The organism is Glutamicibacter sp. MOO4, from assembly GCF_056934395.1.
Map to the genome: position 1 here is coordinate 1,724,253 of NZ_CM167800.1, position 112,310 is coordinate 1,836,562.

Annotated in this window: 119 protein-coding genes and 1 riboswitch (2 of these 120 cut by a window edge); of the genes, 46 read left to right on the forward strand and 73 right to left on the reverse strand. The window is 55.0% G+C overall.

Going from position 1 to position 112,310, the window contains the following annotated elements:
* From hemQ to hemE, 3 genes are all read right to left on the reverse strand, one after another.
* Positions 1–218 carry the 5' end (the start) of a hydrogen peroxide-dependent heme synthase gene (hemQ, locus tag AC1Z3F_RS07955; protein ID WP_131089795.1) on the reverse strand. The gene continues 469 nt to the left of window position 1, outside the view, so only the first 218 of its 687 coding nucleotides appear in the window; its start codon is at positions 216–218; the stop codon falls past the left edge of the window.
* Between the two features lie 97 nt (positions 219–315).
* Positions 316–1,872: a protoporphyrinogen oxidase gene (gene hemG / locus AC1Z3F_RS07960; protein WP_165477280.1), complete on the reverse strand. Its 1,557-nt coding sequence runs from the start codon at positions 1,870–1,872 to the stop codon at positions 316–318.
* Between the two features lie 97 nt (positions 1,873–1,969).
* On the reverse strand, positions 1,970–3,025 hold the full coding sequence (hemE, locus tag AC1Z3F_RS07965; RefSeq protein ID WP_131088626.1) for a uroporphyrinogen decarboxylase: 1,056 nt from the start codon (positions 3,023–3,025) through the stop codon (positions 1,970–1,972).
* A gap of 146 nt (positions 3,026–3,171) precedes the next feature.
* On the opposite strand from hemE, the gene AC1Z3F_RS07970 reads away from it, so the two are divergent.
* From AC1Z3F_RS07970 to AC1Z3F_RS07995, 6 genes are all read left to right on the forward strand, one after another.
* Positions 3,172–4,512 (forward strand): glutamyl-tRNA reductase, encoded by a 1,341-nt coding sequence (locus AC1Z3F_RS07970; RefSeq protein ID WP_131088627.1) that lies wholly within the window; start codon positions 3,172–3,174, stop codon positions 4,510–4,512.
* A gap of 137 nt (positions 4,513–4,649) precedes the next feature.
* Positions 4,650–5,273, forward strand: coding sequence for a TetR/AcrR family transcriptional regulator (locus tag AC1Z3F_RS07975; RefSeq protein ID WP_131088628.1), 624 nt, complete (start codon positions 4,650–4,652; stop codon positions 5,271–5,273).
* 64 nt (positions 5,274–5,337) lie between these two features.
* Positions 5,338–5,559 carry a DUF3107 domain-containing protein gene (locus AC1Z3F_RS07980; protein WP_131088629.1) on the forward strand — a complete coding sequence of 74 codons (222 nt, stop codon included), beginning with the start codon at positions 5,338–5,340 and terminating at the stop codon, positions 5,557–5,559.
* Positions 5,560–5,680: 121 nt separating this feature from the next.
* On the forward strand, positions 5,681–7,132 hold the full coding sequence (locus AC1Z3F_RS07985; RefSeq protein ID WP_131088630.1) for an RNB domain-containing ribonuclease: 1,452 nt from the start codon (positions 5,681–5,683) through the stop codon (positions 7,130–7,132).
* A 252-nt stretch (positions 7,133–7,384) separates the two neighbouring features.
* The gene (locus tag AC1Z3F_RS07990; protein WP_262197355.1) at positions 7,385–9,010 is read left to right on the forward strand and encodes a DEAD/DEAH box helicase; all 1,626 of its coding nucleotides are present in this window, start codon (positions 7,385–7,387) and stop codon (positions 9,008–9,010) included.
* A 78-nt stretch (positions 9,011–9,088) separates the two neighbouring features.
* Positions 9,089–9,973 carry a DNA-methyltransferase gene (locus AC1Z3F_RS07995; protein ID WP_396268643.1) on the forward strand — a complete coding sequence of 295 codons (885 nt, stop codon included), beginning with the start codon at positions 9,089–9,091 and terminating at the stop codon, positions 9,971–9,973.
* On the opposite strand, the gene AC1Z3F_RS08000 is transcribed toward AC1Z3F_RS07995, so the two are convergent.
* On the reverse strand, positions 9,958–10,803 hold the full coding sequence (locus AC1Z3F_RS08000) for a PHP domain-containing protein (protein WP_131088633.1): 846 nt from the start codon (positions 10,801–10,803) through the stop codon (positions 9,958–9,960). The genes AC1Z3F_RS07995 and AC1Z3F_RS08000 overlap by 16 nt on opposite strands.
* A gap of 65 nt (positions 10,804–10,868) precedes the next feature.
* On the opposite strand from AC1Z3F_RS08000, the gene AC1Z3F_RS08005 reads away from it, so the two are divergent.
* On the forward strand, positions 10,869–12,416 hold the full coding sequence (locus AC1Z3F_RS08005) for an aminopeptidase P family protein (protein ID WP_131088634.1): 1,548 nt from the start codon (positions 10,869–10,871) through the stop codon (positions 12,414–12,416).
* Positions 12,417–12,505: 89 nt separating this feature from the next.
* On the opposite strand, the gene AC1Z3F_RS08010 is transcribed toward AC1Z3F_RS08005, so the two are convergent.
* Positions 12,506–13,390, reverse strand: a complete 885-nt coding sequence (locus AC1Z3F_RS08010; RefSeq protein ID WP_262197351.1) for a YflT domain-containing protein — start codon at positions 13,388–13,390, stop codon at positions 12,506–12,508.
* Positions 13,391–13,522: 132 nt separating this feature from the next.
* Here AC1Z3F_RS08010 and AC1Z3F_RS08015 point away from each other — a divergent pair, with 132 nt between their 5' ends.
* The 3 genes from AC1Z3F_RS08015 to AC1Z3F_RS08025 are packed head-to-tail and all read left to right on the forward strand — an operon-like array spanning position 13,523 to position 16,530.
* Positions 13,523–14,773 (forward strand): magnesium transporter MgtE N-terminal domain-containing protein, encoded by a 1,251-nt coding sequence (locus AC1Z3F_RS08015; RefSeq protein ID WP_131088635.1) that lies wholly within the window; start codon positions 13,523–13,525, stop codon positions 14,771–14,773.
* Between the two features lie 42 nt (positions 14,774–14,815).
* The gene (locus AC1Z3F_RS08020; protein ID WP_131088636.1) at positions 14,816–15,430 is read left to right on the forward strand and encodes a DUF1003 domain-containing protein; all 615 of its coding nucleotides are present in this window, start codon (positions 14,816–14,818) and stop codon (positions 15,428–15,430) included.
* A complete protein-coding gene (locus AC1Z3F_RS08025) occupies positions 15,427–16,530 on the forward strand; it encodes an Mrp/NBP35 family ATP-binding protein (protein WP_444613802.1) in 1,104 nt (367 codons plus the stop codon). The genes AC1Z3F_RS08020 and AC1Z3F_RS08025 overlap by 4 nt, the downstream gene beginning before the upstream one ends.
* Positions 16,531–16,539: 9 nt before the next feature.
* On the opposite strand, the gene AC1Z3F_RS08030 is transcribed toward AC1Z3F_RS08025, so the two are convergent.
* Together AC1Z3F_RS08030 and sigE are read right to left on the reverse strand one after the other, a co-directional pair.
* A complete protein-coding gene (locus tag AC1Z3F_RS08030; RefSeq protein ID WP_131088638.1) occupies positions 16,540–16,944 on the reverse strand; it encodes a sec-independent translocase in 405 nt (134 codons plus the stop codon).
* Between the two features lie 78 nt (positions 16,945–17,022).
* A complete protein-coding gene (sigE, locus tag AC1Z3F_RS08035; protein ID WP_262197348.1) occupies positions 17,023–17,640 on the reverse strand; it encodes an RNA polymerase sigma factor SigE in 618 nt (205 codons plus the stop codon).
* 140 nt (positions 17,641–17,780) lie between these two features.
* Here sigE and AC1Z3F_RS08040 point away from each other — a divergent pair, with 140 nt between their 5' ends.
* Positions 17,781–18,446, forward strand: coding sequence for an O-methyltransferase (locus AC1Z3F_RS08040; RefSeq protein WP_131088639.1), 666 nt, complete (start codon positions 17,781–17,783; stop codon positions 18,444–18,446).
* 67 nt (positions 18,447–18,513) lie between these two features.
* Here AC1Z3F_RS08040 and AC1Z3F_RS08045 read toward each other — a convergent pair whose 3' ends face one another.
* The 3 genes from AC1Z3F_RS08045 to AC1Z3F_RS08055 all read right to left on the reverse strand — a co-directional run bounded on the left by AC1Z3F_RS08045 (position 18,514) and on the right by AC1Z3F_RS08055 (position 19,934).
* On the reverse strand, positions 18,514–18,681 hold the full coding sequence (locus AC1Z3F_RS08045; protein ID WP_131088640.1) for a DUF3117 domain-containing protein: 168 nt from the start codon (positions 18,679–18,681) through the stop codon (positions 18,514–18,516).
* A gap of 123 nt (positions 18,682–18,804) precedes the next feature.
* On the reverse strand, positions 18,805–19,149 hold the full coding sequence (locus AC1Z3F_RS08050; RefSeq protein ID WP_131088641.1) for a DivIVA domain-containing protein: 345 nt from the start codon (positions 19,147–19,149) through the stop codon (positions 18,805–18,807).
* An 8-nt stretch (positions 19,150–19,157) separates the two neighbouring features.
* The gene (locus tag AC1Z3F_RS08055; protein ID WP_131088642.1) at positions 19,158–19,934 is read right to left on the reverse strand and encodes an LOG family protein; all 777 of its coding nucleotides are present in this window, start codon (positions 19,932–19,934) and stop codon (positions 19,158–19,160) included.
* A 177-nt stretch (positions 19,935–20,111) separates the two neighbouring features.
* Here AC1Z3F_RS08055 and AC1Z3F_RS08060 point away from each other — a divergent pair, with 177 nt between their 5' ends.
* The 4 genes from AC1Z3F_RS08060 to AC1Z3F_RS08075 all read left to right on the forward strand — a co-directional run bounded on the left by AC1Z3F_RS08060 (position 20,112) and on the right by AC1Z3F_RS08075 (position 23,429).
* The gene (locus tag AC1Z3F_RS08060) at positions 20,112–20,843 is read left to right on the forward strand and encodes an amino acid ABC transporter ATP-binding protein (RefSeq protein WP_207306504.1); all 732 of its coding nucleotides are present in this window, start codon (positions 20,112–20,114) and stop codon (positions 20,841–20,843) included.
* A 31-nt stretch (positions 20,844–20,874) separates the two neighbouring features.
* Positions 20,875–21,702 carry a glutamate ABC transporter substrate-binding protein gene (locus tag AC1Z3F_RS08065; protein ID WP_131088644.1) on the forward strand — a complete coding sequence of 276 codons (828 nt, stop codon included), beginning with the start codon at positions 20,875–20,877 and terminating at the stop codon, positions 21,700–21,702.
* 138 nt (positions 21,703–21,840) lie between these two features.
* The gene (locus AC1Z3F_RS08070; RefSeq protein WP_131088645.1) at positions 21,841–22,518 is read left to right on the forward strand and encodes an amino acid ABC transporter permease; all 678 of its coding nucleotides are present in this window, start codon (positions 21,841–21,843) and stop codon (positions 22,516–22,518) included.
* Positions 22,515–23,429: an amino acid ABC transporter permease gene (locus AC1Z3F_RS08075; protein WP_131088646.1), complete on the forward strand. Its 915-nt coding sequence runs from the start codon at positions 22,515–22,517 to the stop codon at positions 23,427–23,429. Before AC1Z3F_RS08070 ends, AC1Z3F_RS08075 begins: the two co-directional genes overlap by 4 nt.
* 80 nt (positions 23,430–23,509) lie before the next feature.
* On the opposite strand, the gene dapE is transcribed toward AC1Z3F_RS08075, so the two are convergent.
* The gene (gene dapE / locus AC1Z3F_RS08080) at positions 23,510–24,586 is read right to left on the reverse strand and encodes a succinyl-diaminopimelate desuccinylase (protein WP_483566944.1); all 1,077 of its coding nucleotides are present in this window, start codon (positions 24,584–24,586) and stop codon (positions 23,510–23,512) included.
* A gap of 82 nt (positions 24,587–24,668) precedes the next feature.
* Here dapE and dapD point away from each other — a divergent pair, with 82 nt between their 5' ends.
* Positions 24,669–25,625 (forward strand): 2,3,4,5-tetrahydropyridine-2,6-dicarboxylate N-succinyltransferase, encoded by a 957-nt coding sequence (dapD, locus tag AC1Z3F_RS08085; protein ID WP_483566922.1) that lies wholly within the window; start codon positions 24,669–24,671, stop codon positions 25,623–25,625.
* Between the two features lie 89 nt (positions 25,626–25,714).
* Here dapD and AC1Z3F_RS08090 read toward each other — a convergent pair whose 3' ends face one another.
* The 4 genes from AC1Z3F_RS08090 to fdxA all read right to left on the reverse strand — a co-directional run bounded on the left by AC1Z3F_RS08090 (position 25,715) and on the right by fdxA (position 29,299).
* Positions 25,715–26,323: a hypothetical protein gene (locus tag AC1Z3F_RS08090; RefSeq protein WP_444613805.1), complete on the reverse strand. Its 609-nt coding sequence runs from the start codon at positions 26,321–26,323 to the stop codon at positions 25,715–25,717.
* Positions 26,324–26,460: 137 nt separating this feature from the next.
* Positions 26,461–27,750 carry a citrate synthase gene (locus AC1Z3F_RS08095; RefSeq protein WP_131088650.1) on the reverse strand — a complete coding sequence of 430 codons (1,290 nt, stop codon included), beginning with the start codon at positions 27,748–27,750 and terminating at the stop codon, positions 26,461–26,463.
* 98 nt (positions 27,751–27,848) lie between these two features.
* Positions 27,849–28,964: a succinyldiaminopimelate transaminase gene (gene dapC / locus AC1Z3F_RS08100; protein ID WP_483566923.1), complete on the reverse strand. Its 1,116-nt coding sequence runs from the start codon at positions 28,962–28,964 to the stop codon at positions 27,849–27,851.
* Positions 28,965–28,975: 11 nt separating this feature from the next.
* The gene (gene fdxA, locus AC1Z3F_RS08105; protein ID WP_131088652.1) at positions 28,976–29,299 is read right to left on the reverse strand and encodes a ferredoxin; all 324 of its coding nucleotides are present in this window, start codon (positions 29,297–29,299) and stop codon (positions 28,976–28,978) included.
* A gap of 214 nt (positions 29,300–29,513) precedes the next feature.
* Here fdxA and AC1Z3F_RS08110 point away from each other — a divergent pair, with 214 nt between their 5' ends.
* Both AC1Z3F_RS08110 and AC1Z3F_RS08115 read left to right on the forward strand, forming a co-directional pair.
* Positions 29,514–29,744 carry a putative acetyltransferase gene (locus AC1Z3F_RS08110; protein ID WP_444613808.1) on the forward strand — a complete coding sequence of 77 codons (231 nt, stop codon included), beginning with the start codon at positions 29,514–29,516 and terminating at the stop codon, positions 29,742–29,744.
* A 104-nt stretch (positions 29,745–29,848) separates the two neighbouring features.
* On the forward strand, positions 29,849–30,358 hold the full coding sequence (locus tag AC1Z3F_RS08115) for a helix-turn-helix domain-containing protein (protein ID WP_131088654.1): 510 nt from the start codon (positions 29,849–29,851) through the stop codon (positions 30,356–30,358).
* 71 nt (positions 30,359–30,429) lie between these two features.
* Here AC1Z3F_RS08115 and AC1Z3F_RS08120 read toward each other — a convergent pair whose 3' ends face one another.
* From AC1Z3F_RS08120 to thiO, 7 genes are all read right to left on the reverse strand, one after another.
* The gene (locus tag AC1Z3F_RS08120) at positions 30,430–30,870 is read right to left on the reverse strand and encodes a hypothetical protein (RefSeq protein ID WP_262197339.1); all 441 of its coding nucleotides are present in this window, start codon (positions 30,868–30,870) and stop codon (positions 30,430–30,432) included.
* The gene (gene typA, locus AC1Z3F_RS08125; RefSeq protein ID WP_131088656.1) at positions 30,851–32,758 is read right to left on the reverse strand and encodes a translational GTPase TypA; all 1,908 of its coding nucleotides are present in this window, start codon (positions 32,756–32,758) and stop codon (positions 30,851–30,853) included. The genes AC1Z3F_RS08120 and typA overlap by 20 nt, the downstream gene beginning before the upstream one ends.
* A gap of 147 nt (positions 32,759–32,905) precedes the next feature.
* Positions 32,906–33,451 carry a GNAT family N-acetyltransferase gene (locus AC1Z3F_RS08130; RefSeq protein WP_131088657.1) on the reverse strand — a complete coding sequence of 182 codons (546 nt, stop codon included), beginning with the start codon at positions 33,449–33,451 and terminating at the stop codon, positions 32,906–32,908.
* Between the two features lie 44 nt (positions 33,452–33,495).
* Positions 33,496–34,653: a ThiF family adenylyltransferase gene (locus AC1Z3F_RS08135; protein WP_131088658.1), complete on the reverse strand. Its 1,158-nt coding sequence runs from the start codon at positions 34,651–34,653 to the stop codon at positions 33,496–33,498.
* Positions 34,653–35,471 carry a thiazole synthase gene (locus tag AC1Z3F_RS08140; protein ID WP_131088659.1) on the reverse strand — a complete coding sequence of 273 codons (819 nt, stop codon included), beginning with the start codon at positions 35,469–35,471 and terminating at the stop codon, positions 34,653–34,655. The genes AC1Z3F_RS08135 and AC1Z3F_RS08140 overlap by 1 nt, the downstream gene beginning before the upstream one ends.
* 2 nt (positions 35,472–35,473) lie before the next feature.
* Complete coding sequence (gene thiS / locus AC1Z3F_RS08145; RefSeq protein ID WP_131088660.1) at positions 35,474–35,719, reverse strand: sulfur carrier protein ThiS; 246 nt, start codon at positions 35,717–35,719, stop codon at positions 35,474–35,476.
* Complete coding sequence (gene thiO, locus AC1Z3F_RS08150; protein ID WP_131088661.1) at positions 35,716–36,843, reverse strand: glycine oxidase ThiO; 1,128 nt, start codon at positions 36,841–36,843, stop codon at positions 35,716–35,718. The genes thiS and thiO overlap by 4 nt, the downstream gene beginning before the upstream one ends.
* A riboswitch (TPP riboswitch) is annotated at positions 36,841–36,945 on the reverse strand. (Overlaps the previous gene by 3 nt.)
* Before the next feature lie 80 nt (positions 36,946–37,025).
* Between thiO and AC1Z3F_RS08155 the strand changes: the two genes are divergently transcribed.
* Complete coding sequence (locus AC1Z3F_RS08155; RefSeq protein ID WP_165477281.1) at positions 37,026–37,991, forward strand: GNAT family N-acetyltransferase; 966 nt, start codon at positions 37,026–37,028, stop codon at positions 37,989–37,991.
* A gap of 83 nt (positions 37,992–38,074) precedes the next feature.
* On the opposite strand, the gene AC1Z3F_RS08160 is transcribed toward AC1Z3F_RS08155, so the two are convergent.
* The 7 genes from AC1Z3F_RS08160 to AC1Z3F_RS08190 form a co-directional block, all read right to left on the reverse strand.
* Positions 38,075–39,334 carry a mechanosensitive ion channel gene (locus tag AC1Z3F_RS08160; RefSeq protein ID WP_131088663.1) on the reverse strand — a complete coding sequence of 420 codons (1,260 nt, stop codon included), beginning with the start codon at positions 39,332–39,334 and terminating at the stop codon, positions 38,075–38,077.
* Positions 39,335–39,628: 294 nt separating this feature from the next.
* Positions 39,629–40,060, reverse strand: a complete 432-nt coding sequence (locus AC1Z3F_RS08165; RefSeq protein ID WP_131088664.1) for an OsmC family protein — start codon at positions 40,058–40,060, stop codon at positions 39,629–39,631.
* 4 nt (positions 40,061–40,064) lie between these two features.
* Entirely contained in the window at positions 40,065–40,526 is a 462-nt protein-coding gene (locus AC1Z3F_RS08170; RefSeq protein WP_131088665.1) for a GNAT family N-acetyltransferase, read from the reverse strand.
* A gap of 126 nt (positions 40,527–40,652) precedes the next feature.
* Positions 40,653–41,447, reverse strand: a complete 795-nt coding sequence (locus AC1Z3F_RS08175) for an alpha/beta fold hydrolase (protein WP_483565504.1) — start codon at positions 41,445–41,447, stop codon at positions 40,653–40,655.
* Between the two features lie 93 nt (positions 41,448–41,540).
* Entirely contained in the window at positions 41,541–42,221 is a 681-nt protein-coding gene (locus AC1Z3F_RS08180; RefSeq protein WP_131088667.1) for a VOC family protein, read from the reverse strand.
* 54 nt (positions 42,222–42,275) lie between these two features.
* Positions 42,276–43,043 carry an isocitrate lyase/PEP mutase family protein gene (locus tag AC1Z3F_RS08185; protein WP_131088668.1) on the reverse strand — a complete coding sequence of 256 codons (768 nt, stop codon included), beginning with the start codon at positions 43,041–43,043 and terminating at the stop codon, positions 42,276–42,278.
* 88 nt (positions 43,044–43,131) lie between these two features.
* A complete protein-coding gene (locus AC1Z3F_RS08190; protein ID WP_444613823.1) occupies positions 43,132–43,722 on the reverse strand; it encodes a GNAT family N-acetyltransferase in 591 nt (196 codons plus the stop codon).
* Positions 43,723–43,911: 189 nt separating this feature from the next.
* On the opposite strand from AC1Z3F_RS08190, the gene AC1Z3F_RS08195 reads away from it, so the two are divergent.
* Both AC1Z3F_RS08195 and AC1Z3F_RS08200 read left to right on the forward strand, forming a co-directional pair.
* Complete coding sequence (locus tag AC1Z3F_RS08195) at positions 43,912–44,208, forward strand: Fe-S cluster assembly protein HesB (protein ID WP_131088670.1); 297 nt, start codon at positions 43,912–43,914, stop codon at positions 44,206–44,208.
* Between the two features lie 134 nt (positions 44,209–44,342).
* Complete coding sequence (locus tag AC1Z3F_RS08200; RefSeq protein ID WP_483565505.1) at positions 44,343–45,464, forward strand: DNA alkylation repair protein; 1,122 nt, start codon at positions 44,343–44,345, stop codon at positions 45,462–45,464.
* Between the two features lie 37 nt (positions 45,465–45,501).
* On the opposite strand, the gene AC1Z3F_RS08205 is transcribed toward AC1Z3F_RS08200, so the two are convergent.
* A complete protein-coding gene (locus AC1Z3F_RS08205) occupies positions 45,502–46,008 on the reverse strand; it encodes a 2'-5' RNA ligase (protein WP_131088672.1) in 507 nt (168 codons plus the stop codon).
* A 187-nt stretch (positions 46,009–46,195) separates the two neighbouring features.
* Between AC1Z3F_RS08205 and AC1Z3F_RS08210 the strand changes: the two genes are divergently transcribed.
* The 5 genes from AC1Z3F_RS08210 (at position 46,196) to AC1Z3F_RS08230 (ending at position 51,620) form a co-directional block, all read left to right on the forward strand.
* On the forward strand, positions 46,196–47,044 hold the full coding sequence (locus AC1Z3F_RS08210; RefSeq protein WP_131088673.1) for an alpha/beta fold hydrolase: 849 nt from the start codon (positions 46,196–46,198) through the stop codon (positions 47,042–47,044).
* Between the two features lie 83 nt (positions 47,045–47,127).
* A complete protein-coding gene (locus AC1Z3F_RS08215) occupies positions 47,128–48,276 on the forward strand; it encodes an acetyl-CoA C-acetyltransferase (protein ID WP_131088674.1) in 1,149 nt (382 codons plus the stop codon).
* 27 nt (positions 48,277–48,303) lie between these two features.
* A complete protein-coding gene (locus tag AC1Z3F_RS08220) occupies positions 48,304–49,902 on the forward strand; it encodes a fatty acyl-CoA synthetase (protein ID WP_262199675.1) in 1,599 nt (532 codons plus the stop codon).
* The gene (locus AC1Z3F_RS08225; RefSeq protein WP_444613830.1) at positions 49,892–51,091 is read left to right on the forward strand and encodes an acyl-CoA dehydrogenase family protein; all 1,200 of its coding nucleotides are present in this window, start codon (positions 49,892–49,894) and stop codon (positions 51,089–51,091) included. The genes AC1Z3F_RS08220 and AC1Z3F_RS08225 overlap by 11 nt, the downstream gene beginning before the upstream one ends.
* A 64-nt stretch (positions 51,092–51,155) precedes the next feature.
* Positions 51,156–51,620 (forward strand): phage tail protein, encoded by a 465-nt coding sequence (locus tag AC1Z3F_RS08230; protein WP_483565506.1) that lies wholly within the window; start codon positions 51,156–51,158, stop codon positions 51,618–51,620.
* Here AC1Z3F_RS08230 and AC1Z3F_RS08235 read toward each other — a convergent pair.
* On the reverse strand, positions 51,617–52,450 hold the full coding sequence (locus AC1Z3F_RS08235) for an MBL fold metallo-hydrolase (RefSeq protein WP_483565507.1): 834 nt from the start codon (positions 52,448–52,450) through the stop codon (positions 51,617–51,619). The two genes, AC1Z3F_RS08230 and AC1Z3F_RS08235, sit on opposite strands and share 4 nt — an antisense overlap.
* A gap of 143 nt (positions 52,451–52,593) precedes the next feature.
* Here AC1Z3F_RS08235 and AC1Z3F_RS08240 point away from each other — a divergent pair, with 143 nt between their 5' ends.
* The 3 genes from AC1Z3F_RS08240 to AC1Z3F_RS08250 are packed head-to-tail and all read left to right on the forward strand — an operon-like array spanning position 52,594 to position 54,579.
* Positions 52,594–53,277: an MSMEG_4193 family putative phosphomutase gene (locus AC1Z3F_RS08240; protein WP_131088679.1), complete on the forward strand. Its 684-nt coding sequence runs from the start codon at positions 52,594–52,596 to the stop codon at positions 53,275–53,277.
* A 10-nt stretch (positions 53,278–53,287) separates the two neighbouring features.
* Positions 53,288–53,815 carry a DUF3090 domain-containing protein gene (locus AC1Z3F_RS08245; protein ID WP_131088680.1) on the forward strand — a complete coding sequence of 176 codons (528 nt, stop codon included), beginning with the start codon at positions 53,288–53,290 and terminating at the stop codon, positions 53,813–53,815.
* On the forward strand, positions 53,812–54,579 hold the full coding sequence (locus AC1Z3F_RS08250; RefSeq protein ID WP_483565508.1) for an SCO1664 family protein: 768 nt from the start codon (positions 53,812–53,814) through the stop codon (positions 54,577–54,579). The genes AC1Z3F_RS08245 and AC1Z3F_RS08250 overlap by 4 nt, the downstream gene beginning before the upstream one ends.
* Before the next feature lie 85 nt (positions 54,580–54,664).
* Here the strand turns inward: AC1Z3F_RS08250 and AC1Z3F_RS08255 are convergent, their stop codons facing one another.
* On the reverse strand, positions 54,665–55,498 hold the full coding sequence (locus AC1Z3F_RS08255; protein WP_483565509.1) for a hypothetical protein: 834 nt from the start codon (positions 55,496–55,498) through the stop codon (positions 54,665–54,667).
* 137 nt (positions 55,499–55,635) lie between these two features.
* Here AC1Z3F_RS08255 and AC1Z3F_RS08260 point away from each other — a divergent pair, with 137 nt between their 5' ends.
* Positions 55,636–56,139, forward strand: a complete 504-nt coding sequence (locus tag AC1Z3F_RS08260) for a mycothiol transferase (RefSeq protein WP_483565510.1) — start codon at positions 55,636–55,638, stop codon at positions 56,137–56,139.
* A gap of 37 nt (positions 56,140–56,176) precedes the next feature.
* On the opposite strand, the gene AC1Z3F_RS08265 is transcribed toward AC1Z3F_RS08260, so the two are convergent.
* Entirely contained in the window at positions 56,177–57,220 is a 1,044-nt protein-coding gene (locus tag AC1Z3F_RS08265) for a GNAT family N-acetyltransferase (RefSeq protein ID WP_483565511.1), read from the reverse strand.
* A gap of 160 nt (positions 57,221–57,380) precedes the next feature.
* Between AC1Z3F_RS08265 and AC1Z3F_RS08270 the strand changes: the two genes are divergently transcribed.
* From AC1Z3F_RS08270 to AC1Z3F_RS08280, 3 genes are all read left to right on the forward strand, one after another.
* Positions 57,381–57,677 (forward strand): DUF4287 domain-containing protein, encoded by a 297-nt coding sequence (locus tag AC1Z3F_RS08270; RefSeq protein ID WP_444613836.1) that lies wholly within the window; start codon positions 57,381–57,383, stop codon positions 57,675–57,677.
* 88 nt (positions 57,678–57,765) lie between these two features.
* Entirely contained in the window at positions 57,766–58,071 is a 306-nt protein-coding gene (locus AC1Z3F_RS08275) for a hypothetical protein (protein ID WP_444613837.1), read from the forward strand.
* A 30-nt stretch (positions 58,072–58,101) separates the two neighbouring features.
* Positions 58,102–58,734 (forward strand): alpha/beta hydrolase fold domain-containing protein, encoded by a 633-nt coding sequence (locus AC1Z3F_RS08280; protein WP_483566945.1) that lies wholly within the window; start codon positions 58,102–58,104, stop codon positions 58,732–58,734.
* A gap of 119 nt (positions 58,735–58,853) precedes the next feature.
* Here the strand turns inward: AC1Z3F_RS08280 and AC1Z3F_RS08285 are convergent, their stop codons facing one another.
* Entirely contained in the window at positions 58,854–59,123 is a 270-nt protein-coding gene (locus AC1Z3F_RS08285; protein ID WP_483565512.1) for a hypothetical protein, read from the reverse strand.
* A 60-nt stretch (positions 59,124–59,183) separates the two neighbouring features.
* Positions 59,184–59,648, reverse strand: coding sequence for an SRPBCC domain-containing protein (locus AC1Z3F_RS08290; protein WP_483565513.1), 465 nt, complete (start codon positions 59,646–59,648; stop codon positions 59,184–59,186).
* 202 nt (positions 59,649–59,850) lie between these two features.
* On the opposite strand from AC1Z3F_RS08290, the gene AC1Z3F_RS08295 reads away from it, so the two are divergent.
* Complete coding sequence (locus AC1Z3F_RS08295; protein WP_483565514.1) at positions 59,851–60,420, forward strand: CDP-alcohol phosphatidyltransferase family protein; 570 nt, start codon at positions 59,851–59,853, stop codon at positions 60,418–60,420.
* A gap of 154 nt (positions 60,421–60,574) precedes the next feature.
* Here AC1Z3F_RS08295 and AC1Z3F_RS08300 read toward each other — a convergent pair whose 3' ends face one another.
* Positions 60,575–61,519 (reverse strand): SDR family oxidoreductase, encoded by a 945-nt coding sequence (locus tag AC1Z3F_RS08300; RefSeq protein ID WP_483565515.1) that lies wholly within the window; start codon positions 61,517–61,519, stop codon positions 60,575–60,577.
* A 189-nt stretch (positions 61,520–61,708) separates the two neighbouring features.
* Here AC1Z3F_RS08300 and AC1Z3F_RS08305 point away from each other — a divergent pair, with 189 nt between their 5' ends.
* The gene (locus AC1Z3F_RS08305; protein ID WP_483565516.1) at positions 61,709–62,551 is read left to right on the forward strand and encodes a helix-turn-helix transcriptional regulator; all 843 of its coding nucleotides are present in this window, start codon (positions 61,709–61,711) and stop codon (positions 62,549–62,551) included.
* 385 nt (positions 62,552–62,936) lie between these two features.
* On the opposite strand, the gene AC1Z3F_RS08310 is transcribed toward AC1Z3F_RS08305, so the two are convergent.
* The 3 genes from AC1Z3F_RS08310 to AC1Z3F_RS08320 all read right to left on the reverse strand — a co-directional run bounded on the left by AC1Z3F_RS08310 (position 62,937) and on the right by AC1Z3F_RS08320 (position 64,492).
* Positions 62,937–63,245 (reverse strand): PIN domain-containing protein, encoded by a 309-nt coding sequence (locus AC1Z3F_RS08310; protein ID WP_444613842.1) that lies wholly within the window; start codon positions 63,243–63,245, stop codon positions 62,937–62,939.
* Positions 63,242–63,475, reverse strand: a complete 234-nt coding sequence (locus AC1Z3F_RS08315; protein ID WP_444613843.1) for a FitA-like ribbon-helix-helix domain-containing protein — start codon at positions 63,473–63,475, stop codon at positions 63,242–63,244. Before AC1Z3F_RS08315 ends, AC1Z3F_RS08310 begins: the two co-directional genes overlap by 4 nt.
* 291 nt (positions 63,476–63,766) lie before the next feature.
* Positions 63,767–64,492 (reverse strand): class I SAM-dependent methyltransferase, encoded by a 726-nt coding sequence (locus tag AC1Z3F_RS08320; protein WP_483565517.1) that lies wholly within the window; start codon positions 64,490–64,492, stop codon positions 63,767–63,769.
* A 70-nt stretch (positions 64,493–64,562) separates the two neighbouring features.
* On the opposite strand from AC1Z3F_RS08320, the gene AC1Z3F_RS08325 reads away from it, so the two are divergent.
* Positions 64,563–65,384 carry a hypothetical protein gene (locus AC1Z3F_RS08325; RefSeq protein ID WP_483565518.1) on the forward strand — a complete coding sequence of 274 codons (822 nt, stop codon included), beginning with the start codon at positions 64,563–64,565 and terminating at the stop codon, positions 65,382–65,384.
* A gap of 131 nt (positions 65,385–65,515) precedes the next feature.
* On the opposite strand, the gene AC1Z3F_RS08330 is transcribed toward AC1Z3F_RS08325, so the two are convergent.
* The 10 genes from AC1Z3F_RS08330 to AC1Z3F_RS08375 all read right to left on the reverse strand — a co-directional run bounded on the left by AC1Z3F_RS08330 (position 65,516) and on the right by AC1Z3F_RS08375 (position 73,743).
* On the reverse strand, positions 65,516–65,773 hold the full coding sequence (locus tag AC1Z3F_RS08330) for a prevent-host-death family protein (protein WP_444613846.1): 258 nt from the start codon (positions 65,771–65,773) through the stop codon (positions 65,516–65,518).
* 137 nt (positions 65,774–65,910) lie between these two features.
* Positions 65,911–66,144, reverse strand: coding sequence for a type II toxin-antitoxin system ParD family antitoxin (locus AC1Z3F_RS08335; protein WP_483565519.1), 234 nt, complete (start codon positions 66,142–66,144; stop codon positions 65,911–65,913).
* Positions 66,145–66,425: 281 nt separating this feature from the next.
* Positions 66,426–66,965, reverse strand: coding sequence for an isochorismatase family protein (locus AC1Z3F_RS08340; RefSeq protein WP_483565520.1), 540 nt, complete (start codon positions 66,963–66,965; stop codon positions 66,426–66,428).
* 118 nt (positions 66,966–67,083) lie between these two features.
* Positions 67,084–67,578 (reverse strand): DUF6578 domain-containing protein, encoded by a 495-nt coding sequence (locus tag AC1Z3F_RS08345; protein ID WP_483565521.1) that lies wholly within the window; start codon positions 67,576–67,578, stop codon positions 67,084–67,086.
* Positions 67,578–67,808, reverse strand: coding sequence for a helix-turn-helix domain-containing protein (locus AC1Z3F_RS08350; RefSeq protein WP_483565522.1), 231 nt, complete (start codon positions 67,806–67,808; stop codon positions 67,578–67,580). Before AC1Z3F_RS08350 ends, AC1Z3F_RS08345 begins: the two co-directional genes overlap by 1 nt.
* A gap of 356 nt (positions 67,809–68,164) precedes the next feature.
* A complete protein-coding gene (locus AC1Z3F_RS08355; RefSeq protein WP_483565523.1) occupies positions 68,165–69,157 on the reverse strand; it encodes an Abi family protein in 993 nt (330 codons plus the stop codon).
* Positions 69,158–69,720: 563 nt separating this feature from the next.
* Entirely contained in the window at positions 69,721–70,176 is a 456-nt protein-coding gene (locus tag AC1Z3F_RS08360; protein ID WP_483565524.1) for a hypothetical protein, read from the reverse strand.
* Between the two features lie 30 nt (positions 70,177–70,206).
* On the reverse strand, positions 70,207–71,292 hold the full coding sequence (gene ychF, locus AC1Z3F_RS08365) for a redox-regulated ATPase YchF (protein ID WP_483565525.1): 1,086 nt from the start codon (positions 71,290–71,292) through the stop codon (positions 70,207–70,209).
* A 62-nt stretch (positions 71,293–71,354) separates the two neighbouring features.
* A complete protein-coding gene (locus AC1Z3F_RS08370; RefSeq protein WP_131088692.1) occupies positions 71,355–72,452 on the reverse strand; it encodes a 4-hydroxy-3-methylbut-2-enyl diphosphate reductase in 1,098 nt (365 codons plus the stop codon).
* 100 nt (positions 72,453–72,552) lie between these two features.
* Positions 72,553–73,743 (reverse strand): SH3 domain-containing protein, encoded by a 1,191-nt coding sequence (locus AC1Z3F_RS08375; RefSeq protein ID WP_131088693.1) that lies wholly within the window; start codon positions 73,741–73,743, stop codon positions 72,553–72,555.
* 296 nt (positions 73,744–74,039) lie between these two features.
* Between AC1Z3F_RS08375 and xseA the strand changes: the two genes are divergently transcribed.
* Together xseA and AC1Z3F_RS08385 are read left to right on the forward strand one after the other, a co-directional pair.
* Entirely contained in the window at positions 74,040–75,302 is a 1,263-nt protein-coding gene (xseA, locus tag AC1Z3F_RS08380) for an exodeoxyribonuclease VII large subunit (RefSeq protein ID WP_131088694.1), read from the forward strand.
* Between the two features lie 22 nt (positions 75,303–75,324).
* On the forward strand, positions 75,325–75,552 hold the full coding sequence (locus AC1Z3F_RS08385; RefSeq protein WP_131088695.1) for an exodeoxyribonuclease VII small subunit: 228 nt from the start codon (positions 75,325–75,327) through the stop codon (positions 75,550–75,552).
* A gap of 6 nt (positions 75,553–75,558) precedes the next feature.
* Here AC1Z3F_RS08385 and AC1Z3F_RS08390 read toward each other — a convergent pair whose 3' ends face one another.
* From AC1Z3F_RS08390 to AC1Z3F_RS08405, 4 genes are all read right to left on the reverse strand, one after another.
* Entirely contained in the window at positions 75,559–76,422 is an 864-nt protein-coding gene (locus tag AC1Z3F_RS08390; RefSeq protein ID WP_131088696.1) for a PPK2 family polyphosphate kinase, read from the reverse strand.
* 146 nt (positions 76,423–76,568) lie between these two features.
* Positions 76,569–77,789, reverse strand: coding sequence for a pyridoxal phosphate-dependent aminotransferase (locus AC1Z3F_RS08395; RefSeq protein ID WP_131088697.1), 1,221 nt, complete (start codon positions 77,787–77,789; stop codon positions 76,569–76,571).
* A 107-nt stretch (positions 77,790–77,896) separates the two neighbouring features.
* Positions 77,897–78,802: a glycine betaine ABC transporter substrate-binding protein gene (locus AC1Z3F_RS08400; protein ID WP_131088698.1), complete on the reverse strand. Its 906-nt coding sequence runs from the start codon at positions 78,800–78,802 to the stop codon at positions 77,897–77,899.
* Between the two features lie 40 nt (positions 78,803–78,842).
* Positions 78,843–79,313 (reverse strand): NUDIX hydrolase, encoded by a 471-nt coding sequence (locus AC1Z3F_RS08405; RefSeq protein ID WP_131088699.1) that lies wholly within the window; start codon positions 79,311–79,313, stop codon positions 78,843–78,845.
* Between the two features lie 112 nt (positions 79,314–79,425).
* On the opposite strand from AC1Z3F_RS08405, the gene AC1Z3F_RS08410 reads away from it, so the two are divergent.
* Complete coding sequence (locus AC1Z3F_RS08410; protein WP_262199664.1) at positions 79,426–79,932, forward strand: Lrp/AsnC family transcriptional regulator; 507 nt, start codon at positions 79,426–79,428, stop codon at positions 79,930–79,932.
* 87 nt (positions 79,933–80,019) lie between these two features.
* Here the strand turns inward: AC1Z3F_RS08410 and AC1Z3F_RS08415 are convergent, their stop codons facing one another.
* Together AC1Z3F_RS08415 and AC1Z3F_RS08420 are read right to left on the reverse strand one after the other, a co-directional pair.
* A complete protein-coding gene (locus AC1Z3F_RS08415) occupies positions 80,020–80,880 on the reverse strand; it encodes a hypothetical protein (protein WP_483565526.1) in 861 nt (286 codons plus the stop codon).
* 180 nt (positions 80,881–81,060) lie between these two features.
* On the reverse strand, positions 81,061–81,681 hold the full coding sequence (locus AC1Z3F_RS08420) for a GNAT family N-acetyltransferase (RefSeq protein WP_483565527.1): 621 nt from the start codon (positions 81,679–81,681) through the stop codon (positions 81,061–81,063).
* A gap of 86 nt (positions 81,682–81,767) precedes the next feature.
* Here AC1Z3F_RS08420 and AC1Z3F_RS08425 point away from each other — a divergent pair, with 86 nt between their 5' ends.
* Together AC1Z3F_RS08425 and cpaB are read left to right on the forward strand one after the other, a co-directional pair.
* Positions 81,768–82,382 (forward strand): 5-formyltetrahydrofolate cyclo-ligase, encoded by a 615-nt coding sequence (locus tag AC1Z3F_RS08425; protein ID WP_483565528.1) that lies wholly within the window; start codon positions 81,768–81,770, stop codon positions 82,380–82,382.
* Positions 82,383–82,535: 153 nt separating this feature from the next.
* Positions 82,536–83,177, forward strand: coding sequence for a Flp pilus assembly protein CpaB (cpaB, locus tag AC1Z3F_RS08430; protein ID WP_483565529.1), 642 nt, complete (start codon positions 82,536–82,538; stop codon positions 83,175–83,177).
* A gap of 7 nt (positions 83,178–83,184) precedes the next feature.
* Here the strand turns inward: cpaB and AC1Z3F_RS08435 are convergent, their stop codons facing one another.
* The 6 genes from AC1Z3F_RS08435 to AC1Z3F_RS08460 all read right to left on the reverse strand — a co-directional run bounded on the left by AC1Z3F_RS08435 (position 83,185) and on the right by AC1Z3F_RS08460 (position 92,017).
* The gene (locus AC1Z3F_RS08435; protein WP_483565530.1) at positions 83,185–83,502 is read right to left on the reverse strand and encodes a hypothetical protein; all 318 of its coding nucleotides are present in this window, start codon (positions 83,500–83,502) and stop codon (positions 83,185–83,187) included.
* The gene (locus AC1Z3F_RS08440; RefSeq protein ID WP_483566946.1) at positions 83,502–87,746 is read right to left on the reverse strand and encodes a DUF4011 domain-containing protein; all 4,245 of its coding nucleotides are present in this window, start codon (positions 87,744–87,746) and stop codon (positions 83,502–83,504) included. The genes AC1Z3F_RS08435 and AC1Z3F_RS08440 overlap by 1 nt, the downstream gene beginning before the upstream one ends.
* A 433-nt stretch (positions 87,747–88,179) precedes the next feature.
* Positions 88,180–88,533 (reverse strand): hypothetical protein, encoded by a 354-nt coding sequence (locus AC1Z3F_RS08445; RefSeq protein ID WP_483565531.1) that lies wholly within the window; start codon positions 88,531–88,533, stop codon positions 88,180–88,182.
* 453 nt (positions 88,534–88,986) lie between these two features.
* Positions 88,987–90,573 carry a glutamine-hydrolyzing GMP synthase gene (gene guaA / locus AC1Z3F_RS08450; RefSeq protein WP_131088706.1) on the reverse strand — a complete coding sequence of 529 codons (1,587 nt, stop codon included), beginning with the start codon at positions 90,571–90,573 and terminating at the stop codon, positions 88,987–88,989.
* A 148-nt stretch (positions 90,574–90,721) separates the two neighbouring features.
* The gene (locus tag AC1Z3F_RS08455) at positions 90,722–91,186 is read right to left on the reverse strand and encodes a DUF3817 domain-containing protein (protein WP_483565532.1); all 465 of its coding nucleotides are present in this window, start codon (positions 91,184–91,186) and stop codon (positions 90,722–90,724) included.
* 42 nt (positions 91,187–91,228) lie between these two features.
* Positions 91,229–92,017, reverse strand: a complete 789-nt coding sequence (locus AC1Z3F_RS08460) for an SURF1 family cytochrome oxidase biogenesis protein (RefSeq protein ID WP_483565533.1) — start codon at positions 92,015–92,017, stop codon at positions 91,229–91,231.
* A gap of 559 nt (positions 92,018–92,576) precedes the next feature.
* On the opposite strand from AC1Z3F_RS08460, the gene AC1Z3F_RS08465 reads away from it, so the two are divergent.
* The gene (locus AC1Z3F_RS08465) at positions 92,577–92,753 is read left to right on the forward strand and encodes a hypothetical protein (RefSeq protein ID WP_483565534.1); all 177 of its coding nucleotides are present in this window, start codon (positions 92,577–92,579) and stop codon (positions 92,751–92,753) included.
* 250 nt (positions 92,754–93,003) lie between these two features.
* Here AC1Z3F_RS08465 and AC1Z3F_RS08470 read toward each other — a convergent pair whose 3' ends face one another.
* The 6 genes from AC1Z3F_RS08470 to AC1Z3F_RS08495 all read right to left on the reverse strand — a co-directional run bounded on the left by AC1Z3F_RS08470 (position 93,004) and on the right by AC1Z3F_RS08495 (position 101,438).
* Positions 93,004–95,571 carry a hypothetical protein gene (locus tag AC1Z3F_RS08470; RefSeq protein ID WP_483565535.1) on the reverse strand — a complete coding sequence of 856 codons (2,568 nt, stop codon included), beginning with the start codon at positions 95,569–95,571 and terminating at the stop codon, positions 93,004–93,006.
* Between the two features lie 235 nt (positions 95,572–95,806).
* Positions 95,807–96,841: an IS630 family transposase gene (locus AC1Z3F_RS08475; RefSeq protein WP_483565536.1), complete on the reverse strand. Its 1,035-nt coding sequence runs from the start codon at positions 96,839–96,841 to the stop codon at positions 95,807–95,809.
* A 633-nt stretch (positions 96,842–97,474) separates the two neighbouring features.
* Entirely contained in the window at positions 97,475–98,626 is a 1,152-nt protein-coding gene (locus tag AC1Z3F_RS08480; protein ID WP_444613882.1) for a GuaB3 family IMP dehydrogenase-related protein, read from the reverse strand.
* A gap of 156 nt (positions 98,627–98,782) precedes the next feature.
* Positions 98,783–100,099 carry a BtrH N-terminal domain-containing protein gene (locus tag AC1Z3F_RS08485; RefSeq protein ID WP_483565537.1) on the reverse strand — a complete coding sequence of 439 codons (1,317 nt, stop codon included), beginning with the start codon at positions 100,097–100,099 and terminating at the stop codon, positions 98,783–98,785.
* Positions 100,100–100,252: 153 nt separating this feature from the next.
* Positions 100,253–100,849 (reverse strand): TetR/AcrR family transcriptional regulator, encoded by a 597-nt coding sequence (locus tag AC1Z3F_RS08490; RefSeq protein WP_483565538.1) that lies wholly within the window; start codon positions 100,847–100,849, stop codon positions 100,253–100,255.
* Between the two features lie 4 nt (positions 100,850–100,853).
* The gene (locus AC1Z3F_RS08495) at positions 100,854–101,438 is read right to left on the reverse strand and encodes a sugar O-acetyltransferase (protein WP_483565539.1); all 585 of its coding nucleotides are present in this window, start codon (positions 101,436–101,438) and stop codon (positions 100,854–100,856) included.
* Positions 101,439–101,549: 111 nt separating this feature from the next.
* On the opposite strand from AC1Z3F_RS08495, the gene AC1Z3F_RS08500 reads away from it, so the two are divergent.
* Entirely contained in the window at positions 101,550–102,764 is a 1,215-nt protein-coding gene (locus AC1Z3F_RS08500) for an MFS transporter (RefSeq protein WP_483565540.1), read from the forward strand.
* Positions 102,765–102,874: 110 nt separating this feature from the next.
* Positions 102,875–103,312, forward strand: a complete 438-nt coding sequence (locus tag AC1Z3F_RS08505) for a VanZ family protein (protein ID WP_483565541.1) — start codon at positions 102,875–102,877, stop codon at positions 103,310–103,312.
* Positions 103,313–103,455: 143 nt separating this feature from the next.
* On the opposite strand, the gene kce is transcribed toward AC1Z3F_RS08505, so the two are convergent.
* The 4 genes from kce to AC1Z3F_RS08525 form a co-directional block, all read right to left on the reverse strand.
* On the reverse strand, positions 103,456–104,388 hold the full coding sequence (kce, locus tag AC1Z3F_RS08510; protein WP_262199657.1) for a 3,5-dioxohexanoate:acetyl-CoA acetone transferase: 933 nt from the start codon (positions 104,386–104,388) through the stop codon (positions 103,456–103,458).
* A gap of 11 nt (positions 104,389–104,399) precedes the next feature.
* Positions 104,400–105,185, reverse strand: coding sequence for an SDR family oxidoreductase (locus AC1Z3F_RS08515; protein WP_483565542.1), 786 nt, complete (start codon positions 105,183–105,185; stop codon positions 104,400–104,402).
* 28 nt (positions 105,186–105,213) lie between these two features.
* A complete protein-coding gene (locus AC1Z3F_RS08520; RefSeq protein WP_242632464.1) occupies positions 105,214–106,536 on the reverse strand; it encodes an MFS transporter in 1,323 nt (440 codons plus the stop codon).
* Between the two features lie 92 nt (positions 106,537–106,628).
* Complete coding sequence (locus AC1Z3F_RS08525) at positions 106,629–107,672, reverse strand: LacI family DNA-binding transcriptional regulator (protein ID WP_242632465.1); 1,044 nt, start codon at positions 107,670–107,672, stop codon at positions 106,629–106,631.
* A gap of 318 nt (positions 107,673–107,990) precedes the next feature.
* Between AC1Z3F_RS08525 and AC1Z3F_RS08530 the strand changes: the two genes are divergently transcribed.
* On the forward strand, positions 107,991–108,125 hold the full coding sequence (locus AC1Z3F_RS08530) for a hypothetical protein (protein ID WP_483565543.1): 135 nt from the start codon (positions 107,991–107,993) through the stop codon (positions 108,123–108,125).
* 452 nt (positions 108,126–108,577) lie between these two features.
* Positions 108,578–109,081, forward strand: coding sequence for a hypothetical protein (locus AC1Z3F_RS08535; RefSeq protein ID WP_483565544.1), 504 nt, complete (start codon positions 108,578–108,580; stop codon positions 109,079–109,081).
* 153 nt (positions 109,082–109,234) lie between these two features.
* Here AC1Z3F_RS08535 and guaB read toward each other — a convergent pair whose 3' ends face one another.
* Together guaB and AC1Z3F_RS08545 are read right to left on the reverse strand one after the other, a co-directional pair.
* Positions 109,235–110,740, reverse strand: a complete 1,506-nt coding sequence (gene guaB, locus AC1Z3F_RS08540) for an IMP dehydrogenase (RefSeq protein WP_131088719.1) — start codon at positions 110,738–110,740, stop codon at positions 109,235–109,237.
* A gap of 121 nt (positions 110,741–110,861) precedes the next feature.
* Positions 110,862–112,310 carry the 3' portion of an acyltransferase family protein gene (locus AC1Z3F_RS08545; RefSeq protein WP_131088720.1) on the reverse strand. The gene runs 645 nt beyond the window's last position, so 1,449 of the gene's 2,094 nt are visible here — the last part of the coding sequence; its start codon lies off the right edge, out of view; its stop codon occupies positions 110,862–110,864.

Sequence of the window (112,310 nt, forward strand, 5' to 3'; positions counted from 1 at the left end):
GGGCCGTGGACCCACACCATGATGTCAGCGTCTTCGCGCATGGCCGAGACGTCGTAGATGCCTCGCACGATGGCACCTTCGGTGGCCAGCTCTGCGATCAGCGCATCAAACTCGGTTGCTGCGCCTTCGCTGCGCTCAACGATTTCGGAACGCTTAAAGATGGTCCAGAGCGTGTAGAAGAAAGTTGGGTTTTCTCCCGCATTCGTGCGTTCGTTCATGACGGGCGAATTGTGCTCGGGTGCGTTGCTCACGTGATGTTCTCCTTGTTCTGCGGATCTTTTCATGGATGATGAATCCAAAATTCTTGCTGAAGTCTTAGCGGGCGCTGATGGCCACCGCGCGGCGTGCTTGAGAGATCACTCGGGCTAGGCCCGTACCGGAAATCCAGGCACCAACCACATCAAGCCCGACCAATGGTGCCAGCGCTTGTTCAAGGTCGACTCGACGCTGCACTGCGGCTTCACCTTGCAAAGGCACCATGTCGCTGAAGCGCGAGACGAAACTTCCTAAGACATCATCCCGATGCAATTGAACACCGAGAATCTTTGAAGCGTCTTTGATAGCTAACTCGATCAATGCTTCGTCATTTCCGGATTCAACCACTGGCTCAGACTCACCGATACGACCGAAGGACAGTCGAACCACGTGGGTTCCAGGGCCAGCTTCATTTGCGAGCCAAGGCCACTTCGCAGTGGAATGGGTCAGCGCTTTGGCGGTCAGTGGAGCGTTCTTATTGACCAGCACTCCCGAACCACGCGGTGCATCATCCAGTTCAGGCTTGTCCACCACCAAAATTGCTAGCGCAATGGAATTGGACGTGTCCTCAGCACTAATTTGTGCCTCGGAAGCCAGCAGCGGGTTAATCAGCTCTAAGGCAGGTGCAGCCGGTGTGGCAATGACGACCCGCTCTGCCTGAATTTCTTGGCCAAGGCTAGTTACCGTATAGGGGATCTGGGCATGAGCGTCGTAACTGACGGCAGTGACTGGCGAATTACGAACCAGTGTTGCCCCGGAGTCTTCTAGTTGCTTCACGAGTGACTCAACGAGGGTAAACATTCCACCCTCAAGTCCGCCCACGCGTGAACCTGCAGGAGCTGAAGCCTGCAATTTAGCTACCGCGCGGGCCAACGATCCGGTTTCCTGCATCGCTTGGCGCAGGCCAGGGGCGGCAGCGTCAATAGAGATCTGAGCCGGGTCGGTGGAGTACACGCCATTAATCACCGGCGAGACCAGCAGGTCCAAAACCGCTTGCCCCATACGGGTGCGCACTACTTCAGCCACTGAAAGTTTTTGGGTAGCCCACTTTTTGCTCATTGGCGTGATCAGGTCAGCAGCCGCACGGACTGTGCCGGCGCGACCAATAATGTTGCGCACAGCATCGGTGCGTACATCCGCAGGGATGCCAAGTAGGGCAGTGGCAGGCATTGGGTGTGCCACGATCTCTTGCTCGTCCCCCTGAATCAACCAGGCTGACTGGCCCGAGGTCTGAGCGATTTTTTCACTCAGGTCCAATTCATCTAGGTAGGCGGCAACCGTACCCTGACGTACCGCAAAGGATTCTGCGCCGGCATCAATTTTCAGTCCGGCTACGTCGGTGGTTCGCATGCTGCCGCCAAAGCTGTCATTGGCTTCTAAGACGGTAACTGCGTATCCGGTTTGACGAAGATCTCGGGCAGCGACCAGGCCTGCGATGCCACCGCCGATAACTACCGCGTGTGCTGCCTTCGGCTTAGCCTCATCGGTGGCAGTGCGTTTGTTATGTCGGGTTTCATTGGCTTTGCGTACTTTTTCTAGCAACCGCAAAGCGTGGGCAGGCGACTGCGAAGAGATCTCTGAACGCTCTACAGAAGCTGGCGATGATTCCTTGCTCACGTACTTAGCACCTTCTACCTTCACACATTGAAGCGGTTGCCTTGGACCGGGATTACGCACAAGCCCAAGGCACTACTCCCAGCTTAGACCCGTTGAATTACAGCGAGTGAATGAGCTCTACCACTTTGCTCAGCACAGTTGGATCCGTAGTTGGCGGAACACCATGGCCCAGGTTCACTACGTGTCCACGGGCCTGCTTTCCAGCTTCAACAACTTCACGCACGTGCGCTTCAAGCACTTCCCATGGAGCGGTCAGCAGTGCAGGGTCGATATTGCCCTGAACCGAAACGCCTTGGCCCAACCGTTCGATCGCGGTATCCAGTGGAATGCGGTAATCCACGCCCACGGTGTCAACGCCAATATCGCGCATAGCGCTTAGCAGTTCCCCGGTGCCGGTGCCGAAGTGAATCAATGGCACACCCAAGTCACGAACGAAATCCAAAGCCTGCGACGAATAAGGCGCGACGAACTTTTCATAGTCAGGCAATGACAAGGAACCTGCCCACGAATCAAATAGCTGAGCCGCAGAAGCCCCGGCTTCAACCTGTGCACGCAAGAACTTGCCTGAAGCGTCGGCAGCCCAACGCATGAGTCCTTCCCACACTTCTGGTTCTGAATGCATCATGGTGCGTGGACCCAAGTGGTCGCGGCTTGGCTTGCCTTCAACCATGTAGGCGGCCACGGTAAATGGTGCGCCGGCAAAACCGATCAATGGCGTGGAGCCTAATTCAGCAACGGTCAGGCGCACAGCTTCACGAATTGGTTCCAAGGACTCTTCGGTGAGTTCTGGAAGTGCTGCGACCTGTTCCGCGGTGCGGATAGGAGTATCTAGTACCGGGCCAACGCCTGGCACGATGTCTACACCGATTCCAGCCAAGCGCAGTGGGATGACAATATCGGAGAAGAAGATTCCGGCGTCAACCTTGTGTCGGCGTACCGGTTGCAGGGTGATTTCGCTGGCCATTGCTGGGTCCAGGCATGAATCAAGCATGCTCACGCCTTCACGCAACTTCAGGTATTCCGGCAGGGAACGCCCCGCTTGGCGCATGAACCACACTGGATGGTGCGACGGAGTTTTGCCCGTCAAAGCTTGGATCAAAGCGGAATCTTGGGTACGTCCATCGAGCATCGGATGGTTCTGCGACAGGGTCATACTCTAATTCTGCCAAGTCTTGAGATTAAAGCCCATTCGGGAGGTCCGCAAGCAGCCGAAGGTGAGCAACCTAACCCACCCAAAGGGCCCGATTTAGGCACGCCTGCGTTGTTTGCTCGGTCGTTCCGTCCTATTCTGGGGACACTGTGGTTTTCTTATCTCTTGTCGCTTCGCATTCGCAGCTCGATCTTGAGACCGTCGCGCAAATTAGCGCTTCGGCCGACGGGCTGGCAGCTGCCTCCGTTAACGGTTCGGCGGCCATCAATGGTGCCGTCGTTCTAGCAACCTGCAACCGTTTCGAGGTGTATGCGGACGTATCCCACGTGGATGACGCCACCGATCACCTGGTGAACGCACTGGCAGAAAGCACTAGCCTCTCCCCCGACTTCTTGGCCCGCCACCTGACCAGCTTGGAAGGTGAACCGGTCATTGAGCACCTCTTCTCCGTGGGCGCTGGCTTGGACTCGGCCGTTGTTGGCGAACGCGAAATTGCCGGCCAGGTGCGTCGAGCGCTGACCCAAGCGCAAACCGAAAAGACCACCACAAGCAACCTCAACCGCTTGTTCCAGAACGCAACCCGAGCAGCCAAGGATGTCGGCTCGAATACGGATCTGGGAACTCAGGGCAAGTCCGTAGTATCGGTGGCACTGGATCTAGCTGAAGAGCTGATGTCCGGAGATCGCGATTGGTCCGAACAGGACGTTGTGCTTTTCGGCACCGGTTCATACGCCGGAGCAACCATGGCTCTACTGAAGGAACGTGGCGTTAAGCGCGTTTCTGTTTACTCGCATTCGGGCCGTGCCGCTGACTTCACGGCTAAGCGTGGAGGATTCCCGCTCAGCGATGAACTTCTGCCCCAGGCACTGCGTGAAGCCGACGTGATTGTTGGTTGTTCCGGTGGCGGACACCAGATCTCGCGTGCAGAGCTAGAAACATTACGTGTGAAAAACCATCCGTTGATCGCTATCGACATGGCTCTAACTCATGACTTTGATCCAACTTTGGTTGAGCTGGCAGACGCAGAACTGATTACCCTTGAATCGGTCCGCATGGCTGCTCCCACCGAGCAGGCTATGGCTGTACACGCCGCTAGTCGCATCGTAAAGAAAGCCACGACCGAATTTGCTACAGCTCAGCGTGAGCGTGAAGCAGATTTCGCGATTGTGGCCCTGCGCCAGCACACCAAGGCCGTCCTTGATCAGGAAATCGCCAAGGTTCGCGCACAGCATGGTTGTACTGCAGCTGCTGAAGAAGTAGAGATGGCAATGCGTCGTATGGTCCGCCAGCTTCTGCATGTTCCGACCGTACGAGCCCGCGAATTAGCTGGCGAAGGACGCACCGACGAATACGTCTCAGCGTTGGAGACCCTGTACGGATTAGAGCTATCCGAGCCACAGGTTAGTCCACTGGCTGAGGTACCGCCGGTCCGAAGTACCGCGAGCCCGGTTGCGAGTTGCCCGGTCACCGAAGAATCAAAATCCGCATAATTAATCCTCGTTTCTTGATTTACAGTTCTGCATTCCAAGTCAAAGCATGGAATACTACTTCCAAGTAGATCACTGCGCTCAATTTCCAGATTGAATCGGCGGTGCATCGCGCAGCAGCTGGAAAGGCCGGATTCGACATGACGGAACTTGAAAATAGCAAAGGTGCCCGCTCCCAGCGGATGCCCCGTGAAGCACGGCGCCGACAGCTATTGCAGGCCGCCCATCAAGTTTTTGTTGCCCACGGTTACCATGGCGCTTCCATGGACGAAATCGCTGAAGTGGCACTCGTATCCAAACCAGTGCTGTACCAACACTTCCCCGGTAAGCGCGAGCTCTACCTAGCTTTGTTGGATTCTCACTTAGCCGACTTCAGCAAGAAGCTCGAAGAAGCCATCAGCTCCACCACCGATAACCGTCAGCGCGTGTTTGCCACCATCAACACGTACTACAGCTACATCAAGGGCGAATCTCAGGCCTACCGTCTCATTTTTGAATCCGATGTATTGTCTGATCAGCTGATTGCCGGACGTATCGAACGCTTCAACAATAAGCTCGCTGCGTCTATCGCCCGCGTTGTTGTGCAGGACACCGACATGAGCGAGGCTGAAGGCCTGCTTGCCGGTCGAGCCCTGGCTGGCCTATCGCAAGTTTCTGCTCGTTATTGGGCTTCCACCGATGATGCGGTGGACCAAGAAACCGCCGTAGATCTCATCTCGCGTTTAGCTTGGCGCGGAATTTCACAGTTCCCCAAAGAAAACTAGCTAAATTAGTCTTCAGAGGACCCATACGGGACACCTAAATCGTTTGAGAGGATCAGCGACAATCATGGAAATCCGCATTGGCATTCAGAATGTAGCCCGCGAAGTTGTACTTGAATCCGAGCTCAGCAACGCAGAAGTGAACGAGCAGGTCGCTAAGGCCATCGCCGATGGCACCGTCTTGGCACTTAAGGATCCAAAGGGCCGCGAGGTTTTGCTGCCTTCTGCTGGCATCGCTTACGTTGAGATCGGCCCAGAAGAAGTTCGCCGCGTCGGCTTCGGTCAGTAGAACACAAATTATTCAAGGCGCTTGACGCCTGTCGAAGAATGGCTGGTTTCCCGTTGACGGGACACCGGCCATTTTTTTCGAAATAGTGTCTTAGTTCACTGTGTTGTGATAATGCTAAGGGGTGACTCAACCACGTATCCGCAGCCCACGTCCAGTACCGACCAAAGACTTGGCCGAGCTGTTGCTCGGAATTGAAACCGAGTTTGAAGTTCCCGCGCCCTTTGATCAGCAGACACTCACTGCAGCCGAGACGGCCGTGGCCGACTTGGAACTGCCAGAGCGCGACGCCACCGACATGCCATTTTTCACCATCGACCCCGAAGGTGCCACGGATCTAGACCAGGCAATGTATCTGGAAAAGAACGAAGCTGGCTACGTGGTGAACTATGCCATCGCGGATGTACCGGCGTTTGTTAAATTGGGCAGCAAGCTCGATGAGGTAGCACGCCAACGTGGACAGACTTACTATCTTCCTCACCGTAAGATCTCTTTGCATCCACCATTGATCTCTGAAGATCAAGGCTCATTATTACCTGATCAGGTTCGCCCCGCCTTCCACTGGAGAATAACCCTTGATACTCAGGGCGCGCTTGGCGAGATTGAGCTGAGCCGGGTACGCATCAGATCCCGCGCGCAGTTGGACTACGTTTCCGCCCAAAAGAGCCTCGACGAATCTTCCGGGAACGAACAGCTAGAGTTACTGGCCGAAATTGGCGCCCTGCGCACCAAGCAGGAACAGCTACGCGGCGGCGCATCACTGACCCTGCCTGATCAAGAAGTCGAGGCGACGGACGATGGCTACAAGCTGGTGAGCCGAGTTCCTCTGCCTTTGGAAGATCACAACGCCCAGATCTCCTTGTTGACTGGCATTGCCGCAGCCCGGCTGATGCTCGATGCCGGCGTCGGAATCCTTCGCACCATGTCTGCCCCCGAGGACAAAGCGTTAGCGGACTTCCGCACACAAACCCAGCTCCTAGGTCATCCATGGGATCAGAGCATCAGCTATGGCCAATACCTGCACACCCTAGATGTCAGCGACCCACAACAACTGGTGATTATGCACCGCGCAGCATCACTGTTCCGTGGGGCCGACTACCAAGTTATTAATGGTCAGCCCGAAACCGACCTCGTTCAGGCCGCTTTGGCTGCGCCCTACGCACATACCACCGCACCGCTGCGACGCTTGGTGGACCGCTTTGTACTGCTCACCTGCAGCTTGCTGACCTCAAATCAGAGCATTCCTGATGAGCTGAAAACCGCTCTGGACCAGCTTCCAGAACTGATGCAATCAAGCTCCGCTTCGGCCAACAAGGTCAACAAGGCTGCGCTGGATCTGATGGAAGCAGTACTTCTACAAAACCGTATTGGAGAAGAATTCCAAGCCATCGTGGTGCAAAGTGCACGCGGCGGCGAAGGGAAATCTGCCGAAGGACAACTACAGCTAGTGCAATTGCCGGTCACCGGTAGTTTCACCGGAGACGGCGAACCGGGAACTTTGGTCACCGCAAAGTTGATCCAGGCTGATCCCACACAGCGAAAGATTAGCTTTGAAATCGTGGCCCAAAACTCCTAACCCAAGGTTTTTGACTAGAACCCGTTATGCTTGGGCTATTAGAAAATAGGATGCCCGATCGCAATGGGCTGAGAAATAAAACAGTATCTTGGTGGCTTCCCAGCGGTCACCATTCCCTAGGTGAATGAGATTCTCCTAAGCGAAACGACGCGATCGGCTCCGCTGGAATAGCACAGCACGATGAACCCACGGCAGAAAATGCCGAGGAATCACTCCGGAGCTGGGCCCACATGAAACGAGAATATTAATATCGTGACTGACACGACTCTGACGGCAGAAGCTGCCGAACCACAAGACCCACAGACCATCGAAGAGCCAGCAAAGCAGAACTTTGCAGACCTCAAGGTCCGTTCAGACATTGTCGCTTCCCTTTCGGAAGCCGGGATCGAGTATCCCTTCCCCATCCAGTCGCTGACCCTTCCGGTGGCTCTGGGCGGAAATGACATCATTGGCCAGGCAAAGACCGGTACCGGTAAGACCCTTGGCTTTGGTATCCCTGCATTGCAGCGCGTGATCCGTGCAGGCGACAAAGGCTACGAGAATCTTGAATTCCCAGGTGCCCCGCAGGCACTGATCGTTGCCCCAACTCGTGAACTGGCTATCCAGGTTGGCGCCGACCTCGCACAGGCATCAAAGCACTCCAACATCTCCATCACCACCATCTATGGCGGTCGCCCCTACGAAGAGCAGATCAATGCTCTGAAGGCCGGCACCGACGTGATTGTTGGTACCCCAGGTCGCCTTATTGACCTGAACCGTCAGCGCGTGCTGAACCTCAAGCAGGTTCGCACCGTTGTCTTGGATGAGGCCGACGAAATGCTGGACCTTGGCTTCCTGCCCGACGTAGAGCGCATCTTGGCTGCCTTGCCTCCGGTACGCCAGGCAATGCTGTTCTCGGCCACCATGCCGGGCGCTGTGATCACCATGGCACGGCGCTACATGACCCGTCCAACACATATTCGTGCCCAGGATCCAGGAGACGACGATTCGCTGACCAAGCGCAACATCCGTCAGCTGGTCTACCGCGCACACAACATGGACAAGGACGAGATGGTGGCCCGCCTGCTTCAGGCTGAAGGCCGTGGCAAGTCCATCATCTTCACGCAGACTAAGCGTTCGGCTGCTCGACTTTCTGATGAGCTGGTAGACCGTGGCTTTAATGCCGGTTCTTTGCATGGTGACCTTGGTCAGGGTGCTCGCGAACAGGCGCTGAAGGCGTTCCGTTCAGGCAAGATTGAAATTCTGGTTGCTACCGATGTTGCTGCCCGCGGTATCGACGTTGATGACGTCACCCACGTGGTCAACTTGCAGTGCCCAGATGACGAGAACACTTACCTTCACCGTGTTGGTCGTACCGGCCGTGCTGGCAACACCGGCACCGCGGTAACTTTTGTTGACTGGGATTCGGTTCCTCGTTGGTCCTTGATCAACAAGGCACTGGGACTGAACGTTCCAGAGCCAGTGGAGACCTACTCGTCTTCCCCTCACTTCTTCACGGATCTGGACATTCCTAAGGGAACCAAGGGCCGTTTGCCACGCGCAAAGAAGGCTGCCCCTGCAGAGGGCGAAGGTTCGGAGCGTCGTGAAGATTCACAGCGCACTCCTCGCCGTCGCAACAACTCGCGCTCCCGTACCCGCACCGTCAACGGTCAGAAGACCGAACAGCGCGCCGGTCAGGAAGCCGTTGGCGAGCAGGAGAATTCACGCCACGGCCACTCCAAGGGCAAGCAGGACCGTCCAGCACGTGAGAACGAGCGGCATCGCGAATCGCACCAGCCAAATGCTTCAGCTGAGGCCGGCACGGATGCATCAGCACAGGAACCACGCCGCCGTTCGCGTCGTCGTACCCGTAGCACCGATGCAGGTGGACAGGACTAGTTTCAAGTCCCACCAGTTCGTTCGTTCTTCCGAAAGGAACCTAAGCCAGCGGTGCTTGCTCAACCCGAAGAATCAGCAATACCTGAAACCGGAGCTGATGATGATTCATCATCGTCAGCTCCGGCGTCAGCCAATACCGTGTACCACGGCGACAATCTAAGCATTCTCTCGGCTTTGCCAGATGAAAGCTTCACCTTGATCTACGTGGATCCGCCATTTAACACCGGACGTAAACAGACTCGTGCCCAGCGCACGATGGTTCGTGCTGCCGAAGGTGAAGGTGACCGCACCGGTTTCCAAGGTCGTGCCTACAGCACCGAACTTGGTGCTGCGCGTTCTTACCAGGACACCTTTGACGATTACCTCAGCTTCATTGAGCCAAGGCTTCGTCAGGCGCACCGTCTGCTCACCCAAGATGGCACCTTGTATGTGCACCTCGACTACCGCGAGGTCCACTACGTCAAGGTTCTACTCGATGAGATTTTTGGTCGCGACAGCTTCTTGAACGAAATCATATGGGCCTACGATTACGGAGCCCGCGCCAAGAACCGTTGGCCGGCTAAGCATGACACCATTTTGGTGTATGTGAAGGATCCAAAGAAGTATCACTTTGATTCTTCAGAAGTAGACCGTGAACCGTACATGGCTCCCGGCTTGGTCACTCCCGAAAAGCGAGCTTTGGGCAAGCTGCCTACCGACGTTTGGTGGCACACCATCGTTTCGCCAACAGGCAAGGAAAAAACCGGATACCCAACACAAAAGCCTGAAGGTATTTTGCGTCGAGTAGTTTCGGCATCTTCACGCCCAGGCGACTGGGTATTGGACTTCTTTGCCGGTTCTGGAACGACCGGAGCGGTAGCTGCAAAGCTGGGACGAAAGTTTGTCTTGGTAGATCAGAATTCGGAAGCAATCGACGTGATGCGTTCACGCTTGCCCGAGTCGACTACCTATACCGAGGCCTGAGTTCCACTGCTTTCCTGAATAATACGTTGCAACATTTCCGGCTCGGTGACATTCTCACCGAGCCGGTTTAGTTTCCCGGTTCCGTGATAATCCGAGGAACCGGTGATGATCAAGTTCTTTTTGGCAGCAAGGTCAAGCAACCATTCCTTGCCTTCTTCACTGTTGTCTCGGTGATGAATTTCCACCCCACCCAGACCGGCGTCGATCATTTCGTGGAACGTTGAGTTGGGTACGGTCCGTCCACGCAGCGAGGCTTTCGGGTGGGCAAACACGGGGACTCCCCCGGCTTCACGGACAAGTTTGACCGCTTCGGCCGGACGTACTGCGGGGTGGGTAACATAGTATTTGGAACGCGAAGACAAGATATTAGCGAAGGCCTCATTGCGATTCTCTGACACCCCTGCAGAGACCAGAGCATCAGCAATATGCGGACGGCCAATGGTTGCGCCCGGTTGGCAATGCTCACTGACCAAATCCCAACTCACCGGGTAGTCCTCAGCCAGACGTTCAACAATGCGCTGCGCACGAATGATGCGAGCGTTACGCGATAATTCCAGCTCGTCTAGCAGTGGCTGATAGGTGGGGTCATGCAAATAACTAAGCAAATGCACGCTAATCCCGTTGGGGTCCTGGCAGGTAATTTCCATGCCAGGAATGAAACCGACCCCCAGTTCCTTTGCCGTTTCGGCAGCCGGCGCCCAACCAGTGGTTTGATCATGGTCGGTCAACGCCACCACATCTAGTCCAGCGGTGGCAGAAGAACGGATCAAATCGGAAGGAGTTTGAGTTCCGTCTGACACGTTGGAGTGGGTGTGCAGGTCAATTCGCATATTCCTAGATTATCCCTTGCGCTGATTCTTTGCTGGGAAAGCTGAGTTGGTGACACACTTGGATTATGACCAATCAAGAATCATCTGCCACAGGCACAAATCAGCCGTTGGAAGACCGAGTGAACAACCGTTCCCAGCGTCCAACGTCCAAGGCATTCCAAGAATTCATGGCCTCCTCGTGGGCAACTGACACGTCGCAGCTACCAGAACAGGATGCAGCTGCACCGTTCGCTGTGGCCCGCCGTGCCAAGCTTTCGGAAAACTTTGTTGGTGAGCGTCTTGTCATTCCTGCCGGCCCATTGAAGGTCCGCTCCAATGACACCGATTACCGCTTCCGCCCACATTCGGCCTTTGCTCACCTGACCGGTCTCGGTGTTGACCATGAACCAGATGCAGTTTTGGTTATGGAACCAACCGATGACGGTGCTGGCGAGCACGGTAGCAATCACGTTTCCACTTTGTACTTCGCCCCGATGGCTGGGCGCGACACCACCGACTTCTACCTGAACTCCCGCTCCGGCGAGTTCTGGGTCGGTCCGCGCCCAACGCTGTCTTCCCTCTCCGCACGCACCGGCTTGCCAACCGATTCCCTGGAACAGCTAGAAATGGCCGTCACCAAGAATGCTGGCCCGCAGGCGCTTGGTGGTATCCGCATTCGTTTGGTCCGCGAAGTCGACATGAACATGGATGCTCTCGTTGACACTTCACGGATGAACACTGCACAGGATCTAGAGGCCAGCGATGCCCTAGATACCGAGCTTTCCGAGTTTGTCTCTGAAATTCGTCTGATCAAGGATGAGCACGAAATCACTGAATTGCGCGGTTCAGTTGCAGCGACCATCAATGGTTTTGAAGATGTTGTACGCAACTTGGATAAGGCTATTGAGCACGAGCGTGGTGAGCGCGTTGTTGAAGGTGCGTTCTTTGCACGTGCTCGCCTTGAAGGCAATGAACTGGGCTACGACACCATCGCAGCCTCGGGCAATAACGCCACGATCCTGCACTGGATCCGCAACACCGGTACCGTCTCACCAGGCGAAGTTCTGTTGCTGGATGCAGGTGTCGAAGCAGAATCCCTGTACACCGCAGACATCACCCGCTCGTTGCCAGTGTCCGGTCAGTACACCGAGGTTCAGCGCAAGGTTTACCAGGCCGTTCTAGATGCCGCCGATGCAGCGTTTGCTGCGGTCAAGCCAGGTCTGAAGTTCCGCGATCTGCATTTGATCGCCACCCGTGTTCTGGCCGAACGTCTCTCAGAGTGGGGCATCTTGCCTGTCTCGGTAGAAGAAGCCATGAGCCAAGAAGGTCAGCATCACCGTCGTTGGATGCCACACGGCACCAGCCACCACTTGGGGCTAGACGTTCACGACTGTGCTCAGGCTCGCGCCGAGCTGTACCTGGACGCAGAACTCAAGGAAGGCATGGTCTTCACCATCGAACCTGGCCTGTACTTCAAGGACGAGGATCTTGCGATCCCTGAAGAGTTCCGCGGTTTGGGTGTGCGCATTGAAGACGACATTCTTGTCACCGCTGATGGTGCCGAGAACTTGAGCGCTGCTTTGCCTCGAAACCCAGAGGACGTTGAGTCATGGATGGCCAAGCTGCGCGGCTAATCTAGGCAGACAATGCTTAAAACTGAAGGTCTCGATGTCATTGCAATGAGCAATGACACCGAGACCTTCAGTGTTTTTGTTCTAAGTTTTTAGGCTTCCGACTCGTCGTCCTTGGCCCGGTGCTGCGAACCTTGTGAAGGATTGATCGTCGGTTCAACCGCTGAAAGATCTTCATCGTTCTCGGCTTCAGAAGACTTATTCTGTGCTGATGAATCTTCGGCCGGCTTGGTGGCAGGCTCTTCGGCCGCCGCTGACTTTGGCTCGTTCACCCGCACACCGTAGCGTGGGCGTCCATCAGGCAAGTCCGGGAACTGACCCTTGCGTGCATCAGTTGCTTCTGCGGTATCTGGAGCCTGCGTTGGGTTTGGCTGGGTAGTAGTAGCCACCGGCGCCTGCTGCTGAACCTGGGTTGGTGCGTGGTGCGTGCCGGGTGCTTGCTGCGCGCCAGGCTGCTGTGCCCCTGGCTGCTGCGCGTTACCCTGTTGCGGACGCATAGGAAGTTTCGAAGCCAGTGCGCGAGCGGCTTGTGCCTGCTCGAAGTCCACCACCACGTCAAAGCTGGTAGCGACAAACTGGCTGGAGGAGGCAAAATCGCGCTTTCCGCGACGAGTTGAGTAGCTCACCACACCGGCCACCATCCAGATGGCCATGCCCAGACCGATGGAGGAAAGGATCTGGTAAAGACCGTTTCCGCCGCCGCCGAATAGCGAAAGTAGCAGGCCGACAAACAGGCCCATCATGCCACCCTGGGCGGCACCAGCAAGCGCCACCTTTGGGTAAGAAAGCTTCGCGGTCACTCGCTCGACAGTACGTACGTCATTACCGACAATGCTCACCGAAGCAACGGGAAAATCATTGTCTGCTAAGTAATCAACGAGCTTCTGCGCGTCGAGGTAGCTGGTGTAACGTCCAAGCAGTTCTCCGCGAGGCAAACCGTTGGGGCTGATCGAATTTACTCTATGAGGCGCGGTCATATCTATATTGTGCACAGGTTTACTGTGAGCCTGCCTAGTTGTGAAGTAACTATCGCTGACGGTGAAAGAAACAGTGGCTATCCTGTGGCTTTGCACACCGCGATGACCAGTGGGACACGATAGTCTAGAGAGGTGAGCGCACCAGTGTCTAAAATCTTCGTCGCCCGACTTCTCGGGCTTGATGTCTTCGACCCCTTGGGCGACCGCTTGGGCCGATTACGCGATGTTGTCGTCGTTTCCCGCGGCCCGCAGAAGGCCGCTGCTTGTGTTGGTCTGGTGGTCGAGGTACCCGGCAAACGTCGAGTCTTTGTACCGATGACTCGCATCCAGTCGATGGAAGCCAACCAGGTGATTTGTTCTGGTCTGGTAAATATGCGCCGCTTCCAACAGCGTGGCCAAGAAATCCTTGTTGTCGCCGAAATGTTTGACCGCACCATCACCTTTGTTGATGGATCCGGTCGCGGTGTTATTGAAGATATTGGATTGGCCCAGACCCGTCGTGGGGATTGGGAAATCAATGAATACTACGTACAGCGCGGCGTACCTACGTCTTCACTGCTGGGCCTACGCTCGCGCAAGCGTGACAAGGTACTAGTTTCCTGGCAGGACCTGCGTCACGGCTCCCAAGAAGAACCACAGTCAGCAGACACCTTCGTGGCCACCCACGATGAGATGAAACCCGCTGACTTCGCCGACGCTCTTCATGAAATGAATGAAAAGCGTCGTCTAGAAATTGCTGCGCACCTGCAAGATGAGCGCCTTGCGGACGTGCTTCAGGAATTGCCAGACCGTGAGCAGGTTGAGATCCTTTCAGCCCTCGGCCTTGAACGCGCTGCAGATGTGCTTGAAGAGATGGACCCTGACGACGCAGCCGACTTGTTGGCCGGTGTTTCTGAGGAAACCAAACATCAGCTCTTGGATCTGATGAACGAGGATGAAGCGAAGGACGTTCGCCGTCTGTTGGCCTACCCCGAAGGTACTGCCGGTTCGGTCATGACCCCCGTTCCAGTCATCTTGACTCCGGAGTCGACTGTGGCTGAAGCTCTGGCCTCCGTCCGTTTAGAAGAGCTGAGTCCCGCGTTGGCTTCCACTGTGTATGTGGTGCGCCCTCCCCTGGAGACTCCCACTGGACGATATTTGGGACAGGTTCACATTCAGGCGCTCTTGCGCGCAGCACCACCCGAACCATTGGGCGACATCCTTGATACTGAGCTTGAATCCATGTCGGATCTCGCCGATATCTCGGAAGTCGTCAGGCATTTAGCCACGTATAACCTCACCAGTGTGGGTGTGACCAATAAAGAGGGCCGGCTCGTTGGAGCCATCACCGTCGATGACATTTTGGATCACATCCTTCCCGATGATTGGCGCTCTCAGGACTAAACGAGCACCATCAACAGACAGATCAGCAGAGGAGTTCCAGCTATGGCTGAGCAGCGTAAAACTAATGGCCTGGACACCCCACTAGCAGCACGACAACGATTCTGGCCGAAATTCTCCCCTAACCCGGATCTTTTCGGTTCTGTCACTGAGAAATTTGCCCGCTTTATGGGTACGCCTCAGTTCTTGCTGTACATGACGGTGTTCTGTGCCTTCTGGCTGATTTGGAACTCCGTGGCGCCACAAAGTTGGCGCTTTGATGACTCAACGATCGGTTTCACCGCGTTGACGCTGATGCTCTCCTTGCAGGCTTCCTACGCCGCTCCCCTGCTGCTGTTGGCTCAGAACCGCCAGGATGACCGTGACCGTGTGTCCTTGTCTGAAGACCGCGCCCGTGCAGAGCGCAACCTCTACGACACCGAGTACCTCACCCGCGAGCTGGCTTCGTTGCGTCTGGCTCTTCGCGACGTCGCAACCCGTGACTATGTGCGTTCAGAACTTCGCAACGTCCTAGAAGAACTGCTCGAAACCACCGAAGGCGAAGAGTTGCACCTGCGCGCTAAGAAAAAGGGCAGCGGCAAGAGTTCCTCCCCACAGACCGGACTAATGGATTCGGTCAACGCCCCACAGTCACAGAATCGGAAGAACAACAGCAAGTGAGCAATTCGCCAGAACTTCTTGCGGCCCTAGCGAAGGTCAACGACCCAGAGTTACGTCGTCCCATCACCGAGCTTGATATGGTACAAAGCGCTCAGCTTGTGGGCAGCACAGCAGAGGTCACCATCTTGTTGACCATCGAAGGCTGCCCGATGCGTTCCACCATTGAGCAAGAAGTAAGCTCCGCGTTACTCACCGTGCCTGGAGTTCAGGACGTTAACGTCACCCTCGGCGTCATGGATCCGCAGCAGCGTGCAGACTTGCGCGAGCGCCTAGCTAGTCGACGCACCCCCTTTTCTGATCCGCAGTCACTGACCCGAGTTATCGCCGTAGCCAGCGGCAAGGGAGGCGTTGGAAAGTCCTCAATCACCGCAAACCTTGCAACACAGTTGGCCTCTCAGGGTTTAAAGGTCGGCCTGATTGATGCTGATATTCATGGCTTCTCTATACCCTCTTTGATGGGGATTACGCAGAACCCTACCCGGATGGATGACATGATCCTGCCGCCGGTAGCTCACGGTGTGAAAGTCATTTCTATCGGCATGTTTTTGGATTCGAACCAGCCTGTTATTTGGCGTGGTCCAATGCTTCACCGTGCCTTGGAACAGTTCCTGTCCGATGTGTACTTCGGCGACCTAGACTACTTGTTCTTGGATTTGCCTCCCGGCACCGGGGACATGGCAATCTCTGTTTCGCAGCTTTTGCCTAACAGTGAGCTGTTGGTTATCACCACTCCGCAGTCCACCGCCACCGAGGTTGCTGAGCGCGCGGGAACCATTGCCTTGCAGACTAATCAAAAGGTGATCGGTGTTGTCGAAAACATGAGCTTCCTGCAGTTGCCAGATGGCACGCGCATGGAAGTATTTGGCTCCGGTGGTGGCGCGAAGCTTAGCCAGTCACTGACCAGTCAGTTGGGTTACGACGTTGATTTGTTGGCGCAAATTCCCTTGGAGGAATCGGTACGTCTGGGTTCTGACCAAGGCAAGCCAGTGGTGCTAAGCGACGCCCAATCACCAGCGGCTACAGCCCTGAATGATTTGGTCAACAAACTAGTACAGCGACCGCGCGGACTAGCCGGGCGATCGCTGCCAATGTCGTTCTAGCTCGAAGCCTTAGGTGGCCTGTGGATCAAAGGGAGCTGCTTCATTTGCAGCCAGTGGAGCTTGCTTCTGAGTCTGAGGTGCAATAGCCGTTCGCACCGGAGCTGCTGCGACCGGGGTGTTCGGCTTTTCCTTGGCTAGGTTTACTGCGTCATCAAACTCATCGATGAGAGCTTCTTTGATGATGCGCCGTGGGTCGTACTGACGAGGATCCAGCTTTTTCCAGTCAATGTCGGCGACTTCATCGCCGACCTCTTCACGCAGTTGCTCTTTGGCACCGTTGGCCATGCGCCGCACTTCTTTGACCAAATTGGCAAGCTTTTTGGCGTATTCAGGCAACTTTTCGGGGCCAAGAATGACTACCGCGAGCACTGCGAGAATAATAAACTCGCTACCATTGATTCCAAAAAGATCCACGTAAAAAGATTACCTTGTCTCAGACAAACTCACGAAGTCACCGCGCCATATAACCAAGCGCCCTGCCAGCAGCACAGACTAATTCGCTGGACGCAAACCTCGTGGAAGCTTTGGCAGTGACAAAGACTTTGGCGTACGGTTTGCCGGATTGCGGTGTGCAAGGGCATCTCGAAGCATGGCCCTACCGCGATGGATACGTGAACGCACAGTTCCCAGCTTCACATCCAGAATGCGTGAGACTTCCTCGTAAGAGAAGCCTTCCATGTCACATAAAACGATGGCTGCACGGAATTCTGGTGAGAGAGAACGCAAGGCTTCTTGCACATCCACGTCGAGATTGTTGTATTCAAAGTAGCGTTCTGGGGTAATCACGTTACCCGGCAGACGTTCTTCAGCACCTTCGGCAAAGCTATCAAAGCGGATCTTGCTCTTGCGGCGGGCCTGATCTAGGAAGATGTTGGTGGTGATACGGTGCAACCAACCACCCATGGTTCCAGGAGTGTACTTATCCAACGCCTTGAAGGCGCGAACGAATGCTTCTTGGGAGAGGTCTTCTGCGTCATGGCGGTTACCGGTAAGGCGGTAGGCCAGTCGGAAAACCTGTTCGCCATGTTCTTGGACCATTTGGTCCCATGTAGGCGTGGTGGTTTCCGGTGCCGGGGTAGCAGAGATTGAATCACTTGGTGCATTGTTCACTCTTCAAGTATGTGTCGACAAGCTGAGCTGAAGCTAAGAATCCCCTGCGGGAGAACCATCAAGTTGAACAACTTCGCTCCGCGCGCTGGGTACGATTAGAAGTGGCCATTATCAGACAACGCTATTGAGGACCACTACCCATGCCTTCGATGAATCCAGAACTCTTTGCGAGCTGGACCTACTCTCAGAACCACGTCAGCGAGCCAGAGCATGTGGCGCAGGTTCGCGAACGGGCAGAGGATCTGGGAGTGCGGTGCATCGATCCTGCTGGGCGTTCCATGTTGCAGCTGTTGTGCACCTTGCGTAGGCCTCGCAACGCGGTTGAAATTGGTTCGGGTGTTGGAGTCGCCTCGCTGGCCATGCTTGAAGCCGTAGGCCCCTCACTGACGTTGACGGCCATTGAATCCGACTTGGAGCACGCCAATGCCATGCGTCAGGGGCTACGCGAGTCGGGCATTCCGTCGGCACGTGCCAGGATCATCAACGAGCGTGCTGAAAATGTTCTCTCACGCTTGGCCGATCATGCGTACGATTTGGTGCTGATCGATGCTGGCGCAGACTTACTGCTGGAATATGTTGCTGAGGCCAAACGCATCGTTGGTGTTGGCGGAGTCATTATTCTGAACAACGCTTTTGATGAGCATCGTCTAGCGAAGCCAGCTGTTCGCCGTACCTCAACGGTGATGACCCGCGATGCGTTGCGGATGCTTCGCGAAGATCCACGTTTGCAGACCCATCTATTCCCTAGCGAACAGGGATTGTTCGTGGCTACTGTTCTGCCACAACCAATTTCCAAGTCTCGCTAGGTAAGCCAAAAGGACCGACAATATTGTCGGTCCTCGAGTGCCATCGCCTCGTGGCGATCAGGGAAGTCTAGTCAGTGACTTTGAGCAGGCAATCGCGCAGCTCGGCCGCTTCAGCGTTATTCAGCTCAACGACCAGTCGTCCGCCACCATCAATTGGCAGGCGTAGGATCAGGCTCCGGCCCTCTTTGACAACTTCCATTGCTCCGTCACCGGTGCGTGGCTTCATTGCAGCCATTAAGCTGTTCCCTTCGTCTGGGCTAACGCGCGCAACGTGCTTTTGCGTCACGCACTACCGCTTGCCTTGTCCATACTCTGCCAAGATTCCCGGCTGAGTTGGGACTCTTATCATCTATTATTACTAATTTTCGCTCGTGTCGCTAATCACACGCCGTGACTCAAGGTCACGAATCGTATTTTCGAGGCTAGTAATTTCGGTTGCGAGCACGTCGAGAACCTCATCCACTTGATCGCAACGGTAGCCACGCAACCCGAGCGAAAAGCGAACTTTTTCAATGTGTTCAGCACGCGGGTTCTCTGGAAGCAGCACCGGTGGCAACGATGCCTGATGCTCCGTGAGCCCCACAATCGGTTCACCCGTAGCTTCAAAATGACGTCCAACGCCAAGCTTTTTACGTTGGCTCGAAAGCAACAAAGCCACTGCACCAATAAGTAACAGCGCAATGAGGATCAATAGGAACGGCATGGACTCCCCTAGAGCGCGTCTTTCGAATCAGTCTTTTTCTTGCCGGCGTTCAGCACCAAATCAACAGCCTCATCAGGGTCATCAGTGACCGTAAAGAGGTTCAAGTCCTTAGGCGAGATTGCCCGCTCAACAGCAACGGTATTGGTCAACCAATCAACCAAGCCGCCCCAGTATTCAGTTCCGACCAGGACGATTGGGAAGCTGGTGATTTTTTGGGTTTGCACCAAGGTCAATGCTTCAAACAGTTCATCCAAGGTTCCAAAACCACCGGGCAAGACAATGAAGCCTTGGGAGTATTTAACGAACATCGTTTTGCGCACGAAGAAGTAGCGGAAGTTCAGTCCCTTATTCACCGAGGAATTTAGACCTGTCTCAAAGGGCAACTCGATGCCAAGCCCAATAGAGATGCCATCATTATCCGCAGCACCCTTATTGGCTGCCTCCATGGCGCCGGGGCCTCCACCCGTGATGGTGGTAATGCCTTCCTGCGCCAGACGCGTTCCAATATGGTGTGCCATCTTGTAGTACGGGCTCTTTGGATCGGTGCGAGCCGAGCCGAAGACGGCAATCGCCGGTCCGGTGCCCGCGAGGGTTCCGAAGCCATTAACGAATTCAGCTTGAATACGCAGAACGCGCCAGACGTCGGTATGCGTTACATCTTCTTGTGGGCTCTCCAAGAGATAGTGGTCAAGCTGATCCTCGGGACGCTTGCCAGGCCAGCTCGATTCGATGTGGCGTTTTTGCCCTTCGCGAGCGTTCTTTTCACTCTTTCGCTGATGAACCATGTCTTCACTCTATCTGTTATTCACTAGCAACCCAGACCGTGTCGATGTACCGGCTAAGTGACAGTTTTGTAACATCTAGATGTGACTTGTTCGATGTGGCGCGTTGGACGCGTCACATCCAGTAATGTCTATTGCATGAACAGCGATCATCAGGCTCAGTCGGCTACCTCGGACGCTATCGTCCAGCTGACTGGGGTTAACAAGCACTACGGTTCGTTGCACGTGCTCAACAACATCAACCTCAGCGTGACCAAGGGCGAGGTTGTTGTCATTCTCGGCCCTTCGGGTTCCGGTAAATCAACGTTGTGCCGTGCCATCAACCGATTGGAAACAATCGACGAAGGCACCATCAAGATTGACGGTCAGACCCTTCCCTCCGAAGGCAAGGCACTGGCCAAGCTACGCGCAGATGTCGGAATGGTTTTCCAGTCCTTCAATCTGTTCGCCCACAAATCGATTCTTGAAAACGTGACGCTCGGCCCGATTCGAGTCAAGGGCATGAAAAAGGTTGCTGCCAAGGATTTGGCCATGCAGCTACTTGATCGAGTTGGCGTGGCCAACCAGGCGGACAAGCTTCCAGCTCAGCTTTCCGGTGGACAGCAGCAGCGTGTGGCAATCGCCCGCGCACTAGCTATGAAGCCAAAGGTCATGCTCTTTGATGAGCCAACCAGCGCCCTGGACCCAGAAATGATTAACGAAGTTCTGGACACCATGGTGGGACTGGCCAAGGAAGGCATGACGATGCTCGTGGTCACCCACGAGATGGGCTTCGCTCGTAAGGCCGCTGACCGAGTCATCTTCATGGCCGATGGTCAGATCGTGGAGCAAGCAACTCCTGAAGAATTCTTCACCAACCCACAGTCAGACCGTGCCAAGGACTTCCTCGGCAAGCTCATCACCAACCACTAATTTCATCACCCGCATCCAATTAGGAGAAATTATGCGTAAGTCTCGTTTGGGTAAAGTCGCCGCAATGGCAGCTATCGCAGCTCTGGCCCTAACCTCGTGTGGTGGCTCGGACAGCGAAGCTGACGGCGACAAGATCCGCATCGGCATCAAGTTTGACCAGCCAGGCCTCGGCTTCAAGGATGGTGACAACTACACCGGCTTCGACGTCGACGTTGCCAAGTACGTAGCCAATGAATTGGGCTACGCCGAGGACAAGGTTGAGTTCGTTTCAGCTCCTTCGGCCAACCGCGAAACCATGTTGCAGAACAACCAGGTTGACATGATCTTCGCAACCTACTCGATCACCGATGAGCGCAACAAGGTCATCGACTTCGCTGGTCCGTACTTCGTTGCAGGCCAGGATCTGTTGGTTGCTTCTGACTCTGACATCAACGGCCCTGAGGCACTGAACGGCAAGAATCTTTGCTCGGTCACCGGTTCCACTTCGGCTAAGAAGGTCAAGGACAACTACGCTGAAGGCACCAACCTGCAGGAGCTTCCGGGCTACGCAGAATGTGTCACTCAGATGAGTGGTGGAACCATCGATGCAGTTACCACCGATGACATTATCCTTGCAGGTTTGGCCGCACAGCCTGCTTACAAGGGCAAGTTCAAGGTTGTTGGAAAGCCATTCTCCGAAGAGAAGTACGGAGTTGGCCTGCCTGATGGCACCGACAAGTGCAAGGCCATCAACGAAGCGATCACCAAGATGATTGATTCCGGTGACTGGCAGAAGGCGCTGGATAAGAACACCGAGGGCACCGGCTACAAGCCAAACTCGAAGACTAATCCACCAAAGCTCGCAGACACCTGCGCATAAGCGCACCAGATGCGGCGGGGGCCAAGCCAATTTGTCTTGGCCCCCGCGGCATTCTTGTTTTTCCGATGACCGACTTTTCAGTCCATCGTTCCCATAGCCGCTTGGCCGCCTCACTGGCCATCGAGACAGAGGCTGACAGTGGAGAATTATTTATCCATATTCACTGAGTACAACATCCCCGGAGCATTCTGGGTCAATATCCAACTAACGTTCTGGGCAGCAATTGGAGCGTTAGTACTTGGAACCGTCCTGGCGTTGCTTCGCATCTCCCCCGTGGCAAGCTTCCGAGCCATCGGCTCCAGCTACGTCAACTTGGTTCGTAATACCCCGCTGACCATCATCATCTTGTTCGCCGTGTTGGCACTGTACGGCCAGTTGGGCTTCACCCTTGGTGGAGATTTCCAAGCGAACTTCTTTCGACTCTCGGTCCTCGGTCTAGCGGTGTATCACGCAGCGTTCGTCTGTGAAGCTATCCGCTCTGGTGTGAATACTGTTCCGCTAGGACAGGCAGAAGCGGCCCGCGCTATTGGTCTAGGCTTCATGCCAGCAGCTCGCTTGATCATCCTTCCTCAGGCGTTCCGCGGCGCTATTGTCCCGTTGGGTAACACCCTGATCGCTCTGATCAAGAACTCCACTGTGGCTGCCGTTGGTTCTGTGGCTACCGAGTCCTCTTCGGTAATGAAGTCGATGATTGAGTTCCGTGCCGATATCGTCATCCCGATCTTCCTTACCTTCGCCATTGGCTTTGTGATCATCGTGATCCCAGTTGGCCTAGTAACAACCTGGCTATCTAAGAAGTTGGCGGTGGCACGATGAGCGCATCAATTCTTTTTGATACACCCGGTCCGAAAGCACGTCGCCGAATCCTGATGATCAACATCGTCGGCGCGATCATCGCGTTGGGCGTTGTGGCTTGGATCTTCTTTGGCCTCGCTGGTAAGGGCCAGATGAAGCCTGAGCAGTGGGATGACTTCGTTCAGGCAAGCACCTGGAAGAACTACCTGTTGCCCGGTCTGGTCAACACCCTGAAGGCAGCCATCCTGGGCATCATCGGTTCGGTGATTTTTGGTCTGGTCTTCGGTGTAGGTCGACTCTCGCAGAACAAACTCATCAATGGTTTCTGTACTGTCATCGTGGAATTCTTCCGCGCTGTTCCAGTGCTGCTGATGATCGTGTTCTTCAACGTCTTCTTCGCACGCTCCCTGGAGCTACCTGGCGATACTGCGTTGTGGGCTGTAGTGGCCGCACTGGTCTTCTACAACGGCTCCGTTGTCGCCGAGCTGGTTCGCTCCGGTGTTCACAACCTGCCTAAGGGGCAGCGTGAGGCCGGCATCGCTATCGGTTTGACCCGTGGCATGTCGTTGCGTCACATCGAGATTCCGCAGGCTCTGGTGGCTATGTTGCCAGCGTTGATCGGTCAGTTTGTCGTGATCCTGAAGGACTCGGCTCTTGGCTACATCATCAGCTTCAACGAGCTGTTGTTCTTCGCCCGCACCTATTCCTCGCCTAATGGCAACGTCTTGCAGGCTTTGATCGTTACTGCGGTCATCTTCATCTTGATCAACTTCACCTTGAGCAAGATCGCAGAGATGGTTTCGAAGCGTTTGAGCAGTCGCGTCAAGAAGTCCAAGGATGCCCCTGCTGAATTGGTTGGTGCACCTGCCGGTGCCTTAGCTGCCGGTTCGGTGGACAGCGCCGAGAAGGATCCAAATAATCCTGGCGTCTAAATAATCAGGCACAAAAAATGCTCTCGCTGCTTCAAGCAGCGAGAGCATTTTTTGTGGCCATTAGTTGCCAAGAGCGTTAGTTAGCTTAGCCAGGCGCGTAAGGAGTTTAGACAGGTGCGGATATCTTCCTGCGCCACGTGCTCGTCATCGCTGTGTGCCAGCAACGCATCGCCCGGACCAAAGTTGACCGCTGAAACGCCGAGGGCAGAGAAGCGGGACACATCCGTCCAACCGTATTTAGGCTTCGGTTCCTGGCCAAGGATCTTGATTAGGTCTGCGGCGATTTCCTGATTGAGCCCTGGCTTGGCACCTTCGGCCCCATCGGTGCGCTCAATCTCAAAGCCCTCAAAGAGTTCAAAGACCAATGCCTCGGCCTGGGCCAGAGTCTTGTCCGGAGCAAAGCGGTAGTTGATTTCGACTTCGCAGTAATCGGGAATGACGTTACCTGCGATACCACCATTGATACGTACCGCATTCATCCCTTCGCGGTAGTCCAATCCTTCAACGGTGATGGTCTGTGGCTGGTAGTCGGCTAGGCGTTGCAGGATTGGGGCAGCATCATGAATGGCGTTGTGCCCCATCCATGCGCGGCCCGAGTGCGCAGCTTTACCGTGGGTTCGGATGACAAAACGGCTAGTTCCGTTACATCCGCCCTCAACGGTGCCGTTGGTTGGCTCTAGCAGGATGGCAAAATCAGCTTCCAGAAGTTCAGGACTGTTGCGTACCAGACGGCCCAATCCAGACTTGGCTGCTTCTACTTCTTCATGATCATAAAAGACATAGGTCACGTCGTACTTAGCATCGGTGAGTTCGGCGGCAAGGGCCAGCTGAACGGCAACGCCTCCCTTCATGTCGGTGGCTCCACGTCCGTAGAGCACACCGTTAATCACCTGTGCTGGAACGGTGCCTAGTGCACCTTCAGTACGAGGCAAGGGAACGGTGTCCAAGTGCCCGGCCAGCACAACCCGGCGCTCACGCCCAAAGTTGGTGCGGGCAACAAACGCGTCTTGGTCACGGTGAACCTGCAAATGCTCCAGCTTCAACAACGCCTCATGTACCTGATCGGCGATGGCTTGTTCGTTTCCGGAGACAGATTCAATGTTCATAATCTGCTCGGTCAGCACTGCGACGTCCTGTCGCAGGTCCAATTCGTTCACGGTATTCACAGTCCTACGTTTCTAGCTTCACTAGCCTGTCATCTATCAACGTTACCCGGGGCAACAACGATACGATCAGTGTATGACTTCAGAAACTGTGACTACCTCCAGTGACTCCTCCGTACGCTTGGCTTCAGGCCACGGGCTTGCCACCATCGCAGCAGATGGATCCGTCCTCGACGTCTGGTACCCAGCACCTGTGCTTGGTGAACTAGAAGAGGCTGATTCCCTGCCTCGTGAGTTGGCTTCTGCCGCTCAGGATGACGCTGCTCGTGGCACCACTCAGAAAGTGGTCTCGATGACCATTGACCTCGATGTGGCTCCCGCCGATACCGCAGATGTGTGGCTTCGTCTGCACGTACTATCCCACCGTTTGGCGCAGCCAAACACCATCAACCTTGACGGCATTTTTGGTCATTTGGCTAACGTCGTTTGGACCAACTTCGGTCCATGCCAGGTTGAAGGCTTCGAAGTAACCCGTCTAAAGCTTCGTTCCCGTGGTGCTGTCACCGTATACGGTGTAGACAAGTTCCCACGCATGGTTGACTACGTTGTACCTTCGGGCGTCCGTATTGCTGATGCTGACCGTGTGCGCTTGGGCGCTCACCTGGCTGATGGCACCACCGTGATGCACGAAGGCTTTGTAAACTTCAACGCCGGCACCTTGGGCACCTCGATGGTTGAGGGACGCATCTCGGCCTCGGTCATCGTGGGCAACGGCTCCGACGTAGGCGGCGGCGCCTCGATCATGGGCACCCTTTCGGGTGGTGGCAAGGAACGCATCGTCATTGGTGAGCGAGTACTGCTCGGCGCCAACGCTGGTGTGGGCATCTCCATCGGTGACGACTCGGTGGTTGAAGCCGGCCTCTACGTCACCGCGGGCACCCGCGTACTCTTGGGCGACAAGCAGGTGAAGGCTTTGGAGCTCTCCGGCGTTCCAAACCTTCTCTTCCGTCGCAACTCGATTACCGGTGCGGTCGAAGCATTGGCTCGCGCGGGTCAGACTGTTGAGCTGAACAGCGCACTGCACGCTAACTAAATTTTCTCGCTTTTGTGCGAGCTTTGAACAGTGAGGGTAGGCGGAACATCGTTCCGCCTACCCTCACTGTTTTCTGTAACCTGCTGTTTTTAGTCCCCAGGGAAAATGATGGTGACCATGGGCTGAATGAAACCGCGGAAAGCACCAGCATCTTTCATCAAGGATGTACTTGCAACAATGGTGCCCGGTCCAGCCAGCCATGCTCGGGGCTCATCCAGCGGCACATCAATGAGTTGAATCTCTTGGGTTGCATTTTTCGTATCGTGTTCAACTCCGTGGTCTATCAAGATCCGTTCCAACTCATCTAGTCTGCGCGGAACGTAGCTGGGACTTTGCTGCTCAAAGTGTTGAGCATGCGCTTGCGCAAAAACAGTTGCCTGACCGTAATGAGCGCGGGCTAGTCTTGCCAGCGCAGGGAACCCGTCAGCGTCCAGTCTTTCGTGCAGTTTTTGTTCTTCTGCCTGTTCTTCAGCAATGTCAGCGGCCGTGAGAGTCCCCCACCACGCGCTCCATTCTTGCTTAAACTGTCCGTGCGAAGAATCAGCACCGTTGCGATTCTTGATCGTTGAGGACAGTCGGGAGTTCGGTCCGGCCTCAGCCGGACCCACACCGCCCAACTCCCTCAAGTACAAAGCCATGAGCATCGTTTGATCGGTCTTGATGGCCAATGACCAGTTGTTTCCACGACGAAAGTACATGCGTACCACCTGACTTTTGGGCATACCCTCGCGGTCTTAGAGTCAAAGAATACTCCCGTATGCACGATTAAAACAGACAAGAGGCTTGCCATCCTTTATACGGATGGCAAGCCTCTTGTGAGCGTTCGTACGCTACCTTATGGCTTGGTGTAGCCTGGGTAGTCGCGTTCGGTTTCACCCATGTACAGCTGACGTGGGCGGCCGATCTTTAGTTCTGGATCCTTGATCATTTCGCGCCACTGTGCGATCCAGCCTGGAAGGCGTCCAATCGCGAACAGTACGGTGAACATCTTTTCAGGGAAGCCCATAGCGGTGTAGATCAAGCCGGTGTAGAAGTCTACGTTCGGGTAGAGCTTGCGCGAGATGAAGTACTCATCGTTCAGCGCAGTTTCTTCCAGCTTCATCGCGATATCAAGCAACTCGTTCTTGCCCTGCTTTGCCAGCAGGTCGTGAGCGGTCTTCTTGATGATCTTTGCGCGAGGATCGTAGTTCTTGTACACGCGGTGGCCGAAGCCCATCAGGCGTACGCCGTCTTCCTTGTTCTTGACCTTCTCCATGAATTCTTCTGGAGAGATGCCCGAAGACTGGATTTCGCGCAGCATCTTGAGCACAGCTTCGTTGGCGCCGCCGTGGGCCGGGCCAGAAAGTGCGTGGATACCGGCAGAAACCGAAGCGAACATGTTGGCTTCCGAGGAACCTACCAGGCGCACGGTGGAGGTCGAGCAGTTCTGCTCGTGGTCCGCGTGCAAGATCAGCAGTAGGTCAAGTGCCTTGACTACGTCTGGATCTTGGATGTAAGGCTCTGCGGCGGTGCCGAAGCACAGGCGCAGGAAGTTCTCGACCATGTTCATCGAGTTATCTGGGTACAGCAGTGCCTGTCCGATGGACTTCTTATGGGCGTAAGCAGCCAACACTGGAAGCTTTGCCAACAGGCGCAGGGTCGAGCTTTCGACCTGCTTTGAGTCCTTTGGATCCAGAGAATCCTGGTACCAAGTGGACAATGCCGATACGGCCGAGGACAGCACTGGCATTGGGTGTGCGTCGCGTGGGAAGCCACCGAAGAAGCCCTTGAGCTCTTCGTGCAGCAGGGTGTGGCGGCGCAGTGAGTTGTCGAACTCTGCCAGCTGATCAGCGGTAGGTAGTTCGCCGTAGATCAGCAGGTAGGTTACCTCGATGAAGCTGGACTTCTCAGCCAACTGCTCGATTGGGTAGCCACGGTAACGCAGGATACCTGCATCGCCGTCGATGTAGGTGATCGCGGACTTGGTGGCCGCGGTGTTCATGAAGCCAGGATCGTAGGTCACGTTCCCGGTGGTCTTCAATAGTGGTGCTACAGCGAAACCGTCGTTGCCCTCAGCAGCCGGGATAACCGGTAGCTCAAGGTTGGTATCACCAAATTGTAGCTGCGCAGATGTAGTATCTGTCATTGCTTCTCCTAACCGGAAAGCGTGTAGTTCCGAAAGGTCAGTCGTCACCTTAGAACATACCGCGACTGGACCCTATCTCGCTAATCAGACTGTCATCTTCACCGGTTGGCGGAAGAATTCAGCCGTTCAACGGCGGCCGCGATCCGTTCGTCGGAGGCGGTCAATGCCACGCGTACGTGGCGTTCTCCTGCAGCGCCGTAAAAGGCGCCAGGGCCTGCAACAATTCCTAGCTGGGCTAGGGCTTCAATTGTTTCGAAGCTCGGACGGTCCGCGGTGCACCATAGGTACAAACCAGCGACCGAATCTTCGATCCGCAGTCCGAAGTTTTCTAGTGCTGGGCGAAGTGCTTCGCGGCGGGCACGGTAGATTTCGCGCTGCTGTGCCACATGTTCGTCATCGTCAAGCGCAACCACCATGGCGTGCTGGATGGGACCGGGAACGATCATGCCAGCATGCTTGCGGCTGTTGACCAGCGTTGGCATGAGGTTTGGTGCACCAGCTACAAAAGCGGCACGGTAGCCAGCCAAGTTGGACTGCTTAGACAGCGAGTACAGCGCTAGTAAGTTATCGAGGTTTCCCCCACTCACTTCTGGGTCAAGAATGCTAGGCACTTGGCCTTCATATTCTTCCCAACCCAGTTCCGCATAACATTCGTCGGAGGCGACCACAGCACCAATTTCGCGAGCCTGCTCAACGATCTGGCGCAGTTGCGCACTAGCTCGCACCTTGCCGGTGGGATTACCTGGCGAGTTGACCCAGATGAGCTTAACGCGAGAAAGTTCCTCGGCGCTCAGTTCATCAAGATCATCGGTGGCGATAGGGGTAGCCGAGACCAGCTGTGCACCGATGTCATAGGTTGGGTAGGCAATCTTTGGTCGGACAACAATATCCCCGGCGCCGATTCCCAGAAGCAGTGGTAACCAGGCCACCATCTCCTTGGAGCCAACCGTTGGCATGACGTCATCGATGCTCAAGCCCGTAACGTTACGGCGACGCGCAAACCAGTCAACAATGGCTTGGCGAACTTCAACGGTTCCATGCGTGGTGGGGTATCCGTGAGAGTTTGCCGCTTGAGCCAGCGCGTCCTGAATGATCTGCGGGGTGTTATCGACCGGCGTGCCGATCGAAAGGTCCACGACCCCTCCTGGATGCTTTGCAGCCTGCTCGCGATATGGTGCGAGCTGGTTCCAGGGGTAATCGGGGAGCTTAAGCATAAAAGTAAAACCTAGCCTTGGTTCTGAAGTGGCAGTGCACTGATGATTGGGTGATCAGTACCGGTATTACCAATTTTAGCGGCGCCACCTGGGGAACCAAGTTCATCGAAAAAGTCGACGTTAGCTTTGTAATAGTCAGCCCATTCGTCGGGCACATCATCTTCGTAGTAGATGGCTTCAACGGGGCAGACTGGTTCGCAGGCGCCGCAGTCAACACATTCATCCGGGTGAATGTATAGCGAGCGTTCGCCTTCATAAATACAATCTACCGGGCACTCTTCGACACACGCCTTGTCTTTCACGTCGACGCAGGGCTGAGCGATGATGTAAGTCACGAGGGCCGAGACCTTTCCTTGCACTTGATGGTTTCAACACGAGCGAGCAGGATTCTGTGATGCTCTTTGAATCTCAAACCAGCTCGAACTACAGTCTAGTCCTGATATCAATACATCTTTGCGCCCATGTACCTGCTGTGACGTAACCGACGATTCACATTTCGGCTTCTTGGGCTTTAGATGAATTCTTCTTACGAAAAGATGACGCGCGAAAATGCTTAGTTTTGGTGATCTGGCTACTGGTGACCGTATCGTCGTTCGATACCGGTTGAGCAATGCTCAGGCTGGAGAAAAATTTAGCGATGCTTTGGGTGAAGTGCAAGAGATTACCGAAGAGTCGATTAGCGTGAAGACACGCTCGGCGCTGGTGCGTATTGACCGTTCCTCGATTACTCACGCAAAGCGTGTTCCTCCGCCACCGGCTAGACGCCGGCCTCGCAGCTAAAGTGCTCTGTACTGAACTACTGGCCAGTGGTTTGTGTTCAGATTCTTTGCGACATGTGATTTGACTCTGCCAATCACTTATCGAATTTCGCGTATGCTGATTCCATGCCATCCGACAAACATGTCCAATCGCGAGCTCGGGCACTCAGCTCCCCGCTGAGGCTTCGAATCCTTCGTTTGTGCCTCCACGAGTCACGAACCAACAAGGAAATTGCGGACATTCTTGAGCTCAATCCGGCCACATCGTTACACCATGTGCGCACCCTAGTCACCAATGGTTATCTGGAGCCGGAAGAAGCGCGCCGTGGCAATCGTGGGGCCAAAGAGGTTCCCTACCGCAGCACCAAGCAGTCCTGGGGCACACGTATCCCCGATGCAGCTCCGATGCTCGTGGACACCTTCCTGCAAGAGATTGATGGGCTGGCTCCCGAAGAAATTCAGGTGATCCGCGTCGGTCTGAAGCTAAGCGAAGCATCCCAAAAAGAAATGATGTCTCGGTTACGCACGGTCATTGAGGACTACGCAATGCGAGATCCAGAAGAAGACGGTGTAGCCACCTCCCTCTTCTTGGCTCACCACTTGGATGTCACCGGAAGTGCTCCGGCAGATCGCTGATTGGTGCAGCAACAAAAACTTTTCGTTAAACACAGAAGGTGTTCTTCCCACTGGGAAGAACACCTTCTGTGTTAGTTGGCTCGGTGCTGTTTGCGAATATTTCGCAACGCCAACACCAATCCAATAATTGCAGGAATAATCATTCCGTACATCCACAAGGCCGAAGCAATGGCCGGGCCCGGCAGATATTTGTAGTACTGCATGCTCAGGATGAGCTGATCATTTCCTACGTAGGAAATCAGGCCAACACAGACGTAGCAACCGATGAAGGCCAAGGCCCCGGCCCACAGCTTCTGTGAAGAAACCGCAGCCCAGTAGACCAAGATGCCTAGCAACAGCCATGCAACACCCACGCCCCACACCACCGGAATGTCGTTGCCGACATAGGAGATGGACGCGTGAATTGCAGTACCGAATAATCCTGCAACCAAGGCTGCAACCGCACCACGCCAGAGCGCGGAGAGGTTGCTGCCTTGGTTATTTTTGCGCTGATTAGGAGCGAGCGCGTGCACGGGTAGCCTTGGCACGATCGCTAGCGTTCAGCAGAACCTTGCGGATACGAACTGCATCCGGGGTAACCTCTACGCACTCGTCTTCGCGAGCGAATTCGAGGGACTCTTCCAGAGTCAGGTTGCGTGGTGGGGTCAGGTTCTCGAAGCTATCCGAGGAAGCTGCACGCATGTTGGTGAGCTTCTTTTCCTTGGTGATGTTTACGTCCATGTCATCAGCGCGGGAGTTCTCGCCAACAATCATGCCCTCGTAAACCTCTTCAGTAGGCTTGACGAAGAAGTTCATGCGTTCCTGCAGGTTGATCATTGCGAATGGAGTCACAACGCCAGCACGGTCAGCAACGATCGAACCGTTGATGCGGTATTCGATTGGACCAGCCCATGGCTCGTAGCCTTCAGCCAACGACGATGCGATACCTGCGCCGCGGGTGTCGGTCAGGAAGCGGGTACGGAAGCCGATCAGGCCACGTGCAGGAACCATGAATTCCATGCGAACCCAGCCGGTGCCGTGGTTAGCCATGTCGGTCATGCGACCCTTGCGCGATGCCAGCAGCTGAGTGATAGCACCCAAGTACTCTTCTGGTACGTCAATGGTCATGCGTTCCATTGGCTCGTGAACCTTGCCGTCAACAACCTTGGTCACAACCTGTGGCTTACCAACGGTCAGCTCGAAGCCTTCACGACGCATCTGCTCAACAAGAATAGCCAGTGCCAATTCGCCACGACCCTGTACTTCCCAAGCGTCTGGACGCTCTGTAGGCAGGATGTTCAGCGAAACGTTACCGATCAGTTCCTTGTCCAGGCGATCCTTCACCTGGCGGGCGGTAACCTTAGCGCCCTTGACCTTGCCAGCAAGTGGCGAGGTGTTGATACCGATGGTCATCGAGATCGCAGGTGGATCAACGGTGATCAGTGGAAGTGGCTTAGGGTTCTCAAGGTCGGTGAGGGTTTCACCAATCATGATGTCTTCGATACCAGCAACTGCAACGATCTCGCCTGGACCAGCTTCTTCAGCTGGAACACGGGTCAGACCCTTGGTGGCAAGCAGTTCAGTGATCTTGACCTGCTTCATGGTGCCATCCTGGCGAGCCCAGTTAACCTGCTGGCCCTTACGGAGGGTGCCGTTGATCATGCGCAACAGTGCCAGACGGCCAAGGAATGGCGATGCGTCAAGGTTGGTTACGTGTGCCTGAAGAACTTCACCCTCGGTGAAGGTCGGAGCAGGAACGTGCTTGATGATGGTCTCGAACAGTGGCTCAAGATCTTCATTGTCTGGCAGGGTGCCATCGGCTGGCTGGTTCATCGAAGCGTAACCGGCCTTGCCCGAAGCGAAGACAACAGGAACGTTCAAGATGGCGTCCAGATCCAAGTCTGGAGCTTCATCAGCCAAGTCCGAAGCCAAGCCCAACAGCAGGTCCATGGAGTCAGAGATGACGCCATCGATGCGGGAGTCAGGGCGGTCGGTCTTGTTAACCACGATGATTACTGGGAGGTTTGCGCTCAGTGCCTTACGCAGCACGAAGCGAGTCTGAGGCAATGGGCCTTCAGAAGCATCAACGAGCAGAACCACGCCGTCAACCATGGACAAGCCACGCTCGACCTCGCCACCGAAGTCAGCGTGACCCGGGGTGTCGATAACGTTGATGGTCATTGCCTTGCCGTCAGCGGCTGGGCCGTTGTAGAACACGGTGGTGTTCTTGGCAAGAATGGTAATGCCCTTCTCGCGCTCCAACTCGCCAGAGTCCATCACGCGATCTTCGGTTTCACCATGGCTGTCGAATGCGCCAGTCTGCTGGAGCATGGCGTTAACCAGGGTGGTCTTTCCGTGGTCAACGTGTGCAACGATGGCTACGTTACGAAGTTCGTCGCGACTAATGGTGTTATCTGACATGCGTGAAGGCTCACTTCCGCTCGAGGATTTTAGATCTAAGGGGTCGGGGCCAAAGTCGACCCAACAATCCAGTTTACGCTCTCGAAGCAAGTACTCCGGTGCTCTGTGTCAGAACATACAAGAATTTCCGCGAAAATCGTGAAAAATTCAGCTTTCCGTTGCCGTCGGAATCCAGAAACGCAGCGTGCTAGGTCCACCTGAGTGCGCTACTTCGGGAAGTTCCGCGTCCAGCACTCCCCCACATTTTTTAATTGTGGCTTTGGAGCCTTCATTGGTGCTGTCGCAGGTAAGTAGCGCTTGGTCCACTCCGGCAACACGCACTTCGTTTAGAGCGAACCGGCACAGTTCAGCGGCAATACCGCGACGACGAAATTCTGGAACGACGCCGTAACCGATGTGTCCACCAAATTGAAGCAGTGAGTCATTGAGCTCATACCGGACCGATACACGCCCAACAAGTTCACCAGCTTGGTCAAAAGCTACAAATAGTGCAGAACGAACCCAACCCGGCGGGACATGCTCCCCGCGGCGCCCGGCCTTCATGCGGTAAATGTAATCTTCCCAGTGTTCATCAGCGGACCACGTTGGAAGGAACTCGAAGTCTTCAACAAGCATCAAATTATGAGCGTCAACGGCCTGCTGCTCATCTTGACTAGCTAGCTCACGAATTTCCAAGGGTTCACTGGTGATCATGTGGCCATTATGCCAGCCAGCAACTCCCTATTAGGCATTGACTACTAGTAACTAATTTTTTCGCCTTCTACCTGCAAATGCCAGGCTAGGGTTCCGCCGGCAAGACTGTAGAGGCGGCAAGATTCTGGAAGTACCTTGGCAGCAATTTCTACTGCCTGCTGGGAGCGGACTCCGGTCTTGCACACCATGACTACGGTCGGGGCCTCGGCAGGAATTGTGTGCACAGCCTCATCGCGCACCTTCGCCAGCGGTAAGTGAATACTTCCCGGAATGGCTACGATGTCCCGCTCCCACCCCTCGCGAACGTCTACTAAGAGAACTTCCTGTTCTTGCAGCATTGATTGGAGTGCTGTGACCTCTAACTGGGCTACTGGTTTTTCTACTGCTTTTTCTACTGTGCAAGCAACTGGCTGATAGTCCCCTAGCTCAGTGACTTTAGTACGTTGCGGATCAAGTGAAAATCCTAAGGTTCGCACACTGGCCGACAGCGCATCGTAGAGCCAGAGCTTGCCGGAGAGCGTTTCTCCAACTCCGGTAATGAGTTTGAGCGCTTCGGTGCTCATCACTGAACCGACTACTCCGCATAACGCTCCGAAGACTCCACCTTCGGCGCAGCTGGGCACCGAATCAGCATCCGGAATTTCGGGAAAGAGGTCCCGCAGCATCGGACCGGTACGCGGATCAAAAACCGAAACCTGACCAGAAAATTGGTACAGCGTTCCCCAGATCAATGGCGTACCGGTAATTTCTGCTGCGTCTGAGGCAAGGTACCTGGTGGCGAAGTTATCGCTACCGTCGATAACTAAGTCGTAGTCGGTGAAGAGTTCAATAGCGTTGTCTTTGCTCAGCTTTTGATCAATGGCTTCCACCTTGACATCACTGTTGTGTTCTAGAGCTATTCTGGCCACCGAGTGGACCTTGGGATTACCAATATCGGTTTCACGATGAATGATCTGACGCTGAAGATTAGATATTTCAACACTGTCGTCATCTAGCACCCCTATATGTCCAATGCCGGCCGCGATGAGATAACTGGCGATGGGACTGCCTAATCCTCCGGCTCCAATGATCAGTACTTTGGCGTTGAGGATTCGCCGTTGGCCTTCTTCGCCTACCCCAGGAAGTGTGAGGTGTCGCGAGTAGCGTGCAAGCGCACCGGCTTCAAAATCTGTTGCCGGTTCACACAATGCAGGGCGAGTCATTAGAACTCACCGACCAGCGTTTGCATCATGCCTTCTTCAGGTGAGGAGGCCAGTGCGGTATCGCGCTTGGGGATTCGGCCGGCCAAGTATGCCGCCCTACCGGCTTTAACTCCGTCGCGCATTGCGGCGGCCATCAGTGGAGCATTGTGCGCCCGGGTCACTGCGCTAGCTAGCAGTACTGCATCGCAGCCAAGTTCCATGGCAAGCGCCGCATCCGAGGCGGTACCCACCCCTGCGTCAAGAATGACTGGAACGTTGGAACGCGAAACTATGGTGGAAATATTGTGTGGATTCAGGATCCCCAAACCTGAGCCAATGGGTGCGCCAGCAGGCATGATTGCAGCAACTCCCGCATCCTGCAAGCGTTGGGCCAGGGCGGGATCATCATTGGTATAGGCAAAAACCTCAAAGCCATCAGCCACTAACTGTTCGGTGGCCCAATAGAGTTCCAATGGATCAGGTAGCAGCGTGTCCTCATCAGCGATGACTTCCAGCTTGATCCAGTTGGTTTCTAACGCTTCGCGGGCCAGCTGTGCGGTGAGCACGGCGTCGCGTGCGGTGAAGCATCCAGCGGTATTGGGCAAAGCAATCACATCATTGCGTTGCAGCAACTCATAAACGTTGCCTGAACCGGATGCTGAAAAATGGCGGATGGCTACCGTGGTGAGTTCTGTCCCGGAAATTTGAAGTGCACTTTCCAGCGTGGACAGCGAGGTAGCACCTCCGGTACCTAGGATCAGGCGTGAGGAAAAAGTTCGGCCAGCAACAACAAATGGGTCCGTGGTTGCGTTAAGTTCTGTAAGCTCGTGCGCGTCCATGTTCAGCCTCCCTGTGCTGCCGTGACGAGTTCGATTGTGTGCCCGCTCTGCACCGCAAATCCGTTCCACGAGCTACGCGGCACCACTGCCCCGTTGACCGCGGCGGCCAGTCCAAGTTTGCTACCGTCAATGGCTTTGGAATCTTTGTCTAGTTCCTTGCCGATGTGTCTGGCGATGAATTCACGCAGGGACAATCCTGCGTCCACCTGAACGGGTTGGTTATTAACCGTGATGCTGATTGAAGTCATGAACTTTGCTCCAAAAGTGTGTCGGATGAGTAGGTAGGGAAACGGTACGGGTCAACGTCCTTGAGCATCGCACTGGCCGGCAGGTGCTCTGTCAGGTCAGCGGTGAGCGTTGATCCCAACGGGCTAAGTAGCACTCCGTGACGTGAATAGCCGGTGGAGATCACCAGCCCTGGATCTATTCGACCGATTAGCGGGCGGTCATCGGCAGTTGCCGGACGAGCTCGGGCAATGACCTCGTTCAGTGAGCAATCAGAGATGCCGGGAACAAGTCTGCGAGCGTTATCCAACAAGTTGTACATGGCGCCAACGTTGACTTGTGGATTCCCGTCTTCGCGCACGCTGGCTCCGAGAACAAGACTTCCGTCTTTGCGCGGAACCAGATAGACATTTTCTCTGTGCACGATGCCTCGAATAATTCGGGTCACTAATGCAGGGCCGGGTGGGCCTTGGATCCGCAGGATGTCACCATAAACCGGGCGTACGGGAGCTGGTTGAACTCCCCTAACCGTTCCTAGGGCAGTACAGAGAATTGTTTGCTCTGCTTCCAGTCTTGTACCTGAAGACGTCAGCACGGCCGTGGTTTGATTCTTGTCATCCTTGATCACTTCAACACACTGTTCAAGCACGAGATCCGACTGGAAATACTCCAGAAGAATTCGTACCACCGAGCGAGGGTCAATTTGATGATCATCCTCGCAAAGCACCGCACCAGCAATGTTTCTGGCCAGCGCAGGCTCTAGGTTTCGCGCTTGGCTGGGCAAGAGCTTTTGAGCTGACAGGCCTAAGGAAGTTTGTAATTCCACCAGCTCGTGTAGGGCTTCACGGTCCGCGGGTTCTGCCGCCACCACCAAGGTTGAGCTTGTCAGATAGTCGGGACGCTGGCCCGAGATCGCTTGAATCCTGTTCACAAAATCTGGATAGCTCTTGTTGGAGGCGGCCAACATCTGATGCAGTGGTCCTTGGCCCCAGACGGTTTCTGCTGCCGGCGCCAACATTCCTGCGGCAGCATGGCTGGCGCCTTGGCCGGGTGAAGGATCAATAATGCAGACAGTGTGCCCGCGCGAGCTGAGCTCAAACGCTGTGGCTAGGCCGATGATTCCGGCACCAACGATGTTGACATGCATAGGCGCACGCTTCCTTCCTACGGCGGCATGACCCGCATCAGGTATAGCGGTCGGCTCAGTGCCCTCTCAGCCTGGTCGATTCAGGCTCCCGCGGAGATGTTGCGATTATAAGCATGACCCAGCTCATAAAAGCGAACTACGGCGGACTTTGTTCCGTCATCTTCTGTGATGTACTTACAAACATGTCGCTTCCGAAGTATCCCGCTGAATTGGTTGCTGGTTCCACGTTGTTGGAAACCATCGTTGAGTTTGAGCAGCAGCTACTGTCTCCTACGATTCGCAACAACCCTGACCAGCTGAGTCTTCTATTGCACAAGAACTTTGGTGAGATTGGAGCCAGCGGACGTACCTACAACCGAGAACAGATTCTTAGATTGTTGGTCGCTGAGGATTCTGGTGGCAGCGCAGGACAGGTTCATGACCCTGTTGGTACACAACTGTCAACAAACCTTGTGTTGCTCCGGTGGTCCACCTTCGGTCACAGGGCAAGTCATCGCACTTCTCTGTGGTTCCACGATCAGGGCCGCTGGCAAATGCTCTTTCACCAAGGAACACTGAGCGCAACGGCAACCGACAAAGAACGCGATACCACCAATGCGCAAGTAGAAACTACCGGTGATGAAATTAGCGTTCGAAAGCTCAGGGCGTCAGATGCCGACGCGGTTTTTGAAGCCTTTACCTCTGATGCACTAATGCATCGTCAAGGTGAGGCCAGCACTCCCGCTAACGCCCGTAAACATGTTGGCGCCCTACTAGCTGATTGGCGACGTCAATGTCCGTTGGCCATCACGAAGAACGGGCGATTGATTGGCTTAGTTTGCGCCACCTTAGATTCAAGTAACAAGAATGCTTGGATTTGGTATTGGATGCATCAGGCATTTAGAGGGCAGTCACTGACTACTCGGGCTGTGGCCACCCTGGCGAATTATCTCTTTGAAGAGCAGGACATTTACCGCGTGGAGTTAGGGTTACGCGCAAATAACCCAGGTTCCCGCCATGTCGCTGAAAAGAACGGTTTTCTGCGTGAGGGTATTGAGCGGGGCAAATTCCTAATTGACGGTGAGCGTATTGATGTTTTTACATACGCACGACTTCGGGATGATCCAGTCCCGTCTGTAGTTCCATTGCCGTTGAACCTAACTGAGTAAGTTCAACGGCACGTAAAAAGTCGTGAAATCCATAGCGGATTCCACGACTTTTTATTTTGTCCCTGATGTTTTGATCTAGCTGGTTAGATGCCAGGCGTCGTAGGTGGAGTCGTCGGTGGTGCTGGTGGAGCCGGCGGTGCCGGCGGCGCCGAACCTGGCTCGTTGGAGACGACCTTGTCGGTATCAATCTTGTTCAGCGTACGAGCCGCTGCGTCACGTCCACCGAGGCCGAAGGCCAGCGCTGCTGCAAGAGCTGCGCCGATGACAATTGCGCCGAAGGCCATGTTGATGATTGAGTCAGCAATGCCCATGTACTTCAGACCCATTGCTACGAACAATGCGATTGCGGTGTAGCGGATGATCTTCGAAGCCGTGGTTTCACCCAAGAACTTGCCGATCACGTTGGCAATGACAAAACCTGCTGCGATGATTGCTGCGCCGAAGAGGATCTTGCCACCGAGGCTCAGAATCTCGTTGAGGATGTTGGTTATTGCTGGGAAGTTCAGCATCTGGGCTGCCATCACGCCGAAGAACAGAATAATGGCGATCTTGACAATTCCAGCGATGATTCCCGATGCGCTCTTGCCGTCTGGGACTACGCCCCATTCAGCAACAACACGGTCAGTGCCCACGCCCTGAAGGGTGGTTTCCAGTAGCTGACCCACAAACTTAGCGATCAGCACGCCGACTGCCAGTAGCGCAAGGGCCATGAGGACCTGCGGGATGGCGGTGAAGACCAGCTGCAACATCTGTTGGGCAGGATCCGAAATTGCCGCGATACCCAAGACCTGCAGTGCCGAGATAGCAACAACAAGCAGGATCAGTGCAAACACAATGTTGGAGATGATTCCAACGATCTTCGCCTGAGCTTCGCGTGACTGAACTTCGTCTACGGGTTCGTTGGCTGGAGTCAGCTTGCGAACGAGACCACTAAAGTCCACCGTTCCCAGTCCGGTATTCAGCAGCTGTCGAACGATATTTGCGATGACATAGCCAATGAAGAAGATGAAGCCGGCACCGATCAGATTCGGGATAAATGCCATGACTCCACCGAGCAGGCCCTGCACCGGTGAAAGAACTTCTGAAAGCGAGAAGACCTGGAGGATAGCGACGAGGCCAAAGAGCCAGACAATCAGCCCGGCAACTTTGCCGAGGGATTGCCCTATTTGAGTTCCGTCATTTCCTTGCTTCTGCAAGAACTTCACTCTGCTCACTAATTTGCCGGCAGCCCAACGAACTATTCGCGCTACAAGCCAAGTAATGATGAGAATGACGAGCGCAATGGCTACTTTCTGTAGCATTGACGCCCAGTCTATGTTGCCTAAGACGTTCCCAGACTGCATTTTCCGCTCCTTCAACGTAGGGACAAGTCGACCCTACGATGAAGGAACTACGCTGACTAGGGCAAAGACTGTAACTCCCAGCCAACGCTCATTGGATATATTCAGGTCTTAGTGCGGTATTCGAAGCAAAAATGGGCGTCTGCAGCGAAATTCACACATAGTGACCTGAGACACAACTGAATCACAAAATTTTTTGAAACTTATCAAATCTTCAAATCAGTGAATTCACCTGAGTGACTTGCGGTTTCTTAGATCAAGAGTTATCCCGCAAGTCCCAAATCGACTCCAAGGGACTTACTCAACCACTTCGCTGACCACGGAGGCACCGAGCTCGACGGTGCGAGAGACAGTGCAATATTTGTCGTGAGATAGCTTGACGATTCGCTCCACCATACTGGCGGCTTTGCGCCCCTCTTCGGTATCCGGGAACTTCAGATCAAAGCCAAGGTGAATGTCATCCATACGGCTTGCGCCGTCTTCAGTGATCTTGTATCCACTTGCCTGAACATCAAATTTTTCTGGCTCACTACGTCGAGTTGTTGCCACGTCCACGTCGATTGAAGAGCAACCAGCAATGGCTGCCAGCAACAATTCAACCGGCGAGAGCAGACCCTCACCCTGACCAAATTCAATGCTCGCACCGGAGGCGGCACTGGTTGCAACATACTTGCCTGACTCGGTGCGCTGGACGTTTACTTCGCGCAGTGCGCGGCTATTTTCACTCATGAAACTATCGTGCCACGTTATCTGCCGGTGAGCATTCGTGACGTAATACGGTCCTCGGTGAAGCCGCCCCGTCGCCCCCAGCAATGAAGCTGAATCCGGAGTTGCTGAAAAATTCAATGGCCAGCACACGCTGGGCGTCCAGATGCACCTCAACGTTTGGGCTCTTGTTTGTAATGTGGTTCAAAAGGAGCTTGCCGATTCCTTGTTGGCGGTCCGAATGGCGCACCCACAGCAGCTCAACTTCCAAAGCATTCCAAGCCGCGAACCCTAAGATCCGTTCACCTTGTTGAGCAATGATCACTTCTAAAGATTGTGAATAGACGGATTCCAAAGCTTTAGCTACTGCATCAAGATCCGCAGCAGAAATGAAATCTTTACGTCGTTCGACGGAACTTTTCCAAACGTCTAGCAGGTCTGGAACTTCATCGATGCTCGTCCACTCGCGTAGGACAATCTGCTCGTCCATGTATTACTTCCTATCTCCGCGCAAAGGCTCTGATTCATGGTTTAACTTTGAATACAGATTTTTCGCCGAGACGATTCGTCGGTTCAGCGGGCCATGATTTGAATATCTTACGACTTCTTGAGCGAATCACTTAGTTCTCTGGTAATCATGGACTTCGTCGACCCACGAGCGCAGGGCGCTTTGCACAGCTTCGGGTTGGTCAATGTGTATGTTGTGTCCAGCGGCATCAATGATGCTTACGCGTGCATTCGGGTAACGGTTCAGCAATAGGCTCTGATCTTCATATCCGGTGACATGGTCTTGGCGCCCACAAACTATCCGCACTGGCACTGTGAGTTGAAAGTCCCGATCCAGTGGCAACGGATCAAGAACATAGCGCCTGGATAGCTTGGCCATTGCCCTAAGGTTTGCGGCCTTCAGACCAGGAAGCACCCACTGGGAAAAGTCGTGCCAGCTTTGTTCTGTTTGAACTACCGCGATGTCGGAGAACAGCTGCGCATCCGTTTCAGGGAGTGAATCGAGCAGCGCCGGATTGTGCACCACGACTGCTTGCTCAGGTAACGTCCGAGATTCTGCTTGGGGAAATACTGCCGTCGCCAACAGGAAGATGCCTTGCACGTTGTCCGCAAATCGATCCGCCATTTCTTGGCACAACAGTCCTCCCATCGAATTACCCAGCAACGCAAAAGGAGCACCTGCCGTCACGGATTCAATGGTGCTTTCTAACCAGTCAGCTAGCTCTGGCAGGCCTGCTACCCCGTCCAGCGCAGGACATTCACCAAATCCTGGAAGATCAATGTTGTGGAGTTCAAAAATCTCGCCGGAGAGGAGAGTCTGTTCAAACGGCTTCAGTATCCGATGATCAACTCCATTGCCATGGATCATAAATAACGGCATCGGCGCTTTGGTCGTTGTGTCCATAACTGCGGTATTGACTTCACTTTCAGCGATTGCGTTCCTGAACTGTGTGTTCGGCAACGCAACTAAGTCTACGAAAGAAGGCAGGGTCCAAGGTCAATTGGTCGGCGCAGGCAGGATACAGAATTCGTTTCCCGATGGGTCCAAAAATACACGCCAGGGAATCTCTCCCCATTCATGGTGGAATTCGCTTCCGCCAAGCTGCTCGACTCGTTCAACGATCTGTTCTACATCATCGTCTGGTTCTAAGCGTAGATCTAAATGAATTGAACTCTTGGAATCGGCCTTGTCCTGCTGTTGTGGCACTATGCCTAACAGTGGCCCGACCTTATTTGGGTGCTGGAGTACCGTGGGCGATTCTGCGCTCTGTTTCCAACCGGTCAGTGCTGACCAAAATTTGATATCGCGAACTGGATCGGCACTCCAGACTTCCACTGCTAATAACTTAAATCGACCCGAACCGTCGCCGGGCTCAACTACAAGGTAATCTCGCCCAGCACGGTCCTGTAGCTTCCTGCGCGGCGCGAGGTAATGAGCCGATGTTGCATAATCATCGGCATTCGATTCGATCACCACAGGAAATAGTCGCTGCGCTGAAACACCCGAGTCACTGACTGTCGGGAAGCAAAGATCCAGGAAGCTATTATCCGAAAACTGAAGTCTCGTTTCGTAGCCGCCGGAATTATCACTCAACGTTTCCGCACTGAACAGCTCTTCCCAGAAGATGCCCTGTTCATGCGGATTTGATGCGTCAAAGACCAGATTTTCCCAGTACATCTCGCCCCTCGATAATCAGTTTCTCGTAGTCCGATTTTTCTTGACTTTGAATTCTTAGCCCTGGCGCCAAGCGCTCAGCTGCTGCGAGGAAACTTCAGCCAGCCACTTCTGCCACAGCGGGCCGAAGCTCACGCGACGAACACCCAGTTCACGCAAGGCGGCAAGATCACCAGCAGCGTGAGCGGTCACCGGGTGAGCCGTCACGTTCACTGGAATGGATACGGCTTCAACAACTTGTTTCACTTGATCCGCACTGGACAGAGCCACGGGATATACGCTGCGAGCCCCGGCCTCTTCAAGCAACTTGATGCGGGCGATAGCTTCACCTAGCGGATCAGAAAATTGCTCGGACAGCTTCACCGCATCGGTTCGACCGTTGATCACAAAATCAACGCCAGCCGCATCTGCCGCTGAGCGAACACCGTGAATGTAGTCGGCGTGCTCTTGGCGGTCTCGCACGCGCTTACCTTCGCCGTGAACAACATCTTCAATGTTCACGCCCACTGCACCGGCAGCATAAACGCGTTCAAACAATTCCTCAGGCTTTAGTCCATAACCCGACTCAACATCGGCACTGACCGGGATTTCCACGGCACCGGTAATCCGCTGAACTACGGCAAGGTAGTCAGCAAAATCCATCTGCTCCCCATCGGCACTGCCGATGGAGTCTGCCACCGGGTGACTGCCGATAGTCAGGCTTTCAAACCCAGCTTCTTGGGCCAGCGAGGCACTGAATGTATCCCATACGGTGGGCATGACCAGTAGCTCTCCCGACTCGTGTAAGCGGGCTAGGTTCTGGGCGCGTTCTTTGAATACTGACAAGGTGACCTCCTGAAGAAAGTGGTTCGTGCTCAGTCTACGTAGCCGCAAGCATGTACCAAGGGACTATGGAAAACTCTCAGCTGCTTGATCAGTTGTGAGCTCTTGTCTCAGACTCAACCATGTACAGCAGAGTTTCATTCCTGCCACCGGTGCTGCCTGGATCTTCAGCCCTTCGTCCTACAAATCTCAGACCGGCCTTGATGAGCACCTTACTGGAACCGAAGTTTCGTGAATCGCAGGTCGCTTCAATCTGGCGAAGCTGCAAGAGCCGGAATCCTAGGTCTACCAGTGCGACTGCTACTTCGGTCCCCAAGCCCTGTCCCCAATAATCCTGATGCAGGGTGTAGCCAAGCTCGCCGATTCGTTGTTCTTCATTGGTGGTCCATACCGACGCTGTCCCAATGACCGCGCCACCAAACATGACCGCCATCATTAACCTGCCGGGCTTGGTCACCAGTGCGTCGCTCAGGAAGGCTTGAGACTCCTCAAGCTTGTTGGGACCCCACAGGCTATATCTGCACACCATCGGATCCGAGGCAAAGGAATGCAGTGCATCAATGTCAGTTTCCAAGAACTCGGCGAGCGCCAGAGACTTCGAGGTTGCAAAGATCCGTCGTGTGGGTTGAGCTGACGAACCCTCGACCGAATGTGCCACGTCAAGGCCCGGTACTTGTTCCACGTCCACTCCCCTTGAATCTGATTTTCCTGCCAGTCTAGGCGTTCATGGGCGGACCCTATCTGATTTTACTGCTGCGTGGGGAGGATATTTCGTGCCTATTAAGCGAGTTTGAGATTCACTGCAGTTTTTGGAATCGTGGCACGAACATGCCTTGACCTTGGTATGTACGCAACCGGAAGGAGAGCCATCGTGCTCGCACTGACCGATCAAGCATCATCCATCGTGACCGCAATCGTCACCAACCAGTCTGAGGCCGAAAAAGCAGGCCTGCGCATCCACCAGGCTGACGCTACGAACGCACCTGAAGAAGCAGCGTTTGCCATTCAGATTGTTCCTGAACCAGAAGAAACCGACACTGTTGTTTCGGGTGAAGGTAGCCCTGTCTACCTGGACGAGCTCATCGCCGATGACCTGGACGACAAGGTACTGGACGCAGCAGTGGACGAGCAGGGCGGCGTCAGCTTCCAGATCCTAGTACAGAACTAATAGTTCTAGAGCACTACCCCACAGACTTCCAGTGAGAGCCACCTACTTTGGTGGCTCTCACTGTGTTTAAGCCCTAAGCCGGTGTTGGACCAAACGGGTTCGCAGGTTGGGCCGATCCGGTCAAGAATGGCTATATGCCTTTTGCTGATCAACTTATCGGTGTAGACGTAGCCGAACGCCTCGTACACGAAATCCACGCAGTCGACCCGCAGTGTTCTCTAGAAAATCTTCGTAGCGCAACAAAGATTCTGGATCCGCTGAGTCTGCGTGAACGCTCGGATGCTCTGCGCGATGCCCTGCTTGCCGACTACCCTGAGTCATATACGCAGCTGGCGAATGTGGTGAAGAAGGCTGCTGAAACTTCGCAGACCTTTAGCGGGTGGATGATCTGGCCGGTGACCTCCGCCGTGGCAACCCGTGCCGCCAGTGAAAATACGACAGCGTCATTTACCGATGCCATGGCGCTGCTGGGTTTGCTCACCCCACGATTGTCCTCGGAATTTGCGATTAGGGTTTTGCTCAAGCATGATCTCCCCGCAGCGCTGAATCTTGTCCAACAGTGGACCGACTCATCCGATGAGCATGTTCGCAGGCTAGCAAGCGAAGGCACGCGTCCTTATTTGCCTTGGGCGGTCAGGGTTCCACAGATCGTGAATGACCCGGCCTGCACTATTCCAATTCTTGATGCGCTTTACCGTGATGAAAGTGAGTACGTTAGGCGCTCGGTGGCTAACCACCTGAACGACATCAGTCGCCACGATCCCGAACTAGTCACCTCAACAGCCCAGCGCTGGATGCAAGCGCCAGAGGCCACAACACCAAAACTCGTCAAGCATGCACTGCGCACGCTGATCAAAAAAGGTAATCCTGCGGCGTTGGCGCTGCTTGGTTTTGGCACTCCGACGGTTGAGATCAACGGGCCATTGATCCACGAATCCCAGGTTCCTTGGGGCGGAACCGTGAACTTCACCGCGACTGTCCGCAATACCGGTGCCGAGCCTACACAGCTTGCCATCGACTACGTGCTGCACCACCAAAAGGCCAATGGATCAACCACAGCCAAGGTCTTTAAGCTAGCGACTCGCACCCTGTCCCCAGACGAAACCCTTGATATTGCCCGTTCGCATTCCTTCAAGGCCATTACGACTCGTCGCTACTACCCCGGAACGCATTCAGTGTCCCTGCAAGTTAATGGTGTGCCTACCGATACTGCAGAGTTTGAGCTCATGCCCGAACTCACCGATAAATCTTCCTAGTTACGGGAAGAGCTTCTGAACCAAAGCCAACCTAGGTTCACCCCTGGGCAAGTACCGTTAGCTCTTGCAAACCTGGCTTCCAGTACCCAGCCCGAATGGCAGTGAATTCTCGGCAACACTCGGCTCCCAACTCATCGAGCGCTCGGAGGTATTCAGGGACTATCTCGCGTGGAAGTCGTAGCCCCATGGTCAGATGCGGGATCCATCGTGGCCCGTGTCCAACAGTGTTCACTTCACTGATGGTTCGGCCCGCGTGTTCTAACTGAGGGGAAGTTTCCAATAACCAGGCAACGGTTTGTTTGCGTTTGGTTCCGAAAACCACCGTTCCCACTCGTTTGAGTTGTGCCGGGATCACTGCCGGCAGCAGGTCCGTGGCGCAATGGATCACTTCGTCGGCTAGTTTTGGCGCGAAAGTAATGCTGATATGTGGAGTCTGATTCTGTAGGGGAAATCCCTGCAGGGCTAACGCTGCAAAGATTTCACGAACCTGTTGTTCCTCCGACTCGGATAAGTGCAACAAGATGTTTTCTGGTGACCTACTCATCTTTATCACTCCCCGTTCAGCTTGCTCTTCGTTGTAGTTTCTCACGCTTAGTGTTCTCGATTCGGCCGATCCTCTGGTTGACGCTTTGCAGCGTGTGGGACAGGATGAGCGTCAAAGCCTTACATGCGCAGCGCTACTCTCAACCGGGCTGCGTGTAAGTTCGCTGACGGTTGATGGGTGAAACAACATGGCAACGCGTGAAGTTAATGGCGTGAAATTAGGTATCGAAAGTTTCGGCGATGATACTGATCCGCTCATGCTGCTCATTGGTGGAACCACCATGCTTTCGTGGCCCGATGCGCTGTGTGAAAAAATCGCCCATGCTGGCCGAAATGTAGTGCGTTACGACTTACGTGACTGTGGAGAATCCGATACCGAAGATCCTATGAACCCGAAATACACGCTGCGCGATCTCGCTGCGGATGCTGTTGCTCTGGCACAAAGTTTAGATCCACGTCCTGCACATCTAGCTGGCATTGGCGTGGGCGGCATGGTCGCTCAAGTAGCGGCGCTGGATGCTCCAAATGCTTTCTCTGCTCTCACGCTATACGGAACACGACCTGTCGCACCGGGCCCTGTTGATGAAGATTTACCGGAACATGATCAGCAGATCATGGGCCAGTTATTCTCTTCGTCCATGCCCGATTGGACGGATCGCGAAGCCGTAGCGGACAGTTCGGCCATTGGCGCCGGCATCTTGGGTGATGATCCAGTTCAAGCACGGCACACTGCCTCGCGTATTTGGGACCGGACCTCTCCCAACACTGTGCCAGTACACATGGCCAATCAGCTGGGCATCGTTTTCTCAAAAATTGATTGCACTCCGCGTTGGCGAGAACGCTTGGGGTCGCTTCAGATACCTACCTTAGTGATCCACGGTGCCAAGGATCCGTTCTTCCCGCTCGGAAACGGCCAAGCCCTGGCCCGCGAGATCCCCGGGGCCACATTGCTCGTCTTAGACCAGGCCTCTACTGCTATCCCCGATCACAGCGTTCAAGAGATTTCTGACGCGATGTTAGGGCTGGAAAAGTCTTGAGCTCATTACCCTAGACAACGGCTACGGACTTGGGCATTGTTGGTCAAACACAGACTTTGACGTGAACAAACTGGAGGACCCTCATGGCCGAGGCTTACATCATCGATGCACTTCGAACTCCAGTGGGGCGGCGCGGAAAGGCGCTTTCCCAAGTCCATCCCCTAGATCTTGCTGCTTTTCCGCTCGCTGAGCTGGTGCAAAGAAACAACATTGATTCTGACCAATACGACGAGATCATTCTTGGCTGTATCGACCAGGTAGGTCCTCAAGCAATGGACATCGCCCGTAATGCGTGGCTAGCGGCTGGACTCTCCGAGTTAGTCCCCGGAACCACCGTTGAACGACAGTGCGGTTCAGGACAGCAAGCGGTGTCCTATGCAGCCCAAGCGGTCGCTAGTGGCAGCAGTGATCTGATCATCGCTGGCGGAGTTCAGTCAATGTCTAGCATTCCGTTGTCCTATTCCAACACGGCAGCCACCGACTTTGGATTCCCGGATCCCTACACCGGCTCCAAGCTGTGGGCAGCCCGCTACGGAGACCAAGAAATCTCGCAATTCCGCGGAGCCGAAATGATGGCTCAACACTGGGGATTTTCGCGTGAACAATTAGAGGACTTCGCGGTCACCTCCCATGAACGGGCCCTGGCTGCTCAAGCGCGAGGATATTTTGACCGAGAAATCCTGGCCATGGATCAGTTGCAGACAGATGAAGGTCCCAGGGCCGTGGACCGCGGCAAGATGGCAAGTCTCGCGCCAATCGTCCACGACGGACGGCATACCGCAGCCACTGCATCCCAGATGTCTGACGGTGCGGCCATGCTATTGATCGCTTCCGAAGCAGCAGTAAAACGTTACGGTCTAAAACCACGGGCCCGCATCCACCACGTCTCTGCGCGTGCAGATGATCCAATAATGATGCTTTCCGCACCGATTCGTGCCACCAAGTACGCGTTGGAACGCACCGGTATGGCCATGGCGGACATGGACCGTATCGAAATCAATGAGGCCTTCGCTTCAGTGGTACTGGCATGGCAGAAGGAAACCGGTGCCGACATGTCTAAGGTCAATGTTAACGGCGGCGCCATTGCGCTGGGCCATCCCATCGGCGCCACCGGCGCACGTTTAATGACTTCGCTACTACACGAGCTAGAACGTAGTGACACGCGTTGGGGCTTGCAAACCATGTGCGAAGGTGGCGGACAAGCCAACGTCACCATCATTGAACGACTCTAAAACTATCCGGCGACAAGGGATCTCACTATGAGTTCATGGACAGAAAAGTCAGCAACGGCCCGCGATGATTCGAACACTATCCCCGCATTGCTTCAACGTGGTGTCTTGCGCAATCCGCTGGCCACAGCACTGAAATTCGAGGACCGCACGTGGACCTATCAAGCTCTAGCGATAGCAGTGAATCAAGTTGCAGGCAGACTGAAGGCGCTTGATCTACCCACAGGATCTCGAGTCGCGGCCTTTGCCGCCAACAGTGATGCCTACGCCATCTTGTTCTTGGCCTGCGCCTCAACAGGGTTGGTTCATGTGCCGGTGAATTTCGCTTTGAAGGGTGATGAGCTGCGCTACCTGCTACAAGATTCTGGGGCTTCTCTGGTGATCGCAGACCAACCTCGCCAACAGCTGGTCCAAGAACTGGCAGACCGCCACGAATTGCCCGAGGTGCGTGAAATCTGGTCTCTGCTGCCTCTCGAAGGAAACGAGAACAGTGTTTTGGCAACGGCCTTGAGCAAGGAGAATTCCGAAGAATACTCAGGCGTGAAAATCACCAGTACTGACCTCGTTCAGTTGCTCTACACCTCTGGAACAACCTCGGCACCGAAAGGTGCGATGATGACCCACGGTGCCCTAATTGCCCAATACGTATCGGCCATCATCGCCCTAGATCTGGATGCCGAAGACCGCCCGTTGATTGCAATGCCGCTTTATCATTCTGCAGCGATGCACGTGTTCTTATTGCCTTATCTAGCTCTCGGCGCCAGCGTCCGTTTACTTTCCAAACCGGATATCGCTGAAATTTTAGAGCTCGTTGAATCCGAACATATTGGCTCCTTGTTCCTGGCCCCAACGGTTTGGGTTCCGTTGAGCAACCATCCGGACTTGGCAACACGGGATCTCAGCTCGCTGGCGAAAGCTCAATATGGCGCATCGATTATGCCGGTAACTGTGTTGTCCCGGTTACGTGAACGCTATCCAAAAATCGGCTTCTACAACTGTTTTGGACAGTCTGAATTGGGGCCGTTGTGCTCGGTATTGAGGCCAGAAGAACACGAAGCCAGGCCAGCCTCTTGTGGTCGTCCGGTCTTCTTCGTTGAGGCAAGAGTTGTCAATGCGCAGGGCATGCTTGCCGAACCCGGAGAACCCGGTGAAATTCAATATCGTTCTCCTCAAGTGATGAACGGGTATTGGAACAAGCCTGAAGAAACTGAGCAAGCGTTTATTGATGGTTGGTTCCGCTCTGGTGACCAAGTTGTCAAAGATCGTTCCGGCTACATTCAAGTAGTGGATCGCATCAAGGATGTCATCAACACCGGAGGTGTTTTGGTGGCACCCCGCGAGGTTGAGGACTGCATCTATGAACTGCCAGAAGTTGCGGAAGTCGCTGTTGTTGGCATCGATGACGAACGATGGATAGAAGCGGTCACCGCTGTAGTGGTGCTCAGAGAAGGCACGCATCTGACCGCCCAAACGGTGCGAGACCATGTGAAATCTCGCATGGCTGGTTACAAGGTGCCCAAACGCGTTGACTTTGTCGCCCAGCTGCCCCGCAACCAATCGGGCAAACTACTTAAACGTGAACTTCGGGCTGAACGGGCCGCTACCGGAGGCCCCGAGAATGGCCACTGATCCTTGGATGAAATTTGATCTGAGCACACCGCTAGATACCGATTATTTATCGGCTTTTAGCTCAGTGACCAGTGCGGACCGCGAGCACTGGACACGGGCCCGTCAATTCGCTGAAGAGGTCTTCCCTGTTATCAACGAGCACTGGGACAAGGCACACTATCCCGTTGAATTGGTTAGGAGGATGGGCGAGCTTGATCTGCTCACCGACGGGCTGGATATCGCCGGACACGCGAAGTTTTCACCTCTGGCGGCCGGATTGGTGACCATGGAGATTTCCCGCGCCGATGGCTCTATGGCTGCTGCCGCTGCCGTTCAAGGTGGACTGGTTCTACGCAGCTTGAAATTATTCGCAACACCCGAACAACAAGAGCAGTATTTGGAACCGGTCGCCACCGGAAAACTGCTCGGTGGCTTCGCCCTCACCGAGCCGCACCACGGCTCCGACTCTGTCAGCCTTGAGACTTCCGCCCGCAAAGATGGTGAGGAATGGGTGCTCAACGGCAATAAAAAATGGATAGGAAATGGTGCAGTCGGCGGCATCACTATCGTCTGGGCTCGCGATGAGACTGACGGTCAGATCAAGGGATTCATCGTTGACCAACAAACTCACGGCTACGAAGCAACACCCGTTCAAGGCAAAGGCGTACTACGGGCCATCGAGCAAGCCGAGATCAGACTTCATGAGGTGCGTGTTCCGGGCACTGCCCTATTAGCCAACGCCACGTCGTTCAAGGATGTATCAAAGGCCCTAGTGGAAACCCGAGTGAACGTGGGCTGGTCCGCCCTAGGTCACGCCCTATTCTTGTTTGAGGCGGCGTTGCAGTACGCCAAGGAACGTGAACAATTTGGCAAGCGGCTTGGTGCTCATCAAATTGTGCAATCGCTCCTTGCACAGATGCTCTCGGAACTGACGAACATGCAATTACAGTGCGTCGCGGTCGCAGCCGAACAAGCCGCGGGCAACCTCCGTCCAGCCCAAGCCTCGCTGCTGAAGTACCACAACACCCGGGCAGCTCGCCGGGTGGCAGCAACGGCCAGAGATATGCTCGGCGGCAACGGCATCCTGCTGGAAAATCACGTCATACGCCATGTTGGAGATATTGAAGCGCTACATACCTATGAGGGAACCGAAACTATTCAAGCGCTCATTCTCGGTAGAGACCTCACCGGCTTCAGTGCATTTGGCTAAGTGGGATGGCTAAGATATTCATGATGTGCACTACGTGCCTAGCTTGCGTTGCAAAGGACTAAATATGGCTTATCTCGTTGATTTTAAAGATATGTCCACCGTGGGATTAGAGACTTCTCCGGTCGCCGAAGCCTTGGCTGGGTTGCGTGCCAACGAGGCGCGATATCTGAAGAATAAATTTGATCATGACCTAGTGCTTGAGGATGCAGCTCAGAGCGCAGAAGTGGTCCAGTGGGTACACAATATTCTGCTGAAAGAACGCGAATTAGAAATCGCTTCTCGTCCCCTGCAGGCTTGCGTCTTTGAGGCAGATGGCGCCAAGCGAGCCTACGTTTTTTATGAGTCAGGATTATCCATCAATGTCCTCTATGGACTAGCCGACGGTGAAAAACGCGCAGTGGGCTTCAAACTCTCCGACGGAATGGAAGTGCCCGAAGAGCTGGCAGATAAGTTCAAGTTCGCGCGCCAGAAGTCAAAGCTCGCCGGAACCATCCGCGGATCCTATTTTGTGATTAAGGGCCAGTACTAACCCCCCAGTTGCCGGTAGCCGTCTTGCGCCGCTTCGCGTAGGAATTCTTCTGGCCACAAGACCCTCAAATCGCTAGAGAACCTGAAGTTCTCTAGCGATTTTTTGTCCGCGTGTGCTTGGCCGATTTCCTGCGCTAATTGTTCAAGGTGTCCTTGTTGCCGGAGAACAAAGTCGCTGTCTACTGGTTCACCGTGGCCTGGGATTACCGTATGCCCGGGCTTGATTAGCTCTAATAAGGAAGCCAGTACTGCTGCCCAGCCTTGTGGTTTTGACCCTTCCCCAAACATGGGCGGACCGGATTCTTCGATGATGTCTCCAAGGAACCAGACTCCGGCATCGGGGACCAACACGGCTAGGTCCGTTTCCGTATGCCCAGGTCCCAATGGCAACAATTCTAGGATGCGGCTGCCGAGAACTACTTTGCTGGCTGTCTTGATGGGCCTGCTAGGAGGCGTGAGAATCACGTCATGCCAGCCCCGGTCCCTTTCGGACTGTGGCTGCTTTTGAGCTTGTTTCAGAAGCGGTTGTTCATATTCCTGGAAATGTGTCGGGATCAGATGATGTCCGTAAATAGGTATCCCTGCATCCTGAAATACCTGATTTCCAAAAGTGTGATCATAGTGCGCGTGAGTGTTGACTACGGCAACGATCGGCAGCGCCGATAGTTCTGCAACGTCACGAATGATCTCTTGCGCTTCTTCGGGGTTGTTACGTGTATCGATAACCGTAGCTCCGGTGGGGCCAAGGACCACACCTACCGAAACATCGGCAGGGTTGTAACGCCGGTGAAAGACTTTGTCGCCTACTTCTAACCACTGATTACTGGGCAAGTTATCTCCTAGTTGTGTGCTCTACACATGACGCGTACACCGGCAACGGCTACCTCCGATTATCCGCTGATGTGTTTGATCTCAACGCGGCGGATTACAGTCAAAGTCTCGCCTGTAATCAACTGGATGACTAGGCTAGGTAAATGGCCACTGTAATTCTTGTGCGGCATGGCCGCACCACCGCCAACGCTTCTGGCGTGCTGGCCGGACGAACACCTGGAGTCAGCCTCGACGAGACCGGTGAGGCACAGGCAGAACGCACTGCCACCAGACTCGCAACAATTCCACTGGCCGGCATCGTTTCAAGCCCGTTAGAGCGTTGTCAGCAGACCGCCGGCTTCATTATCCGGCACCAGATGAACCCACCAAGCCTTGAGTCGGCTGAAGATCTGACCGAATGTGATTACGGCAGCTGGCAGGGCAGCAAGCTCAGTGAACTCTCCGTTCAGGCCCTTTGGTCGAAGGTCCAAGCTAACCCCTCGGCAGTCACCTTCCCTGACGGTGAATCCATGGCTGGAATGCAAGCCCGTGCTGTGGCAGAAATTCGCAGATTAGATGCGGACTTTGAAGCTAAGCACGGACCTGACGCGGTATGGGTGGCGGTCAGCCATGGCGATATCATCAAATCAGTATTGGCCGACGCATTGGGAATGCATCTTGATCTTTTCCAACGTATCAACGTGGGACCGGCTTCAGCATCGATTGTGCATTACGGTTCTGGCTCCCCCACGGTGCACTCGGTCAATACCGAAGATGGGGATCTTTCCTGGTTGGCCCCGGGACTAAAAACAGTCGACGCCCCTGTGGGCGGCGGAGCAGGACACTAAGGAAGTAGACATGGCGGAAATAGTCCACGATTTTAATTGGCCCGATCGAGTTGTCATTGGCACCGTCGGCGAGCCGGGCTCACGTACCTTCTATTTGCAGGCACGCGCTGGATCAACAATGACCAGTATCGCCTTGGAAAAGCAGCAAGCTGCAGTCGTAGCTGAGATGATTGACGAAATTCTTGATCAAGTCTCTACGATCTCCGGTAATGCTTTCAGCGTTCCGACTCACACTCCGGTGGAGCTAGTAGATAACGATCCACTGGAAGAGGTCGAAGAGGCCTTCCGCGCCGGATCAATGAACCTTGGTTGGGACGCCACCGTGGCACAGGTTGTGCTGGAAGCCTTCTCGCTGAACGAAGAAAATCCTGAGTCGGAACCTGAGGCAGTGATGCACGTGCGGATGCCAGTTGGCACAGCTCGTGCCTTCGCAATGCGTACCCATGAAATTGTGGCTGCCGGACGCCCCGTATGTTCGACTTGTGGCTACCCGATTGATCCAGATGGTCATACCTGTCAGGGACCAGAACTTTCATGACGCCATCTGATCTGCTCACCGATGAACTGGAACTCACCGGTCGAATCACCACCGCTTCTAATGCCACGTTTTTGGGCACCATCGGTGAGCTGAGTGTGGTTTACAAACCTGTTGACGGTGAAAAACCTTTGTGGGATTTTCCAGACCACACCCTAGCTAACCGGGAAGTTGCGGCGTACCTGGTTTCTGAAGCGCTGGGCTGGAATGTAGTGCCACGTACCTGGTTGCGTGAAGGCCCACTGGGTAACGGCATGGTGCAACTATGGCAAGATGTAGACCCTGAACAGCACGCCGTTGATCTAGTGGCCAGCGACAAGCTTCCCGCCACAGGTTGGCAAACGGTTCTGCATGGGCAAGATGAGAGTGGAGCGCAGGTGAGCCTGCTGCACGAAGATAGTATTCAACTGCGTCGAATGGCAGTCTTTGACGTCTTGGTGAACAACGCAGACCGCAAAGGCAACCACGTTCTAGCTATGCCCGATGGCCATCGATTCGGTGTAGATCATGGGCTGAGTTTCCATGAAGAACACAAATTGCGCACGGTTCTCTGGGGTTGGATTGGGCAGCCGCTGTCCGAGGAAGAAATCGACGGCATCGACCGGATTATCACCTTACTTGATGCGCAGCTCGGCGAGCAGCTTTCCCAGTTACTGAGTATTGCTGAGCTAACAGCGTTCAAGGACCGATGCCTCAGTTTGCGTAAGAATGCAGTCTTTCCGGGCCCCAGCGGTGAAATGCCGGCTGTGCCTTGGCCACTGTTTTAGCAGTAGCTTGTTGACCGGTCAGGCTAGAAAAATCTGGATCTCATGAAGTCTCACCTGCGCCAGAACACGCGGGGCGTCCTGCCAACTAGAGATTGAGAAATTTCTTGAGCAGGCCCAAGACTCCTCGAGACTCACGCGCGCCGGAATTAGCCTGACGGTTTGCCGTCCGCTCAGCCTCGTGGGCATATTCCAACGCCAGTTCATCCTGACCGTCAAAGGCATGAAGTGCTTCACTGAGCGCTCCGATAACCAGCAAGTCGATATGAATTCCGCTGAGTTTTCCCGTTTCGTCTCTGCTCTCTACTACGGGGAATACCCGTTCTGGCCGAGCAATCAGAATGGCAATGTTTTCGCCGTCAACAGCTTTAGGCAATGTGGTGATCAGGGAGCCGAGTGGACCGTCAATTTCTGTATCCATCCGGTCGAACCACCCGGAACCGTCGCTGGGCGAAATGACAGTATCAAACCACGTATCTGGATCAGACGGCATATTGGGCACGATAGCTTCGGCATCGCTCATCGCAACACTGGACATCTCCGAGCTCGGGATACCTCGTAGATTTGGCATGCCCGCCCGTTGGTCTACCAACCGCGTCCCCGCTTCGACATGACTTGGCTCGAACGTGGCAGGGGCAACTGAGACAGTTGGCTGATCAGAGAGGACCAGGCTCAGATAGGCTGGTCGACTCAACGCTAGATCGTAGCTTTCTGGTACTTGGGCAATGGTTGCCACAACCTTGTAATCACCAGGCGGGATACTCAGCACACTAGGGGTCTGCAGCAGTAGCGGATCGCTGATAGCCAATTGACCCGAGGACACACGAAGCTTGCCGAACTCGAAGGTCTCAAATGTTGCAGGCTGGCCGTCAGGAAGACGGAACACTCCAGTTTGAAGGGCCAATAGTCCGTCTGCGCGCATCACAGTTCTCCTCGTCTTCCCCATCTGGTGATGGCCTGATCCTCTTTTACGTCAGCGTACTCGCACCTAGATCTCGTACTTGGATCATCCACCCCAGGATCGTAGGTAATGCCCAGGCGGACAGGCACAATGGAACTATGAATGCTCACGCTATTTTTGCCGATTTCATCCAACGTCCCATCGACGCAGCCCATCGAATCCCAGAACTGAACGCTGAGCAATTGAACGCTCATCCCGGAAATCACCCGAACTCCGTGGCATGGCTGCTCTGGCACACCGGCCGCGAGATTGATGTTCAGCTTTCGCACTTGTACGGAAAACCTGAAGTATGGGAGTCCTACCGGGACCTTTTTGATCTGGGTGAACTCGGTGACTCAGTTGGATACGGGCACACCGAAGAGCAAGCTCGTCAGATTCAGGTCTCGGATCGTCAGCTGTTGGTTGACTATGTCGAAGCCTGCCTTCAAGCTCTAGCCGAATACATCAACGTGTTGACCGAAACCGACTTTGCTGAAGTGATCGATACGAGTTGGGAGACTCCAGTAACCCGCGGGGTGCGCCTCGTTTCCATCATTGACGATGCCACACAACACATTGGCCAGGCCGCCTACGCTGCCGGAGCAGTCACCGCCAACAGCTAGCGGTTTCTTGGAAAGCCTCTTCGTGCGTTGAGACCGGCTACAACGGTTTCACCATGATCAAGCAGGGTGTCCCAGGACCCCACAGGTCAGTTTCTTCTACTGCGAGAAATCCGCACCGCTCATAAAAGTGTCGCGTCCGGGCATAACCAACGTCCGGATGCGATGCTCCGAGAGTTTTGACTTCTAAAAGACGTACCCCACGGGCCCGTGCATCAGCCTCGATGGCGTTCATCATGGCGGTGCCGACGCCTGTACCGTGGGCCTGACGGTCCACTAGGGTCAGATGTATTTCAGCCGCATGCGCGAAGTGCCGATCAACAAGCGTTATTCCGAGGACCGCACCTGACTGATCACGGACCGTCCACGTTTCCTTGGTGTGTGCGGCTTGGATGTATTCGTCGTTGGCCTCGGGCTGGCCAAACCATTCGGGCACCGTAGCCAATAAACGTACAACGTCTTCTGGCACTGGCTCATCAAGCTTCGCGGTCCAGCTTTTGCCGGTTTTATTGCGTTGTTGATGCTCTTCCCAATCTTTGCGTAGCAAGCCGTAGACCCACGAATCCGAAGTATCGCCATTGACCGTGCAGTCTTGACGCAAGGTGCCTTCAAGCTGAAACCCTAGCTTCTCTAAGACCCTGGCCGAAGCGATATTTCTCGTGTCCGCTTCAGCTTGAACCCGGTTAAGATCAAGGGTTGTGTAAGCCCAGTCCAGCACCGCTCCAACCGCTTCAGTGGCGTAACCATTGCCCCAAGCATCTTCGTTGAAGCAGTACCCCAACGAAGCACTGCGGAACTCTGGGTCCCACGAATTGAAGGTGCACCAGCCCAGGAACGAGGCGTCGGAACTATGCTCAATTGCCAGACGGACGCCAGTTCCTTCTTCTGCCATACGATTGCAGGCGACGATGAACCGGTGGGCTGCCGCTGGGTCATCCCAGGGTGGCGAGTCCCAGTAGCGCAGCACAGTGGCGTTACTCTGTAGGGCAAACAGCTCCGCGGCATCCGCTTCGGTAAAGGCACGCAGCTTCAGCCTCGCGGTATGCAAGGTTGGTATGGGCAATGCTGGAGCAGGCGATGTCATACAAGGCATCCTGCCATGAATACAGCGAGCTCACGAGGTATTCGAGGGTGCACTTTTCTAGGTCTGAACAGGCTCAAGGTATTGCTCTGCAGTAAAAACGGACGGTAATCTACCCACTAGGTGCCGTTTGGCCCTTCCTCTAGTAATGACAGGTCAGCCCATGTCCTTCCAGGCGTATCTAGACACCATCGAGAAAAAGACACATCTGACACCTCGCCAGCTTGTGGCTATCGCCCACGAAAAAGGCCTCGATGCACCGGGAGTCAAAGCTGGTGAAATCTTGACTTGGTTGAAGGAAGACTACGAGCTGGGGCGCGGTCACGGCATGGCACTGGTTCACGTCATCCAAAAGGGACCAACGATCAGCAGCAAACATGTCGGGACCGATGGTGTCCACAGCGATGAGTCAGAGACGTTGTGGCTCGACGGCATAGCTAGCAAACCTTCGGCAAAATAAGACCAATAAACAATTCTGCTTTCTCATCACCGCATTCGGAGCAGACAAAAACGTCGCAGCGAAGCGACCATAGGAAAAAAGTGCCTCGATGCCCCATTCTCATCCGCGTCCACTTTTTGATCCGGAGCCAGAGGCCTTACTGACTTCGGCCACCGACGAGCTCCCGCCAACTCTGACCGCTGAGATGATTCCGCTACTGCGCGAAGCTAACCCTGTCGAAGTGCCTCCAGAGCAAGTTCTTGCCGGCACCGGGATCATCCGCCGCGACGTCACCATCAAAGGCTTTGAGGGTGCAGAAATCGTGGTCTCGGTTTTGCAACGTGAGGGGCGAACCGGAAGCGGTCCAGGTATTTACTACACCCACGGTGGCGGAATGGTCATCGGTGACCGGTAGGCTGGGCTGAGCCAGTTCCTTCCTTGGGTTATCGAAAACGACGCGGTGGCAGTCACCGTCGAGTATCGTCTTGCTCCAGAATTCCCTGATCCCTACCCTGTAGAGGATTGCTACGCAGGGTTGGTGTGGACCAGCGATCATGCTGAGGAACTCGGTATTGATCCCACCCAACTAATAGTCGCCGGGGCCAGCGCCGGAGGCGGATTGGCTGCAGGCATTGCGCTGCTGGCTAGGGATCGAAAGGGCCCGGCATTGGCCGGCCAAGTGCTCATTTATCCGATGCTTGATGACCGCGACAACACCATCTCTACCTCTCAGATTGATGGAGAAGATATTTGGGATCGCAGCAGTAATGTGATGGGCTGGACCGCTCTCCTCGGCGAGCGCAAGGGCACCGACGACGTGTCGATCTATGCTGCTCCAGCCCGGGCCACGGACTTGTCGGGGCTTCCACGCACGTTTATCGATTGCGGATCTGCTGAGGTCTTCCGAGATGAAGATGTCGCCTATGCAACTGCGCTTTGGCAGGCTGGCGTCCAAGCAGAACTACATGTGTGGCCTGGTGGCTTCCACGGCTTTGATATGAGCGCTCCGGACTCTGTGCTGGGCAAGAAGATGATTTCCACCCGGAGCCAATGGATTGCCCAGCTCTTCAATAGCTAGAAAGCGCTTCGTAAACTTCATCCTTGAAGAAAGCCGCGTCCACATGGGGACAAAGACATCACCTATCCGCGCAACAAAGACTCTCAGTTTGGCAATGTGGGGCTCTGGGGCCCCGGACATTAGACTTCGAAAAGCTTTAGGCCGTCAATGTCCTGTGCTTCCCAGACATCAAATGCGTCTGTCTCGACCGCTACGCGAGCAAGAGGCAAAAGTCGTTGTGCCGCTTCTTCTGATTCGAACATTGCCAAGCCGACAAGTCGACCCGTTGTGGCATCTTGAAGCGTATGGACACCGATAAGTCCGTCATGACCGCGCATTGCGGCACCAAACCTGTGCATGGAGTCGACTAGCGCATCTCGGTGCTCGGGATGTGGGGTGTGGATAGACACAACCGTATACATGGCACCAAGAGTAGCACCGCAGAAACTTTAGGATCAGATCCGCTTTCCTTAGTCCTCAATAAGTTCAGCGAGCTGCGCAGTAACTAAACTCCACCCTTCAAGGAGCCCCAGCTCATCGTGTTGTGCTCGGGCAGCAGTATCGGCATGCCGGGCCACAATACGGTAGAGGGTGCCTTCGACGTGATCGGTCAGTGTCACTTCACCTGTTACTGAAACCGGCATCGGGTTGGCCGGACGCAACGTACTATCCACCGCGTTAGTGAAGACGATGCGCTCTTCAGCGTCAACAGCTAAGAAGGCCGCGTCCATATGAGGTACAAAGCTCTTGCCGTCTTCGCTCATCTGGGTGACAAAGCCTCCACCTGCCTGTGCGTCAAAGCTCTCGACCTGGCAGAGATACGGCTTGGGGATCCACCACTGGGCAAAGAGATCCGGCTGGGTCCATGCGTTCCACACGGCCGCGCGCGGAGCACGAATGACGCGCTCGATAACAAGATCAAGGTCAGGATTCATGAGGTTCTCTTTCTGAGTCGCTTCGTTCTGATGCACTTCGAAGTGTAGCGACTCAAACGTCTTGAATCTCGAATAATCGGTACAGCAAAGATTCGGTCTGGTGCGGACTGCTAACTATCCCGCTTTTCCGTCATCAGCGTCTTGTATTTCTTGCAATGGTAGGACATTGTTCAGGTAAGAAGATAAGGAGGGTGGCGTGGTCATGAGAACAACAAGTCACAACGATTGGGCCACCATTCCCAACGGGATCACGGTGCTTCGATTCTTACTGGTCGTTCCCATCTGCATCTTATTGATTTCTGATGCCCGCCCTGTTCTCACCGCGATACTGTTATTGGCTTTTGGCCTGAGTGACTGGGTGGATGGCTTTATTGCTCGCAAGTTCGGTCAAGTATCAAGACTCGGAATCCTACTGGACCCCATCGCTGATCGACTGGGCATCGTTTCTATCGCCATAGCCCTCGTTGCCAGCGGCTTGATTCCGTTATGGATTGGTCTGGTGGTTTTCCTGACCGACCTGACTCTGCTTTGTACCTACTTTGTTCTGCGCCTGTCCGCGCCACCAGGTTCAACGATGCTCGGGAAGTTCAGAACCGCACTGTTCATGCTCGGTTTGGCGTTTGTCGCGGTAGGACGCATCGATGAACTTTCATGGCTTGCTCTGCCAGGGATTTACATTCTCTCCGCATCGACAGTGCTGCATTTGGTGGTTGGTTTCGGTTACCTGCTCATCATGCGTACCGAAGCTAGAAAACAAAAAACCGAGCAGTGAGGATACAAAGTATCAAGCCGACAAAAATCGGCCGAGGACAACTCACAATCGAGTGATATGTTCAGGCCTCGGCCGATTCGCAAAGGTTCGCTCTTGTCTATGGCGTCTGAGAACTGCTCAGACCCACAATCTTCTGCGTGCTTCAGCGCCTGTCTCAGCCCTTCGGGAAGTCAGCCTTTACGAGTTCTTCCGAGATCTTCCAAATGCGCTTCGCATCCTCTGTGTTGCGAAGACGAGAGTACATTCGCTGCTCGGCGGGCGCGCCTCCAAGATGTCCGGGACCGCTAGGTCCATAGAGCGCAGCGGACTTCGCCTCAGGCGCGGTGGCGGCCATCAGTGCGGGCAGCTTCGCGCTCTCAACGGTTCCCAAGATGATGCCCCATTCGGACAGTGAGCGGATGATTCTCCGGCCGGGGGTGTCTTTAGATCGTCCTAGTTCGGGACGCGCTGCGAGCAGGTTCATCGGGGCGACACCGGGGTGAGAGAGGTTGCTACTGATCCCCCAATTCCCTGCCTGACTGCGTCGGTCTAGCTCTAGGCTAAAGAGTCCCAGCGCAATCTTCGATTGGCTGTAGGCCTTCATGTCTTGGTAGTTCTGTTCCCAGTTCAGGTCTTCCCAATTGATAGCTCCTTGGTTCGCCGCGATGCTCACTTGAGAGGTCACCCGTGCCTGGCCAGCTTTGAGGACGGGCAATAGGTGAGCCACGAGGGCGAAATGGCCTAGGTAGTTGGCACCAAGTTGAAGTTCGAATCCGTCAGCGGTCTCTTGGCGATTTGGTGGTGTCATCACTCCGGCATTGTTGATGAGGATGTGGATCGGCTGCCCCTCCTCGCGCAGGGTCTGTCCCAGAGATTCGACAGAGTTAAGTGAGGAAAGGTCGAGATCACGCAGGGAGATCTCCGCGGCTAGGACCACCTGCTTGATCTTGTCCAACGCCTTCTCACCCTTGAGTCTGTTACGCACGGGCATGATGACCTCGGCTCCAGCCGCGGCCAGTCGAGTCGCCAGTCCCAGTCCGATCCCATCGCTGGCTCCGGTAACGACCGCGGGCTTGCCGGAAAGGTCGGGCACCTGAATGTCGATGTTTTTGCGTGGCATGAATTCACTCCTGATTGTTGTGTGGCTATTTCCATCCTCCTAGAAGACCGCCAAGTTATTCAGGGCCTCTGAATCCCCCGATAACGAGGCCCAGGATTTGACCGGGCAGGCACCGAAAGGTGGATCAGCAAGTCGTGGATACGCAATAGCACGCGTGGTACAAAGAAAGAACACAATCGAGGGAGACGTATGACAACCGACAGGACCGGGTTGGCTCAGTTTCTGCGCAGCCGCCGGGAGTCGTTGCAACCGGAAGACGTCGGCCTTCCCCTCGGTCAACGTCGCCGAACAAGTGGGTTGCGACGCGAGGAAGTGGCGCTGATCTGCCATATGTCCACTGATTACTACTCGCGGCTCGAACGTGAGCGTGGACCGCAACCGTCCGAGCAAATGATTGCCTCCATCGCGCAAGGACTTCATCTCTCACTTGACGAACGCGATCATCTGTTGCGGCTCGCCGGACACAATCCACCGGTTCGTGGTGCTGCTAGCGACCACATCAGTCCAGGGCTATTGCGCATCTTCGATCGTTTGAATGACACTCCCGCGGAGATTGTCACGGAGCTCGGTGAAACCCTGCGGCAGACCGAACTCGGGGTTGCGCTCACCGGTGATCTGACCTCTTATAGTGGCCCTGCCCGCAGCATCATTTACCGCTGGTTTACCGACCCTGCAACACGACAGCTTTACGCGCCCGAAGATCAGAGCTTCCTCACCCGAATGTTTACCTCGGGACTGCGCGAGTTGGCCACGCTGCGAGGCCCTGGGTCCCGGGCAGCTCACCTGGCAGAGTTGCTGCTGAGCGAAAATGAAGAGTTCCGCAGTACGTGGGTCCGGCATGAGGTGGGCATTCGTCCTCAAGAAGTAAAACACTTCATCCACCCTGAACTGGGTGCCTTGGAGCTAAGCTGCCAAGTCCTACTGGATCCGACACAATCTCATACGCTGCTTGTCTATACCGCCAGCCCCGGAAGCCAGAGCTATGAGAAGCTGCAATTTTTGTCCGCCATCGGCACACAAACAATTCGCTAGGAGAAACGGCTAACGTCCATAAGGCAGGCCCGCGTTCCCACTGCCTACTTCACTGGAGCCAGCCGGTCCCCCATCATCCTTTGTTGCCAGCCGTAATAGGCCAGGACTGCTGGGCCTTAAAGTGGAACCACACTACGTTGCTGCGAATACTAACCTTCAGCGATCACCACGCGCGACCGCATAGGTCGACCTCGCCGACAGGCCACGAACTGAGCGGTGCTTCGATGGGTAAGATCAGCAATGGTTGCCCCGAATCCAACCCTCCGACATCTTTGAGATACTCGCTGTTGAAGAACCGTCGAAGCTCACACAGATCTTTGTCGGTGAACTCGTTGTGGGCGAGAACCTCGACCTAACAATGCTTCAGTAGTTATTGGTCCATGGATCAACCAGTTCGATGCCAGTATGCGCAAAGTCCTTCACGTTGCTCGTAGCGCAGGTCGCTCCATGTGCCAGACAGATCGCGGCGATCTGCGCGTCCGCCCCGATACGGTGCGAGCGCTGCGTCGATGCGCAAAGTCAGCTCTTCTCTTCGTCGGCCGTCCGGCAATCGTCGTACCCCGGCCAACAGCTCCGCGAGCGTGACGGATGTGATGGCGACATCGCCGGTCAAGGACATAAGCCAGTCCACCACCCGTGGTTCCGGCGACGGTCGGAAAATCTCTGAAATGACGTTTGTGTCGAGTACGATCACCCGAAGTCCACCGCCCGCGCGACGTCGTCGCGCACTGGTATCGGCAGGTCTTCGATACCGCCCACACCCTGAGCTGCTGAAAGCAGGGCAATTCCAATGTGCGGTCTCCGCATGGCCATCGTCAGGATGGCACGAACCTCCGCTTCCAATGACCTGCCGTGTTTCTTTGCCTGTGCAGCGAGCTGCTGTTTCACGCCGTCATCGAGACCGCGAACAATGATGGATGCCATTGGCGACCACCTCCTCGGACACCAATCAGGATAGCCCCGAGCGCGCAGCACTGCCAGTGGTGATCACTCCCCACGCAACAACACCGTTGCATGCTCTTCATGAGGCGATCAGGGCGATGATCAGGTACAGACTTTGCGTTGCCGGACTACGCGTCGAAACCAGACACCTAGGCAACGGCCACCGACATAGCCCAGATTCGGATGGGCGACTCCACGCTCCCAGAAACGTGCGGCACCGATGGGCCTTACTTACTACCTCTACTCGCAATGACAGTCTGTGCCGATTTCTGATCAGACCGCCCGCGCTTCAAAAATCATCACGCCTTGACTGCCATCAAACGGGGTCCGATCCCAATCGCCCCAAATTGCGGCGGTCTCAAAGCCAGCATCTGCTAGCTGCTCCGTCAGCAACTGAGAATCGCGGAAGGTCAATAGCACGCTTTCCTCGACCAACTCATTTTCCGATTCGAACCTACTAAAAGATCGGAGCTGTACCTGTCCCTCATCAAGCTCTGCCGTCTCGCTCCACTCGGTAAGCGGCCCATACATCGTGTCCCGAGTCGTCGGCTCTTCTGCCGCCCATTTTTCCCATGCCCGCGTGGATGGATTACGAGACTCGAAGGCCAGCATGCAACCTTCCGAGGCCAACTTTCGCAGATCTTTCAGCGTGCGGTCCCAGTAGGGGTCCGGGATGTGCTGTGCCACGTTTCCCGTCATCACCATCAGGTCGAATGAACCTTCGCTCAGGGAACTGGAGTCCCCTTCAATCCACGTGACGTCGTTGGCACCCGGACGTTGACGCGCGTACGAGATCATCGCCGGAGACGGGTCAACTCCAACAACTTCCTGTGCGTGGTTCGCTAACGTGACAGTGAGGATTCCGGTACCGCATCCGAGGTCCAGGATGCGCTGCTTCTCGTGAGGCGAAGCCAGCGACCGGTAGTAATCGTGGTCCGGTCCATCCGGGTTGTCGCCGTCGTAGAGGGTGACCATCCGTGAATCGTAATCAGTGAACATATGCTCAGTTCTCTTGTAGACAATCGGCCATGAACTCAAACTGTCGGGGCCAAGACTAATACTTTGAATCATGGCATCGACCCCTCATCTTTCCAAGAACTTGTCCCCTGCGCAGATGATCGCGTTGCAAGATGATCTGTTGGCGAGCGCCGACCGGTTACGCACTTCTGCGCTATCAATGATTGAGCGCGGACTGGTACCTGTGGCTCGTCTCTTCGCGACCTCCAGCGTAGACAAAACCCGTAAGGCGATTGTTATGCACCAGCGCCGGGATGAGATGTCGCGTGAACCCGAGGGCGCCCCGTTTGTAAACAACGAGCTACGAGAGCTTTGGGACCAACGTGAGCTAACGCCGTCGGTTGTCTATGACTTCTTGATGTTTGATGACTACGGGTTCGAAACGACGCCCGCCGACTCCGATGAAACACGGCGGGTCATGGAAACCATTAACAACTGGCGTAGCGGCCGCCAATCAATCCATCAGCGGGACGTCTACGTTGCTGAACCCGATGAAGTTGTGGCCATACATTTGTTGCTTGATCGTGTTCATCAGATCGGCTGGCAATTGCGTATGGGAGAACATATTGAGGCCCAACGCCTAGAGCGGGCTGCACAAGATATTCCCCCAGCTACGGAAGAAGAGATTGAAGAAGCGCGATGGGGTTACCGCAATATCGATCCGGAAATCGCCGAAGGCATCATCAACTCTAAGCGTCGGGGCACCAAAGGCAAGAAGTTCAATAATCCCGCTTATGCCTTCACGCTGGCGGAGGATCCTTTCGAGAACATGCACAAACCTGGCTACGAAGCACAGGATCGAAAACTCTCAGCGCTAAGCCGTCGGATCAAGGATGAAAAGGCTGCAGAGGTTCGAAGGAAAGAGGATGAGTAGTACAAACACAATCTTTGATGACGTTCCCTGATCCCTTTGCCATGGAGAAATCCGAGAACAAATCGCAGCGGCCTTCACAGCATTTGGCTTCAATACGGCTGAGCTTAATAAGGCTAAACTTCTCGCAGGAATTACCTGGAGCTACGAGACAGTTGCCTAAGCTCTTCAACCAGATCTTCGAATGGAATCCGCGGCTCGTCGCGCGCCTCTGCCACTGCACGAACATCAGCTTGGTCCTCCAACGCCTGCATTGCACGGTCGAAAAATTCGGGTGACACGAGGACAGCACGACCTGCACGACGGGAGATGATTTCGACAGGCTCATGCTGCGTAGCGGCGATGTAGTCGCTCGACTGGCTACGGAACTGAGAAGGAGTCGCTGAAATCATGCATCTATCGTACGACTTATCCTCAAGAGACGGACCGCAGATAAAGCGCTCAGCTTGATCTTCATCTCAGCGCGCCCGTATGAAGCCCCAGATTAACTAAATCTCTTACCGCGCGACCGATGTGGAACGAATGCTTTTTATGACATCTTCGAAGCAATAAGCGCCTCGAAATCAAACATTCCCGGCGCACCATTGCTTTCTCCAGCGATGAGAGTCGATCTTAGCGTCGCCAGATGCCTTTCTTGATCCTCCAATAGACAGAGCCCAGCACGGACGACCACACTGACTGACCCGTACTTTCCGCTCTCAACTTCACGGGAAATAAAGTCTGCGAAATGATCGCTCAGGCTGATCGATGTGTTCTGAGCCATACATCCAATAACACTAAGGATCGGTAATACGGGACAGGACATCGCCGGGAACGTTCCGTCGATGGTACGCACGCACCTACAGATAGAAAATCAGCCCGCGCCTTTCGGCAACGGGCTGATCATGATGCTAGTAATTTTATCACTGCACAAGATGCACGATTAGTCGCCGGCAGCAACGACAGGAGCTGTTCTAAGGCTTTGACGTTGAGACAGACTCCCCCGATTCTCAGCATGGAGTCGCCTGTGGGTGGGCGACATGCGCTGTACCGACTAACGATCACCTAAAACTCGACGTTTGAGTGAGTATCAACAGTGAACAGTTGGCCAGGATAGCGCAGACCGGAGAAGTACATGTTTGTGTGCGCCACGATCTGCTCGCCGGCCACTGCGACGCCATCCCACGCTGAATCTTCGGTGGTATGCGCGTCACTCACAAGAGTGACGTCAAAACCCTCGATTGCCGCGCGCTGCGTTGTTGTACGAATGCAGTAATCCGATTGTGCACCAGCCACCACGAGTCGTGTAACTCCAAGCCGTTCGAGTGTCTCCTTGAGATCTGTTTCTGCAAACGAGTCACGATATTGCTTGCACACAACAGCCTCGTCGTCGCGCCATGCCAGTGGGGAGACTAGATCCCAATCGGCGGTCCCGACCCCCACAGGATCATGCATTACCCATAAGACTGGGACCGACTCGGCACGAGCTCGCGCCACGAGTGTCGCAGTGCGTTGAACAACACCATCTGCATCGAAGCAACCTGGCACGACGCCCTGCTGCATGTCCATTATTACCAGAGCTGTTCGTCGTAATGCCGTGCTCATCCGACCTCCAACGGTGTGATCGCAGAGATCTGCTCCCCAGCAGCATCCTTCGCACGGTTCAACTCATAGTGGTTCTTCGGTTCGATCTTGTCAGTGATAGTCACTGATCTGCCTTTCCTCAAGACAACTCAATGGTGATTACATACCCGGTGAGCTCCGGACTGATCTGTTCGCCAAAGACTGTGAGATCCGGCCCAGCTTCCTCAGGTTCCGCAGCCTCATCTGGAAGCACCAAAACTGGAACGAGGCGACTAGTTCCTCTCATTTTCTGCCCCTCGGCCTGACCGGGTGCAGTGTTTCCGAAGCTAGCAAATGATCCGTCACCCATAGGTTGCATCCGCGGGGACGGTGTGGCCCGAGGTGTCACTACCCACTTAGCGTCTGCAATAACGGCATCCAATGCAACTATCCGTCCACGTTGAACAACGCTCTCGTCGTCATGGTGGCTCTCGACTCCGGTCAGCGGCGCCGGCAGTTCATTGGCAAGTTCGGTACGCATGGATTTTGCGGAGTCTGAGTCGTACTGCACTTCCAGCTCGGCCTCATCGCCGACTCGAAGCGGGCCGCCGCAGCACTCCCATTCCCATGCACTGGTGTAGTAACGCTCAACCATTAGGTCACCCGCACCCTTTCATCACCCATCACATACTCAAGTGAGAGTTCGCCGCCAACAGCTTCAAGGTAGTTCCGGATGGTGCCGACCCTCGCGCTTTCGATGTCACCATGCTCAATCTTTGAAACTTGGCGCTGACCGACACCGATACGTTCAGCAAGCTGCGCCTGAGTAAGTCCGGCCTGCTCGCGCAACTCGCGCAGGCGGTACGCGCGGACCTCCGCGAGCATCCGCCCCTTGTGCGCATTGATACGCGCTCGGCTAGCGGCATCCGCCGGACGCTTGGTGCGTACTCTTCATAGGTCAAGGCCATCTGGGTCATGCTCCGTTCATGTTGCTCACATAGCTGTCGAATAGATCCGCTCGCCCCATTACGAAGGTCTTGGAGCTTTCAATGTCGAGATGTTGAAAGCAGATCGAGAAGCGAACTTCCATGCTGGGGGCCATCATCTAGAGAGACAATCCACCCTTCGATCAATGACGCATCGATGCTCAACATGCCATCATCTTAAAACTTGGATGGTCTGCATTCAAGGGATAGTTACAGCTGTGCCCACAGAAACCAACGTCTGGCTGTAACGACCCCTCAGGACCAGAGTGGGCTGTTTTCCCGCCATCCCTCGGGGACGCCAATGTGAGTGATCGGGACTAGTTGAACCACCGGAAAGCTCGCCATAACGGCCGGTAGAAGTCTACTGCGACCAGTTTCCAACTGGTCAGACAGGAACTGTATCAACGTGAGTTGCCCGAACGTGCGACTCCAGTCTGTGGGAACGGCATCGAGGTTAGGGTGGCGACCGGCTTTAGGTAGCTTAGGCGTAATCGTGTGGACGCGGTTGAACAGACGTCCGTGATGGCCACATGTATTTCGCACGAGATTAAGCGACTTGAGCCAGCTCGTCAGTTGAGGCGCGCTAAGTCCGCATGAATTGGCAACAACGTCTTGGACGCCGCGAGGGGCGAAGCCATATAGGTACGTCAGGCTCCCCCAGTCCAGCAGGTCAGTTGCAACCCATACCGGCAGCTTCCCGCCATACTTCTTGTGGTGGTGCTCCACAAAATCCTCACGCGACCTATTCAGCTCGTCCTCATAACGCTTCACCCATTTTGCATACCCGCTACCATTGCGCGCTGTGGGGCCAAGCAGTGAGGATTGCAAATGAGCGCAGGGATCAATGCGCCCGAGCTCATGCCCGAGTAGCGCACGGATGGCCAGCTCTACCGGTGCCAGCGCTGCAAAAGCGGCGGCACGAAGGCGCGCATCGAACTCATACAAGGCGACAACGTCGCTGAAGCGCGTACCGGCGTAAAAGTCATCGTGGCGGCCATCGCGAGTCTGTCTTCTGAACGGATACCAGTAGCCGCTCAACCGGTAGTAGTTTACTCGCCGAAGCGTCGCGACGGCGGACTCTTGGTCTCCCATATCCATGCCGCGATCAGCAAGGATCTCCACTTGCTGGGTATACGACTTGTACATCTTGACGTCTTCGATGACGAACACCGCCTGATAAAAATGAGGACCGGCCCTGGACCTACGGAAGTAGGCGGAACCGGTCTTAGTGGTTTCTATCTTACGCATGTGCTCTGCCACGTGCAACGCGCGGGGCCCTCCCCGCCCGCAAGCAATCGCCCGACAGCGGGGACTCGCACTTCACCAGCTTTATCACGGCAATGTAAGCGATCCGGGCCTTAGTTATCAAGATGAACAACGATTTCTATCTCACCGCGCGTGAGTAGAACTCTGAAGATACCAGCCAAATGGAACCCGGCATCGTTCGTCTTGTTTCGCCTTAGACTCTCGCGGTGCACAGAAGGAGCTAGCCGCATCGAAATATGAGTCCTTCTCGTCGGGCGGACTATCGAAGGGGAGTCCCCCCAGACTGTGCGTCCCTTGTTCAAACCAACTGTCCAGCTGGAGCCAGCGGGCCCCACGGTTTCTTGCGGCCGGAAATAGGAACGCCCAGGATGCTTGAAGCATCCCGGGCGCCCTCAAAGCAGTACAGCGGAATTCGACGTTGAAGGGGAACTTCACCGCATTCCCGCACAGAACAACCGCTGCAGGCAGAATCCGATTCAAACCAGTCGCGAACGTAATTCGCCCTGGCCCGATGAGATACGAAAGGCAGGATTGCATCATCGCTACTAAGGCTTTGCCGCCGCCCGCTTCTTCTCCCGTGGCGGTTCATACAAGGTCCCCAAACCAGCAGCCGCCAAAGCGATAGCGAACAGTCCGACGATTATCGCAACAACTATGAGAACCCAGAAGAACCCGGGTTTCTCCGCAATAGCGACAGCGCCAGAGACGAGTCCGTAAACCGATCCCCCGCCCACGAGCGCGACGAAGACAAGTGCTGCGACGTTGCCACCATTTAGCTTGCGAGTCAGACGATGCGTCTCACGGTCTCTGAGCACACGCGTCTCACTTGTAAGAAGTGCATCTAGGTGAGCAGCCGCTTCAGCGTTTCCCTCTAGGTTTTGCCGAATTTCCGCATGCGTCGCGATTCGCTTCGCAAGTTGACCGCTGATCTCACCTCGTAGCAACGGGGCAATAACGACGGTCAAAACTGCAACCGAGATCGCGCTCCATAACTGGATCACTAGAACTCCTGATGCTAAAGCGAAACGCGACTACACGTTGAAACGGAACTCGACCACGTCGCCGTCCTTCATGATGTATTCCTTGCCTTCGATGCGCGCCTTACCGGCAGCCTTCGCATTAGCAATGGAACCAACCTCAACAAGGTCTTCAAAGCCGACAACCTCAGCCTTGATGAAGCCGCGCTGGAAGTCGGTGTGGATCACACCGGCTGCTTCCGGTGCGGTGGCACCCTTGGAGATGGTCCAGGCACGAGTTTCCTTCGGGCCAGCGGTCAGGTAGGTCTGCAGACCCAAGGTGTCAAAACCGACGCGGGCCAGCTTGCCCAGTCCGGACTCGACGATGCCTGCATCTTCCATCATCTCTGCCGCTTCGTCTTCTTCCAGCTCGGCGAGCTCGGATTCGAACTGTGCGTCAAGGAAGATTGCTTCGGCCGGTGCAACGAGCTCGGAGAGCTTCGCCTGCATCTCGGTGTCGGCCAGACCAGCCTCATCGGTGTTGAACACGTAGATGAATGGCTTGGTGGTCATCAGCTGCATTGGCGCGAGCTCTTCTAAGTCAACACCCTTGGTCTTCGCGGCGGCGAAGAGCGTGATGCCTTCTTCGAGGATCTTCTGCGCATTGAGCACCGCGTCCAGGAAGGACTTCTCGATCTTCTTGGTGCGCAGCTCCTTTTCCAGACGCGGAAGCTGATTTTCGATGGTCTGCATGTCGGCGAGGATCAGCTCGGTGGCGATCGTCTCGATATCCGAGGCAGGGTCCACCTTGCCGTTGACGTGAATCACGTCGTCGTTGACGAACGCGCGAGTCACCTGGCAGATCGCGTCGGCTTCACGGATGGTAGCCAGGAACTTATTGCCCAGCCCTTCACCTTCCGAAGCACCCTTAACGATGCCGGCGATGTCCACGAAGGACACGGTCGCTGGAAGGATGCGCTCGGAATCGAAGATTCCGGCGAGCACCTTCAGACGCGCGTCAGGCAGTGGGACGACGCCCACGTTAGGTTCGATAGTCGCGAACGGGTAGTTGGCTGCCAGCACCTGGGCGTTGGTCAGCGCGTTGAACATGGTGGACTTGCCGACGTTGGGCAGTCCGACGATTCCGATAGTAAGAGCCACGGGAGAAAATTCTACCTTTTGCTAGTGATGAGCGCGCAATGATCTACTGGCGCGTGAATTCTTTAGTTGGACTGCGGACGGGAACCACGACCGCCAAGGGCGCGTTCCTCGTCTCCGGCTTCCTTGAGCTTGCCGCGAATTTCCTTAGGCAGCGAGAAGATAATGTCCTCTTCCGCGGTGGTTACCTCGGCGACGTCGTTGAAGCCGTACTCGGCCAGCAAGGCCACCACTTCGCGCACCAGCACCTCAGGCACCGAGGCGCCGGAGGTCACGCCGACGGTGGAGACGCCTTCAAACCAGGACTCGTCTACTTCATTGGCGAAGTCCACACGGTAGGAAGCCTTGGCGCCGTGATCTAGTGCCACCTCAACCAGTCGCACCGAGTTGGAGGAGTTCGCGGAGCCGACAACGATCACCAAATCGGACTGTGGGGCGATGTTCTTGATCGCAGCCTGACGGTTGGTGGTGGCGTAGCAGATGTCATCGCTGGGTGGATCTTGCAGGTTGGGGAAACGCACGCGTAGTCGGCGCACGATCTCCATGGTTTCATCCACACTCAGCGTGGTCTGCGAGAGCCAGATGAGCTTGTCCGGGTCCTTGACCTGTACGGTGTCAGCTTCTTCGGGGTTGTTCACGATGGTGGTGACTTCCGGTGCTTCACCGTAAGTACCTTCAACTTCTTCGTGGCCTTCGTGACCGATCAGCAGGATCTCGTAATCGTTTTTGGCAAAGCGCACGGCTTCGCGGTGCACCTTGGTGACCAGCGGGCAGGTGGCATCGATGGTCTGCAAGTTGCGGTCGGCCGCGGACTGAACCACTGCCGGGGAGACACCGTGGGCGGAGAAAACCACCAGTGCGCCTTCTGGAACTTCTTCGTTTTCTTCCACGAAGATCGCTCCGCGGGACTCCAGTTCGGAGACCACGTGCAGGTTGTGCACGATCTGCTTGCGCACGTAGACCGGTGGGCCGTAGTGCTCCAAAGCCTTTTCAACGGCCACCACGGCACGGTCCACACCGGCGCAGTAACCACGCGGTGCTGCGAGCAAAACCTTGCGTTCGTTCACCTGTGGAGAGGCAGCTGCAATCTCGGCTGGAGAGCGACGTACGCGCGGAATCCGTGGGACTGGCAGCGATACCGGAATGGAAGTGGAAGTAGCCATACCTCTAGTCTACGAACTGGATGCAAGTTAGCCCATGCTCATATGATGCGCGCCACCCTTTGCACCCTGTGAGTTCCACCTCCACTCATCAGAAAACCAGCTAACAAGGCAGCGAACTTGGGAACTTCACCGGGGTGCGAACTACCGCTCCTGTTCCGTCACTGCCCTTGTATGTCCGGCAGACACCGATGCCACGATTGGCCAGTTTGGCTTTGATCTGACGTAGCGAATCGGGTGAGAAGCCGTACCACTGCATGTGCATGAGCACGGTATCCCCCTTGGCTGCAGCCGCAGCACGGGCGATGGTGATGGACTTGGATTTCACCTTCCAGTCTTCGGTATCCCGAGTCCAGGTCCATGGGGCCATGCCGCGGCTGTTGTAACCACAACGAACCGAACCGTCGATTGCCCCATAGGGTGGGCGCCCGAAGTTGGTGTGGACACCGGTGCCACCAAGTTGCGCCCCGACCTTCTGACAGCTCAGTGGGCGCAGATCCGGGTGGCTGATCGAATGGTTGATCACCCATTGGCCTTTGGCGCGGGCCAGGCTGGCCAGATCCACCCCGTAGCGTGATTTGTAGGAAGCTAGGCAGTCCCCGATCGGTGCGATGACCAAACCGATGTTGGCGCTGGCGGCATAGTTGATGGTGTCCTTATATGCGCTCAGGGTGCTCGGGCAGTCATCAAAGGTCAGCACCACTCGTGAGGTCCGGTTTGGCCCGCTGCTCATTGGTGCTGACGGTGGCTTGGGATAGGTGGTGACGTAGGTTCCGCTGACCCAGCCGGTGGATCCGCCGTAGCTGACCTTGTACCAGCCGTTGGAGGCTTTGGCGTAGGCAGAGACCGTGGTCCCGGTGGGAATAGTTTTCAGAATTCGGTAGCTGGTGGATGCACCGCTTCGCATATTGAGGCTGTCTAGCGTTCGTACCGAAGCGGCGACAACATAACTGTTGCTCACGTATCCACTCTTGCCGTCGTAGCTGACTTTGTACCAGCCGTTTGACTCGCGCCCCACCACGGCAACCGAGGTGCCTTTAGGGATTGTTTTCAGCACCGAATAGGCAGTGGACGACCCGGTGCGCATGTTCAGGTTGTCGGTGGTTCGTACCCGTGCGGGCCAGTCGATGGACAGTTCGGTTGCCACAGCAACGGTTGATACTGCCGGCACGGACAGTGACCCCGCGCCAAGGGCTGAGGCCGAGAGTGGAACCGAGCCGACCAGCAATCCTGCCGATAATGCCGTTGCTCCTATACTCCGCCGGAAGTGATGATTCTTTGATTCCCCATGCATGACGCTGTGCCTTTCGCGAATGATTCTCCAATGCTCAAGAGTGTGCGCTTGGTGTAAGCGCGAGGCAACACAAAAACGAAGGCTTAATCCAATTGTTCGAAAAGCAATTCCAAGACTGCTAGTCACGATGAACCACAGCTAAACTTCACCCATTGTGATACCAATGCTCCATCTAGATTGGAGCACCGAAAGGCTCAGTAATCCCTAGAACCGTCGGTGCCATACGGTAGTCTCACTTGTGCAACAGCGATTGTGAGAGCTGGTGCCATACATCGATTTTTCAAGGAGCGGCCTGGATGGAGCCCCAATCACCAGCAAGCCTGCCGGCTACTGCTGGGCAGACCACCGCGGATAACCCGTGGCCGCTGCGCCTGCTCTCAGAGAAGCTGAAAATCCACATTGAGAACTCCCCCGTGGTGTGGGTGGAGGGACAACTGTTGGAAGCCAATGTGCGCAATGGCCATGCCTACCTCACCCTGCGTGACGTGGATTCGGATTTCTCGTTCTCGGTGACGATTTGGTCCTCCACCATGCGCAAGCTCGACGCCACCCCTGAGGTAGGTTCTCGGGTAGTGGCGCAGGTGAAGCCAAGCTTCTATGCGAAGACCGGTCGCCTTTCTTTGAATGCGACAGATCTTCGCCCGGTGGGCTTGGGCGAACTATTGGTGCGACTCGAAAGATTGCGCCAAGCTTTGGGCGCTGAAGGTCTCTTTGCCCCTGAGCACAAACTGCCACTGCCAGTTCTTCCTGGGCGTATTGGTTTGATCACGGGACGTGATTCAGATGCTGAAAAGGACGTTCTGCGCAACGCCACACTGCGCTGGCCATCCGCCCAATTCCGGGTGATCAATACGGCAGTTCAGGGTGTGGACGCTGCCAACCAAGTGACCGCTGCGCTCAAGGAACTTGATGCTGATCCGCAGATTGATGTCATCGTCATTGCCCGCGGTGGCGGCGCCTTAGAAGACCTGCTGCCGTTCTCCAACGAAGAGTTGATTCGTGCAGTATTCGCTGCCGCGACTCCGGTCGTCTCGGCCATTGGCCACGAGGCAGACCGGCCAATCCTTGACGATGTCGCGGATGTGCGTGCCTCAACTCCCACGGATGCGGCCAAGCGTATTGTTCCGGATCTTAATGAAGAATTCGCCGGACTGCAGTTGGCGCGTAATCGTCTTGAGCGCTCAATCAACAACTTGCTGGAACGCGAAGCACAACTTCTCGCCTCCGTACGTCAGCGTCCGGTGCTTGCCAACCCGCAGGTAATGGTGACTTCACGAGCCGAAGATCTAGAGCGTTGGAAGCAACGCTCTACGGACCTGCTGCACTACCGCGTGCAACGAGCCCGGGATGAGATCAACCATTTGAAATCTCAGGTACGCGCACTGTCTCCTCAGCAGACCTTGGACCGAGGCTACTCGGTCACGCAACTTGCTGACGGCAGTATCGTGCGTGAAGCCGCAGATGCCCCGGTTGATTCTGAGCTCTTCATCCGGTTGGCCTCAGGGCAGCTCACCGCGCAGACCAAACAATCAATTCCCGCCGGCGATGCCGCGAACTAACTCGAAGAATTCTGGAGCCATCATGACTACACCAATCCCTGAGGACATCAAGAACCTCTCCTACGAGCAAGCTCGCGAAGAACTGCTGACCGTGGTCAGCCAATTGGAAACCGGCGGCGTCGCGCTGGAAGCTTCGCTCGCGCTGTGGGAGCGCGGCGAAGCCCTCGCAGCACACTGCGAAAATTGGCTCAACGGTGTCTCGCAACGTCTTGAGCAAGCACGCAGCCGAGTAGAAGACACTAACGACTAAGACCCGTTACTTAGTCTCAGCCAGACGCTTCTTTTCGGCCGAGACATCAAAGTCAGCTTCCGGCCACTGCGGATCAATGTCACGCAGCGAAGCTAAGAGTAGCTCAGCTACACAGAGCCGAGCCCGCCACTTCTGATCTGCCGGAATTACGTACCACGGTGCATCTTCGGTGGCGGTACGTTCAATGGCGATCTCATAAGCCTGCTGATACTCAGCAAAAAGCAAACGATCATCTACATCGCCTGGCGAGTACTTCCAGTGCTTATCTGGACGGTCTAAGCGCTCGCGCAGTCGCGCGTACTGTTCGTCGGCACTGATATGCAGCATCACCTTGAATAGGTGGATGCCACGCTCACCTAGCTTGCGTTCAAAGGTGGGGATACGACGGTAGCGGCCCTGAATCTGTCGTCCGGTGCTCAGTTTCTGCACCTTGTGGATCAGCACATCCTCGTAGTGTGAGCGGTCAAAAACGCCGATGTGTCCCGGCTTGGGTAGCTGCTTCTCAACGCGCCAGAGGAAGTCGTGTTCTTTCTCTTCATCAGTTGGCGTCTTAAATGCGTGGTGGTCTACGCCCTGAGGATCAAACAGACCCATCACGTGGCGCACGATTCCACCCTTGCCGGAGGTATCCATTCCTTGAAGCACCAGAAGCAGTGAATCGTTGATCACTCCGTGGGATGCGGAAGCAAATAAGCGTTCTTGAAGTTCAGCGAGTTCAAGGGCAATCTCAGCTAATCGCTTGGCTGCTTGCGCCTTAGTTTGAGGAGCTTTCTTAGGCCACCATTTAGGTTCTCCGGTGGCGCGCTCGGCCAAGTCAACCGGGCCTACTACGCGCAATGAAGCTAGCAGATTCTGCGGATATTTGCTCATGACCCCAGCATAACGCGCAGTTCAGCTTCTCGGTGGGATGAATTTAGCAGCGCTGACAAATAGATGTTACGACGCAAAAACACCTTCACCGAACCAGGTTGATGGTTCGGTGAAGGTGTAAGAGCTCAGTGCTTAGCGATCAGAGACTAGGCTCGCGCGCGCCAGTCTTCGAGGAACTGTCCAATACGTCCTACAGCGTCGGTCAGGTCTCGCACGTTAGGCAGGGTCACCAGACGGAAGTGATCCGGACGGACCCAGTTGAAGGCGGTGCCCTGCGTGATCAGAATCTTCTGAGCCTTGAGCAGCTCAAGGGCAAAAACTTCATCATCATGCATTGGGTACACTTCTGGATCCAGCTTGGGGAACATGTACAGCGAACCCTTGGCCTTTTGAACACTCACACCCGGAATTGCGGTCAGCAGGTTGTAGGCTGCATCGCGCTGTTCCAGCAGACGCCCTCCGGGCAGGATCAAGTCATCAATGGACTGATAGCCACCCAGTGCAGTCTGGATTGCGTGTTGCCCGGGCACGTTAGCGCACAGACGCATGTTGGTCAGCAGATTAATGCCTTCAACGTAGTCCTTGGCCTGATGCTTAGGACCGGAGATGGCCATCCAGCCAGAGCGGAAACCGCACACACGGTACGCCTTGGACAGACCCGAGAAGGTCAAGATCAGCACGTCATCAGCCAGCGCAGCAGTGTTGATGTGCACGGCGTCATCGTAAAGGATCTTTTCGTAGATCTCGTCCGAGAACACAATCAAGTTGTGTTTACGGGCCAGCTCCAAGATTCCCTCTAGGGTTTCCTTCGGGTAGACGGCACCGGTGGGGTTGTTCGGGTTGATGATCACGATGCCCTTGGTGCGATCGGTGATCTTAGCTTCCATGTCCTCTAGGTCAGGAAGCCAGCCCTCCTCTTCGGTATTCAGGTAGTGCACCGGGGTGCCACCAGCCAGGGAAACCGAAGCGGTCCACAGTGGGTAGTCCGGAGCAGGAATCAGGATCTCGTCGCCATTGTTTAATAGCGCGTTGAGCGAGAGCGTGATCAGCTCGGAGACACCGTTACCCAGGTAGATGTCATCCACACCAATGGTCTGGATGCCGCGGGTCTGGTAGTACTGCGAAACGGCAGTACGTGCCGAGAGGATGCCACGAGAGTCTGAATAACCTTGGGCGTTTGGCAAGTTGCGAATCATGTCGACAAGCACCGCGTCAGGCGCTTCAAAGCCGAACGGCGCGGGATTGCCGATGTTCAGCTTCAGGATGCGGTGTCCCTCGGACTCCATTCGCTGGGCATGCTCTAGTAGCGGCCCACGGATGTCGTACAGGACGTTGTGCAGTTTCGTCGATTGCTTGAATTCTGCCATGATTACACTTTCTCATGTCAGGTGTGTGAAACACACCTTGTTACTCGACCGCCGTCGGAAGCGGCCGAAATCCTAAAGGGTCGAATACCAAGAGCAGTGTGAGCCTGCTACTCGATAATCCATTCCCAGCGGGTCGCCGCTTCCTTGGGCGCCATCGCCCCAGGTTCGTTGACCATTCGGTTCAGGTCCACCAGGGTCTGCTGTGAGACTTCTGCGGTTACCTTGTTCAGTTCGTCTTGCGCTTTGTCATCCACGTTGGCGCCAGCAAGCAACAGGTAGGGCTCTGCGTTAAACAACTTGGCGCTATCTGAAATGCTCTTAAAACCTTCATCAGAAATGATGGCGTTGCCGGCACTGACCGCGACCGCTCGATCCACCGAGGCGCGCAACTGAGTATCGATGTCCGAGGAGTCAACGACAGAGATCTTAGGCGCCTGGCACCCCTCGGTCTTCAGTGCTGCGGCAAGGTTGCTCGTATCCGATGCATCGGTGATCACGGTGAGCTTGCTGCAGGCTTTAGCCAGCGAGGACAGCGAATCAACCTCATGGGTGTCCGCTTCTGCCTCACTCATGACTAATTCTTTGCCCGCGTCTGCCGGGCTCATATCTAGTGCTGTGATCTGATGATCAGCATCGTTGATTTCTGAGCGCAGCTTCTTCAAATCGTCAACAGACAGAACGCCGTCGTCGCCAGTGACGCCAGCAGAATCTTTAGATAGGAAGAGCGCAGTTGTGGCTTGGTCTATCGCCACATCAGCTTGGCCGTCTTGAACCTGTTTAAAGGGATCATCGCCGGACTTGTTGATCTGAGCGGTATAACCCTTAGCTTCCAGAGCGTTTTTGTAAACCTCTGCCAGTGCTTGCTCAACTGGCCGATCACCGCGAGCAATCTTCAAGGTCACGTTCTTGCTGGACTCGTTGGTGGAAGTCTGCTCATTGGCAGTGCACGCGGCAAGTGGCAATAGCAGGGCTAGGCAGAGGACACCGAGACGAGAGGATTTTCGCAAGTTCATATCCCTATAGATTCTATGGCAGAGACTTTTAGATCAGCGGTTACTTACCAGTTGCGGTCAGTCGCAAGATGCTTTCTACACGCTCAATGCAATTCAACTTCTGAATTTCTTCGCGGGTAAACCAAGCAGCCTGACTGGTGGAACCGTTAACTTCATGGCGGAGCTCTCCACCGGTGAGTTTGGCTTTATAGACCACTGCAACAGTTTGCATTGGGTAACCTTCACCGGAGTAACGCTTTGCCCCTGGAATGACACCCGTGGTCACATCCAGCAATTCCAGCTCCCCTACCGCGTAGCCGGTCTCTTCATAAACTTCGCGCTTGGCACCTTCGATAATTGGTTCGCCTAGATCAATGCCTCCACCGGGCAGTGACCAGCGGGGTGTAAATTTTGGATCTCGGTGGCGCATGTCCCAGAGTGTCAGCAGTATCTTTCCTTCGTTTTCCACCAAGCAGTATGCTGCCAGTCTGGTATCGAAGGATTCACCGGTGTGCTCAGAACGACGTGTCATATCCCCAATATATCGGTTTGTTCAGCGATTATTTGCCCTACCGCTCAGGGCATAAGGCAGTTTATTTGCCAAATATCCCACTGAAGCCGTGAGGATGTGATGAAATATTCTTATGGCCCCGCACTCAGAGCATTCTTCAAACGTCGATCTAGATGAAATTGATCGAATCATCATCGACGAACTGGTCGCTAACGCACGTATCTCCAACGCCACGTTAGCCCAGCGCGCAGGCATCGCGCCGTCGACTGCGCTTCTGCGCACCCGTTCGTTAGTGGAACGTGGAATCCTCACCGGTTATCACGCCGAAGTGGCACTCGGGACCGTAGGCCGAACCGTTCAGGCATTGATCTCGGTCAAACTACGTGCCCATGACCGCGAGAAAATCGATACCTTTGTGGAGCGGATCCCCCGCCTTCCAGAAGTTCTCTCCATGTTCCACGTTTCCGGTGGCACCGACTATCTCCTACACATCGCTGTAGGTTCCACGGACGCATTGCGCGACTGGGTGCTAGATAACTTGGCAACCGATGAATCCGTTGGGCACACCGAGACCACTTTGGTCTTTGCGCATCACCGTGGCAACCAGGGTCCGCTGCCTTCAGAAGACATGATGCACTAGTTAAGACCAGCTCAAAAACGTATTAAAAAAGCTGTGATCCTCACCGATATTCGGTGAGGACCACAGCTTGTTTTTTGCTCAAAAGTATTATGCGCGGCGGCGCTGCATCACTGCGTCTAAGTTCAGACGAGGCTTGGTGCTGGAAACCGAAAGGTCAGAGGCTGGCAAGGTGCCGGTCACTGGAGCAACGGTTTCCGCTGCTGGAGCTTCAGGCTCCTTTGGTGCAGCTTCCTTAGTAGTCTCAGCACGCTTGGTAGCTACCGAAGTAACTGCTGCACGGTCTTCTGCTGAAACCTCGGTAGCCAAACGCTTGGCATCTTCCGAAGCCTTGAGGCTGATCTGCTTGCTTGGTCGCAATGGCTGTTCGGCAGGAAGCGGAGCCTTCTGGGTACGAACCGCAGGTGCTTCATTAGCGGTCTTCGCAGCCTGAGCGATACGCTCGCTTGCTTCAACATAAGTTGGCTTTGGCACGCGGGTTGGAACCCAAGTATCTGGCTGCTTCACTCCACCGTGACCGTGAGCTACACGCAAAGCTTCGGCGCGAAGTTCATCAGCGGTGATGGCCGGAGCACGTCGTGCTGAGCCCGGACGAGCGTCAAAGACTTCTTCACCATCGTGCTTGCGTGCGATGACCTTGTTGGCAGCATCTTCAAAGGCCGGAGTCTGCAGTGCCTTCTGGCGAGTTGCCTCAAGATGATCAAGCAGCTTGCGGTTGCGGTCGCGGACAGCGAGCATTCGCAAAGTGGCGAAGGAAGCAACTGCGAGCAGCGCGAAAATTCCTACAGTGCCAAAGGAGAGGGCAGTGAACGGAGCCAAGATGGCTCCAAGAACTGTCGCCAAAATTGCCAAGACACCGATCAGTGCAACGGACAACCGGCCATAGCGCACACGTATCTTGAGTTGGGACGCAGCATCTTTCTGCGAAGCGCTCTGGGACGTGCCAGCCATGTGGGTCCTCCATCACCGATTGAGTCGGTCAAATCTCATAGAGTCGAATATGACTCTTTCATCTCAACCCTATGCAACCTTTCCTACGGTGACACGCACATATGCCGGTGTGTCTATAAGTTTTCACCACGAATCCTCGCTTCAGTGAAGACCTCTGCGCGTAGTGAAGCTAATTGTGCTTCATCGTTCGTAGATGCGTTCGAGCATCGTGGTGGAAAGCTCTTCTCGGTTCAACGCAAAGGTGCGATGATCCGCCCACGCACCATTGATATGCAGGTACGCCCGGCGCAGACCTTCATCCCTAAACCCCAGCTTTTCCACCACCCGAAGGCTTGCCGCGTTCTCCGGGCGAATGTTGATTTCGAGTCGGTGCAGATCCAAATCCTGAAAACAATGATCAATCACCAAGGCGCAGGCTTCAGGCATCAAACCGAAACCCGCGTGACTGCCATCGATCCAATAGCCGATGGACCCACTGCGCGCCGCACCGTACTGAACTGAAGAGAGCGAAACCTGACCGATTAGTGGGGGCCGTGATTGACGAAGCTGCGGCAAAGCAATGGCCCAGGAGTAACCGCTGCCATCCCGGGCAGCTTCATCCTTGGCACGAATCATCTGCGTATAGGTCATCGGTTCTGGCACGCCCAAGGGGCTGGTGGGGTCCCACGGTTTAAGCCATTGCGAGTTGGCGTAACGCAAGTTAAGCCACTCACTCTCGTCGCGCAGAGTCAACTGGCGCAACAGCAGTCGGTCCGAGGTCAATTCAGGAACCAGACGTGAGGCCCGAGGAGAGAAGAACATGAGCACATCGTAATACCCGAATGCTCACTTGGCGTGCACCGTTGCGGGCCGGTTCCAATTCATTGCGTTTTGCGTAAGCTGTAAATATGACTGCCGATGCTTCGAAGAACCGAGACGTAGAGAAGAAAGCTGTCCGCACCAAAATTCGGGCCGCTCGACAAGCTTTGGATCCTGCGACCCAGGAGGATCATGGCAAGCAGTTGGCAGCTACGGTCCTCAGCTATCTCACGCAGAGCACCGGCATCGTTCGAAAGGTCGCAGCTTACTGTTCGTCCCCCGGTGAGCCAGATACTTCAGTCTTATTAGATGCCTTGGTCAATGAAGGCATTGAAGTTTATCTGCCAATTTGTGAACCGGACTTTGCGTTATCTTGGGCTGCATACTCCCCTGGTATCGAGTTCCTACCTAGCGCTCTGGCGCCGGTTCTGGAACCGGTGGGGCCTCGCTTTGCCAATGACATCTTTGATGACATCAATACCATCATCATTCCGGCGTTGGCCATTGATGCTCAAGGACGTCGCCTTGGCCAGGGCGGTGGTTACTATGACCGGTTCCTGCCGTTGATCGAGGATTCGCCGGTGCGTGTGGCTGCTGTGGTTTACGACAGCGAATTTGTTGACGAAGATGCCTTCCCTGTAGCTGAGCATGATCAGCCGGTTGATCTAGTTTTCACTCCTACGCAGGTGCATCAGATCCCATAAAGGCAACAGGTCTGGATTACAGATTTACGCACAGTTCGTTTCCAATGCATCTGGGTATCAAAGACTCCACGCTTGCATTGGGATATGAGTTACTTCTCCAGAACTGCTATGGCGTCACGTCCTCCGGTCATACCTAAACCAAAAGTCCGCCCGGTGCGCACTCGTAGCGAGCTTTTGCGTCGCTATCGCAAACCTTTAGCCATCGGGTTTGCACTCTTGGCGTTGGCCGGCACACTCAATGTCTTTTCTTCAGGACAGCTCTCTCAACGTGAAGTTGTTGTTGTGTCCAGCGACATCGCTGCCGGCAGTGAAATTTCGGCTAATCAGCTCACAGTGCAAACAGCACGATTAGACCCACAAGATAGCGAAGTCTTCGAGTCTGCTGACCAATTAGTTGGCCAGCGAGCTGCGGTGGGTTTGGATGCCGGAACGGTGGTGCGCAAGTATGCGTTGGTTGGGCCTCAGCTTCTTGCTGGGTCCATCGAGGGCACAGTGGCTGTGCCTTTGCGGCTCAGTGATCCGGCGACAGTTTCGTTGCTTCATCCCGGTCAGATGGTGGACATTGTACTGACTACCGGGGATGGCTTTGACCAGGAAATTCAGTCACGGACCATAGCCAAAGCTGTACCCGTTCTTTGGGTTCCGCAAAGTGCAACAAGTTCAGAATTTGGCATGCTCAACGGCGCCAGTGCAACGGGCGAAGGAATTATTGTGGTCGCTGCCGCCAGCAGTCTTTCTGATGATCTTTCCGGAGCGGTCTCTCGTGGCAAGGTCTCAGCGGTCTTAGTCAACTAGCTAAGGTTTAGCCCCAGTGTGGTGGCTTTTCGCGCTTCATGAGTTCAGCAAGATCTTCTTTGGAATCTCCCCAGCTACGCGGGTCCTGATCTTTGGCAACTAGATCTGCCAATGGATCGGTGGTGCGCTTGGACCGATTCGAAGTTGCTGGCGAGGAAGTTCCGTCAGCGGATGGACCCGTAGCTAGAGCACGGTCAACGGACGCTGAGCGCGGCACCGGTGTGTAACTTCCGGTGAGCTGAACACGCTGTTCAAGATGTTGTGGTGGTGCGACAACGCGCGGTCGCTTACGGCGACCGCGCGTTGGTTCTTGCTCAGAAGTCATTACTTCTTGGACTCCACCTGTTCGGCAGTCTCGCTGGCTGGAACCGGTGCCGGAGTGGTTGGCTCGGCTTCTGGTGCCACCTGCTCCGCTGGCGACTTAGCATCAGTTTCCTGTGCCTTGTTCTCACTCTTGTCTTCGCTCTTGGCCTCGGCCTTAGCTTCAGGCTTCGGTTCCAACTTGGACTTAGCGGACTTAAGCAGCCCGCTCTTTTCCTTTGGCGCTTCGTCGGTGGTGACCTCACGGGCAGAGACCGGACGAGCGGCAGTCAGTGAACTGCGCGAGCTAGATTCCTTGGCTACTGCGGGAGTAGTAGGAGCCTTGAGCTGCAGGTAGGTAGCCAGACGTTCGGTGACTGATCCTGGGTCGGTGAAGACGTCGATGGTCCACAGTGGGACATAACGCCAACCGTGCTTCTCGAAGAATTCTGGGCGCAAGCGGCTACGCTCACGAACAGTGAGTTCCGCGTAGTGCTCCGTGCCGTCATAGACCACAGCCAGCGGACGGATGCCGCTTTCTGCAGCGTCAAAAACGTGAGCTGAAAGGTCAAGGACACCGCGGTAGTCCTCGGCAACAATCGCACCGCGTTCACGCAAACGACGAGCCAAGTCAGAAACCAGAGGATCAAAGCGTGGGTTACGCATGGCGCTCACGCCCGAGTCCCCGGCCTGTACCCGACCGAACAGTTCAAAGAACTGACGAGCGCCGCGGTACACGCGGTTCAGGTCAACGTCGTTGGACAGCAAGCTGGAAACCAAGGTCATGCGGCTGCGCGAACGAGTCATCGCAGCAACAAAGAGCTGCTCCCCACCTTCACGTGAAAGTGCACCAAATTCGTGCAGGATCTTACCGTGGGTGGTACGGCCGTAACCCCAAGCGAAGATCACCGCGTCACGGCGCAAGCCGATCAAACGATCCATGGTGGTCACCACGAATGGTTCCTGCTTTGAACGCAAGTAATCCATTGCGTACTTGTGGTTTGGTAGCTGCACACGAATTGCTTCAGCGATAGCTGCTGCATGGCTTCGGTTTGAAGCAATAACAGCCAAGGATTCTTCACCCTGGTTCTTGAAGTGCTCAAAGACCAAGTCAACAATGCGGGCCACTTCAGCTGCCGTGGTCTGGACACCGTCTTCGCTGTTGACCAGCGAGCCGGTAGCGTCCGGAACATACTCACTACGCAACAGTGGCGAATTACCACTGATGTTCACGGCCATTGGCAGACGTGAAATTGTTGAGTCGTAGTACGTCGTGGACAGCTGCTCCACCAGACCTTCGTCAATCCCCCGGTAAACGGTGGACAACGAGCCTGAAACCAAAACCTTGTTCAATGCTGAGAGTGCAGAGACATCCTGCTTGTGCTCAACCACGCGTGCGGTTGGATCCACGGAAACTTCAAAGCGCTTCGGGGCACCGAGCATTTCATCACCAATGGCAATGACCTGACCGGAACGACGAACGGCGTCAAGTACTTCACGCAAGGACAGGTAGTTGGCTTCGAGCAGGATGACTGCATCAAATTCTGCGTTTTCTGGCAGTGCGCTACCTAGCAGCAGTGGAGCCGAAACGATGACCGGAGTCAACGAGCTAGCAAGAGGTGCACCCAGTCGGAACAGCCCAGCGATAGTTGGGGTTCCGTCCTTGAGCATATTTCGCAGTGCGCGGGAACCGGCACGGTGGTCAGCTAGGGCAGCCTTCCAGTTACGCGACAGAGCCCAACGAATACGATCTGGTCCGGAAGCAATATGTGCACCGTCAGCCAGACGGTAATCTGCCTCGATCTTTTCCAGCTTGGAGCCATCATTCATGGCCAGGAAGTCATCCCCGGAAATCATGGCGTCCAGCACGGACTGCCACCAGGCAAGTTCCAGTTCGCTGTCCACGGCGTCAGTGTCGATTTCACGTTCTGCGAAGTCATCCAGCAGATCACCCAGACCAGCTTCGGTGAGCTGTTCGGAGATCAATGTGCGCTCTGGCAGTTCACCCAAGTCTTCGCGGCGGTCAACCAGCGCTGCAATAAGGTCCAGCAACTCGGCTATCGGCATTTCGCGCAGACGCGATCCGACAGAGGAAGGCAGCATGGTCGCGAGCTTATCGATGCGTGCACCAGCGTCGTGGTAGCCAGCTTCAACATCCAACAGGCCGCCTGGGACCTGTGGGTTGCGCTGGCTGGTGGCGATGGCGCGCCATGCATCACGCTGAACAGACACTGCCTGCAAGGCGGACTGCAGATCAGCGATGTGCATGCCTGGACGAACGTATTCCTTGGCAATCTTGCGCAGACGGGAACGGACAATGGAGCCCATTTCCACGCCGTGCTCACGACGCCATGAGCTGGTCGCGGTAGCCGCGATCAAGTCATCAATGTCGCCTTCAAAGATGTCTGATTCAAACTTATCCAGCGAACCACGTACGGCCACCAGCAACTGCAGCTGGTCACCCCACTTGTCGTAGCTGTCTTCCAGACGGATCTGTGACTGCTGAGCAATCTTCTCCATGTGCTCATGAAGGATCGGTAGGTCGCGGCCCAAGCCGCTGGCCAAGGACAACGCCTGCTCGGTGGCTTCAGAGTTGCGCAGAGGAGCACCATGCCATGGGCTGGTGGTGTGTTCCTTGGAGTAGGCACCCAACTGTGCCGCACGCTTAAGCTGTGCAGCAACGTGACCGCGCTGGCCCATGGAATCAAGCACCGAACGCTTCAGGCGCACCGTAGTGGACGGCGCAGGTTCTAGGGCAGCTAGTCGAGCCAGCTCCTGCATCGCCTGGTATGGCGAGCAACCCCAACGGCTACGCACCGAGTGCAACGACTTCACGTGTTCGTGCAAGGTGTGGCGGGAGTCGCGCAGACGCTTGAACATCGTGCCTAGCTGCGGTTCGGTTGCCTGTTCATTGCGCAAAATAGCCTTGGTCAGCAAGGTACGCAGGGAATCTGGATCCTCATTAGGTTCCAGCAAAAGGCTTCCGGCATCCAGCTTCTGATTGAACAGCTGAACAAATTCTTCGGCGGCGGAGCGCTGTTCGGCAACAACCAGAACGCGCTTGCCCTGAGCTGCCAACAGTGCGGCAGCGTTCAGTGCGGTCTGGGTGGCACCGGTACCGGCTGCAGCGTTAATTGCTACCGATTCTCCGGCGGAAATGTAGTCAAGCATTTTTGCTTGGGACTCATCAGCGTCCAGCAGGTACAACTCATCTTCTGGATCACGATCATCTGAAGACTTGGCCAGCGTGGTGTGGCCGGTGTGCACCTTGCGGGCCGAGGTTTCCTCGGTTGAGCTTGGCTGCTTGCGTGAGCGGGTGCTGTCCTTGAGGATATTGCGCACTCGACCAAAGCGGGAGCCGGACTTTTCGCCGGTGCCAGCTTCTTCAGTCTTGGACTCGTCAGCAGTAGCTGGCGTGGAAGCGGCAGCACCGTCGCCAGCAGTCTTGTCGGTGTCAGACTTGTTGATGGTGCCAGCAACGTTTGGCTTGGCAGCAACAAGTTTGGCTAGAGCTTCAGCTGTCTTGTTATCCGACGCGCTCTTAGCTTGCTTTTCGGATTCGTCATAACGGATCAGTGCTTCGATGACCGGGTGTGAGCCCGAAAGCTTTGCTGGATCAGCTGGGTCCATCAGTTCAGAGAAGGTGGAGAGCAACAGGCGGTGGCCTACAACAACGCCAGGAACCTCAGACATCTGCTGGCGCAGTGCATCCATGCCACGAGCTGGATCAAAACGAGCGATGGAGTACGCAGCAGCATCAACGGCGTCGATATCTACCCGGGCTTCGTGGTCAGCTTCAAACTGACGGACAAAGGCAGGGGAAACGGTGGCGCGACCAACCAGCTGCAGGTCATAGTCATCAGCGTCTACGTGTTTGGTCAGCGTGATTCGGCCGAGCATAATCGGCGCGGATACTGGCTCGCTCTTGCCGTCATGGACTGCGCGCCAGTTGGCAACACCGGCGGCCAGGTAGCCGACATCGATGCCGCGCTCTTCCCAGAGCTCATTGATCTTAGCTGCCAGAGCGCGCGCGGTACGGCGCGCGGTGGCGTACTGTTCTGCATCATGCAGCAGGGTGGACAGTCGTGTGCGCCGTCCGGCAAGAAATTGCGCCAGCCCCGAGGGGTTGGCGTGGGTGATATCGATGCTGTTGGACGTCGACGGAGCAAACCGCAAGGTGGTATCCGCACCAGCACTTTGTCCTAGGGATTTTACCCAGGTTGCTACCCGCTCGGAGGTAGCATTCTGTCCACTAGCCACGACAGTCATTCCCTTCACTGAACCGACCATTTTCGGGCGCACTACGGTGCAAATACGCCTCTTTCTAACGTAGTGCACCCAGCGCCCAGATCAGGGGTGCGAAACACGTTTTAACTACGTGAAGCGGAACGTTCTGACCGCGAACCAAGACGTTCCGATTGACGCACGACTTAAGCATCAACAAATTGGCAACAGAAGCAAAACCATTCGTTCTAGGCGCGTAAGCTAGCCCGACTCGGTCTGTGCTGACCGGCAGATTCAAACCCGCCACTTGCGGGGATTCGTCAGGCGGGATTACAGCCCATCTTCGGACAGACACCGGACCAGTTTCAGTAGCTAGAAAGCAGAGGACCTTCGAAGTTGCCCAATTGGATCGCTAGATGCTCCGAGATTCGTGGCTTCCGCTGAAATATTGAAATCGAGCCGCCGGCCATTGAATCGTTTATTTGTTTTTGAGCTCCTTGCCGAGATCAAATTCAATGCCGTCCCCCAGGCCGTAAATGAGCACACCCTCAGTATCGGGCACTTCAAGAACAACGGAACCCTGAGCTTTCTCACTCGGCCCTACTGAAGTTATTCGATCTTTGTCATCAGGGCAACTGTATGCGGCAATCGTATCGAGATCGCCATTGTAAGTAATGCCCTTCTTGGTGATGAACTTCCACCATCCGCCGTCAAAGCCGACGTCCCCTAATTCAGCCAGTTCAGGTTCTGTAGTTACTGTGAACGTCAACGCTACGAGCTCGCCGCCTTTCGGCTTCTCAGGGAATTCGCTATTACATTTAGGGTTCGCCATAATGTCATCAATTCGAACCGTAGCGGCGACCTTACTGTCGGCCGTTCTGAAAGTGAAACTCTCTCCAACGCTGCGAGTTAGATTTCCCCTCGCATTACGAACCAACTCGGGATCCTCGGTGGCTGGTGCCGGCGCAGATGTCGAACTCGGTAGTGGCGTCGTCTCTTCGCGTGCGTTAGAACTACATCCCGATATAACGAGGCTGAGTGAAATTAGGGTAAAAGCTGAAATTTTCCTGTACATAACTCAAGCATAGAACAAGGGTCAGACAGCATAGATCCCAAGACTCAGTCGCAACCAAACATGGGTCAAGAAATATCACCTTCGCCATTCAATGGCCATGAGATCATCGACCTAATTTCATTTCACGAAGCCTTAGCTGCACAACGACGTATACGAAAATGCCCTCGTATTCTCGCCTAATAGCGGAATACGAGGGCATTCGTTAGTGGCTTACTCCCACTCGATGGTTCCAGGTGGCTTGGACGTGACGTCCAGCACCACTCGGTTAACCCCATCGACCTCATTGGTGATGCGGTTGGAGATCTTCGAGAGCAGATCATAAGGCAGGTGCGACCAGTCGGCGGTCATGGCATCTTCAGAGGACACCGGACGCAGCACGATTGGGTGACCGTAGGTACGGTGATCGCCCTGTACGCCTACCGAGCGAACATCGGCAAGCAGTACTACTGGCATCTGCCATACTTCGTTGTCCAAGCCTGCAGCGGTCAGTTCGGCGCGAGCAATCGCGTCGGCCTTGCGCAGGATGGACAGGCGTTCTTCATTCACCGAACCAATGATGCGGATACCCAAGCCTGGGCCAGGGAATGGCTGACGGCCAACAATTTCCTCTGGCAAGCCGAGCTCGCGGCCCACGGCGCGTACTTCATCCTTGAACAGGGTGCGCAGTGGTTCAACGAGTTCAAACTGCAGGTCCTCTGGCAAGCCGCCCACGTTGTGGTGGCTCTTGATGTTGGAGGTACCTTCGCCGCCACCGGATTCCACGATGTCCGGGTACAGGGTGCCCTGAACCAGGAACTTCACCGGCTCACCTTCGGAAGCTGCTTCAGCGATGATCGCTGCTTCAGCTGCTTCGAAGGCACGGATGAATTCGCGGCCGATGATCTTGCGCTTGGTCTCTGGATCAGAGACACCTTCCAAAGCGGTCAAGAAGCGTTCGCGCTCATCAGCGATGTACAGCTTGGCGCCGGTGGAAGCAACAAAGTCCTTCTCCACCTGCTCGGCTTCGCCTTCGCGCAACAGACCGTGGTTGACGAATACACAGGTGAGCTGGTCACCAATGGCACGCTGTACCAGGGCTGCGGCAACTGCGGAGTCTACGCCGCCGGACAGACCACAGATGGCCTTGCCGGTGCCGACCTGAGCACGGATGCGCTCGATCTGCTCTTCAGCGATGTTATCCGCGGTCCAGTCCCCTGCCAGGCCGGCACCGTTGTACAGGAAGTTTTCCAGTACATCTTGGCCGAACTCGCAGTGCTTAACTTCTGGGTGCCACTGCACACCGTAGAGGCGCTTGGCCTCGTTGGCGAAAGCGGCAACTGGTGCACCGGCGGTGGTGGCCAGTACTTCGAAGCCTTCTGGAGCTACCGAGACAGCGTCACCGTGGCTCATCCATACGGTAGGGGCCTGTGCGGCGCCTGCCAGGATAGAGCGTGCTTCGCCCTCAAAGTTGGTGGGGGTACGGCCGTACTCACGCAGGCCGGTTTCCGCCACGGTTCCGCCCAGAGCGTTGGCCATGGCCTGGAAGCCATAGCAAATGCCCAAGACCGGTACGCCGGCTTCAAACAGGTCGGCCCCTACAGAGGGGGCACCATCGGCGTAAACGCTGGAGGGACCACCGGAAAGGATGATCGCTGCAGGGTTCTTGGCCAAAATGGCTTCAGTAGAAAGGGTGTGCGGAACGATCTCCGAGTACACACGGGCCTCACGTACGCGGCGAGCGATAAGCTGCGCGTATTGGGCCCCGTAGTCGACGACCAGAACCGGCTTATGTTCTGGATTGAGGGGAGCAGTAGTCACCGTTACAGTCTACGCGGTTCACCGCGTGCGAAACAGCACGAGCACTGTCATCAGCGTCACCTAGGGCGTCACACAATAAAACCCACAATAAAACAACGGGCGAACCAGATGATCTGGTTCGCCCGTTGATAAAAAATTTAGCTCGGTTTTAGTACCGCTTAGCAGCTTTTGGATGAGCTGCCAGTTCACGATCCACTTCAGCGTGTACCTTGGCCTCGGTGATGAAGGACAGGAACGGAACTACGCCGCCCAGTGCGATGGTAATGAAGCGCATAAATGGCCAGCGCATCAGCGACCAGAGGCGGAAGTCAGCAAAGAGGTAAACCACGTACATCCAACCGTGAGCAATCAAGATGCCCAAGGACAGGTTCACTCCCCCGGTGACTTCTGCTCGGTTGAACAGACCCACCGAGTTGGCGGTGCCATCAGCCAAGCTGCCACCAACAAAGAGTTCCAGAGACCAGAAGTATTTGAAGATCATCTCAACCACGAGCAGCAATAGCATCACACCGGTGATGTAGGCGAAGACCTTATAGAACTTGGCGGCGCTACGAATCTGCGCTGGTGTGCCGCCGAACTTCCGGGGCTTCGGTGCTGGGGTGGTGCTGGACATGGCTGATGATTCCTTCCGAATCAGAAAAAAGTTTGTGTTTGTTTAGTTGCTGCTGGTGCCGTTGTCACGTGCGTCCGCCGCGCGTTCAGCAATTTCGTCCAAGTCGCGCTGGTAGTCATCACGAACCATGCGGTACCAGAGGAAGATGGCGAAGCCTGCAAAGACAACCCATTCAATTCCGTAGAAGACGTTCAGCCAGTTAACCTGGGCTTCCTGCGGCTGCGGACCAACATAGATCATGTCGATGCCTGGCTGTTCAACGCTGTCGCCTTTAACCGTGGTGATCTTGTGCCCGGAGATGAAACCGTTATACAGCACCGAATCCCAGGTGTTGGCTAACTGCGCTGAGGTGATGGACGGCAGGGTCTTGCTGCGTAGGTCATGCTCGTTCTCTGGACCTTCGTTAGGCAGGAGTCGACCGGTGACTTCCAGTTCGCCCTTAGGTGCCGCTGACGGTGTGGTTGCCTCTGGTTGCCAGCCGCGCACCACTGCGATGCCGGCGTCTTGTTTAGCGCCATCAACCTTGAACTCGGTGATGACCCAGACGCCCTTTTTGCCGTCTTCAATGCGGCCATCAATGAGCTGGTCTGTGCCGGGAACAAATTCGCCGGTGAATTTTACGATCTGGTCGGCTTTGGTGCCAAGCAGCTCGGTTCCGATATCCGTATGCTTTGTCAGTTCTACTGGTTTCTCGGTCTTATCAACCTTGACCAGCGGTTCGCTCTCTGAGGAGCCGAACTGCCACCCCGAGAGGGCAACAAATCCGGTAGCGATGGCCAGCGCAGCAATGAGGGCGCCGATCCACTTGAGTTTCAGAGCGGTTTTAAACACCCCTTAACCGTACTTCTATTTGCCGTAGAACTCGAAATAAGTGGGGGTGAGATTCGCCCAGAAACCGTAGTTTTCGTTCATTGGAACGAATCAGGCACGTCGTTCGTTAAGGAACATGCAGCACAAAGCTGTCGTGGCTGGCGCTGACGCCTAGCAATTATTTAGAAGGTGCCTTCCCAGACCTGCATGTCTCCATTCTTGGAATTCGAGCTTCCATATTGACCAGCTGTGGATTCAATTGTGTCAAGGGATCCAACGCTCAGAAATACGTGAGCGTACCTCGAACTAAGCTCCGCGCTGGCAACAGTTAACGTTTTCGGGCCAGGCATGCGGCGCACAACTGGACACTGCTTCACAAGCCAGTTGAGGCGCAACGAGTCAAGTAACCGAATCCAAATGTTCGGACTTCATGCTCACCGCGGCGCAGTAAACTCGTGATCGCAAGAAAGCGCGAGCGGATTTGAAGTGACCAAATCCAGAGTCGTGGTTGACGGTCCTCTAGGATTACCGTATTAGATGGTTTCGTAGCTCTCTGGAGCTGTGGCGAGGAGGGCATTGGATGAACAAGACTCTTGTTTCACCAGTCATCGCTTGGGGAGTGTCCGCGCTTCTTTTGCTTATCGGCATCTGGCAGTTGACAACCGACGGTCAATGGCGAGGCCTTGCTTTCATCGTGCTCGCAGCCGTCTGGGCAATAGTCGCTCTGAGACAAGCTCAAAAACGAAAGAGCAAGTAATTATTTTGGGGCAAACTACGACTTCCCGCTGATTCGCAAGATGCTGATTTGCCAGCCTCAGCCCATAAAGCTCGATGAAAAAGTCGATAGAAAAGTGAACGAATTCCAAGCTCAATGCGCTCAATTCGTGCACGACTCTTACACATGCACAGAAGGCCCGTTCAATGTCTGAATTGGTCAGACACTGAACGGGCCTCCACATGTCTAGCAGGCGCTTGGTGAATCGCTGCTATCTATCTTTGGTGTTCGCCTACTTCTTGATTTTCTTCGATGTACTCGTTTTCGAAACCGACTTATAACCCGACTTCGAACCGGTGACCGTCACCGAAATCTTCCGCCCGGCATCAGACTTAGCCAGCTTGTAAGTTGACTTCGTTGCGCCCTTGATCGAATCGCCGTTATGCTTCCACTGATACTTCAGCGATACGCCCGAAGGCGACCACTTACCAGCAGAAACCTTCAAAGTCTTACCGACGTTCCCAGTTCCGGAAATCTTCGGAACTGGAGTCGACGACAAACTCTGCAACGCCACCGACTTCGAATCACTCGTCTTCGAAACCGACTTATAACCCGACTTCGAACCGGTGACCGTCACCGAAATCTTCCGCCCGGCATCAGACTTAGCCAGCTTGTAAGTTGACTTCGTTGCGCCCTTGATCGAATCGCCGTTACGCTTCCACTGATACTTCAGCGATACGCCCGAAGGCGACCACTTACCAGCAGAAACCTTCAAAGTCTTACCGACGTTCCCAGTTCCGGAAATCTTCGGAACTGGAGTCGACGACAAACTCTGCAACGCCACCGACTTCGAATCACTCGTCTTCGAAACCGACTTATAACCCGACTTCGAACCGGTGACCGTCACCGAAATCTTCCGCCCGGCATCAGACTTAGCCAGCTTGTAAGTTGACTTCGTTGCGCCCTTGATCGAATCGCCGTTACGCTTCCACTGATACTTCAGCGATACGCCCGAAGGCGACCACTTACCAGCAGAAACCTTCAAAGTCTTACCGACGTTCCCAGTTCCGGAAATCGTCGGAACAGGAGTCGACGACAAACTCTGCAACGCCACCGACTTCGAATCACTCGTCTTCGAAACCGACTCAAAACCGGACTTGGAACCAGTGACCGTCACCGAAATCTTCTGACCAGCATCAGCAGAAACCAACTGATACGAAACACCAGTCGCACCCTGAATCGACTCACCATTACGGTTCCACTGATACTTCAGTGATACGCCCGAAGGGGTCCATGCACCGGCATTCGCAGACAAACTCGAACCCACCGCAGCAGTACCAGAAATCTTCGGAACAGGAGTCGACGACAAACTCTGCAACGCCACCGACTTCGAATCACTCGTCTTCGAAACCGACTCAAAACCGGACTTGGAACCAGTGACCGTCACCGAAATCTTCTGACCAGCATCAGCAGAAACCAACTGATACGAAACACCAGTCGCACCCTGAATCGACTCACCATTACGGTTCCACTGATACTTCAGTGATACGCCCGAAGGGGTCCATGCACCGGCATTCGCAGACAAACTCGAACCCACCGCAGCAGTACCAGAAATCGTCGGAACAGGGGCAACTAGGTCCTTCGGTTCCACCTGATCGGACAAATTCACAGTTCCCAAAGTTCTAAAACCGCTGCCTCTGTTACCCAACGAATCATTCAATGGGTACAACGACACTTCCCAAGCACCAGGTGCAGAACCCTCAGGAATCGAAACCTTACGTTCCCAAACGCCGTTCTTTGCGGTACCTGACACGAGGGTCATTTCGCCAAAGCCATAGCTTTGTCCGGAATCATGCGAAACGCTCACAACCGGAGCATTAGCTTCCGTCGCATCCGTAACAGTAGCTCGGATAGTGATCTCGGCAGGTCCATCAGCCAAGTTGTGATTCAACGGCGAAACCGAAGAAGTAACCAACACCGGAGCCGAAGTATCCGAAACCGAAGATTCGATGTTCACGGTTCCCAAAGTTCTAAAACCGCTGCCTCTGTTACCCAACGAATCATTCAATGGGTACAACGACACTTCCCAAGCACCAGGTGCAGAACCCTCAGGAATCGAAACCTTACGTTCCCAAACGCCGTTCTTTGCGGTACCTGACACGAGGGTCATTTCGCCAAAGCCATAGCTTTGTCCGGAATCATGCGAAACGCTCACAACCGGAGCATTAGCTTCCGTCGCATCCGTAACAGTAGCTCGGATAGTGATCTCGGCAGGTCCATCAGCCAAGTTGTGATTCAACGGCGAAACCGAAGAAGTAACCAACACCGGAGCCGAAGTATCCGAAACCGAAGATTCGATGTTCACGGTTCCCAAAGTTCTAAAACCGCTGCCTCTGTTACCCAACGAATCATTCAATGGGTACAACGACACTTCCCAAGCACCAGGTGCAGAACCCTCAGGAATCGAAACCTTACGTTCCCAAACGCCGTTCTTTGCGGTACCTGACACGAGGGTCATTTCGCCAAAGCCATAGCTTTGTCCGGAATCATGCGAAACGCTCACAACCGGAGCATTAGCTTCCGTCGCATCCGTAACAGTAGCTCGGATAGTGATCTCGGCAGGTCCATCAGCCAAGTTGTGATTCAACGGCGAAACCGAAGAAGTAACCAACACCGGAGCCGAAGTATCCGAAACCGAAAATACAACGGCAGCTACCGAAGCACCCGTGGCTGCAGTCCCCGAAGCAGCCAGCGATGGTGATGCGCCTGCGAACAGCGAGGCGGTCAGTGCGACTGCTATGGCAAAAGCGCCGGTTGACTTGAGTCTTTTAATGGAAGACTCATTTCCAATTTGCGACATTGATCCCCCAAAGAATGCCTGACGAAGATTCCAGGCGAAAAGTGCGAGCGAAATTAGTATCGCGATTGGTTCAGAGCGATACAATGAACCAAAAAAGTTATCGTTCAACTATTTGAAAGCATCTCACACTTCTAACGAGGGAGAAACTTTATCCTTAAATGTTATCTTCGAAAAGACTGACATTTGAATTCATGGATAGATGGCTCTCATATATCAAAAACGGTCAGCCAGAACCTCAAATCTTGTAATCAAACAACCGTGACCGGATATGCGCTTCAAACGCCGCCACCGTCGACTCAAAGTCATCACGTTGAACATTACTGATCTCGTTCTTCGCATCATTCCACACATGCTCAATCGGATTATGATCTGGAGCGTACGGCGGAAAATTGATCAAATGAACATCCTGCAACGTTTCGCCCTGAGCTAGCTCTGCACGTAGCAACTGGTTCTTATGCCACGTCGCGTTATCCCACACAATCACAATCCGTTTCCCTGGATGCAACCCCACCAACGTTTGCACAGCTTCAAGGATCGTGGTGGCGTTCTGCCAATCCAACCGCAACGTCAAACACTGGCCCGTATTCTGATCCAAGAACCCGATAAACGACTGCGAAGCCTTCTGCCGGTCAACCTTCACCACGGTTTTCGTGCCCTTCTCATACCAAGCCCGCTGGAGAACGGCTTCCTGATCAATACGCACCTCGTCCGCAGCGAAGACCAACGTGGCCTCGTCAGCTAACGGGACCGTGAGTCCTTCACGGATCTCTTTGATCCGCAGGTCAATGGCCTTGTCATCGCCTCGTCTGCGGTCAAACTTCTCTGGCTTATGAAAAGACAACCCCGCCATGCGCAACAAGAACTGATACGAAGTCGCAGACGCATATTCAACGTTGAACGTCGTGAATAACCAGTGATCTAGTTTCGGGACATCCCAGAACTGTGCTGGCAAGTACTGGTCACCTGGCGGCTGGGAGAGGACCTGAGCGACAATCTCTCGTTGCTCCTCAGTGACGAAACTACGGTTCAGGTTTCCTGCATGACCTGTAAACAAAGACGCCATACGCTGCTTACTCCAGTCCCGGGCCCAGTCCTCCAGCGTGGAAGGTTCACGGTCCACGAAGTCAGCAACAATCACCGGGTCAACACCCGCAGAAAGCAGGAGTACTGCTTCTGCTTTCTTCACCACGAGTTTGTGGGGAGCAGTGTTCTTGTAGTCTTTGAGCAGTCGGCGTTCAGCGTCGGTGACTTCGGGGTTTGGCATACCCACAAATTAACACTCCGTGTGGTTCACGCAGGCATTAACGCGCCGGTCGGGTTTAGGTTATTGAATCCGTTTTTGAAGTATGCCCGCCAGAGCTGTACTTTCAAGAACACTGACCTTGAATCAAGATCCCTGTACATGGATTGGTTGGCCGGTGTATTGAGCCGACGAGGACAGCAGCTCTGCGGTCAGGATTTGAGGCCTGATCGCGCAGGTCGCTGATACCGAACCTCAAGATCCGGTTTCGAAAATTTGGGCTTCACCTGACAACCACCCACAGCCTAGATAACCCGTTACATCGAGGACTTCTCTGAATTTTCTAAAGTGCAATCCCGCTATCTGTGTGTTTGCGGATGACAATGCCCACTGCGTGAACAATAGAAAAGGGTTCGATGGAATGCATTGCTGCGAGCTCTCCTCTCCTGAGTGAAGAATGCAGGTACCTCAGTACTGCTCACAGTCAGCAAATAAACAGCCTGTCGACCTAGGCCAGAGTTGAACAAATAGACCCTTGCACCCATCCGTTTGGTTCTGCGGGTTCAATTTGCGAAAAAACAGCCACTACATTGATCAAGAATGATCAAAGTAGTGGCTGTTCAGTTGTTCCCTCGGCGGCCGAAGCAACCCAAGTGATGTGTCTTAGTAGCGGTCAGACTCATATGGCGAAAGCACCACGTCTACGCGCTGGAATTCCTTCAAGGTCGAGTAGCCGGTAGTGGCCATCGAACGACGCAGCGCACCAACCAAGTTGGAGGTGCCATCGGTTTCATGCGATGGACCGTACAGGACCTTTTCAAGGGAACCTACGGTACCGATCTTTGCACGGTCGCCACGTGGGCTGGCCTCGTGCACTGCTTCCATGCCCCAGTGGTAACCGGCGCCTGGTGCTTCTTCGGCACGAGCCAACGCGGTGCCGAGCATGACTGCGTCGGCGCCCATAGCGATGGCCTTAACGATGTCACCGGAGTTACCCATGCCACCATCGGCAATAACGTGTACGTAGCGTCCACCGGACTCTTCGATGTAGTCACGGCGAGCTGAAGCAACATCAGCAATAGCGGTAGCCATTGGTGCGTGAATGCCCAGGGTGCGACGGGTGGTGGAGGACGCGCCGCCACCAAAGCCCACGAGAACACCAGCAGCGCCGGTACGCATCAGGTGCATAGCTGGGGTGTAGCCAGCTGCTCCGCCAACGATCACTGGGACGTCGAGTTCATAGATGAACTGCTTGAGGTTCAGTGGTTCGGTGGTCTTCGAGACGTGCTCGGCCGAAACGGTGGTGCCACGGATGACAAAGATGTCCACGCCGGCAGCCACTACGGTCTTGTAGTGTTCTTGGGTGCGCTGTGGGGTCAATGAGCCAGCGACAACTACGCCGGAGTCACGGATCTCGGAGATGCGCGAGGTGATTAGCTCTGGCTGAATCGGAGCCGAGTACAGTTCCTGCAACTTAGCCGTGATCTTCGGATCATTGCGCGTTGCGGATTCAGACTTCAGACCGGTGATTTCTGCCAGTACAGATTCTGGGTTTTCATAACGGGTCCACAGACCTTCAAGGTTCAGTACACCCAAGCCGCCGAGCTTGCCCAGGGCAATGGCGGTGGCCGGTGAAGTTACCGAGTCCATAGGTGCGCCCATAATTGGGGTGTCGAACTGGAAAGCGTCGATCTGCCAGGATACCGAAACGTCCTTCGGATCACGGGTGCGGCGATTCGGTACGATCGCTACGTCGTCCAGGGAAAATGCCTTATGCGCCCGCTTGCCGCGGCCGATCTCAATCTCGTTACTCACCTAACTAGGTTACCAACTCTCGGCCGAATTCTTGCTTTTCATGGTCTTAGTGCGAGCGGTCATGACGTGTTTTCTATCCAACGGCAAGCAAGAAACCCTGCCTCACGGTGTATTCATACACCGTGAGGCAGGGTTAGAAGCAAAAAAGCTTTTGGACTATGAAGCTTGGGAAGCCAGTGACTTCGCGGTAGCTGCCAGCGCAGTTGCTGCCTGCTCTTCAACCTCAGCGATACGCTCCATGGCATCTGCCATCTGCGCGAACATTGCACTGCGGTTTTCAACGGTGACTTCTGGATCCACAAGCTCAGCGAACTCATCCCACAGCTGTGCCAGCTGCAGGTAGTCCGCACTGTGCTCCCCCAGAGCCGAAAGACCCGGAAGACCTGCGGCCTCATCAAGGAAGTCTGCGTACAGTCCACGCAGGGCACCTTCGCCACCAAAACGGGTATCGCTCAGGAAGCCCGACAGCTGGGTCATGCCGCCAGCAAGACGCTGCTGATCTGCAAACATCCGGCTCCAGCCGGTCTTGGTGGTGGTATCGCGCAAACGAGCAGCAAAGGTACGCATGCCGGTGATGCCGAAGTTCTTCGCGAAGTGATCTGGAATGCCGGAAAGTTCACGGGTTCCCAGAAGACGAGAAGTGGTTTCTTCGATAGCAATCAGCGCGTTGGTTGCCAGGGTTTCAGCCTTCGGCGAGCGCGAGGAAGGTACCCAAGCCTGCCAGTGCTTTTCCTTTTTGCGCTTGGCGCGGGCGAAAGCTAGGTCTTCTTGGCTGATGACGTTCAGTACGCCTGAACCGTCATCTACCAGCAGATCATCTTCATGATCTCCGACAACAACAAGATCAATGGTCTCGGCTTCATCCACTTCATTGCCATCGATCCAAGGCAATGCGTTGATAGCAACACGTACAGCTACGGTGCGACCGGCATCCAGCGCAGCGTCCATGTATTCAACAGCTCGCACGGCTGAACCGGTGGTGCGTTCGGTGACCTTGGCACCGCAACGGGCCAGCAGGTTCTGCGTGTATGGCTCTGGGTGGGCGCGGGTCACTAAGGTGGCGGTGGTGGTCTCTTCGTATTCGAAGGTGAAGACCATAAAGCCAATACCACCGGCCAGGCCTGCCAGCAGTGCTTGGCTCAGTGGCGCTTCGGTAACTGGGTTGGTGACGCCAGCCTGTACGAGGACTCGGTGCCACAGTGCGGCATCGTATTGAATGACGTCTTCTGGTGCCGGGTATTCAGGCAACTCATCTTGTGGTGCTGGAGCCGCAGCGGGCTTTGGTGCCTTGGGCTTAATTCCAGCTTTGGCATCGCGAGCTTCTTTGGCGTAGTCACGAGCCTGCGCTGCACGAGCCGCCTTTGGGCTCTCTGGCTTACCGGTAAGAATGTTCTTACGCGCGGTGGTGTAGCTCTCCCCCGTACGTTCCATTCGTTCGCGTGCTTGCTTCTTCAGATTGGCTGGCTGGCCCAAAGTAATGTCCTTTATTCGCGGTCGCGCACAGTCAGTGAGATCCCACGCCGATTGGTGCTGTCTGCCCATAATTCTACGCGTGCAAGATCTTTTGCTGGTGCAGAACCAAAGGACTTGGACAACTACTTCTTCAGCAGCACTTGAGATTGATTACTAAGTACTAAGTGAACCCTTGCGCGAATCTTTCGTGATGCGAGCAATGGCAGTTTTGATTTCGCTCGGCTCCCGTGCTTCGGAATCCAGGGCTCGGTGAATGGTTAGGCCCTCAATCATCGCGTCAAGCAAGCGAGCTGTCAGCGGGTCAAAGTGAAGCTCCAGAGCCACACGGCTGCGCTGCATCCATTGCGTAGTAATCGAACGGAACGAAGCATCGCGGGTGGCCAAGGTGTAGAGCTCATGAGACAAGATCAGCTCATCATCATCGCCACTACTAGCTTGCAGAATTCTTTCGAAGACCCTTTCACACGCCGATTCCTTATCGGTTGCCGTTGCCATATGACGTTCAAAATCGTCACTAATGCTGGTGGCAAATCGGGAAAATGTGCTGTGCAGCAAATCCTGCATGCCATCAAAGTAGTAGGTCATGGCACCCAATGGCACACCGGCTTGAGTCGCAACTTTTCGGTGTGACGTTCCGGTGACCCCGGATTCCACAATGACTTTCTGGCATGCGTCAATGATCTTTTCACGGCGTTCAGGATCATTGCGCCGACCTAAGCGTGAACCGGCGGAAGAGTGTCGGGAGGACATCAAATTATCCAATGCTTCGGATCACGCGTGCAGGATTACCCACGGCCACTACGTTGGCCGGGATGTCCTTGGTGACTACCGCTCCAGCACCGATCACCGAGTTTTCTCCGATACTCACTCCTGGGCACACGATCACTCCGCCTCCTAGCCAGACATTGTCACCAAGGCTAATTGGCTGGGCTGCTTCGAGCTTGTCGCGTCGAGGTTGCGGGTCAATCGGATGGGTGGGCGTCAGCAGTTGAACGTTGGGCCCAATCTGGCAGTCTTCACCGATGGTGATGGTGGCGACGTCCAACGCGGTGAGGTTGTAGTTGATAAAGGTTCGGGCACCGATGTGTATGTTCTCGCCGTAGTCCACAAATAACGGCGAGTTCACGTGGGCGCCTTCGCCCAAGGTGCCAACGAGGTCTACGAGGATCTCGCGAGCAAGTGGATCTGCGGCGAGATCAGCGCGACGGTACGCATCAGCAAGCTGGACACCACGTCGATGAAGGCGTTCGTTTTCAGGGTCATCCGCGATATAGAGGTCTCCGGCAAGCATGCGCTCACGGTCACTACGGGAGTCTGATTCAAAATAACTCTGATCCATGGCAGTGAATATACACGACATTTGAGTACACTCGTACATATACTTTGAGTGGTCGTCCTGTCAGTGGCGATGCGTTCATCCCGCGGGCACAGCGAAAGATATCAACACCTTATGTATTCAATCCTTTTGGCTATTATCTACATCGCCTTCATCAGCCTCGGGCTTCCCGACTCTCTGGTGGGCGCCGGTTGGCCAGTGATGCATAGAGAACTTGATGTCCCGCAATCCTTCGCTGGTATTCTCACCATGGTCATTGCCGTGGGAACCATCTTTTCTAGCCTTGCCTCGGAACGACTTACCCGTAAGTTTGGTGCCGGAGTTGTAACGGCGATCAGCGTTGGAATGACCGCAACGGCGTTATTCGGCTTTACGTTCTCTGACTCGTTTTGGATGTTGTGTCTGTGGGCCATCCCGTATGGATTGGGCGCAGGAGCAGTGGATGCAGCCCTGAACAATTACATTGCCCTGCACTACGCGGCACGGCACATGAACTGGCTCCATAGCTTTTGGGGTGTGGGAGCCTCGATTAGCCCGTTGATCATGAGTCATGCGCTGACCTCAGGGATGGGATGGTCTGGGGCTTACAAGGTTGTTGCGCTTATTCAAGTCGTGCTCACTATTGTTCTGGTGCTCACGCTCCCCCTCTGGGGCAAGGTGAACACCATGACCCCGAAAATGCGCAGCCGCGCTGAGGTGGAAGATAGTGCCGAGAGCAGTGAAGCGCCTCAGGCCGGATCCTCTCACATTCCGCTGTCGCAGGTTTTGAAAATTCCGGGCGTCCTCCTGGTCCTTGCGGCATTCTTTGCTTACTGCGCGTTGGAAAACACTTCGATTCTCTGGGCTACGACTTACCTTGCAGGCGACCGCGGTGTGGCCCCGGCAACGGCTGCCGCCTTTGCGTCGTTCTTCCTTTTGGGCATCACTGGTGGACGCTTCCTTGCTGGATTCTTTGCTGATCGAATCGGAGACCGCAACCTGATTCGTGGTGGCTTCATCATGGTGGGACTCGGTGGTCTTATGCTGCTCATCCCGCTGGAAGCCAATGGAGTTGCTTTAGCCGGGCTAGCCATCGCTGGTCTGGGATCTGCACCGATTTACCCCGCCATCATCCACTCCACACCGGCAAATTTCGGGCGCCATAATTCACACGCCATCATTGGAATCCAAATGGCGGCGGCCTACCTCGGTTCGACACTGATGCCACCGCTCTTCGGTGTCTTGTCCTCCTGGGTGGGACTGTGGCTTTTCCCGCTCTTCCTTCTACTGCTAGCGGCTATGGGGATGCTGTTCTCAGAACGCCTGAACCGCATGGTGGATGCTAAGTAACAGTCGATTCATCACCTCGGGCAGCGGAGCCAAAAACTGATCTTCGAGTATCTTGGGTAGTGCATTAACACCCGAATTCATGAACAGCGTCAAGGAGCCCACTGAGAACTTTGCTTAGTCGCCATATGCTCCGACGCTGGGCTTTGCCATTGCTGTACTTGCTCGCAATGATGGTGATCGCGTTTTGGCCTGTCCCCGTCGATTCATCCGCAGGACCAGAACTAACACAGACCTTGCACTGGTTGCATGCTCACGGCGCTCCAGCTTTTGTGAACTACGAGTTCGTCGAATTTTCAGCCAACGTAATCTTCTTCGTTCCGCTGGGCAACTTTCTAGGCGTAGGACTTCGCCGGTTCTGGACGGCAGCCCTCGCAGGGTTCGTTGTCTCCGGCTTGATAGAACTAGGCCAGCTACTGTTCCTCCCCAACCGCTTCGCCACACTTACTGATGTCGTGGCTAACTCTTTAGGGTGCGTACTTGGCGCGGCAATTTGGCTTGCTGTTTCTAAAGGTTATTGGAATCAGAAGGCAAGCAAGCCTTCCAACTGAAGAAATGAAACCTACCAGCCCTCGCCAATTTGCGCGGCGGTCGGAACCGATTTGGCTACTTTTTACCAGGCTTTCGGAGCTAAGAAAGATGGAAGTCCGTGATCTTCGCGGACTTCCATCATTTTTTGCCGAGATGTGTGTGTCTAGAAACCGACCTTGTCCCGGCCCTTCAACGAAAGCATCTCGCGCGCTTCATCCGGGCTGGCAACTTCAAAGTTCAAAGCTTCGAGAATCGTGCGGATTCGGGTAACTTGCTCAGCATTAGATGCGGCAAGCTGACCCGGACCGATCCACAAAGAGTCTTCGAGACCAACACGTACGTGAGACCCCATAGCTGCACCAATGGTTGCCAGAGGCATCTGGTTCTTGCCAGCACCGAGAATCGACCATTCGTAGTTATCGCCCAAGAGCCGGTCCGCGGTACGACGCATATGCATCAGGTCCTCTGGGTGTCCGCCAATTCCGCCCAACAGGCCAAAGACTGACTGTACAAACAGTGGCCCGCGTGCCAATCCACGTTGGTGGAAGTGGCTCAGGTTATTCAAGTGGGAAATGTCGTAACATTCGAACTCAAACCTCGTGTCGTTGGCATTGCCAATTTCGAGGATCTTCTCAATGTCAGCGAAAGTATTCTTGAAGACAAGATCGCGTGACTTTTCTAGGGCTTCACGTTCCCATTCATGCTCAAATTCTTTGAACCGATCGAGCATCGGGAAGAGCCCAAAATTCATTGATCCCATATTGAGTGAAGCAAGCTCCGGCTCAAAGGTCGCCACTGGAATCATGCGTTCTTCAACGCTCATATGTGGAGATCCGCCAGTCGTAATATTGATGACCGCGTCAGTGCCGTTTTTCAGTTTTTCTAAGATGGGTTCGAAGTGCTTGGGGTCTTGGGATGGACGCCCGTCCTTCGGGTCTCGCGCATGCATATGAACTATTGCAGCACCGGCCTTTGCCGCGCCAATAGCGGCCTCAGCAATTTCATCTGCGGTGACGGGCAGATGCTCGGACATCGAGGGAGTATGGATTGCCCCGGTTACAGCACTGGTGATGATTACTTTGCGTTTGTTTTTCACGATGTCCCTTTCTAGTAAAGCTTCTCGGTGTTTCCGTCTACAGCCATGGCCTGGCCGTTGATGCGTAGTGCCATGGGGCTAGCAAGGAACACCGCCATGTTTGCAATGTCTGATGCTTCGACCAGCTCGTTCAGTGAAGACTGTGCGTGGTAAAGATTGGAGACTTCGTCGACAGGGCGTTGCAGCATCGTTGCCTTGGCCTCGATCACGGACTGAATCCGTGGACCGTTGACCGCGCCTGGACAAATAGCGTTCACGCGAATTCCTTCTGCCCCAAGCTCGATCGCCAGTGTTTTGGTCAAGCCGATAACAGCCCATTTTGAAGCGGAGTATGGGCTGCGTCCGGCCATACCGAGACGGCCTGCGGCAGACGACAGGTTAATAATCGATGCTCGGTCAGATTCTCGTAGAAGCGTCAGCAAGTGCTTGATGCAGAAGAACTGTCCGTGGACATTCACATCAAAAGTGCTTGTCCATCCTTGAGAGTCAATCGTCTCGATGGGACCAGTCGGTCCGGCAATTCCGGCGTTATTAACTAAGACATCAAGTCCGCCGAGGGATTCCTTTACCTGCGTGGCCAAACTGCGGACTTGTTTCTCGTCCGATACGTCGCTCACGGCAGCTTCAAATCCAGAAGCTTGAGCGGCGCGAACCGCATCGGCGCTAATGTCCGTAACGAAGACGGTTGCGCCGAGGTTCTTGAATTCTGTCGCAATTGCCAGACCGATGCCGGCGGCGCCTGCGGTGACAAGGACTCGTAAACCATCAAGGTCTAATTTGTTGCTTGAATTACTCATAATTCCGTTGCTCCTGAAAATTGTCGTTTTAGTGGCCGGAACCGTTGGCTGCGGAAGGGTCTTCTGTGCCTCTGCGTAATTTCAAAGTCAGCAACGCTCCCATGACGCACATGGCGACAATGAACCACAGCCCGGACATCTTGTTGCCTGTGATTTCCTCTAGGAGTCCCATGACGTAAGGGCCGAGGAATCCGCCGAAGAGACCGATGGTGTTCACAAACGCAATGCCTCCCGCAAGAGCCGCACCAGTCAGTCGCGTAGCGGGGTACGTGAAGAGGATCGGCTGAAGTGCAAAGAAGTTGAACGCTGCCAGGGAGAATCCGATCAATCCCAGAACAGGACCACCTAGTGCACCGAGGGTGAAACCTGCAACGATGCCGACCATGCTTGCACCGGCTATGGCTCGTGAGCGTGATCCATTGGTTGCTAGACGAGGTATCAGTAGTGCGCCGATTGCTGAGAAGAACCAAGGGATGGCAGTCAGCAGACCGATCTGAATAGAAGATAGTTCGCCGTAGGTGCCAATGATTGAAGGCAGGAAGAAGCTCAAGGCATAGACCGCGATTTGATGGGCAAAGTAGATCGCTACGACTAGGAGGATCTGTTTGTCCTTGAGTACGTGAATCAGTTTGGAATTACCGGCTGCCTTCGCGCCTGCGGTCTCTTCAGCCGCAATACGGGCTTCAAGATCTTCGGCCTCAGCCCTGCTCAGGAATTTTGCCTCGGTTGGTTTGTTTGGAAGAAGTTTCCAGACCGCGATAGCCAAGAAGCAAGCAGGGATTCCCTCGATAATAAACATCCACTGCCAACCGTGCAGACCGCCAAGGCCATCTAGAGTCAGCAGCAGCCCGCCCAGCGGAGCACCGATAACATTTGCAAGTGCCACGCCAAGCAAGAACAGCCCATTAGCGCGAGCACGGTCCTTGACCATGAACCACTGGGTGATGAAGTAAATGACGCCCGGGAAAAGTCCTGCCTCAGCGATGCCAAGTAGCATGCGCAAGATGTAGAAGGTCCATTCGCCTTGGACAAGCGACATGCATGCGGAGAGTATGCCCCAGGTGATCATGATTCTCATGATCCAAAAACGGGCGCCGACCTTATGCATGATCAGGTTTGAAGGGATCTCGGAAAGTGCGTAGGTCAGGAAGAACAGACCGGCACCGATTCCATAGGCGGTAGCGGATATTCCAAGGTCAATTTCCATGCGATCTTTAGCCATACCAATGTTGGTTCGATCGATGAATGCGATGACATACGCGGCGATGAGCAACGGCATGATGCGCCGGAAAATTACCTTGTTGAGCACCTCTGGTGAGCGCATGTTCGAAGTGGATTTTGTAGTCTGCATGAGACATTCCTTCTGCATGAGAGCATGACAATTAATGGCCCGTGGGCCTATTCAATGAATTTGACGCGATGAATGGATCTGGCTGGCGGATGCTATTCGCTGGTACAGCCACAAGTCACGCCAATGTGCAGGCCGTGACCACAAATGATTTGTTTATAGGTCTTTCGAGGTTCGACGATCTGCTCCAACAGGAGCTCGAAGGACTTTTCCGCCATCTCTTGAACTGGTTGAACAATCGTTGTCAGTCCGATGAGTTTTGATCGGCTTCGCTTAAGCCCATCCGAGCCCACAACAGCGACGTCCTGCGGTATTTTCAATCCGCGAGAAAGCGCATGTTCCATGACGCCCAGGGCAATTTCATCTGAGCCGCAAACGATAGCGCGTGGCGGGTTGCCTGAATCGAATAATCGTTTCGCGGCGACCTGCCCGCCTTCCGAACTAAGTTTGGTGCTAATTCGGCGCTCCCCCGTTATTCGGACTCCCCGAGAACCAGCGACTCTAACGAAGGCGTGCTCGCGGGTTTGCGAAGCGGTCGAAGTTCGCGGACCAATGATCGTAGCTACTTCGGTGTAGCCATGATCTAGCACGTGAGTCATCAGCTCCTCCGCAGCACTGTCATCATCTATGCCGACAAAATCGCCGGGTAGATGCTCAGAACTGCGGGACAGGCAAACGTATGGAATCCTTTTCTGGCGAAAAGTTCTCAACGAGCGAGAGTCTTCCCGTATTGCCGCCGCAATGATCACGCCGTCCACGTTTCGAGCGGCCAGTGTCTCTGCAACTTGCGCAAGCGCTTCCGGATCATCACCAGTTGTTGCAACAAAGACATCAAAGCCCGCAGCCGTGGTCGCATTGATGATGTGCTGAGACCAGTACGTATACATCTGGTTCACGATGTTGGGCAGAACCAACCCGACAACCCTGGTAAGCAACGGATCGTGGCCTTCGCCGGTGTTGTGTGGGCGGTAGCCCAATTCACCGGCCACCTTCAGTACGTGCCTTCGCGTTTCTGCAGAAGCACCGGGCCGTCCATTCATGATGTAACTGACCGTGGCAGCAGAAACGCCAGCGGTACGAGCGACGGCGGCAGCGGAGACGCGCGAAGGCCGAAGCGACAACTGCGACTGAATAGTCAACGCGCACCTCCATTGGTGAATTAAGTGGTTCTCAATACTTCCTGTGATCACCATTACAATTCATGAAAATGCGTTAAGCAACCTTAAGTAGTTCTGAACGCCTTCCGCCGGCCTAAGACGCTGTTGCGCGCGCATTGTTCACCGTTGATTGCAACCAAGCGTGAGGCACTTAAGACTACTTAAGCTAGTGAGCGCTAGTAGAAGACTAATTCAGCACGTCGTTGGGGTGGTCCGGTAACTAATCAGCTCAATTTCAAACGCGGGTAAGTTCAGCTCGCGTACCCGACTGGTGGTTCTGAAAAGGATCCATTGATTTGAGTGATGACCCATGAAGAAGCAGAAGAAGTGCCTCAGGCCTTGCCATTGCAAGCTGAAGGCCACGAAAGTCCAACGCTCACCAGTGTTTCAAGACTTATCGTGGCCCTCTTGAGGCTCATTATTGAGGTCCTCTAAGTGGTTCGCCATACGGCCGCTGAGCTCGGTGTAACCGCACTGGGCTCCGCACCTCTGAGAGGTGGCTACGAGGGACTTGGTGCCACCTAATCCCACGACGCCCCATTTCTGGAGTGCTCTTTTATTCTCCCACTTAAGTATTTAGCGCGCTAGGGAATTGTGGATCATATTCCAGGGTGCGAAGGACGGCATTTCAATTGGAAAAATCATCGGCTGGTTCAAAGAGGCCAAAGCAATCTTCAAGAGCGTATCCGGCATATGGTCGGCCATTCGAAGCGGACAGTTCGCGGCACAGATGGGTCCAGCAGCTGCGGAACTGGTAAAGGCGGCCCTTGGACTCAATGGAGTTGTCGCGGCCCGCTTCTAGGAAACCATGCGAAAAGATAAGGTGAAGTGTGCCAACAGAACAGACTAGATTCCCCTCACTCAGCCAATCAATCAGTGGCCATCTCATGACAGGGGCCGTCAAAGCCGTGCTGGCATTCTTGCTCGCCTGGTTATGCACTCTAGTTTTCAAACTTGATACCGCGCTCGGGCAATTGGCAGTTGCCCTATTCTGCTCCTACCTCATCGCAGAATTCATGAGCGCTGTCATTGAACGGCCGATAGTCAAACAGCGAAACCGGACCCAACCGGGAGGACTCGCGTATGTTCTCTTGCCGTTCTCAGCCGCCTTGCTCATTACTTTTGTTGCGACCTTCGGAATCACCAATGACATACCAGCCGCAACACTACTCCTGGCGCTTGTTGCAGTTCTCAATGCAGCAGAAATTCTCCTCACAAAGAGTTGGATTCCTGGTTTGTCTCCAGAAGAAGAACAGAGGATGTTTGATGATTTCAAGACGATGCCCAAAGAACATTTCTCTGACGACATAGACCGAATCACGTCGCAAGCTCGTGAGAACACAAAGAAGAAATACTTTGAAAAGAAGGAACGAGGAGACAGCTGGAACTGACCAGTGAACAAGGCTAGCCATCCAGTGAATTAGGAGAGCCACGCTACGGACAACACAACAGGTCCTCTGTGGAAATCCCTCAATCCTGAAACGAAAAATCCCGCCCAGAACAACGCTTGAGCGTCATCCCGGACGGGAAATTTTCAGATGAGTTTAGCGTGAACGGTAGTTCGGGGCTTCAACGGTCATCATGATGTCGTGCGGGTGCGACTCCTTCAGACCAGCGGAGGTGATGCGAACAAACTTGCCGCGCTCCTTCAGTGCTGGAATGGTTCGGCCACCGACGTAGAACATGGTCTGGCGCAGGCCACCGGTGAGCTGGTGAACCACTGCGGACAGTGGGCCGCGGTAAGGAACCTGACCTTCAATGCCCTCAGGGATCAGCTTCTCGTTGGAAGGTGCATCGGCCTGGAAGTAACGGTCCTTGGAGTACGAGGTGTTCTTGCCTCGGGTTTCCATGGCGCCCAGCGAGCCCATGCCACGGTAAGCCTTGAACTGCTTGCCGCTCATGAAGACGAGGTCACCAGGCGACTCTGCGGTACCTGCCAGCAGCGAGCCGAGCATCACCGAGTCAGCGCCGGCAACCAGTGCCTTGCCGATATCGCCCGAGTGCTGCAAACCGCCATCAGCGATCAGTGGCACACCAGCTGGGATAGCAGCCTTAGCTGCTTCGTAGATCGCGGTAACCTGCGGTACGCCAACACCGGCAACAATACGGGTGGTGCAGATCGAGCCTGGGCCCACGCCAACCTTGATGGCGTCAGCGCCGGCATCGATAATTGCCTGAGCACCCTCGCGGGTTGCGGCCTGTCCACCGATCACATCTACGTGGGCAGCAGCAGGATCCTTCTTCAGGCGAGCAATCATTTCCAGCACACCCTGGGAGTGACCATTAGCGGTGTCAACCACCAGGGCGTCAACGCCAGCGTCAATCAAGGTCATGGCGCGCTCGTAGCCTTCACCGAAGAAGCCAACGGCTGCTGCTACGCGCAAACGACCTTCGTCGTCCTTGGTGGCCAGTGGGTACTGCTCGGCCTTGTCGAAGTCCTTGACGGTGATCAAACCGGTCAGCTTGCCATCATCATCAATCAGCGGAAGCTTCTCGATACGGTTCTTGGAAAGCAGCTCGATAACCTTTTCAGGGGCTACGCCTTCCTGAGCGGTCACCAGTGGCATGCCGGTCATGACTTCGTAGACCTTGGTGGTCATGAACTGTTCGCGAGGAACAAAGCGGGTGTCGCGGTTGGTGATGATGCCCAGCAGCCTACGGTTCTCATCAACTACTGGCAGACCGGAGACGCGGTACTGTGCGCACAGCTCATCCCATTCAGCCAAGGTGGCGCCCGGGTGCACGGTGACTGGGTCGGTGATCATGCCCGACTCGCTACGCTTTACCTGGTCAACCTGCTTGGCCTGGGCCTCAATGGAGAGGTTGCGGTGGATCACGCCGATGCCGCCCTGGCGTGCCAGTGCGATAGCCATTGGGGCTTCGGTGACGGTGTCCATTGCAGCGGAGCTGATTGGCACTGCAATGTTGATGCGCTTGGTGAAGCGAGTGGTGGTGTCAGCGTCCGAAGGGATTACATCCGTCGGGCCAGGCAACAGCAATACGTCGTCGTAGGTGAGTCCTTCAAAGGCAAAGGGGTTGAACTCAGTCACGTAGGAACCTTTCGGAGCGGATGCGGAGGTTGGTTAAATGGTAGAGCCCTTTTGGCGCTAGCGTTATTCCCGTACGGGACTCTGTGTCCAAGCTCATGCGTTAACAGGTCTCCGATAGGACTTATTGCCAGCCGGTGGCCTTGGTGAAGGCATCAGCAAATTGGCGCTTGGCACTAACCACAAAAGTCTTGGATAGGTGTGAATCATCTAAGTACGTTGAAACATTACCGATCACAGCTTTGCAGACCCCATCAGGGCAGAGCAAGCCGGTCATATCTAATGAGACAACTTGCTCGCCATAATCATGCTTCGCCAAGAAATCTTGAACCGGATTGTCTTGGGCTAATGTCTCTGCGGCTGATCCGTCACAGGCTTCAGGGTGCTTGGCATGATTATCAACGCATTCGGCTATGGAGTAGGTGTAGCGCGGGGTATCGCGCATGGCGATGACCTTGCTGCCTACATTGAGGAATGGCTGGATAGCTTCGGCGTAGTGGTCCACCATGGTTTCCTGCTGCCCCGGCGTGCGGCCATCATCGGCTGTGTCGGCCACGGTCTTGGTGGCCGTGGTCATCACCATTTTGGGTTTCAGATCAGCGACATACTTTTTGGCTGCATCTTGGAAGTCAGCGCATTCAGGTTCTGAGCGGTCAGCATCGGAGCCGTAGCGGCATCCGGGGTGGAAGACCAGTACCCAGCTTCCGCCGGATTCTTCAATTGCGGAAGCGGCGGCCTCGGACCAGTGCTGCATGTGCGAATCCCCCAGCAACACCACATCTGGAGAACCATCAAAGTTTCCACCCTGTTCGCAGAACATGATGCGCTCGTCGTTAGGGCTGTTGGACCCGGCGCAGGAGCTCCCTGGAGACTGCCATTCATCTTCCAACTCGGTGGCCAAAGGCAACGTCAATGCGGCAGGTGAAGGATCCCAGTCCTCGGTTGCGGTGGCTCCGGGGTTATCGGCAACGCTTTGGGTGGCGGCGACGGCACTTCGGTGAGCCACATTGTTGGTCCACGCGGTCACCGAGAGGTTGACGATGCCCAGGCCAATGGCCACCACTGCCACCTGGCCGAGGACCCTGATACCTGTCTGCGGTACCCAGTGCGGGAAGCTGAAGTTGTTTTGCCAATTGACCGCCGGCTTCTCAACAAAGTTGGTGGTGACCCATGAAGCCGCGATGGCAGAAATGATCAGTACCGTTCCGTCAAGGAAGGAAGCGTGCTCCTTGCCGGAGGCTTCTAGGTAGAAGACCAGCATTGGCCAGTGCCACAGGTACATGCCGTAGGACAGGTCGCCGAGCTTCACCAATGGCTTCATGGACAAGAACCCTGATGGGTTGGCCCAGTTGCGAGGTGCAGGGGCAGCGATAATCATCGCGGCGCCTAGCGTTGGGACCAAAGCCATGAAGCCCGGGAACTGACCTTGGACATCCAGCACGGCTCCGCTGCCAATGATGGTGAGCATTCCTACCCAGCCGGCAACTCGGCGGATCTTCTCTGGCAGGGTGTTCAGCCAGGGCAAGGTCAGGGCGAACAAGGAACCGAGAGCAAATTCCCAAAGGCGTGCGCC

Coding starts and splice junctions, on each gene's coding strand:
- AC1Z3F_RS08440 (WP_483566946.1), bottom strand. CDS start 87,746: ATGACTGTCGTGGCTAGTGGACAGAATGCTACCTCCGAGCGGGTAGCA.
- AC1Z3F_RS08455 (WP_483565532.1), bottom strand. CDS start 91,186: ATGTCCAGCACCACCCCAGCACCGAAGCCCCGGAAGTTCGGCGGCACA.
- AC1Z3F_RS08215 (WP_131088674.1), top strand. CDS start 47,128: ATGGCCGAGGCTTACATCATCGATGCACTTCGAACTCCAGTGGGGCGG.
- AC1Z3F_RS08490 (WP_483565538.1), bottom strand. CDS start 100,849: ATGTCCTCCCGACACTCTTCCGCCGGTTCACGCTTAGGTCGGCGCAAT.
- AC1Z3F_RS08200 (WP_483565505.1), top strand. CDS start 44,343: ATGCCTTTTGCTGATCAACTTATCGGTGTAGACGTAGCCGAACGCCTC.
- AC1Z3F_RS08290 (WP_483565513.1), bottom strand. CDS start 59,648: ATGAATCCTGACCTTGATCTTGTTATCGAGCGCGTCATTCGTGCTCCG.
- AC1Z3F_RS08325 (WP_483565518.1), top strand. CDS start 64,563: ATGGCATCGACCCCTCATCTTTCCAAGAACTTGTCCCCTGCGCAGATG.
- AC1Z3F_RS08265 (WP_483565511.1), bottom strand. CDS start 57,220: ATGACATCGCCTGCTCCAGCATTGCCCATACCAACCTTGCATACCGCG.
- AC1Z3F_RS08010 (WP_262197351.1), bottom strand. CDS start 13,390: ATGACCGCGCCTCATAGAGTAAATTCGATCAGCCCCAACGGTTTGCCT.
- xseA (WP_131088694.1), top strand. CDS start 74,040: ATGGAGCCCCAATCACCAGCAAGCCTGCCGGCTACTGCTGGGCAGACC.
- AC1Z3F_RS08005 (WP_131088634.1), top strand. CDS start 10,869: ATGACCAATCAAGAATCATCTGCCACAGGCACAAATCAGCCGTTGGAA.
- thiO (WP_131088661.1), bottom strand. CDS start 36,843: ATGCATGTCAACATCGTTGGTGCCGGAATCATCGGCCTAGCCACAGCG.
- AC1Z3F_RS08400 (WP_131088698.1), bottom strand. CDS start 78,802: ATGAACTTGCGAAAATCCTCTCGTCTCGGTGTCCTCTGCCTAGCCCTG.
- AC1Z3F_RS08175 (WP_483565504.1), bottom strand. CDS start 41,447: ATGGACACAACGACCAAAGCGCCGATGCCGTTATTTATGATCCATGGC.
- AC1Z3F_RS08515 (WP_483565542.1), bottom strand. CDS start 105,185: ATGAGTAATTCAAGCAACAAATTAGACCTTGATGGTTTACGAGTCCTT.
- AC1Z3F_RS08295 (WP_483565514.1), top strand. CDS start 59,851: ATGAGAACAACAAGTCACAACGATTGGGCCACCATTCCCAACGGGATC.
- AC1Z3F_RS08300 (WP_483565515.1), bottom strand. CDS start 61,519: ATGCCACGCAAAAACATCGACATTCAGGTGCCCGACCTTTCCGGCAAG.
- dapC (WP_483566923.1), bottom strand. CDS start 28,964: ATGCTTAAGCTCCCCGATTACCCCTGGAACCAGCTCGCACCATATCGC.
- AC1Z3F_RS08500 (WP_483565540.1), top strand. CDS start 101,550: ATGTATTCAATCCTTTTGGCTATTATCTACATCGCCTTCATCAGCCTC.
- AC1Z3F_RS08000 (WP_131088633.1), bottom strand. CDS start 10,803: ATGCGAATTGACCTGCACACCCACTCCAACGTGTCAGACGGAACTCAA.
- AC1Z3F_RS08020 (WP_131088636.1), top strand. CDS start 14,816: ATGGCTGAGCAGCGTAAAACTAATGGCCTGGACACCCCACTAGCAGCA.
- AC1Z3F_RS08270 (WP_444613836.1), top strand. CDS start 57,381: ATGTCCTTCCAGGCGTATCTAGACACCATCGAGAAAAAGACACATCTG.
- AC1Z3F_RS08065 (WP_131088644.1), top strand. CDS start 20,875: ATGCGTAAGTCTCGTTTGGGTAAAGTCGCCGCAATGGCAGCTATCGCA.
- AC1Z3F_RS08370 (WP_131088692.1), bottom strand. CDS start 72,452: ATGGCTACTTCCACTTCCATTCCGGTATCGCTGCCAGTCCCACGGATT.
- AC1Z3F_RS08205 (WP_131088672.1), bottom strand. CDS start 46,008: ATGAGTAGGTCACCAGAAAACATCTTGTTGCACTTATCCGAGTCGGAG.
- AC1Z3F_RS08315 (WP_444613843.1), bottom strand. CDS start 63,475: ATGGCATCCATCATTGTTCGCGGTCTCGATGACGGCGTGAAACAGCAG.
- AC1Z3F_RS08245 (WP_131088680.1), top strand. CDS start 53,288: ATGGCGGAAATAGTCCACGATTTTAATTGGCCCGATCGAGTTGTCATT.
- AC1Z3F_RS08390 (WP_131088696.1), bottom strand. CDS start 76,422: ATGAGCAAATATCCGCAGAATCTGCTAGCTTCATTGCGCGTAGTAGGC.
- AC1Z3F_RS08180 (WP_131088667.1), bottom strand. CDS start 42,221: ATGTACTGGGAAAATCTGGTCTTTGACGCATCAAATCCGCATGAACAG.
- AC1Z3F_RS08240 (WP_131088679.1), top strand. CDS start 52,594: ATGGCCACTGTAATTCTTGTGCGGCATGGCCGCACCACCGCCAACGCT.
- AC1Z3F_RS08090 (WP_444613805.1), bottom strand. CDS start 26,323: ATGTACTTTCGTCGTGGAAACAACTGGTCATTGGCCATCAAGACCGAT.
- thiS (WP_131088660.1), bottom strand. CDS start 35,719: ATGACTTCAATCAGCATCACGGTTAATAACCAACCCGTTCAGGTGGAC.
- AC1Z3F_RS08330 (WP_444613846.1), bottom strand. CDS start 65,773: ATGATTTCAGCGACTCCTTCTCAGTTCCGTAGCCAGTCGAGCGACTAC.
- AC1Z3F_RS08170 (WP_131088665.1), bottom strand. CDS start 40,526: ATGGACGAGCAGATTGTCCTACGCGAGTGGACGAGCATCGATGAAGTT.
- AC1Z3F_RS08045 (WP_131088640.1), bottom strand. CDS start 18,681: ATGGCTGCAATGAAGCCACGCACCGGTGACGGAGCAATGGAAGTTGTC.
- AC1Z3F_RS08345 (WP_483565521.1), bottom strand. CDS start 67,578: ATGGTTGAGCGTTACTACACCAGTGCATGGGAATGGGAGTGCTGCGGC.
- AC1Z3F_RS08275 (WP_444613837.1), top strand. CDS start 57,766: ATGCCCCATTCTCATCCGCGTCCACTTTTTGATCCGGAGCCAGAGGCC.
- AC1Z3F_RS08040 (WP_131088639.1), top strand. CDS start 17,781: ATGCCTTCGATGAATCCAGAACTCTTTGCGAGCTGGACCTACTCTCAG.
- AC1Z3F_RS08095 (WP_131088650.1), bottom strand. CDS start 27,750: ATGACAGATACTACATCTGCGCAGCTACAATTTGGTGATACCAACCTT.
- AC1Z3F_RS08220 (WP_262199675.1), top strand. CDS start 48,304: ATGAGTTCATGGACAGAAAAGTCAGCAACGGCCCGCGATGATTCGAAC.
- AC1Z3F_RS08520 (WP_242632464.1), bottom strand. CDS start 106,536: ATGCAGACTACAAAATCCACTTCGAACATGCGCTCACCAGAGGTGCTC.
- AC1Z3F_RS08385 (WP_131088695.1), top strand. CDS start 75,325: ATGACTACACCAATCCCTGAGGACATCAAGAACCTCTCCTACGAGCAA.
- AC1Z3F_RS08210 (WP_131088673.1), top strand. CDS start 46,196: ATGGCAACGCGTGAAGTTAATGGCGTGAAATTAGGTATCGAAAGTTTC.
- AC1Z3F_RS08340 (WP_483565520.1), bottom strand. CDS start 66,965: ATGAGCACGGCATTACGACGAACAGCTCTGGTAATAATGGACATGCAG.
- AC1Z3F_RS08115 (WP_131088654.1), top strand. CDS start 29,849: ATGCCATCCGACAAACATGTCCAATCGCGAGCTCGGGCACTCAGCTCC.
- AC1Z3F_RS08225 (WP_444613830.1), top strand. CDS start 49,892: ATGGCCACTGATCCTTGGATGAAATTTGATCTGAGCACACCGCTAGAT.
- AC1Z3F_RS08410 (WP_262199664.1), top strand. CDS start 79,426: ATGGCCCCGCACTCAGAGCATTCTTCAAACGTCGATCTAGATGAAATT.
- AC1Z3F_RS08250 (WP_483565508.1), top strand. CDS start 53,812: ATGACGCCATCTGATCTGCTCACCGATGAACTGGAACTCACCGGTCGA.
- AC1Z3F_RS08395 (WP_131088697.1), bottom strand. CDS start 77,789: ATGGCAGAATTCAAGCAATCGACGAAACTGCACAACGTCCTGTACGAC.
- AC1Z3F_RS08495 (WP_483565539.1), bottom strand. CDS start 101,438: ATGGATCAGAGTTATTTTGAATCAGACTCCCGTAGTGACCGTGAGCGC.
- AC1Z3F_RS08165 (WP_131088664.1), bottom strand. CDS start 40,060: ATGAGTGAAAATAGCCGCGCACTGCGCGAAGTAAACGTCCAGCGCACC.
- AC1Z3F_RS08305 (WP_483565516.1), top strand. CDS start 61,709: ATGACAACCGACAGGACCGGGTTGGCTCAGTTTCTGCGCAGCCGCCGG.
- AC1Z3F_RS08230 (WP_483565506.1), top strand. CDS start 51,156: ATGGCTTATCTCGTTGATTTTAAAGATATGTCCACCGTGGGATTAGAG.
- AC1Z3F_RS08260 (WP_483565510.1), top strand. CDS start 55,636: ATGAATGCTCACGCTATTTTTGCCGATTTCATCCAACGTCCCATCGAC.
- AC1Z3F_RS07975 (WP_131088628.1), top strand. CDS start 4,650: ATGACGGAACTTGAAAATAGCAAAGGTGCCCGCTCCCAGCGGATGCCC.
- AC1Z3F_RS08050 (WP_131088641.1), bottom strand. CDS start 19,149: ATGCCGTTCCTATTGATCCTCATTGCGCTGTTACTTATTGGTGCAGTG.
- AC1Z3F_RS08255 (WP_483565509.1), bottom strand. CDS start 55,498: ATGCGCGCAGACGGACTATTGGCCCTTCAAACTGGAGTGTTCCGTCTT.
- AC1Z3F_RS08465 (WP_483565534.1), top strand. CDS start 92,577: ATGAACAAGACTCTTGTTTCACCAGTCATCGCTTGGGGAGTGTCCGCG.
- AC1Z3F_RS08110 (WP_444613808.1), top strand. CDS start 29,514: ATGCTTAGTTTTGGTGATCTGGCTACTGGTGACCGTATCGTCGTTCGA.
- AC1Z3F_RS07980 (WP_131088629.1), top strand. CDS start 5,338: ATGGAAATCCGCATTGGCATTCAGAATGTAGCCCGCGAAGTTGTACTT.
- dapD (WP_483566922.1), top strand. CDS start 24,669: ATGACTTCAGAAACTGTGACTACCTCCAGTGACTCCTCCGTACGCTTG.
- AC1Z3F_RS08355 (WP_483565523.1), bottom strand. CDS start 69,157: ATGCGTAAGATAGAAACCACTAAGACCGGTTCCGCCTACTTCCGTAGG.
- AC1Z3F_RS08135 (WP_131088658.1), bottom strand. CDS start 34,653: ATGACTCGCCCTGCATTGTGTGAACCGGCAACAGATTTTGAAGCCGGT.
- AC1Z3F_RS08415 (WP_483565526.1), bottom strand. CDS start 80,880: ATGGCTGGCACGTCCCAGAGCGCTTCGCAGAAAGATGCTGCGTCCCAA.
- AC1Z3F_RS08425 (WP_483565528.1), top strand. CDS start 81,768: ATGACTGCCGATGCTTCGAAGAACCGAGACGTAGAGAAGAAAGCTGTC.
- typA (WP_131088656.1), bottom strand. CDS start 32,758: ATGTCAGATAACACCATTAGTCGCGACGAACTTCGTAACGTAGCCATC.
- AC1Z3F_RS08155 (WP_165477281.1), top strand. CDS start 37,026: ATGTCGCTTCCGAAGTATCCCGCTGAATTGGTTGCTGGTTCCACGTTG.
- AC1Z3F_RS08320 (WP_483565517.1), bottom strand. CDS start 64,492: ATGTTCACTGATTACGATTCACGGATGGTCACCCTCTACGACGGCGAC.
- AC1Z3F_RS08535 (WP_483565544.1), top strand. CDS start 108,578: ATGACAGGGGCCGTCAAAGCCGTGCTGGCATTCTTGCTCGCCTGGTTA.
- AC1Z3F_RS08435 (WP_483565530.1), bottom strand. CDS start 83,502: ATGACTTCTGAGCAAGAACCAACGCGCGGTCGCCGTAAGCGACCGCGC.
- AC1Z3F_RS08055 (WP_131088642.1), bottom strand. CDS start 19,934: ATGGTTCATCAGCGAAAGAGTGAAAAGAACGCTCGCGAAGGGCAAAAA.
- AC1Z3F_RS08335 (WP_483565519.1), bottom strand. CDS start 66,144: ATGGCTCAGAACACATCGATCAGCCTGAGCGATCATTTCGCAGACTTT.
- AC1Z3F_RS08075 (WP_131088646.1), top strand. CDS start 22,515: ATGAGCGCATCAATTCTTTTTGATACACCCGGTCCGAAAGCACGTCGC.
- AC1Z3F_RS08375 (WP_131088693.1), bottom strand. CDS start 73,743: ATGCATGGGGAATCAAAGAATCATCACTTCCGGCGGAGTATAGGAGCA.
- hemE (WP_131088626.1), bottom strand. CDS start 3,025: ATGACCCTGTCGCAGAACCATCCGATGCTCGATGGACGTACCCAAGAT.
- AC1Z3F_RS08445 (WP_483565531.1), bottom strand. CDS start 88,533: ATGGCGAACCCTAAATGTAATAGCGAATTCCCTGAGAAGCCGAAAGGC.
- AC1Z3F_RS08350 (WP_483565522.1), bottom strand. CDS start 67,808: ATGCTCGCGGAGGTCCGCGCGTACCGCCTGCGCGAGTTGCGCGAGCAG.
- AC1Z3F_RS08470 (WP_483565535.1), bottom strand. CDS start 95,571: ATGTCGCAAATTGGAAATGAGTCTTCCATTAAAAGACTCAAGTCAACC.
- AC1Z3F_RS08420 (WP_483565527.1), bottom strand. CDS start 81,681: ATGTTCTTCTCTCCTCGGGCCTCACGTCTGGTTCCTGAATTGACCTCG.
- AC1Z3F_RS08405 (WP_131088699.1), bottom strand. CDS start 79,313: ATGACACGTCGTTCTGAGCACACCGGTGAATCCTTCGATACCAGACTG.
- AC1Z3F_RS08130 (WP_131088657.1), bottom strand. CDS start 33,451: ATGATCACCAGTGAACCCTTGGAAATTCGTGAGCTAGCTAGTCAAGAT.
- AC1Z3F_RS08160 (WP_131088663.1), bottom strand. CDS start 39,334: ATGCAGTCTGGGAACGTCTTAGGCAACATAGACTGGGCGTCAATGCTA.
- AC1Z3F_RS08140 (WP_131088659.1), bottom strand. CDS start 35,471: ATGGACGCGCACGAGCTTACAGAACTTAACGCAACCACGGACCCATTT.